At 70.0% G+C, this 108,474-nt stretch carries 105 protein-coding genes, 1 tRNA gene and 1 other RNA gene (1 of these 107 cut by a window edge); 56 read left to right on the top strand and 51 right to left on the bottom strand.

The window, feature by feature from the left end; genetic code table 11:
• The 6 genes from ASG30_RS03635 to ASG30_RS03660 form a co-directional block, all read right to left on the bottom strand.
• A protein-coding gene (locus ASG30_RS03635) for an SDR family oxidoreductase (RefSeq protein WP_055892769.1) crosses the window boundary here: on the bottom strand, positions 1–91 show its 5' end (the start). The gene continues 938 nt to the left of window position 1, outside the view; the window shows 91 of its 1,029 coding nt (coding positions 1–91); its start codon is at positions 89–91; its stop codon lies off the left edge, out of view.
• A 90-nt stretch (positions 92–181) separates the two neighbouring features.
• On the bottom strand, positions 182–646 hold the full coding sequence (locus tag ASG30_RS03640) for a tellurite resistance TerB family protein (RefSeq protein ID WP_055892772.1): 465 nt from the start codon (positions 644–646) through the stop codon (positions 182–184).
• A gap of 16 nt (positions 647–662) precedes the next feature.
• Entirely contained in the window at positions 663–2,783 is a 2,121-nt protein-coding gene (locus ASG30_RS03645) for a hybrid sensor histidine kinase/response regulator (RefSeq protein WP_055892777.1), read from the bottom strand.
• 100 nt (positions 2,784–2,883) lie between these two features.
• On the bottom strand, positions 2,884–4,065 hold the full coding sequence (locus ASG30_RS03650; RefSeq protein ID WP_055892781.1) for an MFS transporter: 1,182 nt from the start codon (positions 4,063–4,065) through the stop codon (positions 2,884–2,886).
• Between the two features lie 5 nt (positions 4,066–4,070).
• Positions 4,071–5,168 (bottom strand): chorismate synthase, encoded by a 1,098-nt coding sequence (aroC, locus tag ASG30_RS03655; protein WP_055892783.1) that lies wholly within the window; start codon positions 5,166–5,168, stop codon positions 4,071–4,073.
• Between the two features lie 88 nt (positions 5,169–5,256).
• On the bottom strand, positions 5,257–5,721 hold the full coding sequence (locus ASG30_RS03660; RefSeq protein ID WP_055892786.1) for a CBS domain-containing protein: 465 nt from the start codon (positions 5,719–5,721) through the stop codon (positions 5,257–5,259).
• A gap of 108 nt (positions 5,722–5,829) precedes the next feature.
• Between ASG30_RS03660 and ASG30_RS03665 the strand changes: the two genes are divergently transcribed.
• The 6 genes from ASG30_RS03665 to ASG30_RS03690 are packed head-to-tail and all read left to right on the top strand — an operon-like array spanning position 5,830 to position 12,241.
• Positions 5,830–7,125 (top strand): O-acetylhomoserine aminocarboxypropyltransferase, encoded by a 1,296-nt coding sequence (locus tag ASG30_RS03665; protein ID WP_055892788.1) that lies wholly within the window; start codon positions 5,830–5,832, stop codon positions 7,123–7,125.
• Between the two features lie 2 nt (positions 7,126–7,127).
• Positions 7,128–7,934, top strand: coding sequence for an alpha/beta fold hydrolase (locus ASG30_RS03670; protein ID WP_055892791.1), 807 nt, complete (start codon positions 7,128–7,130; stop codon positions 7,932–7,934).
• Positions 7,935–7,992: 58 nt separating this feature from the next.
• Positions 7,993–8,979: a DUF2157 domain-containing protein gene (locus ASG30_RS03675; protein ID WP_055892795.1), complete on the top strand. Its 987-nt coding sequence runs from the start codon at positions 7,993–7,995 to the stop codon at positions 8,977–8,979.
• Positions 8,976–10,592, top strand: a complete 1,617-nt coding sequence (locus ASG30_RS03680; RefSeq protein ID WP_055892803.1) for a GDYXXLXY domain-containing protein — start codon at positions 8,976–8,978, stop codon at positions 10,590–10,592. The genes ASG30_RS03675 and ASG30_RS03680 overlap by 4 nt, the downstream gene beginning before the upstream one ends.
• Entirely contained in the window at positions 10,589–11,872 is a 1,284-nt protein-coding gene (locus ASG30_RS03685; RefSeq protein ID WP_082521872.1) for a cytochrome P450, read from the top strand. The genes ASG30_RS03680 and ASG30_RS03685 overlap by 4 nt, the downstream gene beginning before the upstream one ends.
• Positions 11,873–11,902: 30 nt before the next feature.
• Entirely contained in the window at positions 11,903–12,241 is a 339-nt protein-coding gene (locus tag ASG30_RS03690; protein ID WP_055892804.1) for an Mpo1-like protein, read from the top strand.
• 10 nt (positions 12,242–12,251) lie between these two features.
• On the opposite strand, the gene ASG30_RS03695 is transcribed toward ASG30_RS03690, so the two are convergent.
• The gene (locus ASG30_RS03695) at positions 12,252–13,454 is read right to left on the bottom strand and encodes a YihY family inner membrane protein (RefSeq protein WP_055892807.1); all 1,203 of its coding nucleotides are present in this window, start codon (positions 13,452–13,454) and stop codon (positions 12,252–12,254) included.
• A 23-nt stretch (positions 13,455–13,477) separates the two neighbouring features.
• Here ASG30_RS03695 and ASG30_RS03700 point away from each other — a divergent pair, with 23 nt between their 5' ends.
• Genes ASG30_RS03700 through xth form a run of 6 tightly spaced genes read left to right on the top strand, consistent with a single transcriptional unit; the run spans position 13,478 to position 17,623 of the window.
• On the top strand, positions 13,478–13,861 hold the full coding sequence (locus tag ASG30_RS03700; RefSeq protein WP_235579731.1) for a DUF2069 domain-containing protein: 384 nt from the start codon (positions 13,478–13,480) through the stop codon (positions 13,859–13,861).
• Positions 13,858–15,273, top strand: coding sequence for an FAD-binding oxidoreductase (locus ASG30_RS03705; RefSeq protein ID WP_055892812.1), 1,416 nt, complete (start codon positions 13,858–13,860; stop codon positions 15,271–15,273). Before ASG30_RS03700 ends, ASG30_RS03705 begins: the two co-directional genes overlap by 4 nt.
• A gap of 27 nt (positions 15,274–15,300) precedes the next feature.
• Positions 15,301–15,531 carry a type II toxin-antitoxin system CcdA family antitoxin gene (locus tag ASG30_RS03710; RefSeq protein WP_055892816.1) on the top strand — a complete coding sequence of 77 codons (231 nt, stop codon included), beginning with the start codon at positions 15,301–15,303 and terminating at the stop codon, positions 15,529–15,531.
• Positions 15,532–15,546: 15 nt separating this feature from the next.
• The gene (locus ASG30_RS03715) at positions 15,547–16,362 is read left to right on the top strand and encodes a thymidylate synthase (protein WP_082521873.1); all 816 of its coding nucleotides are present in this window, start codon (positions 15,547–15,549) and stop codon (positions 16,360–16,362) included.
• Positions 16,359–16,850, top strand: coding sequence for a dihydrofolate reductase (locus tag ASG30_RS03720; protein ID WP_055892822.1), 492 nt, complete (start codon positions 16,359–16,361; stop codon positions 16,848–16,850). Before ASG30_RS03715 ends, ASG30_RS03720 begins: the two co-directional genes overlap by 4 nt.
• The gene (gene xth / locus ASG30_RS03725) at positions 16,847–17,623 is read left to right on the top strand and encodes an exodeoxyribonuclease III (protein WP_055892825.1); all 777 of its coding nucleotides are present in this window, start codon (positions 16,847–16,849) and stop codon (positions 17,621–17,623) included. The genes ASG30_RS03720 and xth overlap by 4 nt, the downstream gene beginning before the upstream one ends.
• A gap of 138 nt (positions 17,624–17,761) precedes the next feature.
• Here the strand turns inward: xth and ntrC are convergent, their stop codons facing one another.
• From ntrC to ASG30_RS03765, 8 genes are all read right to left on the bottom strand, one after another.
• The gene (ntrC, locus tag ASG30_RS03730) at positions 17,762–19,246 is read right to left on the bottom strand and encodes a nitrogen regulation protein NR(I) (protein ID WP_055892827.1); all 1,485 of its coding nucleotides are present in this window, start codon (positions 19,244–19,246) and stop codon (positions 17,762–17,764) included.
• A gap of 113 nt (positions 19,247–19,359) precedes the next feature.
• On the bottom strand, positions 19,360–20,421 hold the full coding sequence (glnL, locus tag ASG30_RS03735; RefSeq protein WP_055892830.1) for a nitrogen regulation protein NR(II): 1,062 nt from the start codon (positions 20,419–20,421) through the stop codon (positions 19,360–19,362).
• Positions 20,422–20,452: 31 nt separating this feature from the next.
• Positions 20,453–20,983 (bottom strand): hypothetical protein, encoded by a 531-nt coding sequence (locus ASG30_RS03740; RefSeq protein ID WP_055892832.1) that lies wholly within the window; start codon positions 20,981–20,983, stop codon positions 20,453–20,455.
• Positions 20,984–21,149: 166 nt separating this feature from the next.
• Positions 21,150–22,568 carry a type I glutamate--ammonia ligase gene (gene glnA, locus ASG30_RS03745; RefSeq protein ID WP_055892834.1) on the bottom strand — a complete coding sequence of 473 codons (1,419 nt, stop codon included), beginning with the start codon at positions 22,566–22,568 and terminating at the stop codon, positions 21,150–21,152.
• A gap of 209 nt (positions 22,569–22,777) precedes the next feature.
• The gene (locus ASG30_RS03750) at positions 22,778–23,584 is read right to left on the bottom strand and encodes a competence/damage-inducible protein A (RefSeq protein WP_055892837.1); all 807 of its coding nucleotides are present in this window, start codon (positions 23,582–23,584) and stop codon (positions 22,778–22,780) included.
• A 127-nt stretch (positions 23,585–23,711) separates the two neighbouring features.
• Positions 23,712–24,668 (bottom strand): sterol desaturase family protein, encoded by a 957-nt coding sequence (locus ASG30_RS03755; protein ID WP_055892841.1) that lies wholly within the window; start codon positions 24,666–24,668, stop codon positions 23,712–23,714.
• Positions 24,665–25,498 carry a polysaccharide deacetylase family protein gene (locus ASG30_RS03760; protein ID WP_055892844.1) on the bottom strand — a complete coding sequence of 278 codons (834 nt, stop codon included), beginning with the start codon at positions 25,496–25,498 and terminating at the stop codon, positions 24,665–24,667. The genes ASG30_RS03755 and ASG30_RS03760 overlap by 4 nt, the downstream gene beginning before the upstream one ends.
• The gene (locus ASG30_RS03765) at positions 25,464–26,438 is read right to left on the bottom strand and encodes a YncE family protein (protein WP_055892847.1); all 975 of its coding nucleotides are present in this window, start codon (positions 26,436–26,438) and stop codon (positions 25,464–25,466) included. Before ASG30_RS03765 ends, ASG30_RS03760 begins: the two co-directional genes overlap by 35 nt.
• Before the next feature lie 77 nt (positions 26,439–26,515).
• Here ASG30_RS03765 and ASG30_RS03770 point away from each other — a divergent pair, with 77 nt between their 5' ends.
• Positions 26,516–27,292, top strand: a complete 777-nt coding sequence (locus tag ASG30_RS03770) for an alpha/beta fold hydrolase (protein ID WP_055892849.1) — start codon at positions 26,516–26,518, stop codon at positions 27,290–27,292.
• Here the strand turns inward: ASG30_RS03770 and ASG30_RS03775 are convergent, their stop codons facing one another.
• From ASG30_RS03775 to ompA, 6 genes are all read right to left on the bottom strand, one after another.
• Positions 27,293–28,018: a pseudouridine synthase gene (locus ASG30_RS03775; protein WP_055892852.1), complete on the bottom strand. Its 726-nt coding sequence runs from the start codon at positions 28,016–28,018 to the stop codon at positions 27,293–27,295.
• A gap of 43 nt (positions 28,019–28,061) precedes the next feature.
• Complete coding sequence (locus ASG30_RS03780; protein WP_055892855.1) at positions 28,062–28,256, bottom strand: hypothetical protein; 195 nt, start codon at positions 28,254–28,256, stop codon at positions 28,062–28,064.
• Between the two features lie 163 nt (positions 28,257–28,419).
• Positions 28,420–28,794: a transfer-messenger RNA gene (gene ssrA / locus ASG30_RS22015) on the bottom strand.
• Positions 28,795–28,807: 13 nt separating this feature from the next.
• Positions 28,808–29,482 carry a phosphoglycolate phosphatase gene (gene gph / locus ASG30_RS03785; protein WP_055892858.1) on the bottom strand — a complete coding sequence of 225 codons (675 nt, stop codon included), beginning with the start codon at positions 29,480–29,482 and terminating at the stop codon, positions 28,808–28,810.
• Positions 29,482–30,195, bottom strand: coding sequence for a bifunctional 2-polyprenyl-6-hydroxyphenol methylase/3-demethylubiquinol 3-O-methyltransferase UbiG (gene ubiG / locus ASG30_RS03790; RefSeq protein WP_055892861.1), 714 nt, complete (start codon positions 30,193–30,195; stop codon positions 29,482–29,484). Before ubiG ends, gph begins: the two co-directional genes overlap by 1 nt.
• Before the next feature lie 80 nt (positions 30,196–30,275).
• Entirely contained in the window at positions 30,276–30,980 is a 705-nt protein-coding gene (gene ompA / locus ASG30_RS03795) for an outer membrane protein OmpA (RefSeq protein WP_055892862.1), read from the bottom strand.
• A 234-nt stretch (positions 30,981–31,214) separates the two neighbouring features.
• Between ompA and gyrA the strand changes: the two genes are divergently transcribed.
• The 11 genes from gyrA (at position 31,215) to ASG30_RS03850 (ending at position 44,169) form a co-directional block, all read left to right on the top strand.
• Positions 31,215–33,851: a DNA gyrase subunit A gene (gene gyrA, locus ASG30_RS03800; protein ID WP_055892865.1), complete on the top strand. Its 2,637-nt coding sequence runs from the start codon at positions 31,215–31,217 to the stop codon at positions 33,849–33,851.
• 5 nt (positions 33,852–33,856) lie between these two features.
• On the top strand, positions 33,857–34,939 hold the full coding sequence (gene pheA / locus ASG30_RS03805) for a prephenate dehydratase (RefSeq protein ID WP_055892868.1): 1,083 nt from the start codon (positions 33,857–33,859) through the stop codon (positions 34,937–34,939).
• 19 nt (positions 34,940–34,958) lie between these two features.
• Positions 34,959–35,831: a prephenate dehydrogenase gene (locus ASG30_RS03810; protein ID WP_055892870.1), complete on the top strand. Its 873-nt coding sequence runs from the start codon at positions 34,959–34,961 to the stop codon at positions 35,829–35,831.
• A 13-nt stretch (positions 35,832–35,844) separates the two neighbouring features.
• On the top strand, positions 35,845–37,845 hold the full coding sequence (locus tag ASG30_RS03815) for a bifunctional 3-phosphoshikimate 1-carboxyvinyltransferase/cytidylate kinase (RefSeq protein ID WP_055892874.1): 2,001 nt from the start codon (positions 35,845–35,847) through the stop codon (positions 37,843–37,845).
• 227 nt (positions 37,846–38,072) lie between these two features.
• Positions 38,073–39,749 carry a 30S ribosomal protein S1 gene (gene rpsA / locus ASG30_RS03820; protein WP_055892876.1) on the top strand — a complete coding sequence of 559 codons (1,677 nt, stop codon included), beginning with the start codon at positions 38,073–38,075 and terminating at the stop codon, positions 39,747–39,749.
• A gap of 109 nt (positions 39,750–39,858) precedes the next feature.
• Entirely contained in the window at positions 39,859–40,161 is a 303-nt protein-coding gene (locus tag ASG30_RS03825; RefSeq protein ID WP_055892878.1) for an integration host factor subunit beta, read from the top strand.
• Between the two features lie 30 nt (positions 40,162–40,191).
• The gene (locus ASG30_RS03830; RefSeq protein WP_055892881.1) at positions 40,192–40,461 is read left to right on the top strand and encodes a LapA family protein; all 270 of its coding nucleotides are present in this window, start codon (positions 40,192–40,194) and stop codon (positions 40,459–40,461) included.
• Positions 40,451–41,581, top strand: a complete 1,131-nt coding sequence (lapB, locus tag ASG30_RS03835) for a lipopolysaccharide assembly protein LapB (protein WP_055892883.1) — start codon at positions 40,451–40,453, stop codon at positions 41,579–41,581. The genes ASG30_RS03830 and lapB overlap by 11 nt, the downstream gene beginning before the upstream one ends.
• Before the next feature lie 2 nt (positions 41,582–41,583).
• Positions 41,584–42,513 carry a D-glycero-beta-D-manno-heptose-7-phosphate kinase gene (gene rfaE1 / locus ASG30_RS03840; RefSeq protein ID WP_082521874.1) on the top strand — a complete coding sequence of 310 codons (930 nt, stop codon included), beginning with the start codon at positions 41,584–41,586 and terminating at the stop codon, positions 42,511–42,513.
• Positions 42,514–42,595: 82 nt separating this feature from the next.
• Entirely contained in the window at positions 42,596–43,591 is a 996-nt protein-coding gene (gene rfaD, locus ASG30_RS03845) for an ADP-glyceromanno-heptose 6-epimerase (RefSeq protein ID WP_055892888.1), read from the top strand.
• Positions 43,592–43,665: 74 nt separating this feature from the next.
• A complete protein-coding gene (locus ASG30_RS03850; protein WP_055892891.1) occupies positions 43,666–44,169 on the top strand; it encodes a ComEA family DNA-binding protein in 504 nt (167 codons plus the stop codon).
• A gap of 66 nt (positions 44,170–44,235) precedes the next feature.
• Here ASG30_RS03850 and ASG30_RS03855 read toward each other — a convergent pair whose 3' ends face one another.
• Both ASG30_RS03855 and ASG30_RS03860 read right to left on the bottom strand, forming a co-directional pair.
• Positions 44,236–44,775: a DinB family protein gene (locus ASG30_RS03855; RefSeq protein ID WP_055892894.1), complete on the bottom strand. Its 540-nt coding sequence runs from the start codon at positions 44,773–44,775 to the stop codon at positions 44,236–44,238.
• 4 nt (positions 44,776–44,779) lie between these two features.
• Complete coding sequence (locus ASG30_RS03860; RefSeq protein ID WP_055892895.1) at positions 44,780–45,535, bottom strand: hypothetical protein; 756 nt, start codon at positions 45,533–45,535, stop codon at positions 44,780–44,782.
• A 23-nt stretch (positions 45,536–45,558) separates the two neighbouring features.
• Between ASG30_RS03860 and ASG30_RS03865 the strand changes: the two genes are divergently transcribed.
• The 4 genes from ASG30_RS03865 (at position 45,559) to ASG30_RS03880 (ending at position 49,024) form a co-directional block, all read left to right on the top strand.
• Complete coding sequence (locus tag ASG30_RS03865) at positions 45,559–46,521, top strand: TRAP transporter substrate-binding protein (protein ID WP_055892898.1); 963 nt, start codon at positions 45,559–45,561, stop codon at positions 46,519–46,521.
• Between the two features lie 12 nt (positions 46,522–46,533).
• A complete protein-coding gene (locus ASG30_RS03870) occupies positions 46,534–47,067 on the top strand; it encodes a TRAP transporter small permease (RefSeq protein WP_055892901.1) in 534 nt (177 codons plus the stop codon).
• Between the two features lie 94 nt (positions 47,068–47,161).
• Positions 47,162–48,433: a TRAP transporter large permease gene (locus tag ASG30_RS03875; protein ID WP_055893075.1), complete on the top strand. Its 1,272-nt coding sequence runs from the start codon at positions 47,162–47,164 to the stop codon at positions 48,431–48,433.
• A gap of 117 nt (positions 48,434–48,550) precedes the next feature.
• The gene (locus ASG30_RS03880; protein ID WP_055892903.1) at positions 48,551–49,024 is read left to right on the top strand and encodes a hypothetical protein; all 474 of its coding nucleotides are present in this window, start codon (positions 48,551–48,553) and stop codon (positions 49,022–49,024) included.
• Between the two features lie 197 nt (positions 49,025–49,221).
• On the opposite strand, the gene ASG30_RS03885 is transcribed toward ASG30_RS03880, so the two are convergent.
• Positions 49,222–50,103 carry a LysR family transcriptional regulator gene (locus tag ASG30_RS03885; RefSeq protein WP_055892906.1) on the bottom strand — a complete coding sequence of 294 codons (882 nt, stop codon included), beginning with the start codon at positions 50,101–50,103 and terminating at the stop codon, positions 49,222–49,224.
• A 124-nt stretch (positions 50,104–50,227) separates the two neighbouring features.
• On the opposite strand from ASG30_RS03885, the gene ASG30_RS03890 reads away from it, so the two are divergent.
• Entirely contained in the window at positions 50,228–50,605 is a 378-nt protein-coding gene (locus ASG30_RS03890; protein ID WP_055892909.1) for a cupin domain-containing protein, read from the top strand.
• Positions 50,606–50,704: 99 nt separating this feature from the next.
• Here the strand turns inward: ASG30_RS03890 and ASG30_RS03895 are convergent, their stop codons facing one another.
• The 9 genes from ASG30_RS03895 to ASG30_RS03935 all read right to left on the bottom strand — a co-directional run bounded on the left by ASG30_RS03895 (position 50,705) and on the right by ASG30_RS03935 (position 60,870).
• The gene (locus ASG30_RS03895) at positions 50,705–50,944 is read right to left on the bottom strand and encodes a hypothetical protein (protein ID WP_055892911.1); all 240 of its coding nucleotides are present in this window, start codon (positions 50,942–50,944) and stop codon (positions 50,705–50,707) included.
• Between the two features lie 104 nt (positions 50,945–51,048).
• Entirely contained in the window at positions 51,049–52,113 is a 1,065-nt protein-coding gene (locus ASG30_RS03900) for an XdhC family protein (protein WP_055892914.1), read from the bottom strand.
• Between the two features lie 8 nt (positions 52,114–52,121).
• Positions 52,122–54,248 carry a TonB-dependent receptor family protein gene (locus tag ASG30_RS03905; protein WP_055892916.1) on the bottom strand — a complete coding sequence of 709 codons (2,127 nt, stop codon included), beginning with the start codon at positions 54,246–54,248 and terminating at the stop codon, positions 52,122–52,124.
• Positions 54,249–54,253: 5 nt separating this feature from the next.
• Positions 54,254–54,838 carry a CoxG family protein gene (locus ASG30_RS03910; protein WP_055892919.1) on the bottom strand — a complete coding sequence of 195 codons (585 nt, stop codon included), beginning with the start codon at positions 54,836–54,838 and terminating at the stop codon, positions 54,254–54,256.
• Between the two features lie 26 nt (positions 54,839–54,864).
• Complete coding sequence (locus ASG30_RS03915) at positions 54,865–56,058, bottom strand: vWA domain-containing protein (protein ID WP_055892920.1); 1,194 nt, start codon at positions 56,056–56,058, stop codon at positions 54,865–54,867.
• A gap of 146 nt (positions 56,059–56,204) precedes the next feature.
• Positions 56,205–57,095 carry an AAA family ATPase gene (locus tag ASG30_RS03920; protein ID WP_055892923.1) on the bottom strand — a complete coding sequence of 297 codons (891 nt, stop codon included), beginning with the start codon at positions 57,093–57,095 and terminating at the stop codon, positions 56,205–56,207.
• A gap of 97 nt (positions 57,096–57,192) precedes the next feature.
• Positions 57,193–57,981 (bottom strand): FAD binding domain-containing protein, encoded by a 789-nt coding sequence (locus tag ASG30_RS03925; RefSeq protein ID WP_055892928.1) that lies wholly within the window; start codon positions 57,979–57,981, stop codon positions 57,193–57,195.
• 21 nt (positions 57,982–58,002) lie between these two features.
• A complete protein-coding gene (locus ASG30_RS03930; protein ID WP_055892930.1) occupies positions 58,003–60,375 on the bottom strand; it encodes a xanthine dehydrogenase family protein molybdopterin-binding subunit in 2,373 nt (790 codons plus the stop codon).
• A 21-nt stretch (positions 60,376–60,396) separates the two neighbouring features.
• Complete coding sequence (locus tag ASG30_RS03935; protein WP_055892933.1) at positions 60,397–60,870, bottom strand: (2Fe-2S)-binding protein; 474 nt, start codon at positions 60,868–60,870, stop codon at positions 60,397–60,399.
• A 170-nt stretch (positions 60,871–61,040) separates the two neighbouring features.
• On the opposite strand from ASG30_RS03935, the gene ASG30_RS03940 reads away from it, so the two are divergent.
• From ASG30_RS03940 to modC, 4 genes are all read left to right on the top strand, one after another.
• On the top strand, positions 61,041–62,147 hold the full coding sequence (locus ASG30_RS03940) for a helix-turn-helix domain-containing protein (RefSeq protein WP_055892936.1): 1,107 nt from the start codon (positions 61,041–61,043) through the stop codon (positions 62,145–62,147).
• A 147-nt stretch (positions 62,148–62,294) separates the two neighbouring features.
• Complete coding sequence (gene modA / locus ASG30_RS03945; protein ID WP_055892940.1) at positions 62,295–63,047, top strand: molybdate ABC transporter substrate-binding protein; 753 nt, start codon at positions 62,295–62,297, stop codon at positions 63,045–63,047.
• 2 nt (positions 63,048–63,049) lie between these two features.
• Complete coding sequence (gene modB / locus ASG30_RS03950) at positions 63,050–63,733, top strand: molybdate ABC transporter permease subunit (RefSeq protein WP_055892942.1); 684 nt, start codon at positions 63,050–63,052, stop codon at positions 63,731–63,733.
• Complete coding sequence (gene modC / locus ASG30_RS03955) at positions 63,730–64,818, top strand: molybdenum ABC transporter ATP-binding protein (RefSeq protein ID WP_200947230.1); 1,089 nt, start codon at positions 63,730–63,732, stop codon at positions 64,816–64,818. Before modB ends, modC begins: the two co-directional genes overlap by 4 nt.
• 614 nt (positions 64,819–65,432) lie before the next feature.
• On the opposite strand, the gene ASG30_RS03960 is transcribed toward modC, so the two are convergent.
• Genes ASG30_RS03960 through ASG30_RS03970 form a run of 3 tightly spaced genes read right to left on the bottom strand, consistent with a single transcriptional unit; the run spans position 65,433 to position 68,541 of the window.
• Positions 65,433–66,422, bottom strand: a complete 990-nt coding sequence (locus tag ASG30_RS03960) for a DUF1839 family protein (RefSeq protein WP_055892944.1) — start codon at positions 66,420–66,422, stop codon at positions 65,433–65,435.
• Positions 66,423–66,445: 23 nt separating this feature from the next.
• A complete protein-coding gene (locus ASG30_RS03965; RefSeq protein WP_055892947.1) occupies positions 66,446–67,360 on the bottom strand; it encodes an amino acid--[acyl-carrier-protein] ligase in 915 nt (304 codons plus the stop codon).
• Positions 67,360–68,541 (bottom strand): acyl-CoA dehydrogenase family protein, encoded by a 1,182-nt coding sequence (locus ASG30_RS03970; RefSeq protein WP_055892950.1) that lies wholly within the window; start codon positions 68,539–68,541, stop codon positions 67,360–67,362. Before ASG30_RS03970 ends, ASG30_RS03965 begins: the two co-directional genes overlap by 1 nt.
• 85 nt (positions 68,542–68,626) lie before the next feature.
• Between ASG30_RS03970 and acpS the strand changes: the two genes are divergently transcribed.
• The 5 genes from acpS to ASG30_RS03995 all read left to right on the top strand — a co-directional run bounded on the left by acpS (position 68,627) and on the right by ASG30_RS03995 (position 73,793).
• On the top strand, positions 68,627–69,085 hold the full coding sequence (acpS, locus tag ASG30_RS03975; RefSeq protein WP_055892954.1) for a holo-ACP synthase: 459 nt from the start codon (positions 68,627–68,629) through the stop codon (positions 69,083–69,085).
• Between the two features lie 11 nt (positions 69,086–69,096).
• Positions 69,097–69,354, top strand: a complete 258-nt coding sequence (locus ASG30_RS03980) for an acyl carrier protein (RefSeq protein WP_055892957.1) — start codon at positions 69,097–69,099, stop codon at positions 69,352–69,354.
• Positions 69,355–69,362: 8 nt separating this feature from the next.
• Positions 69,363–71,876, top strand: coding sequence for a glycosyl hydrolase 2 galactose-binding domain-containing protein (locus ASG30_RS22390; protein WP_055892960.1), 2,514 nt, complete (start codon positions 69,363–69,365; stop codon positions 71,874–71,876).
• Positions 71,873–73,702, top strand: coding sequence for an alpha/beta fold hydrolase (locus ASG30_RS22395; RefSeq protein WP_055892963.1), 1,830 nt, complete (start codon positions 71,873–71,875; stop codon positions 73,700–73,702). Before ASG30_RS22390 ends, ASG30_RS22395 begins: the two co-directional genes overlap by 4 nt.
• Before the next feature lie 15 nt (positions 73,703–73,717).
• Positions 73,718–73,793, top strand: a tRNA-Thr gene (locus ASG30_RS03995).
• 78 nt (positions 73,794–73,871) lie between these two features.
• On the opposite strand, the gene ASG30_RS23145 is transcribed toward ASG30_RS03995, so the two are convergent.
• The 5 genes from ASG30_RS23145 to ASG30_RS04010 all read right to left on the bottom strand — a co-directional run bounded on the left by ASG30_RS23145 (position 73,872) and on the right by ASG30_RS04010 (position 78,044).
• Positions 73,872–74,312 (bottom strand): addiction module antidote protein, encoded by a 441-nt coding sequence (locus ASG30_RS23145; protein WP_082521877.1) that lies wholly within the window; start codon positions 74,310–74,312, stop codon positions 73,872–73,874.
• Between the two features lie 12 nt (positions 74,313–74,324).
• A complete protein-coding gene (locus ASG30_RS22030) occupies positions 74,325–74,648 on the bottom strand; it encodes a type II toxin-antitoxin system RelE/ParE family toxin (protein WP_327212915.1) in 324 nt (107 codons plus the stop codon).
• Positions 74,649–75,004: 356 nt separating this feature from the next.
• On the bottom strand, positions 75,005–75,619 hold the full coding sequence (locus ASG30_RS04000) for a 2-hydroxychromene-2-carboxylate isomerase (protein ID WP_055892966.1): 615 nt from the start codon (positions 75,617–75,619) through the stop codon (positions 75,005–75,007).
• On the bottom strand, positions 75,619–77,001 hold the full coding sequence (locus ASG30_RS04005) for an FAD-dependent oxidoreductase (RefSeq protein WP_327212916.1): 1,383 nt from the start codon (positions 76,999–77,001) through the stop codon (positions 75,619–75,621). Before ASG30_RS04005 ends, ASG30_RS04000 begins: the two co-directional genes overlap by 1 nt.
• A 38-nt stretch (positions 77,002–77,039) precedes the next feature.
• On the bottom strand, positions 77,040–78,044 hold the full coding sequence (locus tag ASG30_RS04010) for a tripartite tricarboxylate transporter substrate binding protein (RefSeq protein WP_082521879.1): 1,005 nt from the start codon (positions 78,042–78,044) through the stop codon (positions 77,040–77,042).
• A gap of 114 nt (positions 78,045–78,158) precedes the next feature.
• Between ASG30_RS04010 and ASG30_RS04015 the strand changes: the two genes are divergently transcribed.
• Positions 78,159–78,935 carry a GntR family transcriptional regulator gene (locus ASG30_RS04015; protein WP_082521880.1) on the top strand — a complete coding sequence of 259 codons (777 nt, stop codon included), beginning with the start codon at positions 78,159–78,161 and terminating at the stop codon, positions 78,933–78,935.
• 40 nt (positions 78,936–78,975) lie between these two features.
• Here the strand turns inward: ASG30_RS04015 and ASG30_RS04020 are convergent, their stop codons facing one another.
• The 5 genes from ASG30_RS04020 to ASG30_RS04040 form a co-directional block, all read right to left on the bottom strand.
• On the bottom strand, positions 78,976–79,986 hold the full coding sequence (locus tag ASG30_RS04020; RefSeq protein ID WP_055892971.1) for a Bug family tripartite tricarboxylate transporter substrate binding protein: 1,011 nt from the start codon (positions 79,984–79,986) through the stop codon (positions 78,976–78,978).
• A gap of 151 nt (positions 79,987–80,137) precedes the next feature.
• Positions 80,138–82,372 carry a galactose oxidase-like domain-containing protein gene (locus ASG30_RS04025; RefSeq protein ID WP_082521881.1) on the bottom strand — a complete coding sequence of 745 codons (2,235 nt, stop codon included), beginning with the start codon at positions 82,370–82,372 and terminating at the stop codon, positions 80,138–80,140.
• Complete coding sequence (locus tag ASG30_RS04030; RefSeq protein ID WP_055892976.1) at positions 82,369–83,511, bottom strand: hypothetical protein; 1,143 nt, start codon at positions 83,509–83,511, stop codon at positions 82,369–82,371. Before ASG30_RS04030 ends, ASG30_RS04025 begins: the two co-directional genes overlap by 4 nt.
• Positions 83,512–83,690: 179 nt before the next feature.
• A complete protein-coding gene (locus ASG30_RS04035; RefSeq protein WP_055892979.1) occupies positions 83,691–84,029 on the bottom strand; it encodes a HigA family addiction module antitoxin in 339 nt (112 codons plus the stop codon).
• Between the two features lie 10 nt (positions 84,030–84,039).
• Positions 84,040–84,318 (bottom strand): type II toxin-antitoxin system RelE/ParE family toxin, encoded by a 279-nt coding sequence (locus ASG30_RS04040; protein ID WP_055892982.1) that lies wholly within the window; start codon positions 84,316–84,318, stop codon positions 84,040–84,042.
• A 171-nt stretch (positions 84,319–84,489) separates the two neighbouring features.
• Between ASG30_RS04040 and ASG30_RS04045 the strand changes: the two genes are divergently transcribed.
• The 9 genes from ASG30_RS04045 (at position 84,490) to ASG30_RS04085 (ending at position 94,784) form a co-directional block, all read left to right on the top strand.
• A complete protein-coding gene (locus ASG30_RS04045) occupies positions 84,490–85,206 on the top strand; it encodes a FadR/GntR family transcriptional regulator (RefSeq protein WP_055892985.1) in 717 nt (238 codons plus the stop codon).
• 84 nt (positions 85,207–85,290) lie between these two features.
• Positions 85,291–86,202 (top strand): 5-dehydro-4-deoxyglucarate dehydratase, encoded by a 912-nt coding sequence (kdgD, locus tag ASG30_RS04050; RefSeq protein ID WP_055892987.1) that lies wholly within the window; start codon positions 85,291–85,293, stop codon positions 86,200–86,202.
• Positions 86,203–86,231: 29 nt separating this feature from the next.
• Positions 86,232–87,191, top strand: coding sequence for a Bug family tripartite tricarboxylate transporter substrate binding protein (locus ASG30_RS04055; protein WP_055892991.1), 960 nt, complete (start codon positions 86,232–86,234; stop codon positions 87,189–87,191).
• Positions 87,192–87,208: 17 nt separating this feature from the next.
• Complete coding sequence (gene garD / locus ASG30_RS04060; protein WP_055892993.1) at positions 87,209–88,771, top strand: galactarate dehydratase; 1,563 nt, start codon at positions 87,209–87,211, stop codon at positions 88,769–88,771.
• A 14-nt stretch (positions 88,772–88,785) separates the two neighbouring features.
• A complete protein-coding gene (gudD, locus tag ASG30_RS04065; RefSeq protein WP_055892996.1) occupies positions 88,786–90,111 on the top strand; it encodes a glucarate dehydratase in 1,326 nt (441 codons plus the stop codon).
• 114 nt (positions 90,112–90,225) lie between these two features.
• A complete protein-coding gene (locus ASG30_RS04070) occupies positions 90,226–91,665 on the top strand; it encodes an aldehyde dehydrogenase family protein (protein ID WP_055892999.1) in 1,440 nt (479 codons plus the stop codon).
• 27 nt (positions 91,666–91,692) lie between these two features.
• Positions 91,693–92,592, top strand: a complete 900-nt coding sequence (locus tag ASG30_RS04075; RefSeq protein WP_055893003.1) for a 2-hydroxy-3-oxopropionate reductase — start codon at positions 91,693–91,695, stop codon at positions 92,590–92,592.
• A 76-nt stretch (positions 92,593–92,668) separates the two neighbouring features.
• Positions 92,669–94,300, top strand: coding sequence for a tetratricopeptide repeat protein (locus ASG30_RS04080; protein WP_055893005.1), 1,632 nt, complete (start codon positions 92,669–92,671; stop codon positions 94,298–94,300).
• A 118-nt stretch (positions 94,301–94,418) separates the two neighbouring features.
• A complete protein-coding gene (locus tag ASG30_RS04085) occupies positions 94,419–94,784 on the top strand; it encodes a hypothetical protein (RefSeq protein WP_055893008.1) in 366 nt (121 codons plus the stop codon).
• On the opposite strand, the gene ASG30_RS04090 is transcribed toward ASG30_RS04085, so the two are convergent.
• Both ASG30_RS04090 and ASG30_RS04095 read right to left on the bottom strand, forming a co-directional pair.
• A complete protein-coding gene (locus ASG30_RS04090) occupies positions 94,781–95,557 on the bottom strand; it encodes a SapC family protein (protein WP_055893013.1) in 777 nt (258 codons plus the stop codon). The genes ASG30_RS04085 and ASG30_RS04090 overlap by 4 nt on opposite strands.
• 2 nt (positions 95,558–95,559) lie before the next feature.
• Positions 95,560–96,855, bottom strand: a complete 1,296-nt coding sequence (locus tag ASG30_RS04095) for a hemolysin family protein (RefSeq protein ID WP_055893016.1) — start codon at positions 96,853–96,855, stop codon at positions 95,560–95,562.
• Positions 96,856–96,879: 24 nt separating this feature from the next.
• Here ASG30_RS04095 and ASG30_RS04100 point away from each other — a divergent pair, with 24 nt between their 5' ends.
• Positions 96,880–97,713, top strand: a complete 834-nt coding sequence (locus tag ASG30_RS04100) for a symmetrical bis(5'-nucleosyl)-tetraphosphatase (RefSeq protein ID WP_055893018.1) — start codon at positions 96,880–96,882, stop codon at positions 97,711–97,713.
• Between the two features lie 119 nt (positions 97,714–97,832).
• Here the strand turns inward: ASG30_RS04100 and ASG30_RS04105 are convergent, their stop codons facing one another.
• Positions 97,833–99,272, bottom strand: coding sequence for a DEAD/DEAH box helicase (locus ASG30_RS04105; RefSeq protein ID WP_055893021.1), 1,440 nt, complete (start codon positions 99,270–99,272; stop codon positions 97,833–97,835).
• A 135-nt stretch (positions 99,273–99,407) separates the two neighbouring features.
• A complete protein-coding gene (gene ypfJ, locus ASG30_RS04110; RefSeq protein WP_055893024.1) occupies positions 99,408–100,283 on the bottom strand; it encodes a KPN_02809 family neutral zinc metallopeptidase in 876 nt (291 codons plus the stop codon).
• Positions 100,284–100,311: 28 nt separating this feature from the next.
• On the opposite strand from ypfJ, the gene pcp reads away from it, so the two are divergent.
• The 7 genes from pcp to ASG30_RS04145 are packed head-to-tail and all read left to right on the top strand — an operon-like array spanning position 100,312 to position 106,083.
• Positions 100,312–100,983, top strand: coding sequence for a pyroglutamyl-peptidase I (gene pcp, locus ASG30_RS04115; protein WP_055893027.1), 672 nt, complete (start codon positions 100,312–100,314; stop codon positions 100,981–100,983).
• 27 nt (positions 100,984–101,010) lie between these two features.
• Positions 101,011–101,862, top strand: a complete 852-nt coding sequence (locus tag ASG30_RS04120; protein WP_055893029.1) for a 3',5'-nucleoside bisphosphate phosphatase — start codon at positions 101,011–101,013, stop codon at positions 101,860–101,862.
• Positions 101,859–102,785: a DMT family transporter gene (locus ASG30_RS04125; protein WP_055893032.1), complete on the top strand. Its 927-nt coding sequence runs from the start codon at positions 101,859–101,861 to the stop codon at positions 102,783–102,785. Before ASG30_RS04120 ends, ASG30_RS04125 begins: the two co-directional genes overlap by 4 nt.
• A 3-nt stretch (positions 102,786–102,788) precedes the next feature.
• Positions 102,789–103,424, top strand: coding sequence for an L-threonylcarbamoyladenylate synthase (locus ASG30_RS04130; protein WP_055893036.1), 636 nt, complete (start codon positions 102,789–102,791; stop codon positions 103,422–103,424).
• Positions 103,425–103,474: 50 nt separating this feature from the next.
• Entirely contained in the window at positions 103,475–104,137 is a 663-nt protein-coding gene (locus ASG30_RS04135; RefSeq protein WP_442965659.1) for a site-2 protease family protein, read from the top strand.
• A gap of 6 nt (positions 104,138–104,143) precedes the next feature.
• Complete coding sequence (locus ASG30_RS04140; protein WP_055893041.1) at positions 104,144–105,433, top strand: tryptophan--tRNA ligase; 1,290 nt, start codon at positions 104,144–104,146, stop codon at positions 105,431–105,433.
• A gap of 35 nt (positions 105,434–105,468) precedes the next feature.
• On the top strand, positions 105,469–106,083 hold the full coding sequence (locus ASG30_RS04145) for a response regulator transcription factor (protein WP_082521882.1): 615 nt from the start codon (positions 105,469–105,471) through the stop codon (positions 106,081–106,083).
• 36 nt (positions 106,084–106,119) lie between these two features.
• Here ASG30_RS04145 and ASG30_RS04150 read toward each other — a convergent pair whose 3' ends face one another.
• A complete protein-coding gene (locus ASG30_RS04150; RefSeq protein ID WP_055893043.1) occupies positions 106,120–107,580 on the bottom strand; it encodes a sensor histidine kinase in 1,461 nt (486 codons plus the stop codon).
• Positions 107,581–108,474 lie beyond the last annotated feature (894 nt).

Below are 108,474 nucleotides of genomic sequence, written 5' to 3' on the forward strand. Positions count from 1 at the left end.
CCTGCTCGCGCTGGATGTCGCGCTGCTTCTCGGCGGCGGCTTCGTTGGTGCCGCCGCGCGCGCCTTCCCTGGCGCTGGGTTTCCGGTCCATGGGGGAGCCTCCTGCATGCAAACCGCCACTATTGCGAGCGGCCCGGAGGGAGGCTGTAGAACTTCGCGGTCCGCCCGCGTCGGAGCGGGCCTACAGTCCGGCAGCCTGCCGGGCGCGCAGCTTGGCGGCGATGTACTCGCCGTGCGTCACATGCAGCAGGCCGGCGATGCGCGAGATCACGTGGTTCTCGTGCGCATCGACGGCGCCGTCGGCATAGGCCACCTGCCACATCGTCTCCACCACCGCCACCTTGGCCGGCTGGTCCAGCTCGTCGTTCAGCTGCGAGGTGAACTGGTGGAAGTCGGACGCGCTCCGTGACGCCTGCTCGGCCAGGCCGACCAGCTCGTGCAGCTCCCGGTCGCCCAGCGGGAAACGCCGGCGCAGCGCCTCCAGCACCGCCTGGCGCTCGCCGGCGGTGATCTCGGGGTCGGCCCGCATCACCTCCACCAGCAGGACCGCGCAGGCCAGGCGCAAGGCGGCCGGGCCGCCGGCGGGGCCGGCGGCCACGGGGTCGCCGCGCAGGGCGGCGAAGACATCTCGGAAGGACTGGAACATCCCCTGCCGGAGCGCCTCAACGGCTCGAAAGTTCCTGCAGCCGCTGCGGGTCCACCGGCTTGGTCCAGTGGTGGTCGAAGCCCGCCTGCTGCGCGGCCTCCTTGTCCTGCTGCTGGCCCCAGCCGGTGAGCGCGATCAGGATGGGCTGGCGAACGCCCTCGAGCTTGCGGATGCGCCGCGCCACCTCGTAGCCGCTGATGTCGGGCAGGCCGATGTCCAGCAGCACCACGTCGGGCCGGAATTCCTGGGTCTGCGCGACGGCGGAGCGGCCGTCGTGCACCACCACCACATCGTTGCCCGACATCTTGAGCAGCTCGGCCACGGTGGCGGCGGCGTCCTCGTTGTCGTCCACCACCAGCAGGCGCCGGGTGTGCGCCGGGGGCGCGTCCGCCGACGCCTCGCGCGGCGGGCTGGCGGCGGCCGCGAGCGTCTCGCGGCGCTGGCGCGGCAACCGCACGACGAACTCGCTGCCCTGGTCGAGGCCGGGGCTGTTGGCCTCCACCGTGCCGCCGTGCAGGCGAACCAGGCCCTCCACCAGCGACAGGCCGATGCCCAGCCCGCCCTGCCGGCCCTCGGAAGGGTGGGTGACCTGGGTGAAGAGGCCGAACACCTTGCCCAGCATCTCGGGCGCGATGCCGCTGCCGTTGTCCCTCACGCAGACCACCAGTTCGGCCTCGTGCGCCTCCACCGCCACCTCGATGCGGCCGCCGCGCCGCGTGTACTTGGCGGCGTTGTTCAGCAGGTTGGAGAACACCTGCGCCAGCCGGGCCGGGTCGGCCACCAGGTCGGTGGCCTCGTCGGGGAACGAGATCGACAGCTTGTGGTGCGCGGCTTCGATGTGCGGCCGGCTGATCTCCACCGCCGTGCCGATCACGTGGACCAGGTTGGTGGGCTCCTGCTTGAGCTCGATCTTGTTGGTGCTGATGCGCGAGACGTCCAGCAGGTCGTCCACCAGCCGCGAGAGCTGGCCGACCTGCCGCTCAATGATGCCGCCCACCTGCTCGATGCGCTGCGGGTCGCCCTTGGCCCGCTTGATGATCGACAGGCCGTTCCAGATCGGCGCCAGCGGGTTGCGCAACTCGTGCGCCAGCGTGGCCAGGAAGACGTCCTTGGCGCGGTCGGACTCGCGCAACGCCTCCAGCAGGTGGGCGTTGTCGATCGCGACCGCCGCGCGCCGCGCCAGGTCCTCGGCCAGCGCCAGGTCGCCCAGGTCGTAGCGTCGGCGCGATTCGGTGGTGATGAAGGTGATCACGCCCAGCGTGCGGCCGCGCACGTTGAGCGGCGCGCCGATGTACGAGTACAGCCCCAGGGTGCGCAGAATGGCCAGCAGCTCGGGGTCGCTCACGCCCTCCTGCAGCACTTCGTCGGTGATCTCCTCCACCAGGTTGCCCTGGCCGCTGCGCGCCACCGCCCACGTGCCGGTGGGGCTGTCGGGGTCGGGCGGGTAGCGGCGGTGCAGGTCGAACGCCAGGTCCGCCTTGGCCGGGTCGACGTGGGCGGCGGCCACGCGGTCCAGGCTGCCGTCCTGCAGCAGGTCGATCGCGCACCAGTCGGCGAAGCGCGGGACCGCCAGCTGGGCGATGCGGTCCAGCGTTTCCTGGGAGTCGTTGACGCCGGCCAGTTCGGCGCTGGCCTCGGCCAGGAACTCCAGGTCCTGCTCCTTGTGCTTGCGTCGGGTGATGTCCAGGCACACGCCGGCCATGGACACGGCCTGGCCATCGGCGTCCCGCCGCACGCGGCCACGCGCCTCCAGCCAGCGCACGCGGCCGTCCGGCCAGACCACGCGGTATTCGAGCCGGTGCCAGCCGGTGCGCTCGACCGATTCGCTCAGGGCCTCGCGCAGCCGCTCGCGGTCGCGCGGATCGACCGCCTCGAAGTAGCTGGCGCCGTGCAGCGGCTCCGCGCCTTCGGGCAGGCCATGCAGGCGCTCCATCCCCGGCCACCAGGTGCTGCGGCCGGTGGGCAGGTCGATCTGCCAGATGCCCATGCCGCCGGCCTCCAGCGCGAGCTGCAGCCGTTCCTCGCTTTGCTTGAGCGTCTCGACCAGGTGGGCCACGTCGGCCGGTGCGGCCGCCACGGCGCCGCCCGCACCGGTCTGCGGCGGCGGGTGGGTCGGGGTGGCGGGTTGGGCGGACATGGCGGCTGGAGCTCGGAAGCGTAGCGGGAATTGCTCGGCCATGGGGTTTGCTGCATCCCCCAACTCAGCCGTGCGGCGGCCGAGCCTTCCGAAAACCGCATCAAGCCGGTGCGAGCCGCCGTTCCAGCCGATCCGTGCGCCAGGCGCAGGCGGTGCCCGCCAGGGCGAGCGCGGTGGCGGCGCCGTACATCGCTTCGAACCCGAAACGCGACGCAAGTGCCCCGCCCGCCACCACCCCGGTGACGCCGCCGAAACCGTAGCCGATGACGGTGAACAGGGCCTGGCCGCGCCCGCGCAGGCGGCCGGGGAAATGCCGGGTCACCATCGCGATGCAGATCGTGTGGTGGGTGGCGAAGGTGAGCGCGTGCAGCACCTGGGCCAGGAACAGCGCCACCAGCCAGTCGGCGGCGGCGCCGGTCAGCGCCATGCGCACCACCGCGGCCGCGCCGCAGATCCACAGCCAGCGGGTCATGGGCAGCAGGCGCAGCAGGCGCCCCTGCGAGAAGAACCAGGCGATCTCCACCACCACCGAGACCGCCCAGAGCGCGCCGATCATGGCCTTGCTGTAGCCGCGCGCGTCCAGGAAGAGCGAGAAGAAGCCGTAGATGGCGAAGTGCGCCATCACGTGGAACAGCAGCGAGGCGAAGAACCAGCGCACCACCGGCTGGCGCAGCACCGGGCCGACCGGTTCGCCGCGCGCGTGCGAATGGTGGACCTTCTCGCGCACGTCGGGCAGCCACAGCGTGCAGGCCAGCACGCCGGCCAGCGTGAGGGCGGTCCAGGCCGGGAAATGGCCCATGCCGAACCGCTCGAACCATGCGCCGGCCGAGAACACCGTGACCATGAAGCCCACCGAGCCCCACAGCCGCACCTTGCCGTAGCGCCCCCAGTCGCCGGCCACCAGGTTGGCCATGGCCGCCTCGGTGAGCGACATCATCGAGCTGGTGTGGGTGAAGAGCACCAGCAGCACCAGGCCGATCCACCACGCGCCACCCTCCACCCACAGGCCGGCCGAAGAGGCCAGCGCCACCGCCGCGGAAAAGCGCAGCAGGCGCACGCGTTCGCCGGTGTGGTCGGACAGCGCGCCCCACGCATAGGGCGCGAACACCCGGGTGAACGACTGCACCGAGGCCAGCAGGCTGATCACGACGATCGGCAGCCCCAGGTCCTTGAGCCACAGCGGCAGGTAGGGATTGAAGAAGCCGATGTGGGCGAAGTAGGTCGCCGAGAGCGCGGCGAACGGCGCCAGCTGGCGCCCCGTCGGCGCCTCCTGCGAAGCCACGGCGCTCAGAGGAACGAGGCCGCGATGGCCGGCAGCGGCGGCTGGACGTCGGCGTTCTGCGCGCGCTGTCGCAGCACGTGGTCCATCACCACCAGCGCCAGCATGGCTTCGGCGATCGGCGTGGCGCGGATGCCCACGCAGGGGTCGTGGCGGCCCTTGGTGACGACCTGCGTGGGCTGGCCCTGCAGGTCGATGGTGTCGCGCGGGCTGATGATGGAGCTGGTGGGCTTGACCGCGATCGAGACCTCCAGGTCCTGGCCGGTGCTGATGCCGCCCAGCACGCCGCCGGCGTTGTTGGTGGAAAAGCCCTGGGGCGTGAGCGAGTCGCCGTGCGTGGTGCCGCGCTGCGCCACGCTGGCGAAGCCGGCCCCGATCTCCACGCCCTTGACGGCGTTGATGCCCATCATGGCCCAGGCGATGTCGGCGTCCAGCTTGTCGAACAGGGGCACGCCCAGCCCGGTGGGCATGTTGCTGGCCGTCACCCGGATGCGCGCGCCGCAGGAATCGCCCGACTTGCGCAGGGCGTCCATGTACGCCTCCAGCCGCGAGACGTCGGCCACGGGCGCGAAGAACGGGTTGTTCGCCACGTGGTCCCAGGACTCGAAGGGGATCTCGATCTCGCCCAGCTGCTGCATGCAGCCGCGAAACAGGATGCCGTGCTGGCGCGCCAGCCATTTGCGGGCCACCGCGCCGGCCGCCACCATGGGCGCGGTCAGCCGCGCGGAGGAACGGCCGCCGCCGCGCGGGTCGCGCAGGCCGTACTTCTGCAGGTAGGTGTAGTCGGCGTGGCCGGGGCGGAAGGTGCGGGCGATCTCGCCGTAGTCCTTGCTGCGCTGGTCGGTGTTGCGGATGAGCAGGCAGATCGGCGTGCCGGTGGTCTGGCCTTCATAGACGCCGGAGAGGATCTCGACCTTGTCCTCCTCCTGCCGCTGGGTGACATGGCGGCTGGTGCCGGGGCGGCGGCGGTCCAGGTCGGGCTGGATGTCGGCTTCCGAGAGGTCCATGCCCGGTGGGCAGCCGTCGATGACGCACCCGATGGCGGGCCCGTGCGACTCACCGAAGTTGGTGACCGCGAACAGGGTGCCGAAGGTGTTGCCGCTCATGGGGCGGGATTATTCCAGACGCTTGCGGGAAGAAGCACTGGATCCCCGCCTCCGCGGGGATGACGGGGACACTTCGCTGGGATGAAGGCTACAGCTGCGCCGTGGGCTGGGCGTCTTCGCCGCTCGGCCAGTCGCGGATGTAGGCCTTGAGCATGCGGTTCTCGAAGTTCTGGCTGTCGACCACCGCCCGGGCGACGTCGTAGAGGCTGATCACGCCCATCAGCATGCGCTTGTCCATCACCGGCATGTAGCGCGCGTGGCGGTCCAGCATCATGCGGCGCACCTCGTCCAGCTCGGTCTCGAAGGTGCAGGTGAGCGGGTGGTCGTCCATCGCGGTGCGCACCAGGCGGTCGCCCACCACCCCGGCGTTGGCGACGATGCACTGGATGACCTCGCGGAAGGTGAGCATGCCCACCAGGTCGCCGTGTTCCATCACCACCAGCGAACCGATGTCCTTGTCGGCCATCGTCTCGATCGCGCGCGACAGGGGCTCGTCGGGCGCGACCGTGTAGAGCGTGCTGCCCTTGACGCGCAGGATGTCGCTGACCTTCATGGATGTCTCCTCGTGGCCCGTCGCGCAGCGGTGGCGGGTGCGGGTGCGGATGAATATAGCCCACAATCCCGAGCGCACACAACGAGACAGGGACCCGAGGAGACCTCCATGCCCGGCTATTCCGACCCCGGCTTCGACACGCTCGCGTTGCACGCCGGCGCCGCGCCCGACCCGGCCACCGGCGCCCGCGCCGTGCCCATCCACCTGACCACCTCGTTCGTCTTCGAATCGAGCGACCACGCGGCGGCGCTGTTCAACCTCGAGCGTGCCGGCCACGTCTATTCCCGCATCAGCAACCCGACCAACGCTGTGCTGGAGCAGCGGGTGGCGGCGCTGGAAGGCGGCATCGGCGCCATCGCCACCGCCAGCGGCCAGGCGGCGCTGCACCTGTCCATCGCGACACTGATGGGTTCGGGCTCGCACATCGTGGCCAGCACGGCGCTCTACGGTGGCTCGCAGAACCTGCTGCACTACACGATGCGCCGCTTCGGCATCGACACCACCTTCGTGAAGCCGGGCGACATCGACGGCTGGCGCGCCGCGATCCGGCCCAACACCCGGCTGCTGTTCGGCGAGACCGTGGGCAACCCCGGCCTGGACGTGCTGGACCTCCCCACGGTGGCCGCCATCGCCGAAGAAGCGGGCGTGCCGCTGCTGGTGGACTCCACCTTCACGACGCCCTGGCTCATGAAGCCCTTCGACCATGGCGCCCACCTCGTCTACCACTCGGCCACCAAGTTCCTGTCGGGCCACGGCACGGTGATCGGCGGCGTGGTCGTGGACGGCGGCAGCTTCGACTGGGAGCGTTCGGGCAAGTTCGCCGAACTCACCGCGCCGTACGACGGCTTCCACGGCATGGTGTTCAGCGAGGAGTCGACCGTGGGCGCTTTCCTGCTGCGCGCGCGGCGCGAGGGCCTGCGCGACTTCGGCGCCAGCATGAGCCCGCACACGGCCTGGCTCATCCTGCAGGGCATCGAGACCCTGCCGCTGCGCATGGAGCGCCACATGCGCAACACGCAGCGGGTGGTCGAGTTCCTGGCGGCCCAGCCCTTCGTCGAGCGCGTCGGCCATCCGATGCTGGAGTCGCACCCCAGCCATGCCCTGGCGAAGAAGCTGCTGCCGCGCGGCGCCGGCTCGGTCTTCAGCTTCGACATGCGCGGCAACCGGGCCCAGGGCCGCAAGTTCATCGAGACGCTGAAGGTGTTCAGCCACCTGGCCAACGTGGGCGACTGCCGCTCGCTGGTGATCCATCCGGCCAGCACCACGCACTTCCGCATGACGGACGAGGCGCTCGCCGGCGCCGGCATCACGCAGGGCACGATCCGCCTGTCGATCGGGCTGGAAGACCCGGACGACCTGATCGACGACCTCAAGCGCGCGCTCAAGGCGGCGGAGAAGGCCTGATCATGGAACTCACCGTCCGCGGCCAGCCGGCCTACTGCTACACCGGCGGCAAGCCCTTCGCTCCCGAGAAACCCACCGTGGTGTTCCTGCACGGCGTGCTCAACGACCACAGCGTCTGGGGCCTGCAGACGCGCTACTTCGCCCACCACGGCTGGAACGTGCTGGCGCCCGATCTCCCCGGGCATTGCCGCAGCGGCGGCGAGCCGCCGGCATCGGTGGAGGAAGCGGCGCAGTTCACGCTGGACCTGCTCGATGCGGCCAAGGTGGAGAAGGCGGCGCTGGTGGGGCACAGCTTCGGCGCGCTGGTCGCGCTGGAGGCGTCGGCCCGTGCGCCGCAACGCATCAGCCGCCTGGCGCTCTGTGGCGTCGCGGCGCCGATGAAGGTGTCGCCCGCGCTGCTGGAGAACTCGCAGCACGCGCCGATGAAGGCGATCGACATGGTCAATGTGTTCTCGCATTCCATGCTGGCGCCGCCGCCCTCCTCGCTGGGCCCGGGCACCTGGCTGTACGGCGGCTCGCGCGCGCTGATGCGGCGGGTGCTGGCCAGCAATCCGCGCGTGAACGTGTTCCACCGGGGCTTCGTCGCCTGCGACAGCTACCAGGGCGGCGACGCCGCGATGCAGGAGGTGGGTTGCCCGGTGCTCTTCGTGCTCGGTCGCAACGACGCGATGACCCCGCCGCGGGCCGCGCAGTCGCTGCAGTCGCGGGCCCGGGACGGCCGCACGGTCGTCGTCGACGCCGGCCACCAGATGATGACGGAGGCGCCCGATGCCGTGCTCGCGGCGCTGAAGGATTTCCTGCCGGCATGAGCCCCGCCCGGCCGCCCGAAGGGGCTCGCACCGCAGTGCGCAGCACGGAGGTTATCCAATGAACACCCGCCTGGCGCTCTACGACCTCGCGCGTCGCCACGGCGTGCCGCCCGGGGGCGTGGCGGTGCTGGTGCGCGAAGCGGGACTCGACCAGCCGCCCGCCGGCCTGCAGCGCGGGCTGTGGCGTGGCGTCGCGGTGCTGGCCGCGGCGCTGGTGGGCCTGGGCCTGATCCTCTGGCTGGCGGCCAACTGGGACACGCTGGGCCGCCTGGGGCGCTTCGCCCTGCTGCAGTCGGTGGTGGGGGTGGCCTGCCTCGCCGCGGCGCTGCGGCCGGCCTTGCGCGCACCGGCGGCGCTGGCCGCCTTGCTCGGCATCGGCGGACTGTTCGCGTACTTCGGCCAGACCTACCAGACCGGCGCCGACGCCTGGCAGCTGTTCGCGCTGTGGGCCGTGCTGGCGCTGCCGCTGGCCCTGGCCGTGCGCAGCGACGTGCTGTGGGCGCCCTGGGCGCTGGTCGCCCTGACGGCGATAGCGCTCTGGACCTTCGCGCACACCGGCCACCGCTGGCGCGTGACGCCGCAGGACGTGGGCACGTTCGGCACGGCCTGGATCGCCGCCGGCCTGGTGGCGGCCGCGCTCTCGCCCGCCGGATCGCGCTGGACCGGCGCCGGACCCTGGGCCTTCCGGACCGCCGTGTCGCTGGGTGTTGTGGCCGTGGTCGCGGGCGCGCTGGGCGCCCTGTTCCGTTCGCCGATCGCGCCGCATTTCTGGCTGGGCACCGCGCTGCTCGCCGCGGCCGGCGCCGTGCTGGCGCAGCGGCGGACCTTCGACATCTTCGCGTTGAGCGTGGTCGCACTGGCGCTGGACACGCTGCTGGTGGCCGGGCTGGCGCGCCTGCTGTTCGAAGGCGCGGGATCCGATCCGTTCGGCCGCATGCTGTTGATCGGGCTGGCGGCCGCGGGGCTGCTGGCGGCGTCGGTGCAGTTCATCCTGCGGCTGGCGCGCACGCACGGGTCGGTGCCTCGCGCGGAGGACTCGGAATGAACGAGGCGCTCACGCGCGCTGTGCGCGCCGGCGTGGCCCGGGGCCTGCTGCCACGCGAAGCCTCGGCGACGCCCGACGAGGGCCGCCCCTGGCCGGTGGTGCTGCTGACGGCGCTGGGCGCCTGGCTGGCGGCGATCCCGCTGCTGGGATTCTTCGGTGCGCTGCTCGGGCCCTTGATGACGCAGGGCGTCGGGGCCTACGTCGTCGGCGTGGCCGCGCTGGGGGGCGCCGCGGCGCTGCTGCGGTCGGAGCGGCTGCCGGTGTTCGTGGAGCAGCTGGCGTTCCCCTTGTTGCTGGTGGGTGGCGGGTCGCTGGCGATGGGCCTGTACCGAGACCTGCCGCACACGGCGGCTTCGGTGCTGCTGCTGGCGGTCTGCGTGTCGCTGGCGGTGGCTCTTCGCAAGCCCTGGCTGCGGCTGCTGCTCGGCGCGCTGGGGGCCGGCCTCGTCGTCGCACTGCTCCATGGCGAGAACTGGAGCAGCAGGTCGGCGATGCTGCCGATGGCGCTGGCCCTGCAGGCGGCCCTGCTGGTTTGGGCGGCGGCCCTGGGCTGGCAGCAGTCCGGTCGGGCGGGCGCGGAATCGGCCGCCGTGGTCGAGTCGTTCGGGGCCGGTTGGGCGATCGCTGTGCTGGCCGGCCTGGCCGCCTGGTCCGGCATGACCTTCCTGGTCGGCGGCAGCCTGGGCTTCTGGGGCGAGCTGGCGGGTGAAGTCGCACCCGGGCGGCGTCGGGACGCCGACTGGCCGATGCTGCAGGCCGCGTCCGTCGTCTTCGCCGCCGCGGGCGCGGCGTGGGCCGCTCGGCGCTGGCCCGAATTGCGCACGGCGCGCTCGGCCGGCGTGGCGCTGGTGCTGATCGGGCTCAGCGGCTTCCTGCCGGCGCTGGGCGGCGTGCTGTTCGCGCTGTCGCTGACCGCGACCAGTGGCCGCGCCCGGCTGGCCGCCGTCGCGGGATTGGCGGCCGCATGGATCTTGGGCAGCTTCTACTACCAGCTGCAGTGGCCGCTCGCGCAGAAGGCGGTGGTGCTGGCCGGCGCCGGTGCGCTGCTGGCGGCGCTGGCCTGGCGCGCAGGCGAAAAGCCGGAGGCCCCGCCCGGCCGTGCCGCACCGCATTCACGCACGCCGGTCCTGCTCGCCACGTTCGCCGCGATCGCCACGCTGGCCGTGGCCAACTTCGCGATCTGGCAGAAGGAAGACCTGATCGCCCACGGCCGCAAGGTCTACGTGCAGCTGGCGCCGGTCGATCCGCGTTCGCTGATGCAGGGCGACTTCATGCGCCTGAACTGGCCGCTGCCCGATGCGGGCCGCTTCCAGGAGGCGCCGGTGACGTTGCGCCGTCCGCAGGTGGTCGCGACGCTGGACGCCCGTGGTGTCGCGCAGCTGCTGCGGGTGGTGGGCGATGACTCGCCGCGGGCGCCGGGCGAGATCGGCATCGAGCTCACGCCCCGCGGCGGCCGCTGGATGATCGTCACCGATGCCTGGTTCTTCCGCGAGGGCGACGCCGAGCGCTGGCAGCGCGCCCGCTATGGCGAGTTCCGCGTGCTCCCCGACGGCCGCGCGCTGCTGGTGGGGCTGGCCGACGAACGACTGCAACCCATCCCTTCCGACCGATGAACGCCGCACCCATCACGCCGACGATGAGTTCCGAACGGGCGCGGGAGATCGCCGCCGCTTTCGACCTGCGTGCGTTGCCCGCCGACTTCTACGCGAACCCCTTCCCCGTCTACGCCGCGCTGCGCGAGCACGAGCCGGTGCGGCGCATGCCCGACGGCTCGTGGTTCCTCACGCGCTACGCCGACCTGGTGGCGGTGTACCGCGACGCCCAGGGCTTCAGCTCGGACAAGAAGGTGGAGTTCACGCCCAAGTACGGCGCCGGCTCCGCGCTGCTGGCGCACCACACGACCAGCCTGGTGTTCAACGACCCGCCGCTGCACACCCGCGTGCGCAAGCTGATCATGGGCGCCCTCACCCGCCGCGCCATCGCCGGGATGGAGCCCGGCCTGGTGGGGCTGGTCGACGGGCTGCTCGACCGCCTCCAGGCGCAAGGCGGCGGCGACCTGATCGAGGACTTCGCCGCGGCCATCCCCGTGGAGATCATCGGCAACCTGCTGGGCGTGCCGCACGAGGAGCGCGGCCCGCTGCGCGACTGGTCGCTGGTCATCCTGGGCGCGCTGGAGCCCCGGCTCACGCCCGAGCAGGAGGAGCGCGGCAACCGCAGCGTGTCCGAGATGCTCGACTACCTGCGCGTGCTGGTGGCGCAGCGGCGCCGGCAACCGGGCGACCCGGAGCACGACGTGCTGACCCGCCTGATCCAGGGCGAGCAGGGCGGCGAGCAGCTCAGCGAGCCCGAGCTGCTGCAGAACTGCATCTTCATCCTCAACGCCGGGCACGAGACCACCACCAACCTCATCGGCAATGCGCTGGTGGCGCTCCAGGAGTGGCCGGCGCAGAAGGAATCGCTGCTGCGCGCGATCGGGCGTCAGCCGGACTGGAACGCACTGGAACCGGTGATGACGGTGGCCGTGGACGAGTTCCTGCGGTTCGAGTCGTCCAACCAGCTGGGCAATCGGCGCGCGGTGAAGGCCATGGACGTCGGCGGCGTGCGCCTGGAAGAAGGCGCGCTGGTCACGCTGTGCATCGGCGCGGCGAACCGCGACCCCGCGCAGTTCGAGCGTCCCGACGAGCTGGACCTGGCCCGCGCGAACAACCGGCACCTGGCCTTCGGCTTCGGCATCCACCAGTGCGCGGGACTGAGCCTGGCGCGGCTGGAGGGGCGCGTGGCGATCGGACGCTTCCTGGCCCGGTTCCCCGGTTACCGGCTGGCGGCGCCGCCGGTGCGCGGCGGGCGGGCGCGCTTTCGCGGCTTCCTGCACGCGCCTTTCGCGGTCGCCTAAACTGGGCTTCACAACGACAGGAGACGAAGCATGGGCACGACCACCACTTCCGGCGCCGCCGTCGATCCGCGTGCGCTGCACTCTTTCGCCGAGTTCTATCCCTTCTACCTGAGCGAGCACAGCAACCGCACCTGCCGCCGCATGCACTTCGTCGGCTCCACGCTGGCACTGGCCTGCCTGGCGATGCTGCTGGTGACGGGCAACTGGCTCTGGCTGCTGGCGGGGCTGGTGGCCGGCTACGGCTTCGCCTGGATCGGCCACTTCGGCTTCGAGAAGAACCGGCCGGCCAGCTTCAAGCGCCCGCTCTACAGCTTCATGGGCGACTGGGTCATGTACAAGGACATCTGGAGCGGGAAGATCCCGTTCTAGGCGCGGTCTCCTAGACCACGTCCTTCAGGTACAGGCGCGACCAGCCGCCCTTGTCCCACAGGCCCGCCGTCGCGGCGGTGCGCGGCAGCAGCAGGTGCCGCAGCAGGGGCTCCACCGAGGTCGAGTCCACGTCGGCCAGCATCACGTAGCGCGTGGCCACGTCGTCGTCCACTTCGTTGAGGCGGCCCACCCAGTCCAGCTGCACCAGCGTCTCCAGCACCGGCTCCAGCTGCAGGGCATCGACGTCGGTGGCGGCCACCAGTTCATCCACGTTCATGCCCCGCCGTGCGGACACGCGGGCGCGGTGCAGCTGCTGCAGCACCTCCAAAGCCAGCTGGAACTGCCAGCCCTGGCCCGTGGGCGGGCGCCGTCCCGCGCCGAGCATGCCCGGCAGGTAGGCGGCCACCACGGCGCCGACCAGCACCACCAGCCAGGCCAGGTAGATCCACACCAGCAGGATCGGGAAGGTGGCGAAAGCGCCGTAGACCACCGAATAGGTCGGCACCAGGTTCAGGTACCAGGCGAGCAGGCGCTTGGCCAGCTCGATGCCCAGGGCCGCGAAGACGCCGCCCGCCGCCGCATGCGCCATGCGCACCGGCGTGTTGGGCACGAAGCGGTACAGGCACGTCAGCGCCCCGGCGATCAGGCCGAACTCCAGCAGGTCCAGCACGAACTGCAGCGTGCCCGGCATGCCGCGCACCAGCCCGCGCGAAGCGTAGAGCGCGTAAGAGGTGGCGCTCAGGCTCACCCCGACCAGCAACGGCCCCAGCGTCAGCACGGCCCAGTAGATCAGCACGCGCTGGGGCAGCGGACGCGGGCGCTTGACCCGCCAGATGGTGTTGAGAGTGCGGTCGATGGTGAGCACCAGCGCGATGGCCGACACCAGCAGCACCGCCAGGCCCACGGCGCCCAGGCGGCTGGCCTTGCCCGCGAACTGCGTGAGGTAGCCCAGCACCTGCCGCGCGATGGCGTCGGGCACCAGGCTCTGCACCAGCCACTGCTGCACCGCGACCTGCATCTTCCCGAAGATGGGGAAGGCGCTGAACAGCGCCAGGGCCACGGTGAAGAGCGGCACCAGGGCGATGGTGGTGGTGAAGGTCAGGCTGCTGGCGGTCAGGCCCAGGCGGTCTTCGCGAACGCGCTCGCGCAGCGTGCGAGCCGATGACAACCAGGGGAAGCGTTGGAGATCGGCGAGCAGCAGGGCCACATTCATCGGCCGCTATGATGCCATCGCCCATGGACCCGACTTCCTCCGCCGCCGTCGCGGCCTCTCCCGAACTGCGCCGGATCCGGGCCCTGGCGATCGGCAGCATCGCAGGCCTGATCGTGCTGGGCCTGGCCTGGGAGCTGTGGCTGGCGCCGCTGCCCAACCGCCTGTGGGCGATCAAGGTGCTGCCCCTCCTCTTCCCGCTGGCCGGCCTGCTGCGCTACCGCATGTACACGTACCGGTGGGTGAGCCTGCTGGTGTGGCTGTACTTCACCGAGGGCGTGATGCGCCTGTGGAACGACCCGGTCGCGCCGCCCTGGCTGCCGGCGCTGCAGGTCGTGCTGTGCCTGATGCTGTTCACCGCGTGTGCGCTCCACGTGCGCATGCGCCTGGGTCCCAGGGGAGCGCGATGACCGCCGCATTGATCGAGCAACTGCGCGCCGCCGTCGGACCGGCGCAGGTCCTCACCGAGGGCGACCTCACGGCCTGGGAGCAGGACTGGCGCAAGCGCGTGCGCGGCAAGGCGCTGGCCGTGGTGCGGCCCGGCAGCACCGCCGAAGTGGCGGCCGTGGTGCGGGCCTGCGCGGCGGCCGGCGTGTCCATCGTTCCCCAGGGCGGCAACACCGGCCTGGTCTGCGGCGGCGTGCCGGACGAGAGCGGCCGGCAGGTCCTGCTGAGCCTGCAGCGCATGACGGCCGTGCGTTCGGTCGACCGCGAGAACCTCACCATGACGGTGGAAGCCGGTTGCATCCTGCACACGGTGCAGCCGGCGGCGGATGGCGCCGGCCTGCTGTTTCCGCTGAGCCTGGCGGCCGAAGGCAGCTGCACCATCGGCGGCAACCTGGCGACCAACGCCGGCGGCACGCAGGTCGTGCGCTACGGCAATGCGCGCGAGCTGTGCCTGGGCCTGGAAGTGGTCAACGCGCAGGGCGAGGTCTGGGACGGCCTGGCGGGCCTGCGCAAGGACAACACCGGCTACGACCTGCGCCAGCTGTTCATCGGCAGCGAAGGCACGCTGGGCATCATCACCGCCGCGACGCTCAAGCTGTACCCGCGGCCGGCCGCCGCCCTCACCGCCTGGGCGGCCGTTCCCTCGATGGCCAATGCGGTGTACCTGCTGGAACTGGCGCACGAGCGGCTGGGCGCAGGCCTCACCGGCTTCGAGGTGATGGGGCAGTTCGCCCTGTCGCTGGTCGCCAGGCACCACCCGCAGCTGCGCGTGCCCTTCGTGCAGGACAGCCCATGGGGCGTGCTGATCGAGAACTCGGACCACGAGTCGGAGGCGCATGCGCGCGGCCAGTTCGAGGGCCTGCTGGAAGCGGCGATCGAAATGGGGCTGGTGACCGACGCGGTGGTCGCGGAGAACCTAGCGCAGGCGCACCAGCTGTGGCACGTGCGCGAGACCATCCCGCTGGCGCAGGCCGAGGAAGGCCTGAACATCAAGCACGACATTTCGGTGCCCATCTCGCGCATCCCCGCGTTCTGCGAGGAGACCGACGCGCTGCTCGCGGCCGCCATCCCCGGCGTTCGCCTGGTCAACTTCGGCCACCTGGGCGACGGCAACCTGCACTACAACGTGCAGGCACCCGAGCACGGCGATGCCCTGGCTTTCCTCAACGAGAAGGAAGAACAGGTCAACGCGATCGTGCACGACCAGGTGCACAAGTTCGACGGATCGATCTCCGCGGAGCACGGCGTGGGGTCGCTCAAGGTGGACAAGCTGCCGCTGTACAAGTCGGCGGTGGCGTTGTCGATGATGCGGAGTCTCAAGCTGGCGCTCGACCCGAAGAACCTCCTGAACCCGGGGCGGGTCGTGCGCATATGATTTGTGCGGTCGTGCGAAAGAATCTCGATGCCGAAGATTGATGACGTGAGCAAGATCTGCTCGCTCCACAGCAAGATTCAGGAGATGGCCCGCTCACTCGGGATGAACATGCCTCCTGCTTCAGACGAGCAGTTCGCTACAGATGTGAGCCGGCGCTATTGGGAACGTTGGCATGAGGTGAACCATGAAGCGATCGCCGAGTACAACTCTCGCATCGCTGCCGAGGGGCTTCCGCTCGCGAAGTACCGAACCTATTGATTCGTGGTTACCAAAATGAATCCATCGCACCCCGTCCGATCCCAGTACGAAGACTTCATGCGCCATGTCCACACGCATGGCACGCCCAAGACGGACCGCACGGGCACCGGCACGCGCAGCGTGTTCGGCTACCAGATGCGGTTCGACCTGAACGAGGGCTTCCCGCTGGTGACCACCAAGAAGGTCCACCTCAAGTCCATCATCCACGAGCTGCTGTGGTTCCTGGAGGGCTCCAGCGACAACAACCGGCTGCGCGAGCGCGGCGTCACCATCTGGGACGAGTGGGCGCGCGAGGACGGCGACCTCGGGCCGGTGTACGGCGTGCAGTGGCGCAGCTGGCCCACGCCGGACGGCGGGCACGTGGACCAGATCGCCGAGGCGATCAAGGCGATCAAGACCAATCCGGATTCGCGCCGCATCATCGTCAGCGCCTGGAACGTGGCCGACATCCCGAAGATGGCGCTGGCGCCCTGCCACGCCTTCTTCCAGTTCTACGTCGCGGACGGCAAGCTGTCCTGCCAGCTGTACCAGCGCAGCGCCGACATCTTCCTGGGCGTGCCGTTCAACATCGCCAGCTACGCGCTGCTCACGCACATGATGGCGCAGCAGTGCGACCTGGGCGTGGGCGACTTCATCTGGACCGGCGGCGACTGCCACATCTACAGCAACCACCACGAGCAGGTGGAGCTGCAGCTCTCGCGCCAGCCCTTCCCCTACCCGGTGCTCAACATCAAGCGCCGCCCGTCCACGATCTTCGACTACGAGTACGAGGACTTCGAGGTGCTGGACTACCAGTGCCACGGGCCAATCAAGGCGCCGGTGGCGGTGTGACCGAGCTGGGCCTGGTCTACGCGCGTTCGCGCAACGGCGTCATCGGCAAGGACAACCAGCTGCCCTGGCGGCTGCCCGAAGACATGGCGCACTTCAAGGCGGTGACGATGGGCTGCCCCGTCATCATGGGCCGCAAGACCTGGGACTCGCTGCCGCCGAAGTTCCGGCCGCTGCCGGGGCGGCGCAATGTCGTCGTCTCGCGCCAAGCGCAGTGGAACGAGCCGGGCGCCGAACGGGCCGCGTCGCTGGAAGACGCCATCGCGCTGTGCGCCGGCGCGCCGCGGGTGTGGGTCACGGGCGGTGCCGAGATCTACCGGCAGGCGCTGCCGCTGGCGCATCGTGTCGAGGTGACGCTGGTGGACGGCGACTTCGAAGGCGATGCCTACGCGCCGGAGCTCGGGCCCGAGTGGGCGCAGGCCGCGCGGCAGGACCATGTCTCCGCGACGGGCCAGCCCTACAGCTTCATCACCTACGAGCGGCGCGCATGAAGATCACGACCTGGAACGTCAACTCGCTCACCGCGCGCCTGCAGCACGTGCTGGACTGGCTCGCTGCCAACCCGGTGGACGTGCTTTGCCTGCAGGAGCTCAAGCTCACCGACGACAAGTTCCCGCTGCTGGAACTGCAGGCGGCGGGCTATGAGCACTGCGCGGTGTTCGGGCAGAAGACCTACAACGGCGTGGCGATCCTGAGCCGCACCCCGGTGCGCGACATCGCGAAGAACATCGCCGGCTTCGAGGACGAGCATTCGCGGGTGATCGCGGCGACGATCGATGCGCCGCAGGGCGAGCTGCGGCTGGTCAACGGCTACTTCGTCAACGGCCAGGCGCCGGGCACGGAGAAGTTCACCTACAAGATGAACTGGCTCGGCGGACTCAACGCCTACGTCTGCGACGAGCTGCGCCGGCACCAGCGGCTGGTGCTGCTGGGCGACTTCAACATCGCGCCGGAGGACCGCGACTCCTTCGACCCGGAGGGCCTGCGCGACACCATCCACCACACGAAGGAAGAGCGCGAGCATTTCCGCAAGCTGCTGGAGCTGGGGCTGTGCGATGGCTTTCGCCTGTTCGAGCAGCCGGAGAAGAGCTACAGCTGGTGGGACTACCGGATGCTGGGCTACCAGAAGAACCGCGGGCTGCGGATCGACCACATCTTGGTGAGCGAGGCGCTGCGGGGGGACGTGAAGTCGTGTGCGATCGACCGCGTGCCGCGCAAGTGGAAGCAACCGAGCGATCACGCGCCGGTGACGGTCGAGATTTGAGTTGAGATTCCCTCCCCCTCCGGGGGAGGGTTAGGGTGGGGGCGCCCCGGGAGACATTTCAGGGCCCGAGGCGACAGCGGTTGTCGCATTGCGCCCCCACCCCTGCCCTCCCCCGATGGGGGAGGGAGTATTCGGGGCTTACTCCAGCCCCAGTTCCTGGATCTTCCGCGTGATCGTGTTGCGGCCGATGCCCAGCTTCTGCGCGGCTTCGATCCGTCGTCCCCGCGTGTTCGCCAGCGCGGTGAGGATCAGCCGCGACTCGAAGCGCTTGTTCAGCGTGTCCCACACGTCGTGGCGGCCGGACGCGAGCAGTTCCATGGCTTCCGCCTCGAGACCGGCTTCCCAGTTGCCGGGCTCGACCGCCCCGGCCACGGCCGGCACGGGTGCCGTCACGGGCGAAGCTTCCACGGGACGCGCCGCCGACTCCACCGGCGCCCGCGCCGTCACGGCCTCCGGCGCACCCGCCATCACTTCGGGCGGCAGGTCCTTGGGTTCGATCAGCTGGGCCGGCGCCATCACCGTCAGCCAGTGGCAGATGTTCTCCAGCTGCCGCACGTTGCCCGGGAAGGCGAAGGTGCCGAGCCGCACCAGCGCGGCTTCGGAGATGCGCTTGGGCTCCACGCCCAGCTGCTTGGCCGACTGCTGCAGGAAATGCCGCGCCAGCATGGGGATGTCCTCGCGGCGCTCGCGCAGCGCGGGCAGCCGCAGGCGGATCACGTTCAGGCGGTGGAACAGGTCTTCGCGGAACACGCCTTCCTTGACGCGCTGCTCCAGGTCCTGGTGGGTGGCGGCGATGACGCGCACGTTGGCCTTCACCGCGTTGTGCCCGCCCACGCGGTAGAAGTGTCCGTCGGACAGCACGCGCAGCAGGCGCGTCTGCAGGTCGAACGGCATGTCGCCGATCTCGTCCAGGAACAGCGTGCCGCCCTCGGCCTGCTCGAAGCGGCCGCGGCGCATGGTCTGCGCGCCGGTGAAGGCGCCGCGCTCGTGGCCGAACAGCTCGGACTCCAGCAGGTCCTTGGGGATGGCCGCCGTGTTGATGGCCACGAAGGGGCCGTTGGCGCGCGGCGAGTGCTTGTGCAGCGCCCGCGCGACCAGTTCCTTGCCGCTGCCCGACTCGCCCGTGATCATCACCGTCACCATGCTTTGCGACAGGCGGCCGATGGCACGGAACACGTCCTGCATCGCCGGCGCCTGGCCGAGCATCTCGGGCGCGCCGTTCATGCGCTCCTCGGCGACCTCTTCGCGCTGGCTTTCCTCGACCGCGCGGCGGATCAGCTCGATGGCCTTGGGCAGGTCGAAGGGCTTGGGCAGGTATTCGAAGGCACCGCCCTGGAAGGCCGAGACGGCGCTGTCCAGGTCGGAGAACGCCGTCATGATGATGACGGGCAGGCCCGGGTGCTTCTCCTTGACCTTGTTCAGCAGGTCCAGCCCGCTGCCCCCCGGCATGCGGATGTCGCTGACCAGGATCTGCGGCCCCTGCTCCTCGCTGGCGGTCTCCAGCGCGGCCAGCACCTCGCGGGCATTGGTGAAGCTGCGGGTGGGCAGCTCTTCGCGCAGCAGGGCCTTCTCCAGCACGAAGCGGATGGATTGGTCATCGTCAACGATCCAGATCGGCTTCATGCAGCACCCGCCCGGCCGCCCGAAGGGTGCTGCGCGCCCCCTTGGGGGGCAGAGAGCGTAGCGAACGTGGGGGCAATCATCTTTGGTCTACACCCTGTGTCATCGCAGTCAGTTCATGGCAGCGGGATGAGGATCTTGAAATCCGTCCTCCCCGGGACGCTGTCGCATTCGATCAGCCCATGGTGCTGCTGAACGAAGGTCTGCGCCAGCGTCAGCCCCAGTCCTGAACCGCCTTCCCTGCCCGAAACGAGCGGATAGAAGATCCGGTCCTTGATGGACGGGGGCACACCCGGCCCGTTGTCGATGACATGCAATTCCAGTGCCAGTCGGTAGCGTTGCCTTCCGAAAGTGACCTGGCGAGCGACGCGGGTGCGGAACACCAGCTGCGCGTCGCCGGCCGCGATGCGCTCGGACAGCGCCTGGCAGGCGTTGTGGGCGATGTTCAGCACGGCCTGGATCAGCTGCTCGCGGTCGCCGCGGAACTCGGGCAGCGAGGTGTCGTACTCGCGCACGACCTTCAGGCCGCGGGGGAACTCGGCCAGGATCAGCGAGCGCACGCGCTCGCACACCTCGTGGATGTTGACATCGCCCACCACGTGCGGCCGCCGGTGCGGCGCCAGCAGCCGGTCGACCAGCGTCTGCAGGCGGTCGGCCTCGTGGACGATGACGCGGGTGTACTCCTTGAGGTCCTTGCCCTCGATCTCCATCTCGAGCAGCTGCGCCGCGCCGCGGATGCCGCCCAGCGGGTTCTTGATCTCGTGGGCCAGGTTGCGGATCAGTTCCTTGTTGGCCTGGGCCTGGTCGAGCAGGCGCTCCTCGCGCTCCTGCCGCGCCTGCTGCTCCAGCGGCAACAGTTCGACCACGATCTCGCCCGGCTGGTCGGTCTGGGCGACCACCACGTGCACCTGCAGCGCCTCGGTGCCATGGCGGTTGAGCCAGGCGTCGTAGCGAAGGGTCGCGAATTCGTTGCTGCCGGCGCCTTCGAGCGCGGTGCGCAGCTGGCCGGGTTCGGTGAAGCAGGCGGGGAAACTGGAGCCGACGATGGTGCGGCGGGAGCTGCCGAGGGCGTCTTCCAGGGCCGCGTTGGCGAACAGCACGGTGCCGTCGGTGGCGACCACGGCCACCAGCGTGGCGAGGACGTCGAAGGCCTGGTACCGGCCCTGTGCCGGCGACATGGGGACCTGCGGGGAAGGAGGCGTCAAGCCGTCACTTGACCACGGCGGCGGAGGAAGCCGCGCCGGGCAGGCGCCCGAGCTCGCGCCGGATGCCGGCGATGTCGCTTTCGTTGCGGGCCAGCGCGGCCTTCAGCTCGGCCACCCGGTCCAGGTACTTCTGGTGATTGCGGTGCTCGGGGCCCATCTTCTCGGGCTCGCCGTTGTTCCATTCCTTCTGCAGCTCGGCCTGGCGGGCCTCGGCCTTCTTCAGCTCGGCCTCGAGGATGAGGCGGGCGTCGGCGTCGCGGGCCTTCTGCTCGCCGGAATCGACCTTCTGGCCCGGCTGGCCGGAACCAGCGGCGGGCGACGCCGCCGCCACCACCTTGACCGTGCCGCCGCCATGGACCTTGGTGCCCTCCACGACCGTCACGTTGGCGCCCTCCACCAGCTTGCAGCCCTGGGCCTGCGCGACGTTGGCGTCATTGGTGTAGGAGTTCCCGCACCGGAAGATGCGGGTGCCCTGGGCCTGGGCGTGGGCCGCGGACAGCAGCAGGACGAGTGAAAGGGTGAGTGCGGACTTCATGAAGGCTCCTTGCACGGCGGTGCTCAGGACGGTCTGCCAGTATCGCGTAACTGATCAGGAATGCAAGGCAAGCCCATGATCTGGAAGGCAAAAAGCAAAAAAGCACCGCCGTGGCGGTGCTTTCGCGAGACGGGCTGTGCGCAAGTACAGCCCTGCCCGGCTGCCTTTACAGGCTGTAGTACATGTCGAACTCGATCGGGTGCGTGGTCATGCGGAACCGCGTCACTTCCTGCATCTTGAGCTCGATGTAGGCGTCGATCATCGAGTCGGTGAACACGCCGCCCTTGGTCAGGAACGAGCGGCCGCTGTCCAGGTAGTCCAGGGCCTGGTCCAGGCTGTGGCACACGGTCGGGATCTTCGCGTCCTCTTCCGGCGGCAGGTGGTACAGGTCCTTGGTGGCGGCCTCGCCCGGGTGGATCTTGTTCTCCACGCCGTCCAGGCCCGCCATCAGCATGGCGGCGAAGCCCAGGTACGGGTTCATCAGGGGATCCGGGAAACGCGCCTCGATGCGGCGGCCCTTCGGGTTGGCCACGTACGGGATGCGGATGGACGCCGAGCGGTTGCGCGAGCTGTAGGCCAGCTTCACCGGGGCTTCGAAGCCGGGCACCAGGCGCTTGTAGCTGTTGGTGCCGGGGTTGGTGATGGCGTTGAGCGCACGGGCGTGCTTGATGATGCCGCCGATGTAGTACAGCGCGAAGTCCGACAGGCCCGCATAGCCGTCGCCGGCGAACAGGTTCTTGCCGTCCTTCCAGACCGACTGGTGCACGTGCATGCCGGAGCCGTTGTCGCCCACCAGGGGCTTGGGCATGAAGGTGGCGGTCTTGCCGTAGGCGTTGGCCACGTTCTGGATCACGTACTTCTGCAGCTGGCTCCAGTCGGCGCGCGCCACCAGGGTGTTGAACCGGGTGCCGATCTCGTTCTGGCCCGCGCCCGCCACCTCGTGGTGGAAGACTTCGACCGGGATGCCCAGCGATTCGAGGATCAGGGACATCTCGGCGCGCATGTCCTGCGTGCTGTCGACCGGGGGCACGGGGAAGTAGCCGCCCTTGACGGTGGGACGGTGGCCCTTGTTGCCGCCTTCGATCTTCTTGCCGGTGTTCCAGGAGGCCTCGTACTCGTCGATCTCGACGAACGAGCCGGACATGTCGGCGCCCCAGCGGACGTCGTCGAAGATGAAGAACTCGGGCTCCGGTCCGAAGAAGGCGGTGTCGCCCAGGCCGGACGCCTTGAGGTAGGCCTCGGCGCGCTTGGCGATCGAGCGCGGGTCGCGGTCGTAGGCCTTGCCGTCACCCGGTTCCAGCACGTCGCACGTGAGGATCAGGGTGGTTTCCTCGAAGAACGGGTCGACGTTGGCCGTGGCGGGGTCCGGCATCAGCAGCATGTCGGAGGCCTCGATGCCCTTCCAGCCGGCCACGGAGGAACCGTCGAAGGCATGGCCGGCGCTGAACTTGTCGTCGTCGAAGTGGGAGACGGGCACGGTCACGTGCTGCTCCTTGCCGCGGGTGTCGGTGAAGCGGAAGTCGACGAACTTGACTTCGTTTTCCTTCACCATCTTCATGACGTCTGCGACGGTCTTGGCTGCCATCAGTTTTCTCCGGTTGGATGGTTGTTGCGAAAAGGACGGGGCTGGGGAATGCAGGTTCTGTGCCAAAGCTGGTGCATGGCCCCCGTCCAGGGGCCGGCCGATTGTCGAGGAAGAGAACCGCTTTTTCCCTACGGAACGCTGGCGGCTGTCGATGAGTTTCGCACCATCAGGGTGCAAAACCACCGATGCACTTCGGTGGTGCAACCATGTTATCGCACCAATTCAGGGCCGAGCTTGGCTTCCAGGGCCTGCAATCCCGCCAGGAGTTGAACATAAGCGGGGTCGACGGCGCCCGGCGCGCCCTTCACCCCAAGGTCGATGTGCCGGCCGTACTGCGGATGGTCCACGCTGGGCAGGCTGAACACCTTGATGCCCGGGTGGTCGCGTTCCACCTGCTCCATCAGCGGCGTGAGCGTGGCCTCCATGGCGCCGAACACGATGACCGACTTCTCGACCCAGGCGCCGCGCTGGAACAGGTGGGCGTAGCGCCCGTCCAGCACCCACTCCATCATCGGCCAGGCCATCACCGGGAAGCCGGGAACGAAGTGCACGTCGCCGACGCTGAAGCCGGGGATCTTGTTGTACGGGTTGGGGATGAGGCGGGCGCCCTTCGGGAACACGCCCATGTTCAGGCGGTGCACGTTGTCGGCCCGGTCGGGGTCGTACGGCACGCCCTGCTCGCGGGCCACGTCCTGCATCCGCTCGCGGATCAGGGCTTCGGCCTCGGGGTGCAGTTCGAGTTCGATCCCCAGCGCGCGGCCGGCGCACTGGCGCGTGTGGTCGTCCGGCGTGGCGCCGATGCCGCCGCAGGAGAACACCACGTCGCCGGACGCGAAGGCCCTCTGCAGCGTGGCCGTGATCCGCTCGGGCGAATCGCCCACGTAATCGGCCCACGCCAGCTGCAGGCCGCGCGCGGCGAGAAGCTCGATCAGCTTGGGCATGTGCTTGTCGGCGCGCTTGCCGGAGAGTATCTCGTCGCCGACGATGACGAGGCCGAAGTCAGGGCGTGAAGACATCCCTCAATGCTAGCTGCTGAGAGATTCAACAGAACACAGAGGCACAGAGGCACGGAGGAATCCGGATATCTTCAAAAGGATTTCCTCCTCTTCCCTCCGTGCCTCTGTGCCTCTGTGTTGAGTCTCCTCACCCCCCGCCGACCAGGCGCTTGAGCCCCAGCCACTGCTGGGCCCAGAACCCACGCCCGTAGTCGCGGCCCTGCTCCACCTGGTCGCGGATGCCGGTGGGGTCGAAGCGGTGCTCGAAGTTGGCGGTGCGCAGCAGCACGTCCCACCAGGGCAGCAGCACGCCGAAGTTGTGGCCGCCCAGCGTGCCGCGCCCCTGCGCCTCGTGGCCCAGGCCGATGCTGTGGTGCAGGCGATGGAAGCGCGGGCTCACCCAAAGGCGCTCGCCCAGCCGTCCGAACGACAGCCGCAGGTTGGCGTGCTGCAGGCTCTCGGAGAGCTGGGTGACCGCCACCAGGGCGACGAACTGGCCGGGCGCCATGCCGATGGCCTGCGCCACCAGCACCAGGATGCCGTCCCTCAGCAGGTCGTCCAGCAGGTGGTTGCGGTTGTCGCTCCACATCGTCATCTGCCGCTGCGAGTGGTGCAGCGCGTGCAGGCTCCACCACCAGCGCAGGCCGTGCTGGCCGCGGTGGATCCAGTAGTCGACGAAGTCGAACACCACCAGGTACACCAGGAAAGCGACCCAGGGGATGTCGGTCACGCCCGGCCAGACATGGTCCAGGTGGAAGCCGCCCCAGCCCGCCGTGCGCAGCTGGCCGAACAGCTCGTCGAAAAGGGGCTCCACCGTGAAGAACAGCCCCACGCGAAACAGCCCCAGCCGGTGGACCAGCGTGTAGAGGATGTCGGTGCGCACGGCGCCGGCATCGGTGACCGGCTCGACCGGCCGCCAGCGCTGCAGCGGTCCGATGATGGCCAGCATGAGGGCGATCTGGACCAGGCCGACCAGCAGCCAGCCGGTGGCGGCGTAGCCGTCCTCCAGCAGGTGGCCCAGGCCGGTGGCGAACATGGCGGGTTCCACCACGGCCTCGAACAGCCCCTGCTGGGCGGCGCTGAAGGCTTCTTCCAGGAAGTTCATTTCTTGCTCGACTCGCGTTGGGCGATCCAGCCCGAGTAGCGCGGATGCTCGCGCAGGGTACGGAAGCAGAAGCCGCGCTGCTTCAGCCCGGCCACCAGTGGTTCGAGCACCGCCGGCGCCCAGGGGTCCTGGCGCGACCAGATGCCCAGGTGGGCCATGAGGATGTCGCCGCTGCGGATGCCGCGCAGGGCGCGCTCCAGCAGCTCGCGGTTGGAGACCGATTCGCTCGGCAGCTCGTCGCCCAGGAAGCCGGCCGGGGCCCAGCCCACGTGCTCCCAGCCGCAGGCGCGCGTGGCGGCCAGGAAGCGGGCCGAGGTCTTGCCGCCCGGCGCGCGGAACAGCGGCAGCGGCGGCTTGCCCGTGACCTGCTCCAGCCGCTGGGCGGCACGGGCGATCTCGTCGCAGTACTGGGCGGCGGTCCAGGACTGGTCGCGGCCCTCTTCGGCGCCGGAGGAGGCGCGCACCTTGAACCGGGCCGGTTCGCCCGGCAGGTCGGCGCGCCAGTACACGTGGTCCCAGGTGTGGGAGGCGAACTCGTGGCCTTCGGCCGCGCGCGCCTTCCACCACGGGGCCCAGTGCTCGCCCAGGCTGCCGTCACCGGCCCGAGTGCGCTCGTGGGCGGCGAAGAAGGTGGCCTTCACCCCCTGCCGGCGCAGCACGTCGGCGACCAGCGGCGCCACTTCCATGTGGCCGGTATCGAAGGTGAGGTACAGCGGCTTGTCGCAGGCCTGGGCCCGCAGCGGGCCGGCGCCCGCCAGCAGCGCGAGCGCCACCGCGCCGCACGCCAGGCGGCGCTCAGCGGCGCGCGTGGTCCAGCGTCCAGACGCCATGGGGAGACTTGCCGACGGCGACCGTGCGGACCACCTTGCCGGCTTCGGTGTCGATCACGGTGAGCTTGCGCGCCCAGCGCGAGGTCACCATCAGCAGCTTGCCGCCGGCGAGGACCTCGATGCAGTCCGGCCCGCCGGGCGCCGCGAAGCTGCCCACCACCTGCAGCGACTGCAGGTCGATCCTGCTGATGGTGTTGGCGACGCGGTTGCTGACGTACACGTGGCGGCCATCGCCCGCGGAGCGGAAGGCGTGCGCGCCCTCGCCCGTGCGGATGCGGCGGATGGCGCGCGGCTGCGCGCCGCTCACGTCGAACACCTCCACGCTGTCGCCGCCGGTCAGGCCCACCAGGATCAGGCGATCGTCGGCCGTTCCGAAAATGTCGGCCGGCATGGGGCCGGTCTTGATGCGCCATTTCAGCGCCTGCGTGGCCAGGTCGATGGCGACCAGCTCATCGCTGTCCTGCATGGTGGCGTAAACCACGCTGCTGCGGCTGTCGATCCAGAGGTGGCTGGGCGTCTTGCCCGTGGCCACCCGGCCGGCCAGTTGCGGCTCCTTGCCGTCCCAGCGGTAGATGTCCACGTGGTTCAGGCGGTTGCCCGCCGTGACCATCCACTTCATGTCGGGCGAGAAGCGCAGGTGATAGGGGTCGAGGATGCCGCGCACCGTCTTCTGGACCTCGGCCGTGCGCGGGTCGATGAAGGTGAGCGAATCGGCCAGCGCGTTGGCGACGATCACCGACTTCTCGTCGGGCGTCATGTACAGGTGGTGCGGCTCCTTGCCGGTGGGCAGGCGGCGCACCTCCTTCCAGCTGGCGGGATCGACCACGCTGACGGTGGCGTCGAGCGAGTTGAGCACGAAGATGGGGGCGGTCGTCTGGGCCGCCGCGGCGCCCGGAAGGACCGGCAGCCAGACGGCCGCGGCGAGGGCGAGGGAACGCATGAGGGGGATCAAGGGACTTCCTGGGGCAGCGCGACAGTGTAGACGGCAGGTGTGACGGCTCCCGTAACATCCAAGCGATGGAACGGGTCATCGTCGACGGCGTCGGGTTGGAGATTCAACGGATCGCGGGGGCCGGCGGCGGACAGGCCGCGCCCCTGATTTTTCTGCACGAAGGTCTGGGCTCGGTGGCGATGTGGCGCGACTGGCCGGCCCGGCTCTGCGAGGCCACCGGCCGCGCCGGCATCGTGTACTCGCGCCGCGGCTACGGGGCTTCCGACCCGGTGCCGCACGTGCGCGGCGCGGGGCGGCTGCAGCCCGACTACATGCACCGCGAGGCCTGGGAGGTGCTGCCGGCCCTGCTGCAGGCGCTGGAGATCACGGTGCCGCCGGTACTGGTGGGCCATTCCGACGGCGGCAGCATCGCGCTGCTGCACGCCAGCCGCCACCCGGTGGCGGCCCTGGCCGTGATGGCGCCGCACGTGATCGTCGAAGACATCTCCATTCGTTCGATCGAACAGGCCCGTGAAGCATTCCTCACCGGCGGACTGCCCGAGCGCCTGGCGCGCTTCCATGCCGATGTCGACGTGGCGTTCTGGCAATGGAACGACGCCTGGCTCAATCCGGCCTTCCGCCCCTTCGACATCCGGCCCGACTGCCGGCGCATCACCGCGCCGGTGCTGGCGATCCAGGGCGAGGACGACGCCTACGGCACGCTGCGGCAGATCGAGGAGATCGCGCCCACGAACGGCCCGTTCGAGATGCAGGTGCTGCCGCAATGCGGACACTCGCCCCACCGCGACCAGGCCGAAGCCGTCACCCGCCGCATCGCCGACTTCCTGGCCGGCAAACCCTGATCAGGGCGCCAGCAGCGCCAGCTCTTCCGACTCCAGCCAGCGCCACTCGCCCGGCCGCAGCCCGGGCGGCAACTCCAGCCCGCCAATGCGCGAGCGGTGCAACTGCTCCACCCGGTTGCCCACGGCCGCCACCATGCGCTTGACCTGGTGGTACTTGCCCTCGGTGAGCGTGAGGCGCAGACCGTTTTCGGACGTTTTCTCGCAGGCGGCCGCGCGAACCGGCTTCGGGTCGTCCTCCAGCACGACGCCCTCCAGCAGGCGCCGCAGCATCTTCTCGTCGACGGGGTGGCGGGCCGTCACCTCGTAGACCTTGGGGACGTGCCGCTTGGGCGAGCCCATGCGGTGGATGAAGACGCCGTCGTCGCTCAGCAGCAGCAGGCCGGTGGTGTCCTGGTCGAGCCGGCCGATGGCCTGCACGCCGGGCTGGCCCTGGCGCTGCGGGCGCTGCCGGAGCGGGCCCGGCAGCAGCGTGTACACGCTGGGCCATGCGCCGGGCTTCTGGGAGCACTCGTAGCCGGGCGGCTTGTGCAGGACCAGGTAGGCCTTCTCGTGGTACGCCCAGTCGCGGCCCTGCACGGTGAAGCGCAGGCCCTCGCGCGCGTCGAAATCGGCGTAGGGATCGGTGCAGGCCTGGCCCTGCACGGTCACGAAGCCCTGCTCCACGAGGCCCGCGCACACGCGCCGGGTGCCGAAGCCCTGGCTGAAAAGGATCTGCTGAAGCTGCATCGGGCGCGCAGTATGCGGCAAGCCGCGGTGCGCGCCCCGCGGGTCAGCCGCGCGGATGCTGCCGGCTACTGCGTTCCTCGCGCGGCGAATCTTCGTCGCGAAGCGGGAACTTGCGGGCCTTGGGTTGGCCGCCGCGGTGCATTCGGCGCTCGACCTCGGCGTCGCCGGTGAAGGCCTCCAGGCCAGCGTACTTCTCGCGGCGCGGGCCGCCGAGCTGTTTCTGGGGGGATTGGTGCATGGCTCGTCCTTGACTGGCGGGACCGCAGCGCGACAAGGGTCCCGCGAGCCGCAATCTAGAAAATGCTCCCGTGGTCGGGTGTAGGACGCCGGCGCTTGCGTGTAGGACGCGCAAAAAGAAAAGGGCTGCACGGTCGTTTGACCGTGCAGCCCTTTCAGGTGGGTGGTGGAGCTGGCGGGAATTGAACCCGCGTCCGCAAGCCTTCTACGAACAGTTCTACATGTTTAGCGCTCTGATTTGGATCTCGCCCCCGACATCGCGCAGGCGCACGCTATGCCGGTTGCCAGTGCCCTATTTTCTCGTCCCCACCCAAGGCACCCGGGCAGGGACCAGCCAATGTGGATTCCCTCACAGCCGGGAGCTTGCGCCCCTGGCCCAGCCCATCGGCCGACTGTTGTGAGGCTCACCGGTGTTTAAGCGGCGAGTGCGTAACGTTCGTCGTTCGCAGTTAGTTTGTTTCAGCTGGATTTACGAGGTGATCTGACCCTCGACATGCCCTGCTGCGCGTCCGAACCCACGTCGAAACCGGTGCAGCCCCAGGACCTCGTATTTTAGGGTGCAGCGGAGTTTTCCAAGAGCCCAAGGAGGTCCAGGGGCGAAGAAATCCGCGCATCCGGGTTCCAGCGGTCCACGTCGGGCGTACCGCCGAGGTAGCCGTAGGTGGCCGCGACCGTCGGCATGCCCGCGGCGCGGCCGGCGACCACGTCTCTTTCATCGTCGCCCACGTAGAGGCACTCGCCTGGCGCCAGGCCCAGCCGGCGCGAAGCCTCCAGCAAGGGCTCGGGATGCGGCTTGGAGAACGGGGTGCTGTCGCCCCCGACCACGGCGCCGGCAGTGGCGAACAGCGGCATCGCCTGGGTGAGCGGGCCGGTGAAGCGCATCGACTTGTTGGTGACCACGCCCCAGGCGAAGCCGCGCGCACGCAGTTGGTCCAGCAGCTGCGCCACGCCGTCGAAGGCGAAGGTGTCTTGCGTCATCCGCTGCTCGTAGTTGCGGAAGAACTCCTCGCGCAGCGCGGGGAACTCCTCGTGGTCCGGGGTGATGCCGAAGGCGACTCCCAGCATGCCCCGCGCACCCGCTCCGGCCATCGGGCGGTACCGATCGAGGGGCAGCGAGGGCAGGTTGCGTGAGACGCGCATCTGGTCGGCGGCGGCCCCCAGGTCCGGTGCGCTGTCGATCAACGTGCCGTCCAGGTCGAACAGCACGGCTCGGATGCCATGGAACATCAGCGCCTCCGTGCGGCCACGAGGTAGTTCACCGACGTGTCCTGGCTCAGCCGGTAACGGCGAAGCAGCGGGTTGTAGTCCAGCCCACGGGTCTCGGCCCATTCGAGGCCGGCGGAGCGGCAAAACGCCGCGAGTTCGCTGGGGCGGATGAACTTCAGGTACTCATGCGTGCCTCGCGGCAGCAGGTTCAGCACGTATTCGGCGCCGACGATCGCGAACATGAAGGACTTGGCGTTGCGATTGAGCGTGGAGAAGAACACCCAGCCGCCCGGCTTCACCAGTTCGGCGCAGGAACGCACCACGGAGCCTGGATCGGGCACGTGTTCCAGCATCTCCATGCAGGTGACCACGTCGAACGAGTCGGGCTGCTCGATCGCCAGCGCCTCGACGCTGACCTCGCGGTATTCGACGTTCGGCGTGCCGGCCTCCAGCGCATGCAGCTGGGCCACGCGAAGCGCCTTGGTGGCCAGGTCGATGCCCAGCACCTTCGCGCCCTGCCGCGCCATCGAATCGGCCAGGATGCCACCACCGCACCCCACGTCGAGTGCGCGCTTGCCCGCCAGGGAAACCTGCGACTCGATCCAGCCCAGGCGCAGCGGATTGATCCGGTGCAGCGGTGCGAATTCGCTTTCGGTGTCCCACCAGCGGTGGGCGAGTTCGGAGAACTTGGCCAGCTCGGCCGGATCGGCGTTGACGCTGCTGCTTGCGGTCATGCGGTGATTCTTGCCTCGAATGCGTCCATCAAAAGAAAAAAGGCCCGGCGAACCGGGCCTTTTCCTGCCTTGGGGAAGGCTTAGCGGTTGGCGCGCGTGCCGACCACTTCGATTTCCACGCGGCGGTTCTTCGCGCGGCCTTCGCTGGTCTTGTTGTCGGCAACCGGCTGCTTCTCGCCCTTGCCTTCGGTGTACACGCGGTTCTTCTCGATGCCCTTGGACACGAGGTAGGACTTCACGGCCTCGGCGCGACGCACGGACAGGCGCTGGTTGTAGGCATCGGCACCGACGGCATCGGTGTGGCCGACGGCGATGATCACTTCCAGGTTGATGTCTTTGACCTTGCCGACCAGATCGTCCAGCTTGGCGCGGCCTTCCGGCTTGAGCACGGCCTTGTCGAAGTCGAAGAAGGCATCGGCAGCGTACGTGACCTTGGTCGCGGCGGGCGGCTGGGGAGCCGGAGCCGGCGGCGGGGGCGGGGGCGGGGGAGCGACAGCAGGAGCCGGGGCCGGAGCAGGCGCCGGAGCAGGCGGAGGCGGCGGAACCAGGGCACCGTCGCAACCACGAGCGGCGCTTGCGGGCGTCCAGCTGGCATCGCGCCAGCACAGTTCGTTGGTGCCGTTCTTCCACACCAACTCGCCGGTGCCGTTCTGCCAGTTGTCGATCACGTTGCCGCCACCCGCTGCTGCGGGTTTGGCGGGCATGCCGGTGTGCTGCATCGCAAATGCCGGAGCGGATACAGCGGCAGCGGCGAACAGCAACGCCACGTGGTTCAGTTTCTTCATGGTTCTCCTCTTGAGGGGAAAAGACCGCAGCCGCGCTGCGAGAAAGCTACGATTCAGGTGACCATTCACCGAAAACGTCCGATCGATTGTGCCACACGTCCTTACACAATCAACGGCCGCCCCAAAAGCGGGGCGTAGGACAAGAACTCGTTCCCGGCGTTTTGTTGCGGCATCGCGACAGGGTCTTGCGACCGGTAAAATGACCCGTTTAAGCGCCGCGCACACCCCTCCCGCATGACCCAATTCGCGAAAGAAACCCTGCCCGTCAGCCTCGAAGAGGAGATGCGGCGGAGCTACCTCGACTACGCCATGAGCGTGATCGTGGGGCGTGCGCTGCCGGACGCTCGTGACGGACTGAAACCCGTGCATCGGCGTGTGCTCTACGCGATGCACGAGCTGAACAACGACTGGAACCGGCCGTACAAGAAGTCGGCGCGCATCGTCGGCGACGTGATCGGTAAGTACCACCCGCACGGCGACCAGTCGGTCTACGACACCATCGTCCGCCTGGCGCAGGATTTTTCCATGCGCCACATGCTGGTGGACGGCCAAGGCAACTTCGGTTCGGTCGACGGCGACAACGCCGCGGCCATGCGCTACACCGAGATCCGCCTGGCCAAGATCGCCCACGAGATGCTGGCCGACATCGACAAGGAAACGGTCGATTTCGGGCCCAACTACGACGGCAGCGAGAAGGAGCCGCTGGTCCTGCCCAGCAAGCTGCCCAACCTGCTGGTCAACGGCTCCGGCGGTATCGCGGTGGGCATGGCCACCAACATCCCGCCGCACAACCTCAACGAGGTGGTGGACGCCTGCCTGCACCTGCTGAAGAACCCTGAGGCCTCCATCGACGAGCTGATGGAGATCGTGCCGGCGCCCGACTTCCCGACGGCAGGGATCATCTACGGCATCAACGGCGTCAAGGAGGGCTACCGCACCGGCCGCGGCAAGGTGGTGATGCGCGCCAAGTGCCACTTCGAAGACATCGACCGCGGCCAGCGGCAGGCGATCATCGTCGATGAGCTCCCCTACCAGGTCAACAAGAAGACGCTGCAGGAGCGCATGGCCGAGCTGGTCAACGAGAAGAAGATCGAAGGCATCAGCCACATCCAGGACGAGAGCGACAAGTCCGGCATGCGCCTGGTGATCGAGCTCAAGCGCGGCGAGGTGCCCGAGGTCGTCCTCAACAACCTCTACAAGCAAACCCAGCTGCAGGACACCTTCGGCATCAACATGGTGGCGCTGATCGACGGTCAGCCCAAGCTGTGCAACCTGAAGGACCTGGTCAGCGTCTTCCTGCAGCACCGCCGCGAGGTGGTCACGCGCAGGACGGTGTTCAACCTGCGCAAGGCGCGCGACCGCGGTCACGTGCTGGAAGGCCTGGCGGTGGCGCTGGCCAATATCGACGAGTTCATCCGCATCATCCGCGAGTCACCCACCCCGCCGGTGGCCAAGGCCGAGCTGATGACCCGCAGCTGGGACAGCAAGCTGGTGCGCGAAATGCTCACCCGCGCCAAGGCCGATGGCGGCACCGTCAATGCTGACGACTACCGCCCCGAAGGCATGGACCGCGCGTTCGGCATGCAGGGTGACGGGCTCTACCGCCTGTCCGACACCCAGGCCCAGGAAATCCTGCAGATGCGCCTGCAGCGCCTGACCGGCCTGGAGCAGGACAAGATCGTGGCCGAGTACAAGGAAGTCATGGCCGAGATCGACGACCTGCTGGACATCCTGGCCCGGCCGGAGCGCGTGTCCACCATCATCAGCGACGAACTCACCTCGGTGAAGCAGGAGTTCGGCCAGACCAAGGCCGGCGCGCGCCGCAGCGTGGTCGAGCACAACGCGCAGGATCTGGCCACCGAGGACCTGATCACGCCCACCGACATGGTGGTGACGCTCTCGCACCTGGGCTACATCAAGAGCCAGCCGCTGTCCGAGTACCGCGCCCAGAAGCGCGGCGGCCGCGGCAAGCAGGCCACGTCCACCAAGGAAGACGACTGGATCGACCAGCTCTTCATCGCCAACACGCACGACTGGATCCTGTGCTTCTCCAACCGCGGCCGCATGTACTGGCTCAAGGTCTGGGAAGTGCCGGCGGGTTCGCGCGGATCGCGCGGCCGCCCCATCGTCAACATGTTCCCGCTGGCCGAAGGCGAGAAGATCAACGTGGTGCTGCCGCTCACCGGCGAGTTCCGCAGCTTCCCGGCCGACCACTACGTCTTCATGTCCACGTCCATGGGCACGGTCAAGAAGACCGCGCTGGATGAATTCAGCAACCCGCGCAAGGCCGGCATCATCGCCGTCGACCTGGACGACGGTGACTACCTGATCGGCGCGGCGCTCACCGACGGCAAGCACGACGTCATGCTGTTCTCCGACGGCGGCAAGGCCGTGCGCTTCGACGAGAACGACGTGCGCCCGATGGGCCGTGCCGCCCGCGGCGTGCGCGGCATGATGCTGGAGGAAGGCCAGAGCGTCATCGCGATGCTGGTGGCCGAGGACGAGCTGCAGAGCGTGCTGACCGCCACCGCCAACGGCTACGGCAAGCGCACGTCGATCACCGAGTACACCCGCCACGGCCGCGGGACCAAGGGCATGATCGCCATCCAGCAGAGCGAGCGCAACGGCAAGGTCGTGGCCGCCACGCTGGTCCATGCCGACGACGAGATCATGCTGATCACCGACCGCGGCGTGCTGGTGCGCACCCGGGTCGGCGAGATCCGCGAGCTCGGCCGCGCCACCCAGGGCGTCACCCTGATCGGCCTGGACGAAGGCTCCAAGCTCAGCGGCCTGCAGCGCATCGTGGAGAACGACGCCCAGGCCGCCGAAGGCGACCCGGTGGACGCGGCGCCCGGCGACAGCGAAGGCTGACCCGCATGCCCAAGGACCTGGCGCAACTGCGCGGAGAGATCGACGCGGTCGACCGGGAACTGCTGGCGCTGCTCAACCGGCGCGCGTCGCTGGCCAACGAGGTCGGCGACCTCAAGCGCACCGAGGGTTCCCCGGTGTTCCGGCCGGAACGCGAAGCGCAGGTGATCAACGGGCTGCAGGAACTCAACCCCGGCCCGCTCAAGCACGAGAACGTCGCCACCATCTGGCGCGAGATCATGTCGGCCTGCCGCGCCCTGGAAGCGCCGCAGCGCGTGGCCTACCTGGGCCCCGCCGGCACCTTCAGCGAGCAGGCGGCGGTGCAGTTCTTCGGCTCGAGCATCGAGCACGTGCCCTGCGTGAGCTTCGACGAGGTGTTCCAGGCCGCCGCCGCGGGCACCGCCCAGTTCGGCGTGGTGCCGGTGGAGAACAGTACCGAAGGCGTGGTCACGCGCTCGCTGGACCTGCTGCTCACCTCCCCGCTGCACATCGTCGGCGAGATCAGCCTGCTGGTGCGCCACCACCTGCTGCGCAAGGACGGCTCGCTGGAAGGCATCGAGGCCGTGCTGGCCCACCCGCAGGCGCTCGCGCAGTGCCAGGGCTGGCTGAACAAGCACCTGCCGAAAGCCGAACGCCGCGCCGTCTCCAGCAACGCGGAGGGCGCGCGCCTGGCCGCCACCAACCCCGCCTGGGCCGCCATCGCCGGCGAGCGAGCCGGCAGCGAGTTCGGCCTGCACATCGCCGCCCACGCCATCCAGGACGACGCCTTCAACCGCACCCGCTTCGCCGTGGTCTGCCTGCCGCAGACGCTGGAGGCCCCGCAGGCATCCGGCAAGGACTGCGTGAGCCTGGTGGTCTCGGTGCCCAACCGCCCCGGGGCCGTGCACGACATCCTGGTGCCGCTCAAGCAGCACGGGGTGTCCATGACCCGCTTCGAATCCCGCCCCGCCCGCTCCGGGCAGTGGGAGTACTTCTTCTACATCGACGTGGAGGGGCACCCGTCCCAGCCCCGCGTCGCGGCCGCGCTGGCCGACCTGCGCAAGCTGTGCGCTTTCTACAAGGTGCTGGGCACCTACCCCGTCGGCGACTAGGACCAGGAGCTTCACGAGCATGTTCGAACAACTGGGCCTGATCGGCTGCGGCCTCATGGGCGGCTCCTTCGCCCTCGCCCTCAAGCGCGCCGGCCTGGTCAAGCGCGTGGTGGGCTACAGCAAGTCGCCCTCCACCACCGAACGCGCGCGCCAGCTCGGCGTGATCGACGTCGAGGCACCGTCGGCCCTGCTGGCTGTCTCGGGCGCCGACATCGTGCTGCTGGCCGTGCCGGTGGCCGCCACCGAAGCCACCCTCAAGGCCATCCGCCACCTGGTGAGCCGCGACATGCTGATCATGGACGTGGGCTCCACCAAGCGCGACGTGATCGACGCCGCGCGCCGCGTGCTGCGCGAGAACGTCGGCGCCTTCGTGCCCTGCCACCCCATCGCCGGCAAGGAGGCCTCGGGCGTCGAGCACGCCGACCCGGACCTGTACGCCAGCCGGCAGGTGATCATCACGCCGATCGAGCGCACCCAGGTCGCGCAGCTGAACCGGGCCCGCGAGGTCTGGGAGGCGCTGGGCTGCAACGTGACGCAGATGTCCCCGGAGTCGCACGACTCGGCCTTCGCCGCGGTCAGCCACCTGCCGCACCTGATCGCCTTCGCGCTCGTCAACGGCATCGCCGCCCAGCCCAACGGCCAGGACTTCCTGTCGCTGGCGGGCCCGGGATTCCGCGATTTCACCCGCATCGCGGCCAGCGAGCCCAAGATGTGGCGGGACATCCTGCTGGCCAACAAGCAGGAGCTGCTCGAGCAGACCCAGGCGTTCCAGCAGACGCTGCAGGCCATGATGGCGCTGGTCGAGGCCGGCAACGGCGAGGCGCTGGAAGAGCTCATCGCGCGGGCGAGCCAGGTGCGCGCCGAGTGGCGCATGGGCGCCCGCAAAGCCTGACCCCGGGCCGGCGATGTTCGCCACCGAATTCCTCGACCTTCCCGCGCTCGATGCCGTGGCGGGCGAAGTGCGCCTGCCGGGCTCCAAGAGCATCTCCAACCGCGTGCTGCTGCTGGCGGCGCTGAGCGAAGGCACCACGGTCGTCCACGACCTGCTCGACTCCGACGACACGCGCGTCATGCTCGACGCCCTGCGCGCGCTGGGCTGCGGCGTCGACGCGCAGGGCACCTCGGTGCGCATCACCGGTTTTGGCGCGCGCGATCCGGCCCCGCAGGCCAGGCTGTTCCTGGGCAACGCCGGCACCGCCATGCGTCCGCTGGCGGCCGCGCTGGCCGTGCTGGGCGGCGACTTCGAGCTGAGCGGCGTCCCGCGCATGCACGAGCGGCCCATAGGCGACCTGGTCGACGCGCTGCGCCAGCTGGGCTGCGCGATCGACTACCTCGGGCAGGACGGTTATCCGCCGCTGCGCATCGGGCAGGCCCCCGCGCTGCGGCTGGACGCCCCCATCCAGGTGCGCGGCGACGTCTCGAGCCAGTTCCTCACCGCCCTGCTGCTGGCCCTTCCGCTGGTGGCCCGGCAGGACGTGGTAATCCAGGTGGTCGGCGAGCTGATCTCCAAGCCCTACGTGGAGATCACCCTCAACCTGCTGGCGCGCTTCGGCGTCCAGGTGCGCCGCGAAGGCTGGCAGCGGTTCACGATTCCCGCGGGCAGCCGCTACACCACGCCCGGCGAGGTGCACGTCGAAGCCGACGCCTCCTCGGCCAGCTATTTCGCGGCCGCCGGCGCTCTCGCCTCCAGCAAGGGACTGCGCATCCTGGGTGTCGGCCGCGACTCGATCCAGGGCGACATCCGGTTCCTCGACGCGGTGCAGGCCATGGGGGGCAAGGTGACCAGCGGCCCCAACTGGATCGAGGTCGCGCGCAGCGCCTGGCCGCTGAAGGCGCTGGACCTGGACTGCAACCACATCCCCGACGCGGCGATGACGCTCGCGGTGATGGCGCTCTACGCCGACGGCCCGACCACGCTGCGCAACATCGCCAGCTGGCGCGTGAAGGAGACGGACCGGCTCGCCGCGATGGCGACCGAACTGCGCAAGCTCGGCGCCGAGGTGGAGGAAGGCGCGGATTTCCTGCGCATCACGCCGCCCTCGCAGTGGCGTGCCGGGCGCATCCGCACCTACGACGACCACCGGGTGGCGATGTGCTTCTCGCTCGCGACCTTCAACCCGGCCGGGTTGCCGGTGCGCATCGAAGACCCGAAGTGCGTGGCCAAGACCTTCCCCGACTACTTCGAGGCCCTGTTCGCCGTCGCGCAGCTGCCGGCGCCGCGCGTGCCGGTGATCTGCATCGACGGCCCCACCGCGTCGGGCAAGGGCACGCTGGCGTCCGAGACCGCGCGGCGGCTGGGCTACCTGTACCTGGACTCGGGCGCGCTGTACCGCATCACGGCCCTGGCCGCCACCCGGGCCGGGCTGGCGCTGGACCTGGCGCACGAGCACACCATCGCGTCCATGGCCGAGCGCCTGCCGGTCGCCTTCGAGCAGGGCCGGGTGCTGCTGGGCGGCGACGACGTCACGGACGCGATCCGCACCGAGGAAGCCGGCATGAACGCCTCGAAGGTTTCGGCCCTGCCCGCGGTGCGCACCGCGCTGGTGGCGCTGCAGCAGTCCTTCCGCCGGCTGCCCGGGCTGGTGGCCGACGGCCGCGACATGGGCACCGTCATCTTCCCCGACGCCCAGCTCAAGGTCTTCCTCACCGCCAGTGCCGCGCGAAGGGCCGAGCGCAGGCATAAGCAATTGATTTCAAAGGGTTTTGCCCCTACAATCGAGACCCTTCGCGCCGACCTGGAAGCGCGTGACGCCCGCGATTCGCAACGCGCCGTCGCGCCGCTCAAGCCGGCGCAGGACGCCCTCCTGCTGGACAACTCGGAGCAATCGGTCGAAGACTCGGTGGCCCTGGTGCTGGCCTGGTGGGAAGCCAGGCAGCCGTTCGCGGCGGCCGGCGAAAAGCAGTAACGGCCCGCAGGGGCCGCACGCAGTAAGGCGGCCGGTGACGGCCGTGGAACAGTAAGGCGGCCGGTGACGGCCGCACAGGCCCGCAACGCCCCCCTCGCGCAGCAGCGCACTGGCGATGCGGTTCACCAACCAACCCGCGGCCGCAAGGCCGCAAAACAACGCCGTCGCAGCCTTAGAAACACGGGCAATGGTGCCTGTGGAAACCTGCGGACGTGCAAGGAACCTGAATGTCTGAATCCTTCGCCGCCCTCTTCGAGGAATCGCTCCAACGCGCCGAGATGCGCCAGGGCGAGGTCATCACCGCCGAGGTGGTGCGCATCGAGCACAACTTCGTCGTCGTCAACGCCGGCCTCAAGTCCGAGGCGTACGTCCCGATCGACGAATTCAAGAATGACAAGGGTGAGATCGAGGTGCAGGTCGGCGACTTCGTGTCGGTCGCCATCGACGCCATCGAGAACGGCTACGGCGACACCATCCTGTCGCGCGACAAGGCCAAGCGCCTGGCTTCCTGGATGAGCCTGGAGAAGGCCCTGGAATCCGGCGAATTCGTCACCGGCACCACCACCGGCAAGGTCAAGGGCGGCCTGACGGTGCTGGTCAACGGCATCCGCGCCTTCCTGCCCGGTTCGCTGATCGACACCCGTCCGATCAAGGACCTGACCCCGTTCGAGAACAAGACCCTCGAATTCAAGGTCATCAAGCTGGACCGCAAGCGCAACAACGTCGTGCTGTCGCGCCGTGCCGTGGTGGAAGCCTCCATGGGCGAAGAGCGCGCCAAGCTGATGGAAACCCTCAAGGAAGGCTCCATCGTCCGCGGCGTGGTCAAGAACATCACCGAGTACGGTGCGTTCGTGGACCTGGGCGGCATCGACGGCCTGCTGCACATCACCGACATGGCCTGGCGCCGCGTTCGCCACCCGTCCGAGGTGGTGCAGGCCGGCCAGGAGATCACGGCCAAGATCCTCAAGTTCGACACCGAGAAGAACCGCGTCTCGCTGGGCCTCAAGCAGATGGGCGACGACCCCTGGATGGGCGTCTCGCGCCGCTACCCGCAGGGCACCCGCATGTTCGGCAAGATCACGAACATCGCCGACTACGGCGCGTTCGTCGAGCTCGAGCCCGGCATCGAAGGCCTGGTCCACGTGTCCGAGATGGACTGGACCAACAAGAACGTGGCCCCGTCCAAGATCGTGTCGCTGGGCGACGAGGTCGAGGTCATGGTGCTGGAGATCGACGAGGACAAGCGCCGCATCTCCCTGGGCATGAAGCAGTGCAAGGCCAACCCCTGGCAGGAATTCGCGCAGAACACCAAGCGCGGCGACCGCGTCAAGGGCCCGATCAAGTCGATCACCGACTTCGGCGTGTTCGTCGGCCTGGCCGCGGGCATCGACGGCCTGGTGCACCTGTCCGACCTGTCCTGGAACGAGCCGGGCGAGGCGGCCGTGCGCAACTACAAGAAGGGCCAGGAGATCGACGCCATCGTTCTGGCCGTCGACGTGGACCGCGAGCGCATCAGCCTGGGCATCAAGCAGCTGGACGCCGACCCGTTCACCACCTTCGTGTCGGTGCACGACAAGGGCTCCGTGGTTTCGGGCAAGGTCAAGACCGTCGACCCCAAGGGCGCCGAGATCGACCTGGGCCACGAGATCATGGGTTACCTGCGCGCCTCCGAGATCAGCCGTGACCGCGTGGAAGACGCGCGCAACGTGCTCAAGGAAGGCGACGAGGTCAGCGCCGTGGTGGTCAACATCGACCGCAAGACGCGCAACATCCAGCTGTCGGTCAAGGCCAAGGACATGGCCGACGAGCAGGGTGCCATGGCCAACCTGAGCCAGCAGTCCTCGCGCGAAACCGCGGGCACGACCAACCTGGGCGCTCTGCTCAAGGCGAAGCTGGAAAAGTAAGGCGCTGCTGCAGCGAGGGACTAGGGGCTGGGGACTAGGGGCTAGGGTGAAAACCAGAGCCTTCCCCCTTCCCTAGCCCCTAGTCCCCAGCCCCTAGTCCCTTCCCCCCATGACCCGATCCGATCTCGTCGAAGAACTGGCCTCCCGCTTCAGCCAGCTCACGCACCGCGATGCCGAGTACGCCGTCAAGGCCATCCTCGACGCCATGGGCGATGCGCTGGTGCGCGGGCACCGCATCGAGATCCGCGGCTTCGGCAGCTTCTCGATCAACCGGCGCCCGCCGCGCCTGGGACGCAACCCGCGCTCGGGCGAGAGCGTGCAGATCCCCGAGAAGCGCGTCCCCCACTTCAAGCCGGGCAAGGCCCTGCGCGAGGCGGTGGACCGCCGGACGGAAGAAATGCAAAGGGACTAGCCCCTAGAATTCGGCGACCCAAGGAGCCGAATGAAATACCTCATGTGGCTGCTCAAGGCAGCCATTTTTTTTACCCTCTTCGCCTTCGCGCTGAACAACCAGCACGCGGCGACCGTGAACTTCTTCTTCGGCCAGGCCTGGACCGGCCCGCTGGTGCTGGTGGTGCTGGCGGCCTTCGCCTGCGGCCTGGTCATCGGTGCCGTGGGCATGGTGCCGCGCTGGTGGCGCCACCGCCGCCGCGCGCGCACGACGGCCGCGGACAGCACGATGTCCGAGATGTCGCAGACGCATGGACTTTGACGTCAGCTGGCTCCTGTGGGGCCTGCCCATCGCCTTCGTGCTGGGCTGGGTCGCCTCGCGCCTGGACCTGCGGCAGCTGCGCATCGAGAACCGGCAGGCGCCCAAGGCCTATTTCCGCGGCCTGAACTTCCTGCTCAACGAGCAGCAGGACCAGGCGATCGACGCGTTCATCGAGGCGGTGCGCAACGACCCCGACACCTCCGAGCTGCACTTCGCGCTGGGCAACCTGTTCCGCCGCCGTGGCGAGTACGAGCGCGCGGTGCGGGTGCACGAGCACCTGCTCTCGCGCGGCGACCTCAGCCGAGCCGAGCGCCACCGCGCCCAGCACGCCCTCGCCCTGGACTTCCTCAAGGCCGGCCTGCTCGATCGCGCCGAAGAGGCGCTGCGCAAGCTCGACGGCAGCGCCTACGAAGGCCAGGCGCTGCTGGCCCTGCTGTCCATCTACGAGCGCTCGCGCGACTGGCTGCAGGCGGCCGAGATCGCCCGCAGGCTGGAAGCCTCGGGCCAGGGCAGCTTCGCCGGCCGTCGCGCGCACTACCTGTGCGAGCAGGCCGCGCTCTCGGACGACGCGCCGGCGCAGGCCCTGCTGCGCGAGGCCATGGCCATCGCGCCCACCGCGGCGCGCCCGGTGATGGAACTGGCGGCCCTGCGCCGCAAGGCCGGCGACGCCGCCGGCGCCTTCACCATGCTGGCCGACCACGCCCAGGCCGAGCCCGCCTCGATCCCGCTGCTGGCGCGGCCGCTGGGCCAGTACGCCGGCGCCTCCGGCATGGAGGCCCGTGCGCTCGAGCTGCTGCGGCACAGCTACGGCCTGGCGCCGTCGCTCGACGTGCTGGAAGCCATCGTCGCGCTGGAGCCCGAGGCCAACGCGCGCGAGTGGTACGCCCGCCACCTCGAGCGCGAACCCTCGCTGGTGGCCGCCGCGAAGTGGCTCTCCGGCGAGAAGCTGGAAAACGAGCAGTACCATCCCCGGGTGCAGCGCGCGCTGGACCACGCGGTCAAGCCGCTCACGCGCTACCGCTGCGCCGCCTGCGGCTTCGAGGCCAAGCAGCATTTCTGGCAGTGCCCCGGCTGCCACGCCTGGGACAGCTACCCGCCCAGGCGCGTGGAAGAACTCTGAAGATGAACCCAACCCCCCAACAGCTTGCCGACGCCCGCGTGCTCGTGGTCGGCGACGCCATGCTCGACCGCTACTGGCACGGCGCGGTCGAGCGCATCTCGCCCGAGGCCCCGGTCCCGGTGGTCAAGGTCTCCCGCGAGGAGGAGCGCATTGGCGCCGCCGCCAACGTGGCCTACAACGTGGCCACGCTCGGCGCGCAGGCCAGCTTCCTCGGCGTGGTGGGTGACGACGAGCCCGGCCACAAGCTCGAGGCCATGCTGCGCGCCACCGGCATCGCCGCGCACCTCAAGCGCGACCCGGGCCTGAAGACCACCGTCAAGCTGCGCGTGATCGGCCGCCAGCAGCAGCTGCTGCGCATGGACTTCGAGAACGAGCCCGACCACGAGGTGCTGGCGCTGCAGAGCTCCACCTTCATCGAGCTGCTGCCCCGGCAGGACGCGATCCTGTTCTCCGACTACGGCAAGGGCGGCCTGGCCCACATCCCGGCCATGATCGCCGCCGCCGCCGCGGTGAACAAGCCGGTGCTGATCGACCCCAAGGGCCACGACTACGGCCGCTACCGCGGCGCCACCGTGATCACGCCCAACCGCGCCGAGCTGCAGGACGTGGTGGGCCGCTGGACCTCCGAGGAGGACCTGCGCACGCGGGCCCAGAACCTGCGCGAGTCGCTCTCGCTGCAGGCCCTGCTGGTCACCCGCAGCGAAGAAGGCATGACGCTGTACGACGCCCAGGGCGAGCTGCACGTCAAGGCGCAGGCGCGCGAGGTGTTCGACGTCACCGGCGCCGGCGACACCGTGATCGCCACGCTCGCGGCCATGGTGGGCGCGGGCCTGCCGCTGCGCGACGCCGTGCCCATCGCCAACCGCGCCGGCGGCATCGTCGTGGGCAAGTTCGGCACCGCCACCGTTTCGTATGAGGAGTTGTTTGCATGAGCGCAGCGCAGAACCGCTTCAAGCAAGCTCGCGCCCCCTTGGGGGGCAGCGCAGTACACGCAGTGACAAGCGTGGGGGCCCTATGACGCGCGTAGTGGTCACCGGAGCCGCGGGTTTCATCGGCTCGAACATCGTCAAGGGCCTCAACGACCGCGGCATCGACAACATCATCGCGGTCGACGACATGACGCAGGGCGACAAGTTCCGCAACCTGGCCGACCTGCGCATCGAGGACTACCTCGATGCCGACGAGTTCTACGGCGCGTTCGCCGAGGGTGCGTTCGGCAAGGTGGAGGCCGTGTTCCACGAGGGCGCCTGCAGCGACACGATGGAGCAGGACGGCAAGTACATGATGGACAACAACTACGGCGTGTCCTGCTCGCTGTTCGAGTCCTGCCGAGAGCGCGGCTCGCGCCTGCTGTACGCGTCGTCGGCTGCGGTCTACGGCGGCTCGGCCACCTTCCGCGAGACGCCGAAGTTCGAGCTGCCGCTCAACGTCTACGGCTACTCCAAGCTGCTGTTCGACCAGCGCATGCGGCGCGAGTGCGGCAAGGACTTCCGCCGCACCAAGCGCCAGGTGGTGGGCTTCCGCTACTTCAACGTGTACGGCCCGCGCGAGCAGCACAAGGGCCGCATGGCCAGCGTCGCCTTCCACCAGTTCAACCAGTTCCGCGAGCAGGGCAAGGTCAAGCTGTTCGGCGAGTACGGCGGCTACGGTGCCGGCGAGCAGCGGCGCGACTTCGTGTTCGTCGACGACGTGGTGGCGGTCAACCTCTGGTTCTTCGACCACCCGGAAAAATCCGGCATCTTCAACCTGGGCACCGGGCGCGCGCAGCCCTTCAATGACGTGGCCACCACCGTCATCTCCTCGCTCACCGGCAAGCCGCACGACGCCAGCAGTGCGACGCAGGACGGCCTGCTGGAGTACATCCCCTTCCCCGACGCGCTGCGCGGCAAGTACCAGAGCTACACGCAGGCCGACCTCTCGGCGCTGCGCGACACGGGCTGCGACCATGCCTTCGCCGACGTGCAGACCGGCGTGGCGCGTTACATGGCTGTGCTGGGCGCGCAGGGCTGAGCCGGACCATGGGTCAACGGGCACGTCGCATGCCCCGTTGAGGGACTTCCCACCAACCTGCAAAGGAGATGCGCATGTTCAAGAAGATCCTGGCCATCCTGGCCATGCTGTTCTACGCGGCCGTGGCCATGGCCGCCGTCGACGTGAACAAGGCCACCGAGGCCGAGCTCGACAGCGTCAAGGGCATCGGCCCCGGCACCAGCAAGCTCATCCTGGACGAGCGCAAGAAGGGCGAGTTCAAGAGCTGGGACGACTTCATCACCCGGGTCAAGGGCGTGGGCGACGCCCGTGCCTCCAACCTGTCCGAAGCCGGCCTGACGGTCGGCGGCAAGGCCTACAAGCCCGCCGCCGCCGCCGCGAAGAAGGACGACAAGGCCGCCGCCAAGACCGAAGCCAAGGCGGAGAAGAAGGAAGCGAAGGCCGACGCCAAGGCCGAGAAGAAGGAAGCCAAGGCCGATGCCAAGGCGAAGGAAGCCCGCGCCGAAGCCAAGGCCGAGAAGAAGGAAGCCGCCGCGGAGAAGAAGGACGACCGCACGGCCGCCGCGTCCCGGCCCGCCGCCAGCGCCGCCAAGAAGTAAGCCGGCACCGGCCCAGCGAAAAGACCCGCCTCGGCGGGTCTTTCTCTTTTTTTGGGGCTTCGAGCCTCAGGGCATCGCGACCATGTCGGTCACGCCCGGGTCCACGCCGGCCTGCATCAGCAGCGTGGTCACCTGCCCGCGGTGGTGCGTCTGGTGGTTGAAGAAATGCGTCATCGCCCTCCACGCCGCGTGCTCGCGCGGCACGCCCTTGGTGTTGGTGTACCGCATGGTGGACGAAGGGAAGTCCGGCGCCATGTCGCGCGTCCAGTCCTCGATGGCTTCGTCGAGGCGGCGGCGGGCGGCGCGCAGCTGGGGCCAGTCCTCGCACAGCACCGTGCCGTAGGACGCGCCCGCCGGCAGCTGCAGCACATCGTCGGACAGGCTGGGAAAGGCCACGCCCTGCGCGGCGAAGCGCCGCAGCCAGGCGCGATCGGCCCACAGCAGGTGGTTCAGCGTGCCGTGGATCGAACCGAAGAACGCCCCGCGGTCGCGGCGCCGGTCCTCGTCGGCCAGCTGCTCGCAGGCGTCGTACAGGCGCTCGTTGAACCAGCGGTTGTAGCGCGCCAGCCAGCGGTAGTTGTCCATCATCACGTCGGCTTGTTCCATGCGCTCATTGTCGTGGCGGCGGCGCGCGCAGCTCGAGGACCTCGGTCAGTGAGAGCACGCGCAGGCCGGTGGCCGACTCGATGTCGGCGCGGTACGGCGGCATGTTGGTGCACTCCAGCACCAGCGTGCGCAGGCCGGGCGCGCGCTTGCGCAGTGCGCGCGCCGCGTTGACGACGTCCTCACCCGCGGCGGCCAGGTCCATGCCGGGCCGGTTGTTCAGGATCGCCGACGAGAACGGCCCGTCGGGCGGCATGCCCTGCACCAGCACGTCGTCGAGCCGCTCGGGCGGCACGCCCGCGGCGGCCAGGTGCTCGGGCCCGAGGCGGTCGCTGGCGATGGTGAGCACCCCCACCTCCCGCTCTTCGCGCAGCAGGTCCGGCAGCAGCAGCAGGCTGGACGTGACGAGCGAAACGCTCACCGCCGCCTGCAGCTCACGCTGCAGCAGCACCAGGAAGCCGCAGCTGGTGGTGATGGCCGCGGCGCCCCGCTCCTGCAGCGAACGCGCCCCGTCGGCGAACGCCTGCGCCAGCCCCTCGCCCCGCAGCCCCTGGGCGGACTGCACCACGCGCGCCGGCCATGCGCCCGGCACCACGTGCGTGAGCACCGGCCGCGGCCAGCTGTCCGGGCGGCCCAGGTCGCCGGGAGGCCGGGGGAAGGCGGTATCCAGCAGCAGCAGGCCCAGGGGCGGCACCGGGCCGGCCGGGGGAAACACCGGAGGCGCTGGCCCGAGACTTGCACGTATGCTGCCGTTCTTGTCCATCCGCGCATTGTTCCGGAGCCCCCATGAAACTCAAGCTCGCCCTCCTCGCGCTCGCGACCACCGCAACGTCGGCCTTCGCTCAGACCAAGTGGGACCTCCCGGCGGCCTACCCCGCCACCAACTTCCACACCGAGAACCTGCAGCAGTTCGCCAGTGACGTGGACAAGGCCACCGGCGGCAAGCTCAAGATCCAGGTGCATGCCAACGCTTCGCTGTTCAAGGCGCCGGAGATCAAGCGCGCCGTGCAGGGCGGCCAGGCGCAGATCGGCGAGATCCTGCTGGTCAACTACGAGAACGAGAATCCGCTGTTCGGCCTGGATGGCGTGCCCTTCCTGGCCACCGGCTACGCCGACTCGATGAAGCTGTACCGCGCGCAGCGCCCCGCCCTGGAGAAACTGCTGGCCGGCCAGAACATGCGCCTGCTGTTCACGGTGGCCTGGCCCCCGCAGGGCATCTACGCCAACAAGCAGCTCAACTCGGTGGCCGACATGAAGGGCCTGAAGTGGCGCGCGTACAGCCCGGCCACCGCCAAGATCGCCGAACTCGTGGGCGCGCAGCCGGTGCAGATCCAGGCCGCCGAACTGGGCCAGGCCATGGCCACCGGCGTGATCGACTCGTACATGTCGTCCGGCTCCACCGGCTACGACTCCAAGACCTACGAGCACATCAAGAACTGGCACAACACCCAGGCCTGGCTGCCCAAGAACGCGGTGATCGTCAACAACGCCGCCTTCAACGCGCTGGACAAGGCCACGCAGGACGCCGTGGTCAAGGCCGCCGCCGATGCCGAGACGCGCGGCTGGAAGCTCAGCGAAGAGAAGAACACCTGGTACATCGACCAGCTCAAGGCCAAAGGCATGAACATCGTGCAGCCCACGCCCCAGCTGATGGGCGACCTCAAGAAGGTCGGCGACGTGATGCTCAACGACTGGCTCGGCAAGGCCGGTGCCGACGGCAAGGCCGTCGTCGACAACTTCCGCAAGTAAGGCCTGCGGGCGATGCGGCGCGCGCTCGACCTGCTGTTCGACGGAGCAGGCCGTCTCGCCGCGCTGATGATCCTGGCCATCTTCCTGCTCATGCTCTACGCGTCGGCCGGCCGCATGGCCGGCCTGCGCGTGGGAGGCATCAACGACATCGTGTCGTGGTGCACCGCGGCCGCCTCGTTCTTCGCCATGGCGCATGCCTTCAAGCACGGCGATTTCGTCCGCGTGACGCTGGTGCTGGACCACCTGGGGCCGCGCGCGAGGCGCGCGCTGGAGATCGCGTCTCTCTTCATCGCGGCGGCCGCCGTCACCTACCTGGCGTGGTGGGCCGTGCGATTCACCTACGAGAGCTGGCAGTTCAAGGACATGGCCGGCGGCCTGGTCGTGATCCCGATCTGGATCCCGCAGCTGAGCTTCGTGCTGGGCTCGCTGCTGTTCGTGCTGGCGGTGCTGGACGAGCTGGTGATCGTGCTGCGCGGCGGCAAGCCCACCTACGTCCGGATGGTCGAGGAGCGCCACGCGCGCGGCGACTACTCGGAAGACCTGTAGCGGCCGCTGCCCCGCACCCGCGGGCCCCCACAACAAGAACCGGACGGAGAACACCTTGAGCCTGATCGCGGTCGGAGGACTGTTGCTCCTCGTGATGCTGCTGCTGCTGTCCGGTGGCGTGTGGATCGCCATGACGCTGGCCATCTGCGGCTGGATCGGGCAGGCCTTCTTCACCACCACCCTGCCCGGCAAGAACCTGTTCTCCGCCTTCTGGGAGAGCAATGCCAGCTGGGAACTGGCCGCGCTGCCGCTCTTCATCTGGATGGGCGAGATCCTGTTTCGCACCCGGCTGTCGGAGCAGATGTTCACCGGCCTGTCGCCCTGGCTGAACCGCGTGCCCGGCCGCCTGATGCACACGACCATCCTGGGCTGCGGCATCTTCGGCTCGGTCTCGGGCTCGTCGGCCGCGACCTGCGCCACCATCTCCAAGGTGGCCCTGCCCGAGCTGGTGCGGCGCGGCTACGACGAGAAGCTGGCCCTGGGCTCCCTGGCCACCGCGGGCACGCTGGGCATCCTGATCCCGCCGTCCATCACGATGGTGGTCTACGCGGTGGCGGCGGATGCCTCCATCATCCGCATCTTCCTGGCGGGCTTCCTGCCGGGCTTCCTGCTGATGGCGCTGTTCTCCGGCTACATCATGTGGTGGAGCCTGCGCCACCCCGAGAAGGTGCCGGCGGGCGAGTCGGGCCTTTCGCTCAAGGAGAAGCTGCGCCGCTCGGGCAGCCTCATCCCCTGCGCGCTGCTGATCGTCTTCATCGTCTGGGTGCTGGTGGCGGGCTGGGCCACCGCCACCGAATGCGCCGCCTACGGCGTGCTGGGTTCCCTCGCCATCGCGTGGAGCAGCGGTTCGCTCACGTGGCGCAACTTCTGGGACGGCCTCATGGGCACCACGCGCACCAGCTGCATGATCATGTTCATCCTGGCCGGCGCCGCCTTCCTGACCAAGACCATGGCGTTCACCGGCATCCCGCGCGAGCTGGCCGAATGGGTGGCGGCGATGCAGCTCTCGCCCTTCACGCTGATCGCCGTGCTGTCGCTGGTCTACCTGGTGCTCGGCACCGCGCTGGACGGCATCAGCATGATCGTGCTCACGTCGGCGGTGGTGCTGCCGATGATCCAGAAGGCCGGCTTCGACCTGATCTGGTTCGGCATCTTCATCGTGCTGCTGGTGGAGATCGCCGAGGTCACGCCGCCGGTGGGCTTCAACCTCTTCGTGCTGCAGAACATGACGGGCAAGGACAGCAACACCATCGCCCGCGCCGCCCTGCCCTTCTTCGGCTGCCTGCTGGTGTGCATCGCCCTCATCACGGTCTTCCCCTCGATCGTGACCTGGCTGCCCGATGCGCTGATGGGCAAGCCCCGGTAGCGCTGGCCCGCCGCCGAGGTTGTATTCGGCGTCCGGGGGAGTAGCTTTGCGGATGGACCGTCCGGCCCACGAGGCCCGGCGCGTTCATGGCGCAACAACAAGCTCAAGGAGAACCCCATGAGACGCCTCTCCTGCCTGGCCGCGCTGGCGGCCCTGCTGGCACTTTCCGACGCCGCGGCTTCGAACGGCGACCACCTGGCCCGCTTCGACGGCGGCATCGGTTCGCAACCGCTGGCTGCCGGCGGCGCGCCGAACAACGTGTTCGACACCAACCCGGGCGGCCGGCCCTGGGTGATCGAGCGCCTCGTCGCCGACGTGCGTGACGACGGCCGCGTCCGCGTCGTCGGCCGCGGCCTGCTGCTCGGCGGCGGCAACGGCATCGGCACCGCGGGCGCGCAGAGCGTGCGCGCCCGGCTGTACTGCGAAGGCGTGCCACACGACTCCGACCAGGCGGTCGCGCTGGACGCGGCGGGCGACTTCCGCATCGACAGCTTCCTCACGCCGCGGCCACCGAACCCCTGCAACAGCCCGGTGCTGCTGATCATCAACCTGAACGGCGCGTGGTTCGCGGCGGGGATCCCGAAGCACTGAAGCCGCCCCCGCGAAGGCGGGAATCCTGGGGCAGAACAGAACACAGAGGCACAGAGGCACAGAGGCACAGAGGCACAGAGGCACAGAGGCACAGAGGCACAGAGGAATTCGGAGTTTTCTGAACGAATGCCTCGTTTCCCCTCTGTGCCTCTGTGCCTCTGTGTTCTGTCACGGACTCCCCGACGTCGCGGGGATGACTAGATCTTCGGCAGTGCGTCCAGGAACACCCGCACCCGCTGCGGCACCAGCCGTGCCCCGGGATAGACCACCGAGATCGGGATGGCCGCCGGCCGCAGGCCGGGCAGCACCTCCACCAGGTCGCCCCGCGCGAGTTCCTCGCGCACGAAGTACTCGGGCAGCTGCGCCAGGCCTTGCCCGAGCAGGGCCGCCTGCACGATGCCTTCGCCGTCGTTCACGCGCACGCGCGAGGCGGGCCTCAGCTCCACGTCCTCGCCCTTGCGGCGCAGGCGCCAGGGCCGGTCCTTGCCGGTCGACGGCATGCGGAAGACCAGCGCATCGTGCGCCTCCAGCTGCTCCAGCCGGCGCGGCGTGCCACGCTCGGCCAGGTAGGACGGGCTGGCCACCAGCACCATGGCCTGCGCGCCGATGCGGCGCGACACCAGGGTCGAATCGGCCAGCTCGCCGACGCGGATCGCCACGTCGATGCCTTCCTTGACCAGGTCCACGTAGCCGTCCTGAAGCCGCACGTCGAGCGCCAGTTCCGGATGCTCGCGCGCGAGCCGCGCCAGCAGCGGCATCACCAGCCGCCGCCCCAGCACGATGGGCATGTCGATGCGCAGCGTGCCACTGGGCGAGGCCCGCACGCCGGAGGCTTCGGCCTGCAGTTCGTCCACTTCCACCAGCAGGCGCTGGCAGCGGTGGAACAGCCGCTCGCCGTCGGCGGTCAGGCTCACCTGGCGCGTGGTGCGGTGGAACAGCTTGACGCCCAGGCGCTCCTCGAGCCGGCCGACCGCCTTGGCCAGCGTCGAAGGCGCGCTGCCCGTCTCTCGCGCGGCGGCGGCGAAGCTGCCGTGCTTGGCGGTCTCGGCGAAGGCGGCGATCTGCTGCAGGCTGTTCATGGCGATTGAGGCTATTTCGTCCTCAATGTTACGGCACTGCCGCTGCTTGTTCGCCGCGCTGGACGGCCGGAAACTTCGCTCCGCGCCGCGCGCCCCCTCGTCCACCGATCACCAGGAGCCCCTCATGTACGTCCTCGACCAGCCCGCCCCCGCCGCCACCCCCATCCCCGGCATCCACCACGCCACCTGGGCCGGTGCCCAGGAGGGCCTGCGCTCGCTCAGCCTCTGGCGCCAGTCCATCGAGCCCGGCGGCGCGACGCCTCCGCACTCGCATGCCTGCGACGAGGTCGTGATGTGCACCGCCGGCCGCGGCGAGGTCCACATCGACGGCCAGGTCCACCGCTTCGGCCCCGACCAGACGGTGGTGCTGCCGGCCGGCGTGCCGCACCAGATCTTCAACACCGGCGACGTGGCGCTGGAGACCACGGCCGTGTTCGCCGCCACGCCGGTGCCGGTGGCCCTGCCCGACGGTTCCGCGCTCGAGCTGCCCTGGCGCAGCTGAAGGTTTCGCGCAGGCGAAAAAAAGCCGGGACGCAACGTCCCGGCCTCCCTGCGGGTGCCGATGCGGCGACGGCCTTGCAGCCCGCCGCCGCGGAATCGCTCAGATCCCCAGCAGCTTCTTGGCCTCGCCCAGCGCCGCCATCGACTCGCCGTGCCGGCCCGCCTTGTGGTGGGACTCGCCGTCGGCGCGCAGCTTGGCGACCTTCTCGGCGTTCTCCTTGGACAACTGCGGCTTGGTCTGCAGCTTGGCATCGATGGCCTTCATCTCGGCCGGGCAGTTGTGGGCCCAGGCCGCGCCCGCGAGGGCCAGGCCGGCGGCGACGACCAGAAGTTTGCGCATGGAGAGCTCCTTGGAGTTGGAAAGAGGCCACAAGCTACCGCAGCGCCACGCCCCGGGTCTGCCGAGAAAACCCTAGGGGCCTTTCTTCCTCCCTCTCCCCCTGCTCAACCCTCCCGAACCCCACAAACCAGCACCCCCGGATCGTTCGGCGGCACCGACAGGCTGTTCTTCGCCTGCGCCACGTCCATGTCGCGCGGCAGCGGCACGCCGTTCTTCACGGCCAGGATCTCCGCCATGACGCTCACCGCGATCTCCGGCGGCGTCTTGCTGCCGATGTAGATGCCGATCGGCCCGCGCAGCCGCGCCAGCGATTCCTCGGTCTGCTCGAAATGCTCGACCATGCGCTGGCGCCGCGCCTCGTTGTTGCGCCGGCTGCCGATGGCGCCCACGTAGAATGCCTCGGTCTGCAGCGCCTCCAGCAGGGCCAGGTCGTCGAGCTTGGGGTCGTGCGTGAGCGCCACGACGCAGCTGCGGCGGTCGGGCCGGAAGGCCAGCACCACGTCGTCGGGCATGTCGTGGACCAGCTTGGCGCCCGGCACGTCGAAAGCGCCCCGGTACTCCTCGCGCGGGTCGCACACGGTGACCGCGAAGCCGCTGAACAGGGCCATGGTCGCCAGGTACTCGGTGAGCTGGCCGGCGCCGATCAGCAGCATGCGGTACTCGGGGCCGAATGTGTTGGCCATGCGCTGGCCGTCCACCACCAGGTCCGAAGGCGTGTCGGCCGGCTCCAGCGTGGCCAGCCCGTCCGACAGCCGCACGCTGCGCCGCATCAGCCGGCCCTGCTCCAGCGCCGCGACCAATTCGGACAGCCCGGCCGGGTCGGGGTCGTACTCCAGCAGCAGCTCCAGCGTGCCGCCGCAGGGCAGGCCGAAGCGATGCGCCTCGTCGGCGGTGACGCCGTACTTCACGAACGAAGGCGGCCCCGAGGGGATCGCCTTCTCCTCGCCACGGCCGGCGTAGGCTTGGGTGAAGCGGAAGATCAGGTCGTCCTCGATGCAGCCCCCCGAGACCGAGCCCACCACCGGGCCGTCCTGGGCCAGCGCCATGATCGAGCCCACCGGCCGGGGCGACGAGCCCCAGGTGCGCACCACGGTCGCCAGCAGCGCGCGCTTGCCCGCAGCGCGCCAGTCGCGCAGCGTGCGCAGCACCATCACGTCGAGGTTTTCCATTTGTGCGTTCAGAAGGTGTAGGCCGCGTTCACGCCGGCCAGCCAGTGGCGCCCGGGCGCCGGCTCGAAGAAGCGGCCGTTGCCCTCGTTGACGATCACCGAGCCGGCGTAGCGGCGGTCCGTGACATTGTCCACTCGCACGAATTCCCGCACGGTCCAGCGGCCCAGCACCTGACGCAGCGAGGCCCGCAGCGCGACCGTGGTGGACGCGGCCGCGAAGTCGGTGTTGGTGTCGTTGACCGCGATGCGCCCGGTGTGCCGCACCTCCACCGCGGTCTGCAGGCCCCAGGGCTTGTGCTCCCAGGCCAGCTCGCCGAACAGCATCCGGCCGGGGATGCCCGGGATGCGGTTGCCGTCGGCCACCAGCACCGTGGGCGCCGTGCAGGGCGGCGCGCCGCAGGTAGTGAACTCGCTGTCGTAGCGCGCCTGCAGCCAGGTCGCGGCCAGCGCCGCCGACCCGCCCTGGCCGAAGCGGCCGGCCAGCGCGGCCTCGAAGCCGCGACGCTCGGTGCGGCCGGCGTTCTGGAAGGTGCTGCGCCCGCCGCTGTTGGTGAGCACCACGAGTTCGTCGGAGGTGCGGGCCTGGAACAGCGCGGCATTGAGCTGCCAGTCCTTGGCCAGCGCGGCCTTGGCGCCCAGCTCCCACTGCCGGCTGTACGCGCTGCGCAGGCCGAAGTTCAGGCCCGGGCCGCCGGGGCGGTAGGAGAGTTCGTTGAAGGTCGGCGTCTCGAAGCCGCGGCCGGCCGAGGCGTACAGGTTGAGCGTCTCGCTGGCGTGCCACACCACGCCCAGCACCGGCGTGGTGGCGGAGTAGCGGGCCGAGCCGCTGTCGTCGCCGTTGGCGCCCACGATGAAGCGGTCGTCGGAGGCGAAGCGCACCGTCGAATGCCGCAGGCCCGCGGTGAGCGACCAGCGCTCGGACGACCACACGCCCTGCACGTACTGGTCGAAGCTGCGCAGCCGGTTCTCCTCGTCGCGGCGCAGCGCGCCCTGCACGCCCAACACCTGGGCGGCGCCGGTGCCGGTGAAGTTCTGGAATCCGCGCCGGTCCTCCGTCATGCGGTCGGCCGACACGCCGAAGGTGATGGCCAGCGGCGACTCGAAAGCGCGGGTGCGCACCGTCCACTGCGCGTCCGCGCCGTGGTAGCGGCGGTCCAGGTCGATGACGCCGCCCGGCTGCGTGATCGGCGCCTGCGTCGCGACGGGGATGGACTGGAACTGCACCGTCTCGCGGCTGCCGGTCCAGCCGGTGAGCTTGAAGGAATGCACGGCATCGAGCCGGTGCTCGAGGATGAGGCCGGCCTGCTGCTGCTCGACCGACTTGCGCGTGTTGAAGTCCAGGGCCCCGCTGCCGGCCCGGCGCGGGTCGGCGTCGAACTCGGTCCGCGTCAGGCCCAGCGGGTCCTGCGTGTCCGGCATGTCGACGCTGTTGAGGACGAGGCCGAGGCGCGTATCGTCGCTCGCGTTGAAGCGGACCTTGCCGTTCAGCCCGGTGCGCCGCGCCGCGCTGTGGTCGCGCAAGCCGTCGGTGTCGAAGCGGGTGGCGCTCAGGTTGTACTGGAACCTGCCCTCCTGCCCGGACAGCCGCGCGTTGTGGCGCCGCGTGCCGAAGCCGCCGAAGGCGGTGCCGGCCTCGGCCACGGTGTCGGGGCCGCCGTCGGCGGTGAAGAGGCTGATCACGCCGCCCGAGGAGTTGCCGTACAGCGCGGAGAAGGGCCCGCGCAGCACCTCGATGCGGTCGGCCGACTGCAGGTCGAAGTGCGAGACCTGGCTCTGCCCGTCCGGCGCGGTGGCGGGGATGCCGTCCGTGTACAGGCGCAGGCCGCGCACGCCGAAGGTGGCGCGGGCGCCGTAGCCGCGCGAGGAGATCTGCACGTCCTGCGCGTAGTTCTGCCGGTTGAGCGCCGTGATGCCGGGCACCCGCGCGAGCGACTCCGACAGGTTGATGCCCAGCTGTCCGTTGCGCAGGGTCTCGCCGTCGATCACGTCCACCGAGGCCGGCGTGTCGAAGGCCGAGGTCGACAGGCCCGGCATGGGCGTGACCACCAGCGGCCGCAAGGTGCCCTCGACGCGATCCTGCGCCCCCGCGTGGAGAGCGAGGAGAGCGGCTGCAGCGGCGACGGCGGTCCGGGCCATGGATTTCAGCGCGAGAGCCAGAAGATGGCGCCGGCCACCACCGCCACGCCCACCGCCCAGACCCAGGCCGGCACGCCGGCTCCGGAGGCCAAGGGCGGTGCGGTGGCCGTGGCCGGCGCCGCCACCGCTTCGGCGGCCGGCGCGGGGTAGCGGCGCTGCAGCTCCTGTTCGAAGCGCTTGAAGAAGTCCTCGGCCATCGAGCGGGCCACGCCATCGATCAGCCGCTGGCCGACCTGCGCGATCTTGCCGCCGACCTGCGCGTTCGCGGTGTAGGTGAGTTCGCAGCCGGGATCGCGCGGCTCCAGCCGCACCTGGGCCTGGCCCTTGCCGAAGCCGGCCGCGCCGCCCTGCCCTTCGAACCTGAGCGTGTAGCTGGTGGGCGGCTGCACGTCCTGCAGCTGGATCTTGCCGGCGAACTTGGCCGCCACCGGGCCGACCTTCACCGACATGCCGATCGCGTATTGGTCGGGGCCGGTGGCCTCGATGCGGTCGCAGCCCGGGATGCAGGCCTTGAGCACCTCGGGGTCGTTCAGCGCTTCCCAGGCCTTGGGCCTGTCCACCGCCAGCGTGCGGCTGCCTTGCATGTCCATGGTGCTCTCTCTCCGTTTCTCTTCGTTCAGCGGTCCATCACGGCCGCGATGCTCGCCGCCAGCTGTTCCAGGGTGTCGATGTTGTGCACGGCCAGCATGCCGTGCGCGTGGCGGTGCAGCTGCGCCGCGCCGCGCGCCAGCGGCTCGTAGCCGGAAAAGCGCAGCAGCGGGTTGAGCCACAGCAGGCGCCGGCAGTGCAGCCGCAGCCATTCGAGCTCGCGGGCCAGCGCGTCGGGCTCGCCGGTGTCCAGGCCGTCGGTGATCAGCAGCACCAGCGTGCGGCGGCCGACCAGCCGGCGCGAATGGCGCGCGCGCAGCATGGCCAGCGATTCGCCCAGGCGGGTGCCGCCGGCGAAGTCGTCGATCGCGGCGCTGGCCACCGCCAGCATGGCGTCGGTGTCGGACTGGCGGAAGGCCGCGCTCAGGTCGGTGAGGTGGGTGCCGAAGGCGAACACGTCGCAGTGGCCGATGCGCCCGCCCTCCGCATGGCGGGTGGCGGCGTGCAGGAAGGCCAGCAGCAGGCGCGCGTAGCGCTCCATCGAGCCGGACACGTCCAGCAGCACCAGCAGCGGCAGCGGCTGGCGGCGGCGTTCGCGGCGCGGCAGGCGCAGCACTTCGCCGCCGGTGCGCGCGGCCTCGTGCATGGCCCCCGGCCAGTGCGGTCGGCTGCCGTTCAGGCCCGGCCGCGTGCGGCGCGCCGGCACCGTGGGCACCGGCAGCGCGACGTCGCGCGCGATGCGCTCCACCAGGCGGTATTCGTCGGCGCCCAGGCCGTTGAAGTCGGCATGGCGCAGGCGCTGCAGCTCGCTGGCGGTCATCGCGGCGTCGAAGCGCATTTCCTGGTCGGGCTTCGAGGGCTGGCCCTGGCCGGGCTTGCGGGGGGCCAGCGCCTCCTGCACGCGCGGGCGGCGCTTGACGGGTTCGGCCTTGCCTTCGCCCTGCGGCAGCATCTGGGCCAGCAGCTTGTTCGCCATGCCGGGGTCGCGGAAGAAGGCGTCGAACAGCTCGCGGAACACCATGCGGTCCTGCTCGCGGCCCACCATCACCGCCTCCAGCGCCGCGCCCAGGTCCTCGCGCCGCTCCAGGCCGACCAGCAGCGCGGCATCGGTCGCCAGCGCGATGCGCGCGCTGTCCACCCGCACCCCGGCGCGCCGCAGCGCCCGGCCGAAGCCGGCGATGTTGTCGGCCAGCTTGCCGGTGCGCGCGTCGCCTAACTGCATCGTTCCCTCGTCATCGACCGGCCGTCATGTCCAGGGAGCAAGGACAGAACACAGAGGCACAGAGGCACGGAGGAAGAGGAGGAAATTCCATTTTTGAAGAATTCCTCTGTGCCTCTGTGCCTCTGTGCCTCCGTGTTCTGTTGAACTCATGCCGCCTCCGGCTTCAGCAGGTCGGCCGCCAGGTCGCGCGTGAGCGCCGCCACGTCCTCGCGCTGCTTGAACAGGATGCCGGCGGTGTCGGTCACCACTTCGGGGTCGAGCGCCAGCGTGTCCAGCGCGACCAGCGCCTTGGCCCATTCCACGCTCTCGGCGATGCCGGGCGAGCGCTGGAAGGCGGACGCGAAGGGCTGGCTGCGCAGTCGCCCGACGAAGGCCGAGACCTGGGCGGCCAGCGCCTCGCCGGCCTGCGGCACGCGGGCGCGCACGATCGCAAGCTCGCGCTCGCGGTCCGGGTAGTCCAGCCAGTGGTACAGGCAGCGGCGCTTGAGCGCGTCGTGCAGCTCGCGCGTGCGGTTGCTGGTGAGGATGGTCACCGGCGCGACCGCGGCGCGCACCGTGCCCAATTCGGGGATGCTGACCTGGTACTCGCCCAGGTACTCCAGCAGGAAGGCCTCGAAAGGCTCGTCGGCACGGTCCAGTTCATCGACCAGCAGCACGGCGCCGGGCGCCGGCGCCTGCAAGGCCTGCAGCAGCGGGCGGCGGATCAGGTACTTGGCCTGGTAGACCTCGCGCTCGGCCTCGGACGGCGTGCCGTGGCCCTCGGCCGCGCGCAGGTGCAGCAGCTGCGCCGCGTAGTTCCATTCGTAGAGCGCCTCGCGCTGCTCCAGGCCGTCGTAGCACTGCAGCCGCAGCAGCTCGCGCTCCAGCGCGGCGGCCAGCGCCTTGGCCAGCTCGGTCTTGCCCACGCCGGGCTCGCCTTCCAGCAGCAGCGGCCGCTGCAGCTTGAGCGCCAGGTAGGCGGCGGTGGCCAGGCGGCGGTCGGCGAAGTACCCGACCGCCTGCAGGGACTGGATGAGCGCGTCGATGGAAGAAGGCACGGCAGGTTCTCGGGCAGTGGGCCGCGCGGCCCGGCCCGGCGCCCTTTTTCCAGCGGACGCCGGCCGGACGCGCTGCGGCGTGGCGGAAGACCCGAGGTTAGCCGTTCGCCTTGGCCACCGCGCGCTGCGCCATCACGCTGATGAGCTGCGCGCGGTACTCGGCGGACGCATGCAGGTCGCTCGACAGGCCCTCGCTGCTGACCTTCAGGCCGGCCGCCGCGGGCGTGAAGCTGCGCGTCAGCGCCTCCTCCAGCCCCTTGTGGCGGAACACACCGCTGCCGCCGCCCGTGACCGCCACCCGCACGCCCGAGGCGGTCTGGGCCACGAACACGCCGATCAGCGCGAAGCGCGAGGCCGGCTGCTTGAACTTGATGTAGGCCGCCTTCTGCGGGATCGGGAAGGCGATCGCGGTGATCAGCTCGCTCTCTTCCAGCGCGGTGGTGAACAGGCCGGTGAAGAAATCGTCGGCCGCGATCTTGCGCTTGGTCGTCTGAACGGTCGCGCCCAGCCCGAGCACCGCGCTCGGATAGCAGGCCGCGGGGTCGTTGTTGGCCACCGAGCCGCCCAGCGTGCCCAGGGCGCGCACCTGCCGGTCGCCGATGCCCGCGGCCAGGTCGGCCAGCCCGGGGATGGCCTTGCGCACTTCGTCGCTGGAGGCCACCTCGGCGTGGCGCGCCATCGCGCCGATCACCACGTCGTTGCCTTGGCGGCGGATGCCGGTCAGCTCGGGCACGGCGCCCAGGTCGACCAGCTGCTCGGGATTGGCCAGGCGCAGCTTCATCGAGGCCAGCAAGGTCTGGCCGCCGGCCAGCGGCTTGCCGCCGGCGTCCGCCAGGCGCGTCGCTTCGGCCAGGGCGGTGGGACGTTCGAAGGTGAATGCGTACATGCTCGTCTCCTTGCGTCGGTTTCAGCGGGCCGCCTGCTGGATCGCCTGCCACACCCGCGGCGGGCTGGCCGGCATGTCCAGGTCCTTCACGCCCACGTCCTTGAGCGCGTCCAGCACCGCGTTGATCACGGCCGGCGGCGAGCCGATCGCGCCGGCCTCGCCGCAGCCCTTGGTGCCCAGCGGGTTGTGGGTGCAGGGCGTCGAATGCGTGGCCAGCTTGAACGAGGGCAGGTCGTCGGCGCGCGGCATGGCGTAGTCCATGAAGCTGCCGGTGAGCAGCTGCCCGCTCTCGCGGTCGTACACGCAGTTCTCCATCAGCGCCTGGCCGATGCCCTGCGCGATGCCGCCGTGCACCTGGCCCTCCACGATCATCGGGTTGATGATGGTGCCGAAGTCGTCCACCGCGGTGAAGCGGTCGATGCGCACCGTGCCGGTGGCGGGGTCGACCTCCACCTCGGCGATGTAGGTGCCCGCGGGGAAGGTGAAGTTGGTCGGGTCGTAGAACGCGGTCTCGTTCAGGCCCGGCTCCAGCTTGTCCAGCGGGTAGTTGTGCGGCACGTAGGCCGTGAGCGCCACCTGGCCGAACGGGATCTTCTTGTCCGTGCCCTTGACCGTGAACTCGCCGCCGGCGAACTCGATGTCGGCGTCGCTGGCCTCCATCAGGTGGGCCGCGATCTTCTTGGCCTTGGCCTCGATCTTGTCCAGCGCCTTCATGATGGCGGCGCCGCCCACGCTGATGGACCGCGAGCCGTAGGTGCCCATGCCGAACGGCACGCGGCCGGTGTCGCCGTGCACCACGTCCACGTTCTCCACCGGGATGCCCAGGCGCGCGGCCACCACCTGCGCGAAGGTGGTCTCGTGGCCCTGGCCGTGGCTGTGCGAGCCGGTGAACACCGTCACGCTGCCGGTCGGGTGCACGCGGATCTCGCCGCACTCGAACAGGCCGGCGCGCGCGCCCAGCGCGCCGGCGATGTTGGAAGGCGCGATGCCGCAGGCCTCGATGTAGCTGCTGTAGCCCAGGCCGCGCCGCAAGCCCTTGGCCTCGCTGACCTTCCTGCGGGCCTCGAAGCCTTCGACCTCGGCCAGCGCCTTGGCCTTGTCCATGCACGCGTGGTAGTCGCCCGTGTCGTACTGCAGCGCCACCGGCGTCTGGTACGGGAACTGGGTGATGAAGTTGCGCTTGCGGATCTCGTCCTGCGGCAGCCCCAGCTCCCAGGCGCAGCGCGTCACCAGCCGCTCCAGCAGGTAGGTGGCCTCGGGGCGGCCGGCCCCGCGGTAGGCGTCGACCGGCGCGGTGTTGGTGAACCAGGCGTCCACCTCCACGTGGATCAGCGGCGTGGTGTACTGCCCCGCCAGCAGCGTGGCGTACAGGATGGTGGGCACGCAGGTGGAGAAGGTCGACAGGTAGGCGCCCAGGTTGGCGTCGGTGTGCACCCGCAGCGCCAGGAACTTGCCGTCCTTGTCCATCGCCATCTCGGCCTGCGAGACATGGTCGCGGCCGTGCGCATCGCACAGGAAGGCCTCGCTGCGCTCGCAGGTCCACTTGATGGCGCAGTTGAGCTGCTTGGCCGCCCAGGTGAGCGCCACGTCCTCGGCGTACAGGAAGATCTTGGAGCCGAAGCCGCCGCCCACGTCGGGGGCGATCACGCGCACCTTGTGCTCGGGCAGGCCCAGCACGAAGGCCGTCATCAACAGCCGCTCCACGTGCGGGTTCTGGTTGGACACGTACAGCGTGTACTCGTCGCTGGCGCGGTTGAACGAGCCGATGGCCGCGCGCGGCTCCATCGCGTTGGGCACCAGCCGGTTGTTGACCACGTCGACGCGAGTGACGTGCGCGGCATTGGCGAAGGCGGCGTCGACCTGGGCCTTGTCGCCGATCGCCCACTTGTAGCAGTGGTTGCCGGGCGCCGCTTCGTGCAGGGCCTGGCCCTTGGCCGCATCGCGCACGTCGGCCACGGCGGACAGCACGTCGTACTCGACGTCCACGGCCTCGGCCGCGTTCCGGGCCTGCTCCAGCGTGTCGGCCACGACCATGGCGACGTGGTCGCCGACGTAGCGAACCTTGCCTTGCGCCAGGATGGGGTGCGGCGGCTCCTTCATCGGCGTGCCGTCGGTGCTGGTGATCAGCCAGCCGCAGGGCAGCCCGCCCATCTTGCCTTCCACGTCCTTGCCGGTGAACACCTTGGCCACGCCGGGCATGGCCTCGGCGCGCGACACGTCGACGGAGGTGATGGCCGCGTGCGCGTGCGGAGAGCGGACGAACACCGCGTAGCGCATGTTCGCCAGCTGGATGTCGTCGGTGTACTGGCCGCTGCCGGTGAGGAAGCGGTAGTCCTCCTTGCGCTTCAAGGCCTCGCCGATGTGCGGCAGCTTGGAGAAATCGGATGCGCCCATGGTCGTGTCTCCTGGAAGGGCTCAGGCCGCGGCGGCCGTGGCGGCGGCGCCCTGCTGGACCGCCTTGACGATGTTCTGGTAGCCCGTGCAGCGGCAGATGTTGCCCTCGAGGTGCTCGCGGATCTCGGCCTCGGAGGCGTTGGGGTGGCGCTTGCACAGGTCGATGGCGCTCATCACCATGCCCGGCGTGCAGAAGCCGCACTGCAGGCCATGGCAGTCCTTGAACGCGGCCTGCATCGGGTGCATGGCGCCGTCGGCGGCGGCGATGCCTTCGATGGTGGTGATCTCGGCGCCCGGATGCTGGACGGCCAGCGTGTTGCACGACTTCACGGCGCGGCCATTCAGCAGGATCGTGCAGGCGCCGCACTGGGCGGTGTCGCAGCCGACGTGGGTGCCGGTCAGGCGCAGGTGCTCGCGAATGGCGGTGACCAGCAGCGTGTTGGGCGCCACGTCGATGGTGGCGGGCTTCCCGTTGACCTTCAGTTGGACCTGCATCTCGTGTCTCCAGTGTTTCGAGCAAGGGGCGCGACGATTGTTGGAGCCGCTCCCACCCCCCTACCTAGGCGAAACCCTAGGACCCGGTCGATGCCATCGGAAATTCTCAAAATGGAACATCGGGGACCGCGATCATCGAAACGCGGGGCCCAACTCAACGGAGACACGTGATGCCGGCGACGGACCAGATTCGGCTGCAGGAGATCGAGCGCGCGCGGCGGGCCGTGATGGGCGAAGGGCGCGGCGCCACCGATGGGCTGGTCGAGCGCTGGTTCGATCGCGGCTGGATCGAGCGCTCCTGGCGCCGCTGCCTGGCCCAGGGCCTGCGCCCCGACCACCGCGTCGCCTTCGACGTGCTGCCCGCGCAGGCGCTGCGCCGCACCGAGGAAGCCAGCCACACCCTGTTGCAGGCCGCGCGTCCGGTGATGTCGCGCCTGGCGCGCGCGATCGCCGGCAGCCGCTACTTCGCCGTGCTCACCGATGCGCAGGGCACGGTGGTGGGCGTGGACGGCGTGATCGACCGCAGCGATCGCCGCGCCCAGCTCATCACGCGCATCGGCGTCGACCTGTCCGAGCGCGCGGTGGGCACCACCGCCATCAGCGCGGCCCTGACCGAGCTGCGGCCGGTGTGGCTGCACCGGGGCGAGCACTTCTTCGAGGACACCAGCTGCTACAGCTGCGCGGGCGCGCCGCTGATCGGGCCAGACGGCCAGGCCGTGGGCATGCTGGACCTCACCGGCATCGACGCGGCCGAGCGCCCGGAACTCAAGCACCTGGTGGTGCAGTCGGCGCGCAGCATCGAGAACGCGCTGGCGATGGCGCGGCCGCATGCGCTGCTGCTGCGGCTGAACTGGCCCGGCCGCGCCTTCGGCGACGAGGACGGCCTGCTCTGCCTGGACCGCGACGGCGCGGTGGTCGGCCTGAACCCGGCCGCGCGGCAGATGCTCGGGCTCATCGGTGCGGGCGGCGCGATGCACTGCAGCGAAGTGTTCGCCACCGCGTGGGAAGGTTTCTTCGACCTGGCGCGCAGGGAGGGCGAGGCGCGGGAGGTGCCGCTGTGGTCCGGGCTCACCCTGCAGGTGCTGCCCACCCTGCCCGGCCACGCGCAGGCCGCGCGCCCGGCCGCAGCCGATTCGCGGATGCCGCTCAAGGACCTGGAAACGGAACTCATCCGCCGCGCCGTTCAGGATGCGCGCGGGAATGTGATGGCGGCGGCGAAGGCGCTGGGGATCAGCCGGGCGACGGTTTATCGCAAGCTGGGACAGCGGGGGCGGTAGCGCCCCTCGTCACCCCCGCCCCTTTCCCGTCATTCCCGCGACGGCGGGAATCCAGCGCTCCCGCCTTCACTTCCGGAAGGGAAGCACTGGATCCCCGCCTCCGCGGGGATGACGGACACCGCCCCGTAAACTGCACGCACACCCAGGATGAACCGCGCCCCACGCTCCGCCCTCCTCTTCGCCGTGCTCCTCGCTCACGGCGTCGCGCACGCCGCCCAAGTCAGCGTGGCCGTCGCGTCCAACTTCACCGCGCCGATGCGCAAGATCGCCGCCGCGTTCGAGCAGGCCAGCGGCCACAAGGCCACACTGGCCTTCGGCTCCACCGGCCGCTTCTACGCGCAGGTGAAGAACGGCGCGCCCTTCCAGGTGCTGCTGGCGGCGGACGACGAGACGCCCGCGAAGCTGGAGAAGGAAGGCCTGGCCGTTCCCGGCTCGCGCTTCACCTACGCCACCGGCCGCCTCGTGCTCTGGAGCGCCAGCCCCGGCGTGGTCGACGAACGTGGCGACGTGCTCCGGCAGCCCGGCACGGGCAAGGTCGCCATCGCAGACCCCAGGCTCGCACCCTACGGCGCCGCCGCGGTCGAGGTGATGCGCCGCCTGGGCGTGGAGCAGGCCCTGCAGCCGCGGCTGGTGCGGGGCGAGAACATCTCGCAGGCCTACCAGTACGTCGTCACCGGCAACGCACAGATGGGCTTCGTGGCGCTTTCGCAGGTGATGGTGGACGGCCGCATCGACAAGGGCTCGGCCTGGCCGGTTGCCGCATCGCTGCACACGCCGATCCGGCAGGACGCGGTGGTGCTCGCCGCCGGCCGGGACAGCCCGGCGGCCACCGCGCTGATGGCTTTCCTGCGCAGCGACGCCGCGCGTGCCATCGTGCGCGCGCACGGCTACGAGCTGTAGCCATGCCGTTCACGCGCGAGGACCTGGGCGCGATCTGGCTCACGCTGAAGCTGGCCGGGGCCACCACCGTCCTGCTGCTCGTCATCGCCACGCCGATGGCCTGGTGGCTGGCCCATGCGCGCACCCGCCTCGCCGCGCTGGTGGCCGCGGTCGTCGCCCTGCCACTGGTGCTGCCGCCGACCGTGCTGGGCTTCTACCTGCTGGTGGTGTTCGGGCCGCAGGGCTGGGGCGGGCAGCTGACGCAATCGCTCGGACTGGGACTGCTGCCCTTCACCTTCGGCGGGCTGCTGGTCGCGTCCATCCTCTATTCGCTGCCCTTCGCGGTGCAGCCGCTGCAGCATGCCTTCGAGGTGGTGGGCCGGCGGCCGATGGAAGTGGCGGCCACGCTGCGCGCGCGGCCGCTGGATGCCTTCTTCACCGTGGCCGTGCCGCTCGCGCGGCCGGGGTTCGTCACGGCCGCGATCCTGAGCTTCGCGCACACGGTGGGCGAGTTCGGCGTGGTGCTGATGATCGGCGGCAACATCCCCGAGAAGACGCGCGTGGTGTCGACGCAGATCTACGGCCACGTGGAGGCGCTGGACTACGCGCAGGCGCACTGGCTCTCGGGCGCGATGCTGGCGTTCTCCTTCCTGGTGCTGGCCGGCCTGGCGCTCTTCACGCGGCGCAGTGCGAGGGTGCTGCCGTGAGCGCCCCGGCCCCCGATCGCCTGCGCCTGCGGCTGCAGCGGCCCGCGTTCGTGGTCGATGTCGACCTGGCGCTGCCGCGCGGCATCACGGTGCTTTTCGGCCCGTCCGGTTCCGGCAAGACGACGGTGCTGCGCTGCGTCGCCGGGCTGGAGCGGGCGGCCGGCGAAGTGCACGTGGCCGGCCGCACCTGGCAGGACGACTCGCGCGGCGAGTTCCTGCCGCCCTGGCGGCGGCCGCTCGGCTACGTGTTCCAGGAGGCCAGCCTGTTCTCGCACCTCACGGTGGCGGGCAACCTGCAGTACGCGCAGCGGCGCGGGGGCGGCCCCGGCGGTGCCGAGGCGCTCGACCGCGCCGTCGCGCTGCTGGGCATCGCACCGCTGCTGCACCGGGCGACCGGCGACCTGTCCGGCGGCGAGCGCCAGCGCGTGGCGATCGCCCGCGCGCTGGCCACGCAGCCCGAGCTGCTCTTGCTGGACGAGCCCCTGGCATCGCTGGATGCCGCGCGCCGACGGGAGGTGCTGCCCTGGCTCGAAGACCTGCGCGACCGGCTGGGCATTCCCATGCTGTACGTCACGCACTCGGCCGACGAGATGGCGCGGCTGGCGGACACGGTGGTGCTGATGGACGAGGGGCGGGTGCTGGCCAGCGGACCGCCCGCCGAGACGCTCACGCGGCTGGACCTGCCCCTCGCGCGCGACGAGGATGCCGGTGCGCTGCTGCCCGGCACGGTGGTCGAGCGAGACGAGCGCTGGCACCTGGTGCGGATGGATTTCGATGGCGGCTCGCTCTGGTTGCGTGACGACGGCTTGCGGGTGGGCGAGCGGGTGCGCGTGCGCGTGCTGGCGCGCGACGTGAGCCTGGCGCTGCAGCCGACGCCCGCCGGGGCCGTCAGCATCCAGAACGTGCTGGCCTGCACCGTCGTCGGCCTGGCGGAGGGGCCGCATCCTTCGCAGTCGCTGGTGGCGCTGGAGTGCGGCGGGCATCGGCTGGTGGCGCGCATCACGGCGCGGGCGGTGGATGCGTTGGGGCTTGGGCCGGGGCGGAGGGTGTGGGCGCAGGTGAAGTCGGTGGGGTTGGTGCGGTAGCTTGGCGTTGATGCAGGTGGCGCATTGCTGTTCGTTGCCTGCGGCAGGGGGTCCCCGGCGGAGGGCTCCTGATAGACCCCCGTCATTCCCGCGAAGGCGGGAATCCAGGGCGTCCGCCTTCGGCGGACTTCAGGGAAGCACTGGATCCCCGCCTTCGCGGGGATGACGTGGCAAAGAAAAGCGGAGCGCAGTGGCGAGGCAGGCGGCGGGGCGCAGAGGTTTCCTGCTCGCACCCGCACCCTGCCCACGCGGCAGGCGGTGCCTGGCCCGGGCGATTTGTGGGACGAGCCGGGCTTTCCGCGGCCCGGCCGTTGCGAACCGTCAGGCGAGCTTGATATCAACCTCTGACTCGCGGCAGCTGTCTGAACGGAGCTGCGTAGCAGCGCAGTGAGTTCTGCCGCGCAGGCCGGGCCGCGGAATGCCCTGCGAGTTGCGNTCAACCTCTGACTCGCGGCAGCTGTCTGAACGGAGCTGCGTAGCAGCGCAGTGAGTTCTGCCGCGCAGGCCGGGCCGCGGAATGCCCTGCGAGTTGCGAGCGCGAAGCGCGAGCAACCGGCCCACCATGAGCCCGGGTCAGGCACCGCCTGCCGCGAGGGCACCATGCCAAAAAAAGCCTACCCCTCCATCAACAACCGCCCAAGCATCCCCATCCCCCGCTCCCAATCCCCCGCCATCCCCTGCAGCAGTTCATCCGCCGCCAGCGGCCGCCCCGAAGCCACCGCGCGCGCCCCCTTGAGGATCAGCGTCTTGTTCGCCGCCCCGATGTCCTCGAACCTCTCGGCCGGATCGGCCAGCTCCGGATACCCCTGCGACGCCAGCCAGCGCAGATGCGCAGCGAGCAGCTCGAACGCCGCCCCCGCCTGCCGCACCGACGCGAAAGCCCACTGGTGGTAGTGCTCCAACCCCTGCGCCCGCATCCCCGGCAGGTCCAGAGCCAGCCGCGCCGCGAAGCGCGAAAACGGGTTGCTCCTCGGCCGCCACACGAAATGCTGCCGCAGCAACTCGAACGCCACGTCCGCGAGCTCCGACGACGGACGCCGCACCAGCCTGTCGATGCGCACCACCTCGGCGAACAGCGGCATGAACGCCGGATCGGGCGCCGGATCCAGCCGGAACAGCTGCCGGAAGTCCTCGCCTTCGAGCTCGTAGTAGCCCGCGTTGTGGAAATACCCGAGCCGCTCGCGCGCCAGGTCCAGTTCGGCCATCAGGATGGTCGTCTTGGTGTGGCTGCGGCGGTAGTCGGTGCCCGCGGTGTCGGGCAGCCAGAACGCATCGGACTCGGTGCTGATCAGCTTGCCGGCGCCCAGGTGCTCCTTCGCATGCTCGATCAGCGGCCGCCACACGGTGAGCTCCTGCACGTCCACGCCGAACAGCGAGCGCAGCTCCGTCAGGGGCGGCTTGAAGAAGGTCCACTGGTCGCCTTCGAAGTCCACCGCCACCGTGAAGGCCAGCATGGCCAGCGGCTCCAGGCCCAGCGTGTGCAGGAAGCCGATCCACAGGTCGGCGTAGCAGTTCTTCTCGGGCCAGTCCGCGTTCTCGCCGTGCAGGGGATGGCGCTGGTAGCTCTCCGGCGCGAGCCCGGGCAGGACGGCGAGGGTGTTCACGCGGGCCTCCGTGCCTGAAAGCCTCAGGGCCACAGCTGCGAACGCACGCGGTCCGGCCAGTCGGCCGGATCGAACCCGTGCGCCTTGATGAGGGCCAGCGTCACCCGCTCCAGGCCGAAACCCAGGCAGGCCGTGTGGGCCACCGAGGCGTCGGCGTTGCGGATGCCGAACTTGGAGCTGAAGTGGTCCTGGTGCCAGTTGAACGAACAGATCGCCGTCGGCTTCTCGCGCGAGATCACCGGGCAGAGGATCTCGAACTTCAGTCGCTGCTCGACCTGGCCGGCGGCCATCATCCGGCCGGCACGGCCGAAGAAGGGATCGGACGCGACGTCGCTCTGCACCGGCAGGCCCAGGCCTTCGAGCAGCTTCAGCCCGCGCTCCAGCCAGGCGTCGCGCCACTTCACCACGTCCTCGGGCTTGCCGACGCGGATGAACTCGCGCATGCGGAAGTGCTGCAGCCGCGTGGGCTCGTCCGAAGGCTCGTGGCGGAACACCCAGTTCATCACCGTGACCAGCCGCCCGCCCTCGGGCAGCAGGCCGCTGAAGGTGGGATAGACCGGGTAGCAGGCCGCCGGCGTGAGCATCACGTCGGTGGGCGACAGCAGCTCTTCCCAGCGCTCGCCGGCGTGGGCCCGGGCCGACAGCTCGCGCGCCTCGCGGTCGCTGCCCATGAAGCTGTGGACCGAGCCCGCCAGCTGCGGGAAGTTGTCCATGTAGCCGACCTTCTCGATCAGCGAGCGCGCCAGGATGGGCGGGAACATCAGCTCCTGCGCCTTGTCGGGCGCCGCGATGCGCGACACCAGGTCGTTGAAGGAGCGAAGGATGTCCTCGAACACCGGCCCGCGGCCATAGGCGCCGCGGATGCCGGTGGGCACGATCAGGCCATGCTCGACCAGCCCTTCGGTGAAGCCGTCGATGTCGTAGGTGCGAACGTCCATTACGCGGCCTCCTTGTGCACCAGCAGCATCGAGGCGTTCTTCGCCGCGATGCGGTCGTTGGAGATCATGAGCGCACCGGACAGGGCGTCCCGCAGGTGGCGGCCGAGGGCGAAGGGGCTGTCGTTCTTGTAGCCCAGGATGCCGACGATGCGCAGCGCGCGTTGCACGATCTCCGGCGACTGGTCGGAGCAGGCGATCTTCAGGCTGTTCAGGCGCAGCGCCCAGGCCATGCTCAGGAGCTCCTCGCGGGCGTGCGCGCCATCGCCCAGGTCGTCGAAGTCGCGGGCCGCGGCCACCCAGTTCTGCTTGAGCGTCTGCAGCTGCACCGAGACTTCCGCCAGCCGGCCCGCGGTGGGCGGCATGGTGCCGGGGGTCTGGCGCGCCTGGCCGCGCACGAACTGCGCCGCCTTGGCCACCGCGCCCGCGGCGATGCCCCACCAGAGAGCGGCCCAGAGGATGTGCGAGTACGGCACCATGGTCTGGGCCGAACAGTCGGCGAAGGCGCCGGGCAGGATCTGCGCTTCGTCCCCGCTGGACACGAGCTTGAAGCCGGGGCTGCACGTGCCACGCATGCCCAGCGTGTCCCAGCTGGTGGTCTGCGACAGCGTGCAGTCCTCGCGCCGCACCAGCACCAGCACCTGGTCGCTTTTCGCGGCCGACTCGTCACGGCGAGCGGTGACCAGGATGGCGTCGGCATGCGCGCAGTACGAGCCGGTGGTCGCGTCCTTGTCGAGCCGGAACCGGCCGGCGCTGCGCGTGACCGCGCAGACGCTGGACCGCGTGTCACCGAAGGTGCCGACCTCCGATGTCATGGACGCCAGCAGGTACTGGCGCCTGACCAGGTCGCGCAGGTAGCCGTGGAAGTACTCGCTGTCCGTGCCGTGCCGCGCGATGCACGCCACCTGGATGTAGTGCATGGCCAGCACCATCGCGCTGGAAGCGCAGGACTGGGCGACGGTGGCGCAGATCTGGGCGAGCTGCTGCATCGTGCAGCCCGCGCCGCCGAACTGCGCCGGCACCGCGGCCGACAGCACGTGCCACTCGCGCAGGGCGGCGAGCGTCTCGATGGGAAAGCGGGCCTTGGCGTCGACGTCCGGCGCCTGCGCGGCGGCGACTTCCGCGCAGACCTTGCGCACGGCTTCGATGAGCTGGGGAAAGGCCTTGTCCGAGGGGGAATCCATTTATGCGAAGGTCCTCAATGCATGAGAAAGTCGGGTGGGACCATAGCACCGCGCTACCGTGGCGTGGTGTCGTCCCCGTCTGAAAATGCACAGCGAAAACCTCATCAATGCCCTCTCGAACGGACTAGCCCTGGCCGGCGCGAAAGTCGTCGGCCTGGGCATCGACATCGTCCACATCCCGCGCATCGAGGAGTCGATCCGCCGCGTCGGCGTGCGCTTCGAGCAGCGCATGTTCACGCCGGCCGAGGCCGCCTACGCGCGCGGCGTGCCCGGGCAACAGGCCGAGCGCCTGGCCGCGCGTTTCGCCGCCAAGGAAGCGGCGATCAAGGCGTTGTCGCTCAGCGAAGTGGGCGTCGACTGGCGCGACATCGAAGTGGTGCGCCACGACGACGGCGCCTGCAGCCTGGCGCTTCACGGCAAGGCCCTGGAAGCGGCGCGCGCGCGGGGCGTAGCCCGCGCACTAGTCTGTTTGAGCCATGACGGTGACTACGCCGCTGCTGTGGTTGCGGTCGTGTCCGACACTGCCGAGCAGGAGGGCTCATAAGAATCGACTGCATGACAACCTTGCAACATGCAGACACGTCGATCCGCCAGGTGCTGCGCGACCACGGAAGGCTGGCCACCGACCCCGGCAAGCTGGCCACCGACGCCGACCTGTACCAGTCCGGCATGACCTCGCATGCCAGCGTCAACGTGATGCTGGCGCTGGAAGGCGAGTTCGACATCGAGTTCCCAGACCACATGCTCAAGCGCAACGTGTTCCGCAGCATCGGCTCGATCGAGCGTGCGTTGCGTGAACTGATCGCCGCCTGACCGCCGCGATGTCCGCGGCCGCCCCCCGCGCGGGTGCGCGAACGCCCCTGCGCGCCCAATGGCGCCTGCTGGCCACCGAGCCGGGCGCACCGGCACCGCACGAAGGCGCCACCTGGCAGGCGATCGCCGGGCCGATGACCGTGGCCGCCGCGCTGCGCGAACGCGGCGACTGGTCGCTCGATGCGCCGGCGCGCGACTTCGATGCGCAGGACTGGTGGTACCACGCGCTCTTCGATGCACCGGCCTTCGCGCGGGGCACGCTGCTCGGGTTCGACGGGCTGGCGACGCTGGCCGACGCCTTCCTCAATGGCCGGCCGCTGCTCTCGTCCACCAACATGTTCCAGGCGCATCGCGTGCGGGTCGACGACGCGCTGCGCGAGAAGGACAACGAACTGCTGATCCGCTTCGGCTCGCTGCAGGCCGAACTCGCAAAAAAGCGCCGGCCGCGGCCGCGCTGGAGGACGCCGATGGTGGCGCACCAGCAGCTGCGCTGGCTGCGCACCACGCTGCTGGGCCGCACGCCGGGCTGGTCGCCGCCCGCGGCCGCGGTGGGGCCCTGGCGCGACGTCTGGTGCGCCGACGCTGCCGACGGCGCGCTCGACTGGCGCCTGCAGGCGACGGTGGACGCGGGCGTCGGCCGCGTGCAGTTCTCGCTCGATGCACCTGACGTCTGGTGGCGGCAGGTCGAATCCGCGCAGCTCGTGCTGGAGCACGGCGGGCGCAGCTGGCGACAACCGGTCAGTCCATCGGGCGACACGCGACTCGATATCCAGGGCCCCGCCCTGTGGTGGCCGCACACGCACGGGGAGCCTGCGCTGTACACGGCATCGCTGCAGCTGCAGTCGCGCGACGGCGGCCGGCGCGAGCTGCCGCTGGGCCGCGTGGGCTTTCGCCGCATCGAGCTGGACACCGCCGGTGACGGCTTCGCGGTCCGCGTGAACGGCGAGCGCATCTTCTGCCGCGGCGCCGGCTGGACGCCGCTGGACCCGGTGAGCCTGCGCTCCTCGCCCGAGGCCTGCCACGCCGCCGTGCGGCAGGCCCGCGACGCCGGCATGAACATGCTGCGCCTGGCCGGCACGATGGTCTATGAAGAAGACCATTTCTACGAAGCCTGCGACGAGCTCGGCGTGCTGGTGTGGCAGGACTTCATGTTCGCGAGCATGGACTTCCCGTTCGACGACGCGGACTTCGCCGCTTCGGCCGCCGAGGAAGCACGCCAGCAGGTCGCCCGGCTGTCGCCCCGTCCCTGCGTGGCCGTGCTGTGCGGCAACAGCGAAGTGGAGCAGCAGGCCGCGATGTGGGGCGCGCCGCCCGAGCAGTGGCGGCCCGCCTTCTTCCACGAAGCCTTGCCGGCCCTGTGCGCCGCGCAGGCGCCCGGCACGCCCTACTGGCCCTCCAGCGCGCATGGCGGTGCCTTCCCGCACGTGGCGAGCTCGGGCACGACCTCGTACTACGGCGTGGGCGCCTACGAGCGCCCCTTGGACGACGCCCGCCGCAGCGGCCTGAAGTTCGCGACCGAATGCCTGGCCTTCGCCAACGTGCCGGCCGCAGACGCGCTGGAGCGCCTGCCCGGCGGGCGCGACACGCGGGTCCACCACCCGCACTGGAAGGCACGGTCGCCGCGCGACCTGGGCGCCGGCTGGGACTTCGACGACGTGCGCGACCACTACGTGCAGCAGCTGTTCGGCGTGGATCCCGCGCGCCTGCGCCACGCCGACCACGACCGCTACCTCGCGCTCGGCCGGCTGGCCACGTCCGAAGTGATGCAGTCGGCCTTCGCCGAATGGCGCCGGCCGGGTTCGCCCTGCGGCGGCGCGCTGCTGCTGATGCTGCGCGACCTGTGGGCGGGCGCGGGCTGGGGCGTGCTGGACGAGCGGGGCGCGCCCAAGTCCGCCTGGCATGGCCTGCGCCGCGTGCTGCAGCCGCTGGCGGTGTTCCTCACCGACGAAGGTGGCAACGGCGCGATGGTGCACGCGGTCAACGAGTCGGCGCAGGCGCGGGACCTCACGCTCGAAGTGGTCGCCTGGCGCGACGGCGAAGTGCGTGTCGCCGAGGGCCGGCGCCCCTTGCGCCTCGCGCCGCGCGAAGGCGCAACGCTCTCCTGCATCGAAGTGCTCGGCAGCTTCCTGGACCTGAACCACGCCTACCGCTTCGGGCCGCCGACCTGCGAAGGCCTCGTCGCGCGGCTGCTGGATGCTTCCGGCGCCACGCTGGCGGAAAGCTTCCTGTTCCCGCTCGGCCTGGGCGAGCTGCTCGCACAGCGCGGTGGGGACCTCGGCCTCTCGGCGGATGTCGAGCGGCACGAAGGCACCGCGCTGCTCACCGTCCGCTCGCGCCGGCTGGCCCTGGATGTCCACTTCGACCTGCCCGGCTGGCAGGCGGACGACGAGCACTTCCACCTCGCCCCCGGCGCCTCGCGGCAGGTGCGCCTGCACCGCACGCGTCCGGGCGCGGACTTCGCCGGCCAGCTCCTCGCCAGCAACTCGTCCACGACCGTCCCCCTGGAGATGTCTCTCGAATGAACCTCGACCCCGCGCGTGGCGCGCCCCCGGCCGCGGCGCCGTTCACCTTCGACTCTGGCGGCGGCTGGTGCACCGCCTGGTTCCATCCGCCCGCGCGCCCGTGGCGCGACCTGGCCCTGGTGATGTGCCCACCGATCGGCTACGAGGCGATCAGCAGCTACCCGACCTACGTGCAGATGGCGCGCGCCTTCGCGCGGGCGGGCTTTCCCGTGCTGCGCTTCGACTACCCGGGCACCGGCGACGCCTCGGGCGACGACCTGCAGCCGGGGCGCGTCGCCGCCTGGCGGGCCAGCATCGAGGCGGCCGTGGCGCAGGCGCGCCGCTGCTCGGGCGCGCGCCACGTCGCGCTGTTGGGCCTGCGCCTGGGCGGCACGCTGGCGGTGGAGGCGGCGGCCCGCATCGGCGGCGTCGACAGCCTGCTGCTGTGGGCGCCCTGCCCCGGCGGCAAGGCCTTCGCCCGCGAGCTGCGCGCGACAGGCGTCGAAGACCAGGATGGCACGCTGCTCGCCTTCGGGCATGCGTACACGGCCGAGACGCTGCGGGACCTGGCCGGCCTGGACGCCACCCAACCTGCGCAGCGGCCGGCCGCGCGCGTGCTCGTCATCGGCCGCGACGACCTGCCCGCCGAAGGCCCGTTGCCGAAGGCCCTGCGTGCACTGGGCGCCGACACGCGCTTCGAGGGCTGGCCCGGCTATGCGGCGATGGTGGGCGAGCCGCGCCAGGGCGTGCTCGCGCCGCGCACGCTGGACGCGTTGACGGCCTGGCTGGCCGCCTCGCCCGCGGCGCGCCGGCGCACCGACCCGCTGCCCGCCGCGCCCCGGCCCGGCCCGGAGCGCCCGACCGGCGAAGTGCTGGAGAGCACGCTGCGGCTCGGCCCGCGAGGTTCGCTCTGCGCCGTGCTCTCGGAGCCCGTGCCCGGGATCGCCCTGCCCTCGCGGCGACAGGTGGGCGTGGTGCTGCTCAACGTGGGCGGCAACCACCGCGTCGGGCCGCACCGCTTCTACGTTCACGCCGCGCGCGCGATGGCCGCCGCCGGCCACCCGGTGCTGCGGCTCGACCTGGCCGGCATCGGCGACAGCGAGCCGCCACCCGGCCAGCCGGGCGCCACCCTGTACGAAAAGGCCTCGGCGCAGGACGTGCGCGTCGCCCTCGATGCGCTGGCCGCGCGCGGCTGCCGGGACTTCGTGCTCATGGGCATCTGCTCGGGCTCGTACGTGGCCTTCCAGACCGCGCTGGCCGAGCCGCGAGTGGGGGGCCTGGTGCTGATGAACTCGCGCCTGCTCGACTGGACACCCGGCAAGGCCGGCGACACCTGGCAGGACTCGATGCAGCAGTACGCCAAGTCGACCGACTTCTACCGCCGCGCCGCCTTCCGGCCCGAGGTGTGGCGCCGCCTGCTGCGCGGCCAGGTCGACCTGCGCCTGATCGCCGGCCGCTTCCTCGCCCTGGCCGGCGCGCGCCTGCGGCGCGCCCTGCGGCCCGGCGGCGATGTTCACGAGAGCCTGCGCGCCCGGATGCAGCGCCTGTGCCGCCGCGGCACCGACGTGCTGATGCTGGTGTCCGACAGCGACGACGGCCGCGACTACGTGGAGTTCCACTTCGGCCGCCACGGCCGGCGCCTGCGCGACCAGCCGGGCTTCCGCATGGCCTATGTGCCCGAGGCCGACCACACCTTCTCGCGCCCCGGCAACCAGCGCTTCGTGCTCGACGAACTGCTGCGGCACCTGGCGCAGCGGCCGCAGCGCAAGCCGGCGCCCGAACCCTGCGCCGACTCCTGTGGCGCCGGGGCCCTGACCCCAAGAGTGGGCGCCACCTCGACGCTATAATCCCGCGCTTCGGTCGCCGGAGTAGCTCAGTCGGTAGAGCAGCTCATTCGTAATGAGAAGGTCGGGGGTTCGATTCCTCTCTCCGGCACCACGGTCAAAAGGGCCCCCCAGCTGTCATGGTTGGGGGGCTTTTCCGTAGGTGGCGCGTAACGTTCGATGTGGAAGCAGATCACTCTCGTTCCGCCCTCTTCGTCGCCTTGCGCTTCTTGGGTGACTTTGCTCGGCTCTCTACCTGTGCAACGGCGCGGACTTCAGCCGGGACTCGCCTGACCCGCTTCGGCACGGCTGAACGCTTTTCTCCTGCCTTCGCCTTCTCGGGCGACGTGAAGCGAAGCTCTACACCTAGAGCTTGGGTAACTTTGAGAATGGTGTCGTACCTGGGGTGGGAACCGGGAGCGAGTGCCTTATAGAGGCTCTCCCGACCAAGCCCAGTCTTGCGAGCAAGCTCGCTCATTCCCTGCGCGCGAGCCACATCCCCGATGGCGTTCAGGAGCGCGGCGGGGTCGTCCAGCTCAAGGCAGGCGTTCAGGTACTCGGCGATGGTCGCCTGGTCGGTCAGGTACTCGGCAGCGTCGAACGGACGCACTTTGAGAGGCTTGTCGTTTGTCATGGCACGGATCCTTCACAACTTGCTGGCGAGTGACTTGGCCCGGCGAATATCCGCCTTCTGAGTTGACTTCGTTCCTGCACAGAGAAGCAGATACACCACCGTTCCAACCTTCTTGAGGTACACCCGATAGCCTGGCCCCAAGTCGATTCGCATCTCGCTGACGCCCTCCCCGACCGGCTCACAATTTCCAAAGTTCCCGGCCCTGGCGCGAGCCAGGCGGGCAAGGATGTGGGCCTTACCAGCGCGATCAGCCAAGGCGGAAAGCCAAGCTGAGAACTCGTCTGTTTCTTGGAGCGTATTCACTGAACGCCACGCTGCGGGGATGACTGTATCCACTCGGATACGATAACTCAATCATTCGGTAGCTCAACCATTCAATCGAGTGGGGATTTTCGGCCCGGCGCAGCCTTTTCGGTCGACCTTGCCGCGTTTACGTCAGCCAGCGTGTGGCGACGTTGGCTGCGTTCATGTCAAACCCCACCGCCACTGCTTCGTGTTCTCCGTGCGCCGGATCTCGCATGACCTGCAGGAACTCGATGGAGCCGGCGGGCACGCACAGCAGGCGCCAGATCTTCGGTTCAATCTCATCGAGAGAGACGAGGAGTTGGCAGATGTGGACAGGCTGAGCCCGGCACTAGGCCGTTGTCTTGCGGGCAACCATCGTGGCAGGCCCTCAACATCGTCGGGCAAACTCAACCGCCGATGCGCTCCGCCAAGAAATCCAGCCGGTCCTGCCCCCAGAACCGCTCCCCGTCGACGATGAACGTGGGCGAGCCGAACACCTGCGCCTCCACGGCGCGCCGGGTGTTGTCGAGGTACTCCCGCTCGACCTCGGGCTGCGCGGCCGCCCGGACCAGCGCGCCGCCATCGTGGCCGCAGCAGGCGGCCAGCCGCTCCAGGGTGGACCAGTCCGCGATGTCCTGGTCCTCCGCCCATATCGCGCGCAGCACCACATGGGAGAGCGCAAGGGCGTCGAGACCTTCGTTGCGGGCGGCGATCAGCAGCCGGCTCGACGGGCCGCGATCGACCGGATAGTGGCGCGGCTCCAGCGTGAGGGGCACGCCCAGCCGGCGCGACCAGCGCGCCAGCTCCAGCTGGCGGTAGGTGCGGCGCGCCTCGGAGCGCTGCGGGAACGGCGTGCCGCCCGTCGCGGCGAACACCGCGCCGAGGTCGACGGGCAGGACGTCCACCCGGGCGCCCACGCGGCGGACGAGTTCGCCGAAGCGGGCGCTCCCCAGCCACGTCCACGGGCTGGCCGTGCTGAACCAGTACTGGATCGCCGCCGGCACAGGCCTGCGCTCCGCCATCAGACCCGCACTTCGCTGGCACGCAGGGGCATGCCCAGCTCGCGCAGCGCCGCCTGCACCTTGGCCACCGGCACCCTGCGCACCGGCACGCCCTCCTCCACCGCGATGGCGGCGGCGACGCCTGCGGCCTGGCCGGTGGCCATGCAGGCGGGCATGTTGCGCGACCGCGCATGGGCCTCGTGGTCGGCGGAGATGCAGCGGCCGGCCACCAGGACCTGCTCGATCCCCTGCGGCAGCAGGCAGCGGTACGGGATCTCGTACGGGGGCATGCTCTGGAAGTCGACGTCGCCCCCCTTCGGGTCGTGGATGTCCAGCGCGGAGGCGTCGGCGGCGATGCTGTCGTCGAACCGCGTCTCGCCGCGGGAGTCGGGGCCGGTCAGCGTGTATTCGCCCAGGATGTGGCGCGTCTCGCGCACGCCCAGGATGGGCGACACCTGGCCCAGGCGGGCCTCCTCGAAGCCCGGCACGCGCTCCTTGAGGAAGCGGCACACGCCCTCGATCTGGCGGTAGCACTCCAGGATCGCGGCCGTGAACTCCCTGGGCGAGAACACGTCCACGCCCAGCACGCGGGTGGCGTTCACGTACATCTGGCCGTCGGCCGTCTTCAGCGTGATGTTGTCGCGCTGCAGCTTGACGCCGGTCTCTTCCTGGAAGCTGCGCAGCATGCCGTTGAAGCCGGTCAGCCACAGGCCGAAGGCCAGGCCGTCCTCGGTGGCGGGGATGGCGCGGGCCGGCACGTCGTCGCAGGTCTTGGCCCAGTCCGCCAGCTTCTTGAGGTCGACGTTCTTCATGATGAAGTACATCGACACCGGCTGCATCTTGGCTTCCGTGCCGCCCGAGCCCATCACGAACGGCGCGTTGGCCTTGGCCGCCATGTCGGCGTCGGCAGAGCAGTCGATCAGCACCTTGGTGCCCACGAACTGCCGCCCGCTCTTGCTCTCGATGATGACGCCGGTGACGGCCCCATCCTCCACGTACGGTGCGGAGACGAAGGTCTCGAACAGGATCTGCACGCCCGCCTCGACGCACAGGCGCGTCAGCAGCATCTTCATGATCTCGGGATCGGTCGGCGAGGCGATCCGCACGCCACCGGTCTTGGTGGTGGCCATGTAGTCGTCGCCCGCCCCGCCCGCCGACCGGGCCAGGTTCCAGATCTCCAGCGGGATCCCGCCGATCAGCGCGCCCGAGGGCTTGGTGTTGAGCCCCAGCGTCAGGATGCCCCCGAGCGAGCCGAAGCGCTCGATCAGCACCACCTTCTTGCCACGGCGCGCCGCGGCGATGGCCGCGACGGGGCCGGTCGTGCCCCCGCCGACCACGACGATGTCGGTCTCCATCAGCACCGGAATGTCGCGGGCCGGTTCCTGGATCCTGGTTCTGTTCACTGGGTGTCCTTCGATGTTCTCTGCGGTTTCGTGGGGATTCAGTCGACCTTCGCGCCCGAGGCCTTCACGGCCCTGGACCACTTGTCGATCTCGGTGCGGTTCCAGGCGGCGAACTGCTCGGGCGTGTTGCCGACGACGACCGCGCCGGAGGCGGCGAGCTTTTCCCTGACATCCGGCATGCGCAGCACGGCGGTCAGGTCGGTGTAGATCTTGTCGACGACAGGCTGCGGCGTGCCGGCCGGAACCAGGGCGCCGATCCAGGAGACGGCCTCGAAGCCCGGCAGGCCGGACTCGGCCATGGTCGGGACGTCCGGCAGCGACGTGGCGCGCTGCAGGCTGGTCACGGCGAGCGGCTTGAGCTTGCCGTTCTTGACGTGGTTGGTGACGGCCACGATGTTGTCCCACATCAGCGCCACCTGGCCGCCGAACATGTCGTTGTACGCGGCCGGCGTGCCCTTGTAGGGCACGTGCACGAGGTTGGTCCCGGTGGCCGCCTTGAACATCTCGCCCGCGAGGTGGTTGGAAGTTCCGACGCCACCGGAGCCGAAGTTCAACTCGCCCGGATGGGCCTTGGCGTGCGCGATCAGCTCATTGACGTTCTTCACCGGCACGGTGGGGTTCGCGACCAGCACCAGCGGCGTCGTGGCCACCAGCGTGATCGGGGTGAAGTCCTTCAGGTAGTCGTAGTTGAGCTTGGTGTACAGCGTGGTGCTGATCGCGTTGGCCACGGTGCCGAAGAAGATGGTGTAGCCGTCGGCGGGCGCGCGGGCCGCCAGCTCGCTGCCCAGGTTGCCCCCGGCGCCCGGGCGGTTCTCGATGACGACCGGCTGGCCCCATTTGTCCGAGAGCTTCTGGCCCACGGCACGGGCGATGACGTCGGTCGCGCTGGCGGCCGGGAAGCCGAACAGGATCTTGACCGGCTTGTTCGGCCACGCGCTGGTCTGGGTGCCGGCAGCGGGCGCCGTCGTCTGCGCGCCGAGCGACGGCGCGACCAGTGCGGCCGTTCCGGCGAGGACGGCGGTGAGCAGCCTTTTGAAGGTCATGGGTTGTCTCCTGGGGTCTCAGGTCGTTGAATCAGTCCTTCGATGCTACAGTGCTCTATAGCACTATGTCAATTGCTACGAAAGCCGTAAGATCGGGGGCAACGCCGACCTGAGATGAACGACGCACCCGCCCCGGCTTCCTCCGAGCTTCTGGAGAGGTACACCCGCCCGACCGTGGCGGGCATGTCCAAGTACGCGCAGCTGCGCGAGACGCTGTCGGCCGCGATCCGCGAGGGCCACTGGAAACCGGGGAGCCAGCTACCGCCGGAGCGCGAGCTCGCCCGGCTGACGCGCTTCAGCCTCGGCACCGTCCAGCGGGCCCTGCGCGAGCTGGCGGACGAAGGCATCCTGGTGCGCACCCATGGCAGCGGCACGTACGTGGCGGAGGGCCGCAACGCCATCGACGCTCCGCTGCACCTGCGCTTTCTCGGACGCGAAGGCGAGTCGACCTTCCTGCCGCTGTTCCCCAAGGTGCTGGCCCGCAAGCGGATCGACGAGCGCGGCCCCTGGTCCGAATGGCTGCGTCAGACCGGCGCGGACATCGTCCGCGTCAGCCGGCGAATCAGTGTCAACGGCGAGTTCAACGTCTTCAACCGCTTCTACTTCAACGCCGGCACGTTCCCGGACATCGCGTCGGCCCCGCTGTCCTCGCTGGACGGTGCCAACCTCAAGCAGCTGCTGGCCGGCGCGATCAACACGCCCGTCACGGATGTCCGCCAGCGCATCTGCTACGTGAAGTTTCCGGACGAAGCCAGCACCGGCGCCGCAGTCAAGCCCGGCACCCGCGGGATGCTGCTCGAGAGCGCGGCCATGGCCGGGCGGGCGCCGCTCTACTTCCTGGAGTCGTTCATCCCGCCCAACGACCGCCGCCTCGACGTCTCGTCACCCTGAGCATCCGCCCGCAGGCGGCGCGACGCCGCCTGCGGACGCTTCAATCCGCACGGATGTTGTTCGCCTTGACCACGTCGCCCCACATCTTGTGGTGGGTGTTGGTCAGCTGGGCGAGCTGCTCGGGCGTGCCACCGCCCGGCTCGTCGCCGCGGTCGGCGATGTTCTTGGTGACGGCCGGGTCCTTCAGCGCCGCGTTCATCGCGGCGTTGAGCTTGGCCACCACGTCGGCGGGCAGCTTGGGCGGGCCGTACAGGCCGATGAACGAGATGATGTTGAAGTCCTTGAGCCCCGCCTCGGCGGCGGTGGGGACGTCCGCCATGGCGGGCACGCGCTTGTCGCTGGTGACCAGCAGCGGCCGCAGCTGGCCCGACTTGAGGAAGGGCGCGACGACCGACGTGGCATCGAACATCGCGTCCAGGCGCCCGGCGATCAGGTCGGTCATGGCCGGGCTGCTGCCCTTGTAGGGCACGTGGTTCATCGGCGCATTGCCCAGCCGCTCGCGCAGCAGCTCCATCGTCACGTGCGGCAGCGCGCCCACGCCGCCGGTGCCGTAGTCGATGCCCTTGCCGCCCTTGCTCTTGGTCTTCACGTGCTCGACGAAGTCGGCATACGTCTTCACCGCCGAGGAGCCCGGCACCGCCAGGACGAGCCCGGACTGCAGCAGCACGCCGATGGGCGTCATCTGCCGCATGTCGACGATGCCGACGGACTTGTAGACGTGCGCGGCGATGGTCATGGAGCCGTTGCCGACGTACAGCTTGTAGCCGTCGGGCGGCGCCTTCATCACCTCGACCGCGCCGATGTTGCCGTTGACGCCGGGCTTGTTGTCGATCACCACCGGCTGGCCCAGCTGGCTCTGCAGGCCGGCCAGCAGCGCGCGGCCCGCGAAGTCGGTCTGCCCGCCGGGCGGGAAGCCGATGACCAGCGTGACCGGCTTGGTCGGCCATGCGGCCTGCGCCCACGCGAGCCGGGCCGCGAGCGTGGACACGCCGAGCGCGCCGGCGCCGACCAGGACGGAGCGGCGCGTGGCCGCGAAGGGGATCGACTTCATGGGGTCTCCTTGGAGTTCGTCAATGGACCGAAAGGGCAAACAGCCTGCCCGCCCCAGGACGACAGCCGGGCGCCTCGGCCATGGGGGCCTGGAATGTAGTGATCGGACGAAGCGAATTCAAACGCAGCAGCCGGGCTGGACCTTCCGGGGTTCAGCACTGATGGGGCGCCCAGTAGAAGGTGCTGATCGTCGGGTTGTAGCCCGGGTTGGCGAACTTTGCGATGTAGTTGCTGCCGTTGTACGAGACGATCGCACCGGCCGCGTACTGGCGCCCCTGCACCCAGGCCGGGAAGGTGCAACCCGTCGGCGGCGGCGAGGTCGACGTGCCCGACGTGCAGGCGTACGTCCCCCAGTAGTACGTGCTGATCGTCGGGTTGTAGCCGGGGTTGGCGAACTTCGCGATGTAGAAGCTGCCGTTGTAGGTGACGATGGCGCCGGCCGCGTACTGCTGACCCTGCACCCAGGCCGGGAAGCTGCAGCCCGTCGGCGCCGGTGCGGCGGGTGGCGACGCCACGGTGAACAGCGCGCTGCCCGAAGCCGCGCCCCCGGGGTTGAGCACGGTCACCTGGGCCGTGCCCGCCGCGCCGATGTCGGCCGCCGTGATCGCCGCGCGCAGCTGCGACGCGCCGACGAAGGTGGTCGAGCGCGCGGTGCCGTTCCAGCGGACGGTCGCGCCCGAGACGAAGTTGCTGCCGTTGACCGTCAGCGTGAACGCGGCACCGCCCGCGGTGGCGGTGGCGGGCGCCAGCGACGACACGGCGGGCGCCGGCGCGGGCGGCGGTGGCGTCGAAGTGGTCGAGCACTGGTACGGCGCCCAGTAGTAGGTGCTGATCGTCGGGTTGTACCCGGGGTTGGCGAACTTGGCGACGTAGTTGCTGCCGTTGTACGAGACGATGGCGCCGGCCGCGTACTGCCGGCCCTGCACCCAGGCCGGGAAGCTGCAGCCGGTGGTCGTGCCAGTGCTCGGCGGCGTGACGGATCCGGACGTGCCGCCGAGCTGCACGACGCTGCCCACCGAAGGCACGCCGTTGCCGTCGACCAGGAACACCATGTACATGCCCGGCGGCGCCTGGTTGGCGCTGCTGGGCAGCGTGATGTCGAGCGTGCCGGCGCCGGCGGCGAACGGCAGCACGTTGATGCGCTGGTCCATGTTGAAGGCATGGGTGACGGCCGACAGCCGGATCAGCGTGACCTTGCCGATGCCGGCCGCCTGCGCGCTCTGCACCGTGACCCGCTGGCCGTACCCGACCTGCGAGGGCACGCCGCTCAGGGCCGGGCGGGCGCCCTTGAACAGGTAGGGCGGCGAGAAGATCTCCACTTCAGGGACGTTGTCGCCGCCGGTGACCACCACGCGCCCGTCGGGCAGCAGCAGTGCCGCGGAGTGGTACAGGCGCGGCACCGAGCCGCTGGCCAGCGTCGTCCACCTTTCGGTGGCGGGGTTCCACAGCTCGGCCGGGAACACCGGCGTCGAGGCGTTGTTGTGGCCCGGGCCCGACGTGCCGCCCGTGACCAGCACGGTCCCGTCCGGCAGCAGGGTGCTGTTGAGGTGGCGGCGCGCGATGGACATCGAGGGCACCGTGCGCCACGAGGGCGTCGCCGCGTTCAGGTCGATCACCTCGGCCGAGGCCTGCGGCGGGTCGCCGCCGCCGGCCACCAGGATCTTGCCCTCGGCGTACATGACGGCCGTGCCGTAGTCGCGCCAGCCGTGGTTGCGGTTGGCCACGAACGACCAGCTGCCGGTGCCGCTGGTGTCGAGCGAGCGGGTGGTCGTGCTCGGACCGACGTCGACCACGCGGCCGTTGGGCGCCACGAACATCATCGGGTACATCGGCTGGCTCAGCTGCGCGCTGGTGAGGTTGCGCCAGCTGTTGGTGGCCGGCTGGTAGACCTGCGGCAGCGTGTTGGTGCTCTGCGAGGTGTCCATCGAGCCGGAGACCACCAGCGAGTCGCCGTTGGGCAGCGTCGTCACCGTGGGGTACCAGCGGCCCGCGTTCATGTCGGGCGCCGGTGTCCAGGTGTTGGTCCTCGGGTCGTAGACAGAGGCCTTGGCCAGGCCCACGAAGTCGGCGATGTGGCCGCCGGCCAGCAGCACGCGGCCGTCGGGAAGGTAGCCGTGGCCGGCGCAGAACAGGTCGTAGCCGGGGCTCGGCACGCCGATGATCGACTGGGTCACCGAATCCCAGAGAGTCTGCGTGCGGTTGCGTCCCACCAGCAGGACCCGGCCGTTGGGCAGGTAGACGTCGTGGACCGGCGCGAAGGGCAGGTTCTGCACCCTGCTCCACTGGCCGGTGACGCTGGCCTGCGCGACCACGGGGCCCGCGCCGACCAGGCAGGTGGTGGCGAGTCCGCCCATCAGCCCGGCCCGCAGGGCCTGCAGGGCTTTCATGGCCGCACCGGACGCAGGAGGAAGACCCGCACCGGGCCGTGGCTGTGCTGCGCGGGGCCGTGCCCGTGGGCGTCGTCGTCGCCCTGGGCGTGTCCGCCGGCCGCGCCCGCCGCCGGGTCGTGGCCGAGGGCCACGATGGCGCCGGCATTGTTGATGCCGGTCGCCTTGGTCAACACCATCCTGGCCGGCGGCACCAGGCTGTTGAGGTCCTGCATCCCGCCCGCGCGCGTCCACAGGAAGGCCCGGACACCGGCGCTGCCGGTCGCGGTGCCGACCACGGCGCCGGCGTCGTTGACGCCCAGTGCCTCGCTGAACTCGCCGCCCGGCAGCGCGCCCAGGGACGTCACCTCGCCGGTTGCCGCCCAGAGCGCCGCATGCCGGATCGTCCCGGCGGCATTGGCCGTGTAGCCGGCCGCCTCGCCGCGGCCATTGACGGCGCTGGCCTCGCCGTTGGCGTCCCCGGGGATCAGCTGCAGCGGCAGGGCTGGAAGCCCGCGCGGCCACAGCACGGGCAGCTTGCCCGCGGCGGCGACGGCGGCGCCGGCCACGTCGCCGCGGCTGGAGATGTCGTGGGCCCGGCTGCCCAGGGCGCCTGCGACGCTCGGCAGGGCGCCGGGCCGGCCGCTGGCGTCCCACAGGACCGCGCGCTCGCCACTCGCGCCGCTGGAAAACCCCACGGCCTCGCCCGGACCGTTGATGCCGAAGGCCACGCTGGCGTTGTCGCCCGACAGGGGCGGCAGTTCGCGGAGCCCGCCGGTGCGTGAGCCGGCGAACGCACGCACGGTGCTGCCGGCGTTGGCGCTGCCGACGAAGGCGCCGCTGTCGTTCATCCCGAAGACCGCCGGGTCGTCCAGGCCGGCCAGGCCTTCCACCTGCTGCGCGCTGAGTCCGCCGCCGTCGAAGACCAGGCCGCGTCGACCGCCGCCGTCCCGGGCGCCGTCCGGACGCCCCGAGCCGCCCGCGTGGCCCTGGCTGTTCGGCCCGCGGACCACCGGCACCTGGGCCTGCGTCAGCGAGCCGAGGTCGACCAGGGTGTAGAGGGGAGCGGCCGTTGCGGCCACGGCGCCCGCCGAGAGCAGCAGGCTGACCAGGAGCGTCCGGGCCCAGGGGCCCGGTGCGGGGGATGCAGGTCTGCGCATACCGACCTCCAACCGAAGCCGGAACCGTCCGGCCCTGAGGTCATTCTGGACTCCGGTGCCCGTCGTTGATGCCGGGGAGATGTAGCAACTGCATCGGGGTTCTTCTCCCCAAGTGGCCCTTCGTATGAAGAGACCCGGGCCTCGCGCGAGAAGGGCCTACCGTGAAGGTGCGCCGACGCTCACATCGTCAGTGCCAGGCCTTCGCCGTTCACCGCCGTCTTCAGGCGCTTCACGCGCGCGATCCGGCCCTTGGAGGCCTTCCGGGCCTGCCAGAGATCGTAGGCCGCCTGCTGCGCCAGCCACGCGGCGGCCGACCCGCCACGCTCCTCGCCCAGCCACTTCTCGAGCCGCAGCGCCATCTCCGGGGAGATGCCGGCGCGCCCGTTCAACACACGCGAGAACGTCACCCTGCTGACCCCCAGCTGGTCGGCCACCTCGCCCACCTGCAGGCCCAGGCTGGGGAGCACGTCTTCGCGCAGCGTTTCGCCCGGGTGCGGGGGATTGAACATCTCGGACATGGCAGCTCCTTCAGTGATAGTCCTCGTAGTCGACGAGCACGGCGTCCGCACCGTCGAACTCGAACGTCATCCGCCAGTTCCCGTTCACCGAGACGGAAAGGCGGCCTTTCTCCTTGCCCTGCAATCCATGAAGGTCCCATCCGGGCAGGTTCATGTCCTCGGGCCTGCCCGCAACGTCCATGCGGGCCAGTTGCCGCCTCAGCCGGGATTCGTGGGCGGCCTGGATGCCGGCCTTGCTTCCCGTCCTGAAGAACCTTTCCAGGCCCTTGTGCTGGAACGACTTGATCATTCTCGGTAGGCGACGCGTCGCGTGGTGATTGTATCGCGTAACGATACGCGCTGCATGGGGAGGTGCCATCCGCCGATCTGGGGAGGCCCCCCTGCGCTTGCCTCCGGCGCCCCCGCTGCTAAAGTCCGCCCTGTGCAAGCCCGTCGTCAGTCGTCGTACAAGGACCCCTCCATGAACCCGAGCGCCCTCAGGCGACCCCGCAGCCTGACGCACGACGTCGTGGAGGCCCTGAGCAGCCGCATCCGCGAGGGCTCGCTGGTGCCCGGGGAGAAGCTGCCCACGGAAGCCGCGATCATGGAGGAGTTCGGCGTCAGCCGCACGGTGGTCCGGGAGGCCAACTCGCGCCTGCAGGCGGCCGGCCTGGTGGAGACCCGGCACGGCGTCGGCACTTTCGTGGTGGGCATGGGCGAGACGGCGGCCTTCCGCGTGTCGCCCGACCAGCTGGGCACGCTGCGCGACGTGATCGCCGTGCTGGAGTTGCGCATCGGCGTGGAAACCGAAAGCGCGGCGCTGGCCGCGATGCGCCGCACGGCTGAGAACATGGCGGCGATGCGCCATGCCCTGCAGGCCTTCTCGTCCGCGGTCCAGGAAGGCCGCGACGCCGTCGGCCCCGACTTCCAGTTCCACCTCGAGATCGCCCGCGCCACCCAGAACCAGCGCTTCGTCGACCTGATGGCCACGCTGGGCGGGATGATGATCCCCCGCGCCCGACTGGAGCCGCCCGGGCCGCTGACGCCCGAGCGCGAGGCCTACCTTCGCCGGGTCAATGCCGAGCACGAGAGCATCGTCGAGGCCATCAGCCGGCAGGACCCGGAGGGCGCCCGCGCGGCCATGCGCACGCACCTCGCCAACAGCCGCGAAAGGCGCCGCATGGCGGACGCCAAATAGCCCCAAAATCGATTCGGGAATGACCCCAGTCCCACGGGACGTTGTACGATGTCATATCTCTTCACCCAAGCCAAAGAACCCGCCATGTCCCCGAACGAACTCAAGCAAGCCCTCTCCAGCGGCCTCCTGTCCTTCCCCCTGACCGACTTCGACGCTGAGCTGCGCTTCAACGCCGGCAGCTACGCCAACCGCCTGGAATGGCTGATGCCCTACGGCGCCACGGTGCTGTTCGCGGCCGGCGGTACGGGCGAGTTCTTCTCGCTGGAACCCCAGGAATACGCCCAGGTCATCAAGACCGCGGCCGACACCTGCCGTGGCCGCGTGCCCATCGTCGGCGGCGCCGGCGGCGGCACCACCCTGGCGATCAAGTACGCGCAGGAAGCCGAGCGCAACGGTGCCCAGGGCGTGCTGCTGCTGCCGCACTACCTGACCGAGGCGACCCAGGAAGGCCTGGTCCAGCACGTCGAGGCCATCTGCAAGAGCGTCAAGATCGGCGTCATCGTCTACAACCGCGGCGCCACCAAGCTGAACGCCGCGTCGCTGATGAAGCTGGCCGAGCGCTGCCCCAACCTGATCGGTTTCAAGGACGGCCTGGGCGACATCGAGCGCATCGTCTCCATCCGCCAGCACCTGGGCGACCGCTTCGTCTACATCGGCGGCATGCCCACGCACGAGGTCTATGCCAACGCCTACAAGGCGCTGGGCGTGCCCACCTACTCCTCGGCGATCTTCAACTTCATCCCGCGCACCGCGATGGAGTTCTACAACGCCTACTGGGCCGGCGACACCGTCACCACGGGCCGCCTCATCGACGAGTTCTTCCTTCCCTACCTGGCCATCCGCAGCAAGGGCGAGGGCTACGCGGTCTCGATCGTCAAGGCCGGCGCCACCATCGTCGGCCACTCGGCCGGCCCGGTGCGCCCGCCCCTGACGGACCTGAAGCCCCAGGAGGTGGAAGAACTGGCCGCGCTGATCCGCAAGCTCGGCCCGCAGTAAGACCCCACCAACCACAAAGGAGACCCTCGATGTTCAAGAAGACCCTGATGGGCCTGGCGCTCGCCGTGGCCGCCACCGCGAGCCTGGCCGCCTATCCCGAGAAGCCCGTCACGCTGGTCGTGCCGTTCCCGCCGGGCGGCTCCACCGACAACATCGCCCGCGTGCTGGCGCAGAAGATGCAGGAATCGATCGGCGGCACCTTCGTCGTCGACAACAAGGCCGGTGCCACCGGCACCATCGGCGCTGCTTTCGTCAAGCGCGCGCCGGCCGACGGCTACACGCTGTTCGTGTCCTCGCTCGGCCCGTTCGTGATCGCCCCGCACCTGATCAAGGGCGTGCAGTACGACGCGCTGAAGGACTTCGACCCGATCACGGTGGCCGTGCAGGCGCCCAACCTGCTGGTCGTGCCCGCCAACTCGCCCTACAAGAACGTGGCCGACCTGCTGGCCGGCCTGAAGAAGACGCCGGGCAAGGTGAGCTTCGCTTCGTCGGGCAACGGCTCGTCCGACCACCTGTCGGCCGAACTGCTGTGGCAGCAGTCCGGCACCAGTGGCCTGCACATCCCCTACAAGGGCGGCGGTCCCGCCATCAACGACCTGCTGGGCGGCCAGGTGGACGCGGCGTTCGTGAACATCAACAGCATCATCCAGCACGTCAAGAGCGGCAAGGTGCGCGCGCTGGCGATCTCCTCGGACAAGCGCTCGCCGCTGCTGGCGGACCTGGCCACGCTGCAGGAGCAGGGCGTCAAGGGCGCCGAAGTGCAGTCCTGGCAAGCCGTCGCCGCGCCCAAGGGCCTGCCGGCGGACGTCAAGTCCAAGCTGCACGGCGCCATCGTCGCCGCGCTGAACGACCCGGCCATCAAGGAGAAGCTGCTGGCCCAGGGCTTCGAGATCGTCGCCAACACGCCCGAGCAGTTCGCCCGCTTCCAGGCCACCGAGTTCGCCCGCTGGAAGCAGCTGATCGAAGCGCGCAAGATCACCGCCGACTAAAGAAGAGGACGCGAGCGATGGCGACGCCTTCCACCCCCCGCAGCATCCGCATGCACGCGGCGGACAACGTCGCCATCGTGGCCAACGATGGCGGCCTCGAGGCCGGTGCCGTCATGCCGGACGGCCCGACCTTGCGAGAGCGCGTGCCGCAGGGCCACAAGGTGGCGCTGGTCGACCTGCCGGAAGGCAGCGAGATCCGGCGCTACAACGTGGTGATCGGCCGCGCGCTGCGCGACATCCCGGCCGGCAGCTGGGTGCACGAGAAGCTGCTGGCCATGCCTCCGGCCGCCAGCCTGGCCAACCTGCCGTCACCCCGCCGCGCGCAAGCCCCTGCCCCGCTCGAGGGCTACAGCTTCCAGGGCTACCGCAACGCCGACGGCTCCGTCGGCACGCGCAACCTGCTGGCCATCACGCAGACCGTGCAGTGCGTGGCCGGCGTCTCCAACATCGCCGCGGAGCGCATCCGCACCGAACTGCTGCCGCGCTATCCCAACGTGGACGGCGTGGTCGCGCTGGAACACACCTACGGCTGCGGCGTCGCCATCGACGCGCCCGACGCCGTGATCCCGATCCGCACGCTGCGCAACATCACGCTGAACCCCAACTTCGGCGGCGAGGTGCTGCTGGTGAGCCTGGGCTGCGAGAAGCTGCAGCCCGACCGCCTGCTGCCCCCCGGCGTGATCCCCATCGTGGCCGACGCCGAACCCGAGCCGCTCGACATGGTGCGGCTGCAGGACGAGCGCCACGTCGGCTTCCAGTCGATGGTGGACGCGGTCATCCGCCAGGCCATCCCGCACCTGGAACGCCTGAACGCGCGCCAGCGCGTCACCGTGCCGGCCAGTGAATTGGTGGTGGGCGTGCAGTGCGGCGGCAGCGACGCCTTCTCCGGCGTCACGGCCAACCCGGCCGTGGGCTTTTGCACCGACCTGCTGGTGCGCGCCGGCGCCACCGTCATGTTCTCCGAGGTCACCGAGGTCCGCGACGCCGTCGACCAGCTGACCTCGCGCTCCGCCACCACGGAAGTGGCCGAGGCGATCAAGCGCGAGATGGCCTGGTACGACGCCTACCTGGACCGCGGCCGCGTCGACCGCAGCGCCAACACCACCCCCGGCAACAAGGCCGGCGGCCTGTCCAACATCGTCGAGAAGGCGATGGGCTCGATCATCAAGTCGGGCACCTCCACCATCTCCGGCGTGCTGCCCCCGGGCGAGAAGCTCAAGAAGGACCAGCGCGGCCTGATCTACGCGGCCACGCCGGCCAGCGACTTCATCTGCGGCACGCTGCAGCTGGCCGCCGGCATGAACCTGCACGTGTTCACCACCGGCCGCGGCACGCCCTACGGCCTGGCCGAGGTGCCCGTCATCAAGGTCGGCACCCGCACCGACCTGGCGCGTCGCTGGCACGACCTGATCGACGTGAACGCCGGCCGCATCGCCGATGGCGAAGCGACCGTGGAAGACATCGGCTGGGAGATGTTCCGCCTGATGCTCGAAGTCGCCAGCGGCCGCCAGCGCACCTGGGCCGAGCAGTGGAAGCTGCACAACTCCCTGGTGCTGTTCAACCCGGCCCCCGTCACCTGATTCCCCAGACCACCATGACCTCTCCCATCGTCAAGAGCATGCGCGTCGTCCCCGTGGCGGGACGCGACGACATGCTGATGAACCTCTCGGGCGCGCACGCCCCCTTCTTCACCCGCAACATCGTCATCGTCACCGACAACGCCGGCCACACGGGCCTGGGCGAGGTGCCGGGCGGCGAGAAGATCCGCCAGACCCTGGAGGACGCACGGCCCCTGGTCGAAGGCCAGAGCGTCGGCAACCTGCAGGCGATCCTGAACACGATGCGCACGAAGTTCGCCGACCGCGACGCCGGCGGCCGCGGCCTGCAGACCTTCGACCTGCGCACCACCATCCATGCGGTGACCGCCGTGGAAGCGGCGCTGCTCGACCTGCACGGCCAGCACCTGGGCCTGCCGGTGGCGGCCCTGCTCGGCGAAGGCCAGCAGCGCGACGCGGTGCAGATGCTGGGCTACCTGTTCTTCGTGGGCGACCGCAAGAAGACCGACCTGCCCTATGCCAGCGAACCGGACGCCAAGGACGACTGGTTCCGCCTGCGCCACGAGGAGGCGATGACCCCCGCGGCCATCGTGCGCCTGGCCGAGGCGGCGCAGAAGCGCTACGGCTTCCAGGACTTCAAGCTCAAGGGCGGCGTGCTGCGCGGCGACGAGGAAGTCGAAGCGGTGACGGCGCTGCACGAGCGCTTCCCCGAAGCCCGCGTGACGCTGGACCCCAACGGCGGCTGGCTGCTGAAGGACGCGATCCGCCTCGGCGAGAAGATGCGCGGCATCGTCGCGTATGCCGAGGACCCCTGCGGCGCCGAGGAAGGCTTCTCCGGCCGCGAGGTGATGGCCGAGTTCCGCCGCGCCACCGGCCTGCCCACCGCCACCAACATGGTGGCGACCGACTGGCGGCAGATGGCCCACGCGCTGTCGCTGCAGGCCGTGGACATCCCGCTGGCCGACCCGCACTTCTGGACCATGGCCGGCTCGGTGCGCGTGGCCCAGACCTGCCGCGACTGGGGCCTGACCTGGGGCTCGCACTCCAACAACCACTTCGACATCTCGCTGGCCATGTTCACCCACGTCGGCGCCGCGGCGCCCGGCAAGGTGACGGCCATCGACACCCACTGGATCTGGCAGGACGGCCAGCGCCTGACCAGGGAGCCGCTGCAGATCCGCGAGGGCTACGTGCAGGTGCCGAAGAAGCCGGGCCTGGGCATCGAGATCGACGAGGGCGAGCTGGCCAAGGCGAACGCGCTGTACCAGCAGCACGGCCTGGGCGCGCGCGACGACGCGATCGCGATGCAGTTCCTGGTGCCCGGCTGGAAGTTCGATCCGAAGCGGCCCTGCATGGTGCGCTGACGTTTTCACTCCCTCCCCCTCCGGGGGAGGGTCGGGGTGGGGGCGCTCCGGACGCCCGAGCGCCCCCATCCCAGCCTTCCCCCGGAGGGGGAAGGAGCAAGACAGGAAATCCAGATGTTCAAGAACCTCATCAACGGCGAATGGGTCGGCGCCAGCCGCACCAGCCGCAACATCAACCCCTCCGACACGCGCGACCTGGTCGGCGAGTACGCCCAGGCCGATGCCGAGCAGGCGCGCCAGGCCATCGCCGCGGCCGCCAGGGCGCAGCCCGCGTGGGGCCTGTCCACGCCGCAGCAGCGCTTCGACATCCTGGACGCCGCCGGCGCCGAGATCCTGGCGCGCAAGGCGGAACTCGGCGACCTGCTGGCCCGCGAGGAAGGCAAGACCCTGCCCGAGGCGGTCGGAGAAGTCGTGCGCGCCGGGAACATCTTCAAGTTCTTCGCCGGCGAAGCGCTGCGCGCCAGCGGCGACGTCCTGGCCTCGGTGCGGCCCGGCGTCGGTGTCGAGGTCACGCGCGAGCCGGTGGGCGTGGTCGGCCTGATCACCCCCTGGAACTTCCCGATCGCCATCCCCGCCTGGAAGATCGCGCCCGCGCTGGCCTTCGGCAACGCCGTCGTGCTCAAGCCGGCCGACCTGGTGCCCGGCTCGGCCTGGGCGATCGCCGACATCCTGCACCGCGCGGGCCTGCCGGCCGGCGTGTTCAACCTGGTGATGGGCCGCGGCTCGGAAGTCGGGCAGGTGCTGCTGGACGATGCGCTCGTGGACGCGATCAGCTTCACCGGCTCGGTGGCCACCGGCCAGCGCATCGCGGCCGCCTGCGTCAAGCGCATGGCCAAGTTCCAGCTCGAGATGGGCGGCAAGAACCCGATGGTGGTGCTGGACGACGCCGACCTGGGCGTGGCCGTCAACGCCGCCGTCAACAGCGGGTTCTTCTCGACCGGGCAGCGCTGCACGGCGTCGTCGCGCGTGATCGTCACCGAAGGCATCCACGACCGCTTCGTCGCCGCCATGGCCGAGCGCATGAAGGCGCTGAAGGTGGACGACGCGCGCAAGGCCGGCACCGACATCGGCCCGGTGGTCGACGACAAGCAGCTGGCGCAGGACCTGGAGTACATCGGCATCGGCAAGTCCGAAGGTGCGCGCCTCGTGGCCGGCGGCGAAGCGGTGGAGCGCAACGCGGACGGCGCGCCCGGCCACTACCTGCGCCCCGCCCTCTTCGCCGACACCACCAAGGACATGCGCATCAACCGCGAGGAGATCTTCGGCCCGGTGGTCAGCGTGCTGCGCGCCCGTGACTATGAAGAGGCGCTGGCGCTCGCCAATGACACGCCGTTCGGCCTGGCCGCCGGCATCGCGACCACCTCGCTCAAGCACGCCACGCATTTCAAGCGGCATTCGCAGGCGGGCATGGTGATGGTGAACCTGCCCACCGCCGGCGTGGACTACCACGTGCCGTTCGGCGGCCGCAAGGGGTCCAGCTTCGGTCCGCGCGAGCAGGGCCGCTACGCCGCGGAGTTCTACACCACCGTCAAGACGGCCTACACCCAGGCCTGATCGCGCCACAGCGCACAAGGAGTTGCCATGAAGATCGGATTCATCGGGCTGGGCATCATGGGCGCGCCCATGGCCCGCCACCTGGCCGACGCCGGCCACGAGCTGTTCGTCCACACGCGCAGCAAGCTGCCGGCCGTCATCGCCGAGACGAAGGCGGTGGGCTGCGCCAGCGCCGCCGAGGTCACGCGCCAGGCCGAGGTGGTCTTCACCATGGTGCCGGACACGCCGGACGTGGAAGCCGTGCTGTTCGGCTCGGACGGCATCGCATCGGCGCTGCAGGCCGGCGCGAGCGGCCCGCGCAAGGTGGTGGTGGACATGAGCTCGATCTCGCCCACGGCCACCAAGGCCTTCGCGCAGAAGATCAATGCCCTGGGCGCCGACTACGTCGACGCGCCGGTCTCGGGCGGCGAGGTCGGCGCCAAGGCGGGGTCGCTCACCATCATGTGCGGGGGCGACCCGGCCGTGTTCGAGCGGGTGCGGCCGCTGCTCGAGAAGATGGGCAAGAACATCACCCTGGTGGGCGGCAACGGCGACGGCCAGACCACCAAGGTGGCCAACCAGATCATCGTGGCGCTGAACATCGCCGCGGTCGGCGAGGCGCTGCTGTTCGCCAGCAAGGCCGGCGCCGATCCGGCCAAGGTGCGCGAAGCGCTGATGGGCGGCTTCGCGGCGAGCCGCGTGCTGGAAGTGCACGGCGACCGCATGGTCAAGCGCACCTTCGCACCGGGCTTTCGCATCGCGCTGCACCAGAAGGACCTGGGCCTGGCGCTGCAGGGCGCGCGCGAGCTGGGCATGTCGCTCCCGCAGACGGCCAGCGCGGCCCAGCTGATGCAGGCCTGCGCCGCCAACGGCATGGGCGGGCTGGACCACTCGGCGCTGGTGCGGGCGCTGGAGATCATGGCGGCCCACCAGGTCGCAGAGGGCTGAGCGGCGCGCGGTCCTCGGGATCGGCCACGCGGCGCGGCGGCGATACTCGGCGTCCCGCCGCCTGCCGAACACGCCCATGAAGCCCGCCATCGACGCCCTGAAGAAGACCTTCCGCGAAGGGCGCCACGCCGAAGCCATCGCGCAGTGCGAGGCCCTGTCCGCCCAGGAGCCCGGCAACCTGGACCTCAAGCGGCTGTGCGCCACCATGAACGCGGTGGCGGGCCGCTACGCGCGCTCGCTGGAGCTGCTGCATGAAGTCCGCAACCCCGACAAGGAAGACCCGGACATCCTGTTCAACATCGCCCTGTGCGAGCGGCAGCTGGACAACTTCCAGGGCGCGGAGAAATTCTTCGCGATCTTCACCGACAAGTTCCCGCAGGATGCGGGCGGCTGGGCCCGCCGCGCCGAGTGCAGGTTCCGGCTGAACGACTTCGAGGAGGCACTGCGCCTGGCGGACCGTGCGATCGGGCTCGACGCATCGTCTCTCGAAGCCTGGACCGTCCGGGGAAACTGCCAGCATTCGCTCGGTCGATTCGAGGAGGCGCAGGCCAGCCTGACGCGGGCGGTTCAACTGGCGCCGAACCTCGCCCCCCTGCGCGTCGCGCGCGCCGACGCCTTCCAGGCCGCCGGCAGGCTGCAGGAGGCGGCGGCCGACTACCAGGCCGCCTTGTCGCTGGCCCCCGCGGATGCGCAGACCCTGAAGAAGGCGACCCTCTGCCTGCTGGAGCAGGGGCTGGGCGAGCAGGCGCTCGACCTGTGCCGCGACATCCTGAAGGTGCAGCCCGACAACCTGACGGCGCGCCTGGGCGCGGAGTGGGTGCTCAGCCAGCTGGTCCCGCTCTGGCACATCCCGATGATGAACGAGCAGGAGCGCAACCAGGCCTACCACGACGGCCTCAAGGCCGTGGTCGCGCCGGACAAGCTTGTCTTCGAGATCGGGACGGGGTCCGGACTGGTCTCGATGATGGCGGCGAAGCTGGGCGCGCGGCAGGTCGTGACCTGCGAGGCCGTCGGCCTGGTCGCCCGCACCGCCAGGAAGGTCATCGAGCGCAACGGCTTGAAGGACCGCATCACCGTGCTGGCCAAGCCCTCGCAGGCGGTCCGGATCGGGGAGGACCTGCCCGCGCAGGCCGACATCCTGGTGCACGAGATCTTCTCCAGCGAGCTGCTGGGCGAACACGTGCTGCCCGCGATCGAGGACGCCCGGCAGCGCCTGCTGCGGCCCGGTGGCATCGTCCTGCCGGCGGCGGCCAGCATCATGGTGGCGCTCGTGGGCGGCGACGACCTCGCCCGCACCATCCACGCCGGGGAAAGCTTCGGCTTCGACCTGCGCGACTTCAACGCCATCAACGCGAAGAAGCGGCCGCTGTACCGAGAGGACCTGTCGCCGGTGTTGATGAGCGAACCGGTCGAGGCCTTCCGGTTCGACTTCCAGCGGGATTCGGCCTTTCCCGCGGAAAGCAGGCGGCTGGAGATGGCCGCGACGCGGGCCGGCCGCTGCTACGGCCTCATCCAGTGGATCCGCATCGACATGGCCGAGGGGGTGCGCTTCGAGAACCACCCTTCGCAGCGCCGCGCCCTGGCGAACTGGCAGCACGCCACCTTCGGTTTCGACGAGCCGATCGAGCTGGTGGCAGGCCGGCGGGTGGCCATCGCCGCCACCCACGACCGCTCGCGGCCCTGGTTCGCCCTGGCGACCGGCTCCTGAAGCAGGCTGGGCCCCTTACGCAACTGACCTAACGCCCTGCCCCGCGCTTCCCTAACGTAACAGCCACTCGGCCCGCCACAATCCGTTACACACACGGATGAGGTAGTTACACGTGGGCATGATGCAGACGATCACCGAATGGACGAGGCGGACGACTTCCTCGTTCGGCGGCTCGCGGCCGCCCGCTGGAGACACCGAGTTCCCGCAGACCGTGGTGTCCGAGCCGGACAAGCCCGGCGACCTGGTCTACCGGCTCAAGCGCTGGCCCGAACTGCCGACGGCCATGCGCACCGCCGAAGTGCTGCGGCTCCTGTCGCTGTTGAGCAGCCGGCCCTTGCGCCGCAGCTGGATCCTGGAGCGCACCCGCCTGGGTGAGGAGCACCTGGAGATGCTGACGAAGCGGCTGTCGGCCCAGGGCGCGCTGGACATCTTCGATCCAGCGCTCCTGCCGACGCGGGCCTTCGCGCTGAACGCCCGGCGCTAGGCGGCCGGCTTCTGCGTTACCGGCGCGGCCTGCGCCTGCTTGACGGCGGAGCCGGCGCGCTGCGCCGTGCGATCGACCAGCCGCTTGAGGTTGGTCAGCGAGACCAGGTGCATCGAGATGAGGTGCAGCTCGCCGGCGCGGAACAGCGCCATCACCTTGTCGTCGGGCAGGGCCTGCAGCTTCTTCTCGTCGACCACCATCAGCCCGCCCACGGTGAAGGTGCGGCCGTCGACCAGGTCCGCCTTGGCGCTCATCTCGGTCAGCACGCCCAGGTCGGACAGCTTCTGGCAGAACGCCTCGGTGCGCAGGTATTCCACCTGGTAGCGCTTCAGGAAGTCCAGCGCGTTCTGCAGGAAGGGCGTGTCGGCCCCCTTGTCGTCGAACAGCGCCTCGCCCTCCGCCTCGTTCAGGCCGGAGAAGCCCTCGTCGATGCACACGGCCATCTGATCGCCGCCCTGCAGGTCGGCCAGCACGAAGGGGTAGCGGCGCACGAAGGCGGGGATGTAGCTGGCGGACCAGCGGTCGCCGGTGTCCAGGTACAGGTTCTCGCTGTTGCGCAGCCCGAGCACCGCCGCCGGGGCGACCTTGCCGTTGCGCTGCCGCGTGAAGACGATCGGGTATTCCTTGCAGGCCTCGTTGAACTCCACGCCGGCCAAGTACAGCGAGTTGGTGCTGCGCGCGAAGGCGTAGCCCGGCGTGGGCCGGATCCGCAGCTTGCGGTGCTTGTCGCGGTTGAGCAGCGCGGGCTTGTCGTAGTACGTCGTATCGGACATGGTCACTCCTGCATCGTCTGCGGCGTGCGCGCCGCCAGCACCTTGTCGATGCGGCGCCCGTCCAGGTCCACCACTTCGAAAGTCCAGTCCCCGCACTCTATCCGTTCGCCCACGGCCGGCAAATGCCCGGATACGGACAGAAGCAACCCGGCCACCGTGTTGTAGCGTCCGCGGTCCTCCTCGGGCAGGTCGCGGATGTCCAGCCGCGCCTTCAGCTCGGCCACGGGCATCAGGCCGTCGAGCAGCCAGGAGCCGTCGTCGCGCGGCGTGGCCCACGCCTCGGTCAGCCCCTGCGGCCGCAACTCGCCGGTGATGGCTTCCAGCAGGTCGCGCGGCGTCACCAAGCCCTGCACCACGCCGTACTCGTCGACCACGAACACCACCCGGTGCGACTGGCGCCGGAACTGCTCGAGCAGCTCCATGCCGGTGAGCGTCTCCGGTACGAAGGCGGCAGGCACGGCCTGCGCATCCACGGTCCCCTCGTGCTGCGGGCCCAGCGACAGCAGGCGCGCGATGCTGACGATGCCCACCACGTCGTCGAGCGAGCCGCGGCACACCGGGTACCAGGAGTGCGCGCCGCCCTCGCCGGCCAGGCGCAGGGCGTCGGCCACCGTGAAGGAGGCGTCCAGCCATTCGATGTCCGAGCGCGGCACCATCATCGAGCCGAGCGCGCGGTCGTCCAGGTGGAACACGTTGCGCACCATCTGGTGCTCCTGCGCCTCGATCACGCCGGCGTCCACGCCCTCTTCCAGGCTGTGGGCGATCTCCTCCTCGGTCATGCCGCGCACCTGCGTGGTGTCGATGCGCAGCAGCAGCAGCACGGCCTGCGTGGTCGCCGACAGCAGCTTCACGAAGGGCGAGGCCGCGCGCGCGACCCAGTCCATCGGCGGCGAGACCAGCCGCGAGACCCGCTCCGGATAGAGCTGCCCGATGCGCTTGGGCACCAGCTCGCCGAAGATGATGCTGACGAAGGTGATGATGGCCACCACGATGGCCGTGGCCACGATGCCCGATGGGCCATCCGGCATGCCGAACCCCTGCAGCCAGCGCGCGAGCTTGGCGCTGAACGCGGCCTCGCCCACGATGCCGGTGAGCACGCTGATCGAGGTGATGCCCACCTGCACGGTGGACAGGAAGCGCGTGGGGTTCTCCAGCAGGCGCAGCGCGGTGGCCGCGCCCTTGTCGCCTTCCTCCTCCAGCGCGATCAACCGCGCCTTGCGGCTGGAGGCCAGGGCCATCTCGGACATCGCGAACACGCCGTTGAGCACTGTCAACAGCGCGATCAGCAGAAAATCCATGGCTCACCAGGGGAGTCGGACACGATGGGACTGTATCTGATCGGGGATGTGCAGGGCTGCGACGACGCGCTCGCCAGGCTCTTGGCCAAGGTCGCGTTCTCGCCCAGCCGCGACCGCGCGATCCTGCTCGGGGACCTGGTCAACCGCGGCCCGGCATCGGCGGCCGTGCTGCGCCGGCTGATGGCGCTGGACGGCGCCGCCACCTGCCTGCTGGGCAACCACGACCTGAGCCTGCTGGCGGTGGCGCACGGCCTGCATGCGCCGCATGGCAACGACACCATGGACTCGGTGCTGGACGCACCGGACCGCGAGGCGATGCTGCACTGGCTGCGGCACCAGCGCATGGCCCTGCACGAGCACGGCCTGCTGATGGTCCACGGCGGCGTGCTGCCGCAGTGGGACCTGGCCAGGACGCTGGAACTCGCGGGCGAGGTGGAGGCGGTGCTGCGCGGTGCGTCGCACGTGGAGTTCCTCGCGAAGATGTACGGCAACGAGCCGGCGAAGTGGGACGACTCGCTGGCCGGCGCCGACCGGCTGCGGCTGATCGTGAATGCGCTCACGCGCCTGCGCTTCTGCACGCCGGAGGGCGAGATGCGGCTGAAGGGCTCGGGCGGTTTGGATGATGCGCCGCCGGGTACGCTGGCCTGGTTCGACGTGCCGGGCCGGCGCACGGCGGGCGTGCCCATCGCTTTCGGGCACTGGTCGCAGCTGGGGCTGCTGCTGCGCGACGACGTGATCGCGCTGGACACGGGGTGCGTGTGGGGCGGCTGCCTGAGCGCGCTTCGCTACGACCCGGCGACCGGGTCACGCGAGGTGGTGCAGGTGCAGTGTGAGCAGGCGCAGGTGCCGGGGGATTGAACGGGGAAAACAGAACACAGAGGCACAGAGGCACGGAGGAATACAGAGTTCAGCAGGAAGGACTCCCTATCTCGTCCTTCCTCTGTGCCTCCGTGCCTCTGTGTTCTGTGCCGGTATTCCTACTGCGCCGGCTGCTTGAACAGCGCCGCGACCTTGCGCCGCGTCTTGATGTTCGCCGACACGCGGCTCACCGCCGGCTTGGCGGCGCCTTCCCAGGCGGGCTTCACTTCGCCCTCGGGCGCCTGGTAGGGCTGGTCGAAGAACGGGTCCTTCGGCGCCGAGGGGGAGCGGGCTTCGCGCGGCGGGCGCGGCCGCTCGCGGTCGCGCACCTCTTCCATCACGTCGCGCGGGTCGCCCAGTTCGCCGCGTTCGCGCCAGGTGCGGCGGCCGTCGTTGATGCGGCCGCGCGGGCGGTCTTCCTCGAACTCGATCGGCTCGAGCTCGATCTTCTTCTTGAGCAGCTTCTCCAGGTCGGCGACCAGCCGGGCGTCGCTGTTGGACACCAGCGTCACCGCCAGGCCCGAGGCGCCCGCGCGGCCGGTGCGGCCGATGCGGTGGATGTAGTCCTCGGGGTTGAACGGCACGTCGAAGTTGAAGACCGCAGGCACGTCCTTGATGTCCAGGCCGCGGGCGGCCACGTCGGTGGCCACCAGCAGGTCGACCTCGCCGGCCTTGAAAGCCGCCAGCGCCTTCAGGCGTTCGTCCTGGCTCTTGTCGCCATGCATCGCCACGGCCTTCATGCCTTCGCGCTCCAGCGAGCGGGCCAGCCGCGCGCATCCGAGCTTGCTGTTGACGAAGACGAAGGCCTGGCTGATGCCGCGCTGGCGCACAAGCTGCCGCACGGCACGGCGCTTGTCGTCGTCGACCACGCTGTAGAAATGCTGCTCCACGGTGGACGCCGTGGCGTTGGGCCGCGAGACCTCGATGGTCACCGGGTCGTTCAGGTAGCTGTTGGCCAGCCGCTTGATCTCGGGCGAGAAGGTGGCCGAGAACAGCAGCGTAGTGCGCTGCTTGGGCAGGTACGACAGGATGCGCTGCAGGTCCGGCAGGAAGCCGATGTCCAGCATGCGGTCGGCCTCGTCGAGCACCACGTACTCGACCTGGTTGAGCACCGCGTTCTTGGCCTCGATGTGGTCCAGCAGCCGGCCGGGCGTGGCGACCAGCACCTCGACGCCCTTCTTCAGTTCAGCCGTCTGCGGCTTCATGTCGATGCCGCCGAACACCACCGTGCTGCGCAGGTTGGTGTGCTTGGCGTACAGCTTGACCTGCTGCGCGACCTGGTCGGCCAGCTCGCGGGTGGGCAGCAGCACCAGCGCGCGCACCGGGTGCCGCGCGGGCGAGGTCGAAGCGTTCTCGTGCTTGAGCAGGCGTTGCAGCAGCGGCAGCGAGAAGGCCGCGGTCTTGCCGGTGCCGGTCTGGGCGGCGCCCATCACGTCCTTGCCGGTCAGCACCACGGGGATGGCCTGGGCCTGGATCGGCGTCATCTGCTCGTAGCCCATTTCGGCTACGGCGCGCGCCAGGGGTTCGGCCAGGTTGAGGTTGGAGAAGGAGGCGGTCATCAACCCGCGATTGTCTCACCCCCCGGGGAAGGGGCGAGGGACGAGGGGCTAGGGGCTAGGGAACAGCCAGGAAAGCCCAGCCATAAGCCAGCCCCTCGCCCCTCGCCCCTCGTCCCTCGTCCCTCGTCCCTGCCTTCAAAGCGCCTTCGCGCTGAACGTGTCGCAAGACTTCACGCTCCCCGTCTTCAGCCCCGTCGTGAACCACCGCTGCCGCTGCTGGCTGGTCCCGTGGGTGAAGCTCTCCGGCACCACGGCCCGGCCGGAAGACTTCTGCAGGGCGTCGTCGCCGATGCGGGCGGCGGCGTTCATGGCCTCCTCCACGTCGCCCTGCTCCAGGATCTGGCGCGAGTTCTGCGCGTGGTGGCCCCACACGCCGGCGAAGCAGTCGGCCTGCAGTTCCAGCCGCACGCTCATCGAGTTCTGCTCGGCCGCGCTCACCCGCCCGCGCAGCCCGTGCACGCGCTCGGTGATGCCCAGCTGGTGCTGCACGTGGTGGCCCACCTCGTGGGCAATGACATAGGCCTGGGCGAAGTCGCCGGGCGCGCCCAGCCGGCTCTTGAGCGTCTCGTAGAAGCTCAGGTCGATGTAGACCTTCTCGTCGGCCGGGCAGTAGAACGGGCCCATCGCCGCCTGGCCCTGGCCGCAGGCCGTGCCGATGGCGCCGCGGAACAGCACCAGCTTGGGTTCGCGGTACTGCGCGCCGCTCTGCTTGAACAGGTCCTTCCACACGTCCTCGGTGTCGGCCAGCACGGTGGAGACGAAGCGCCCCATCTGGTCGTTGGCGGGGACGGGCTGCGGCGTGCCCTGCTGCTGCACCTGGGGTGCGCCGCCTCCGGAGAGGATGCTGAGGATCGTCAGCGGGTTGATGCCGAAGATCGCGCCGCCCACCAGCGCGATGACGATGGTGCCGATGCCGATGCTGCGGCCCCCCAGGTGGAACCCGCCGCCCCCGCCGCCACCCTGGCGATAGTCCTCGACATTGCTCGACTCACGGTTGCCTTCCCAGCGCATGATGCGACCCCTGCGGTACAGTAAAAAGATGCTAAGCCCCCCGGTCGCGGCCCCTGTCGGCCTTCGCCGCATCCTGGTCACCGGTTTCGACCCGTTCGGCGGCCAGCCGATCAACCCCAGCTGGATCGCCGTCCAGGCCCTAGACGGGCTCGAGCTCGACGGCCACCTGGTGGTCGCTGCCCAGCTGCCCACCCAGTTCGGCCATTCGCTGCAGGCGCTGGATGAGCTGATCGCCGAGCACCGGCCCAGCCTGGTGGTGGCCACCGGCCAGGCCGGCGGGCGCTCGGCCATGTCGCTGGAGCGGGTGGCGATCAACGTCAACGATGCGCGCATCCCGGACAACCTGGGCAAGCAGCCGATCGACACGCGCGTCATCGAAGACGGGCCCGTGGGCTACTTCAGCACCCTGCCGATCAAGGCCATGCTCACCGCGATGCTGGCCGACGGCCTGCGCGCCGAGGTGTCGCAGACCGCGGGCACCTTCGTGTGCAACCACGTCTTCTACGGCCTGATGCACAAGCTAGCCACCGATCCCTCGTGCGAAGGCACGCGCGGCGGGATGATCCACGTGCCCTGGCTGCCGCAGCAGGGCCATCCCTCGATGACGCCGGACCAGGTCTCGCGCGGGCTCGAGGTGGCGCTGCGCTGTGCCGTCCATACCCACCGCGACGTGCGGATACAGGCGGGTGCGCTGAACTGAAAACGGCCCCCCGCCTAAAATCAGCGGGTGCCGATCACCAACGCCGACCTCCATTGCCACTCCGTGGTCTCCGACGGCACCCTGACGCCGGAGGCGCTGGCGGCACGGGCCGCCGCCAACGGCGTCGAGCTGTGGGCCCTGACCGACCATGACGAGATCGGCGGCCAGCAGCGGGCCGCGGCCGCCGCCCGCGAGAACGGGATGCGCTACCTCACCGGCACCGAGATCTCGGTCACCTTCGCCGGCGAGACGGTGCACATCGTGGGCCTGGGCTTCGATCCCGAGGATCCGCGCATGCTGCAAGGCCTCACCGCCACCCGCGGCGGCCGCGGCGCCCGGGCGATCGAGATGTCCGATCAGCTGGCCCAGGTGGGCATCCACGGCGCCTACGAGGGCGCCCTCAAGTACGTCGGCAACCCCGAGCTGATCTCGCGCACCCACTTCGCGCGCTACCTGGTCGAGGCCGGCATCTGCAAGGACACCTCCGAGGTGTTCCGCCGCTACCTCACCGACGGCAAGCCCGGCTTCGTGCCCCACCGCTGGGCCAGCCTCCGGGACGCGGTGCAGTGGATCACGCAGACCGGCGGCGCGGCGGTGATCGCGCACCCGGCGCGCTACCGGTTCACGCCCACCGAGGAGTACGCGCTCTTCACCGAGTTCAAGGCGCACGGCGGCCAGGGCGTCGAGGTCGTGACGGGCAGCCACTCGGCGGCCGAAGCCGTGCGCTACGCCGACACGGCGCGCGAGTTCGGCCTGGCGGCCTCGCGCGGCAGCGACTTCCACAGCCCCGACGAGAGCCACACCGACCTGGGCAAGCTGCCCCCGCTGCCGGCCGACCTCACGCCCGTCTGGCAACTGCTGGCGGACCGCATCCGGTGACCGCCCCGCCGCCGCCGCGGCCCCGCACGCCCCGCACCGAGCTGGCCGGCATCGCGCTGGTGCTGGGCGCCTGCGCCTCCTTCTCGGTGCTGGACACCACCACCAAGGGGGTGAGCCCCTACGTGCCGCTGCTGATGGCGCTGTGGTTCCGCTACGCCTTCCAGGCCATCGCCACCACCGCGGTGGTGCTGCCCTGGCGCGGCGTGGGCGTGCTGCGCACCCGGCACCTGCCCTTCCAGTGCCTGCGCGGCCTGCTGCTGATGGTCAGCAGCCTGCTGGCCTTCCTGAGCCTGCGCTACATGCCGGTGGGCGAGTTCACCGCCATCGTCATGATGGCGCCGCTGGCCGTCACGCTGCTGGCGGCCACCGTGCTCAAGGAGCGGGTCTCGGCGATGCGCTGGGCCCTGGTGGCCGGCGGGTTCGCCGGCACGCTGGTGATCATCCGCCCCGGCGGCGAGAGCTTCAGCTGGGCCATGCTGCTGCCGCTCGGGTTGGTTGCCAGCAACGCCTGGTTCCAGGTGCTGACCAGCAAGCTGGCCCGCACCGAGGACCCCGTCACGATGCACCTGTACACCGGCTGGGTGGGCACGCTGCTCGCCTCCCTGGCGCTGCCCTTCGTCTGGACCCCGCTGGACAACGCCTGGCTGTGGGCCGGGTTGTGCCTGATGGGACTGATGGGCACCGTGGGACATTTCATGCTCATCCTGGCCTTCCGCAACGCTTCGGCGTCGATCCTGACGCCCTACCTGTATTCGCAGATCGGCTTCGCCATGGTCGCCGGCTGGCTGGTCTTCGGCCACGTCCCGGACGGCTGGTCGCTGCTGGGCATGGCGCTGATCGCCGCCTGCGGCGCGGCCGGCGCCTGGCTGACGGTGCGCGAGTCGCGCGCCCCGGCGATGCAGCCCGAGACCGCGAAGGCCTGAGCCATGGCCCAGTACTTCGAGCTCCACCCCGACAACCCGCAGGTGCGCCTGCTCAAGCAGGCGGCGGCGCTGCTGGACCAGGGCGGCGTGCTGGCCGTCCCCACCGACTCCAGCTACGCCTTCGCCTGCCACCTGGACGACAAGGCCGCCGCCGACCGCCTGCGCCAGCTGCGCGGCGTGGACGAACGGCACCACCTGACGCTGCTGTGCCGCGACCTGAGCGAGCTGTCCAACTACGCCCGGGTCGACAACCGCCAGTACCGCCTGCTCAAGCTCGCGACGCCCGGGCCCTACACCTTCATCCTGGAGGCCACCCGCGAGGTGCCGCGCCGGGTGAGCCATCCGCAGCGCAAGACCATCGGGCTGCGCGTGCCGGAGCACACCGTCCTGCGCCAGCTGCTGGAGCTGCACGAGGAGCCGCTGCTGGCCACCACGCTGATCCCGCCGAACGAGACCGAACCCCTGAACGACGCGCAGGAGATCCGCCGCCGCTGGCAATCGCAGCTGGCCGGCGTGATCGATGCCGGCGCCTGCCCGCAGGAGCCCACCACGGTGGTGGACCTCACGCCCATGGGCAACGGCGGCAACGCCGAGGTCACCCGGGTGGGGCGCGGCGACGCGGCCCGCCTGGGCCTGTGACCGGCGCTCCCGGGCACCCGAAGCCCCTCTGAGACAATCCCCGCCTGCCCATGGAAAACGCCATCCAGACCGTCCTGATCTACGCATTGCCGGTCCTGTTCGCCATCACCATCCATGAAGCCGCGCACGGCTATGTCGCGCGCCACTTCGGGGACAACACCGCCTACATGCTGGGGCGGGTGACGCTCAACCCGATCAAGCACATCGACCCCATCGGCACCATCGCGATGCCGCTGCTGCTGTACTTCGCCACCTCGGGCGCCTTCCTGTTCGGCTACGCCAAGCCGGTGCCGGTGAACTTCGGACACCTGCGGCACCCGCGCCGTGATTCCATCCTGGTCGCCCTGGCCGGCCCGGCCTCCAACTTCGTCCAGGCGCTGATGTGGGCCATCGTGTTCACGGTGCTCGTGTCCATGGGCGTGGACGAGCGCTTCTTCCTGGAGATGGCCAAGGCCGGCGTGCTGGTCAATCTGGTGATGTGGGCCTTCAACCTGTTCCCGCTGCCGCCGCTGGACGGTGGCCGCGTCGTCACCGGCCTGCTGCCCCCGCGCGCGGCCTGGACCTTCAGCCGGATCGAGCCCTACGGCTTCTTCATCGTGCTGGGCCTGGTGGTCGCCGGCGTGGTCGGCACGGTGTGGCTGCGCCCGCTGATCTCCTGGGGCTACTCGGTCCTGGGCCTGCTGCTGACGCCGCTGAACGCCCTGCTCTCCTGATCTTCCATGAACGCTCCCGTCGTCCGCTACCTCACCGGCATCACCACCACCGGCACGCCCCACCTGGGCAACTACGTGGGCGCCATCCGGCCCACCGTGCAGGCCAGCCGCCGGCCCGGCACCCAGAACTTCTACTTCCTGGCCGACTACCACGCGCTGATCAAGTGCGACGAGCCGGCGCGCATCCAGCGCTCCACGCTGGAGATCGCCGCCTGCTGGCTGGCCGCGGGCCTGGACCCCGAGCAGGTCTACTTCTACCGCCAGTCCGACATCCCCGAGATCCCCGAACTGACCTGGTTCCTCACCTGCGTCACCGGCAAGGGCCTGCTCAACCGCGCCCATGCCTACAAGGCGCAGGTGGACAAGAACGCCGCGGCGAACGTGGACCCCGACACCGACGTCACCGCGGGCCTTTTCATGTACCCGGTGCTGATGGCCGCCGACATCGTGCTGTTCAACGCGCACAAGGTGCCGGTGGGCCGCGACCAGGTGCAGCACCTGGAGATGGCGCGTGACATGGCCTCCAGCTTCAACCACCTCTACGGCGAGCACTTCACCCTGCCCGAGGCGCAGGTCGACGAGACGGTGGCCACCTTGCCCGGCCTGGACGGCCGCAAGATGAGCAAGAGCTACGACAACGTCATCGCCCTGTTCGGCCCGCGCGAGCAGATGCGCAAGCAGATCTTCTCCATCGTCACCGACTCGCGCGCGCCCGGCGAGCCCAAGGCGGTGGAAGGCTCGGCCCTGTTCCAGGTCTACCAGGCCTTCGCCGACGAGGCCGAGACCGCGGCGCTGCGCAAGGCCTATGCCGAGGGCATCGCCTGGGCCGACGCCAAGCAGCTGCTGTTCGAGCGCATCGACCGCGAGATCGCGCCCATGCGCCAGCGCTACGAGGAACTGGTGAACGATCCGGCGCAGCTCGAACGCATCCTCAAGGGGGGGGCCGACAAGGCGCGCGCCATCGCCACGCCCTTCCTGGGCCGGCTGCGCCACGCCGTGGGCCTTCGCAACCTGGCCGCGCAGCCGCAGTCGACCGCCAAGGCCAAGGCGAAGACCGCGCTGCCCTCCTTCAAGCAGTACCGCGAAGCCGACGGCCGCCACTACTTCAAGTTCGTCGACGCCGGCGGCGCGCTGCTGCTGCAAAGCGTGGGCTTCGATTCGCCCCAGGACGCCGGCCGCGCCGTGGCCCGCCTCAAGCAGGAGGGCCTTGCGGCCGCGTCCGGCGCCGCGGCCCCGGCCAAGGGCGTAAGCCCGGCCCAGGTGCAGGCCGCGCTGGCGCAGCTGGCCGCCGGCTGAGTTGGCATGCTAATGGCGGTATCCTTGCGTTCGCGATGAAGCCCAACCCGAATCCCTCCACTCTCTACGTGATCGACGACCACCCGCTGATGCGCGAGGCGGTGGTGATGCTGCTGCGGCGGCTGCGCCCCGGCGCGCACGTGATCGAGCTCGATCGCATCGGCGGCATGGAATCTGCGGTCAAGCAGCACGGCTTCCCCGACCTGATCTGCCTGGACCTGAAGCTGCCCGACACCACCGGCACCTCGGGCGTGCACGAGATGAAGAACCGCTTCCCGCAAGCGCCCCTGGCCGTGCTGTCGGCCTCGCCGGCCGCCGACGCGGAGGAGGCCTGCATCGAGGCGGGCGCCGACATCTACATCGAGAAATCCTCCGGCGCGCAGGAGATCGGCAACGCGCTGCGCGCGCTGCTCACCACCGACGGCAGCTTCGAGGAGCTGGCGCCCACCGACAACAAGCTGTCCAAGCGCCAGAAGCAGCTGATCGTGATGCTCGACCGCGGCCTGTCCAACCGCGAGATCGCCGACGAGCTGGGCATCAGCGAGCACACGGTCAAGGTGCACCTGTGGCGACTGTTCCGCCGGCTGGGCGTCAAGAGCCGCACCCAGACCATTCACTACGCCCGCACGCACGGGCTCCTGGGTTCCTGAGCGACTGACGCGCGCCGCGCTGCAGGGCGCAGCGCGTCAGCGCAGCGAGGCCGCCTCGCCTACGGGCACGGCAGCCGGCAGCTTGGCCGCATCGCCGCGGATGCGGTCGATCGTCGAGGCCGCGCGCTGCGCCAGCAGGGGATCGGTGGGGTTCACGCGCAGGCGGAACATCGACCCCCGCCCCGGCCGCGAGGCCAGCTCCAGCGGATGCCCCAGGATGTTGGACAGGCGGCCGACGATGTACAGCCCCAGCCCGAAGCCGTCCTCCGTGCCCATGTGGCTGGGCACCTTGTAGAACTCCCGGAAGATCTCGCGCTGGTAGGCCGGCGCGATACCCACGCCGGTGTCCCACACCTCGATGCGCGGCCCGCTGCGCCCGCCGCGCCCGGCCACCAGCACGCCGCCGCGTTCGGTGTACTTCACCGCGTTGGAGATCAGGTTGCCCACGATGCGCTGCAGCAGGATGGGGTCCGACGTCACCGTGCCCGGCACCGCATGCACGCGGAACTGCAGGCCCTTGGCCTCGGCCAGCGGCCGGTACTGCAGCTCCAGGTCGTGCAGCAGCTTGTCCAGGCGCAGCTCCTCGATGTTCAGCTTGATCTTCCCGGAGTCCAGCCGCACCAGGTCGAACAGCGAATCGAACAGCGCGTTGACCGCCTTGGTCGACTCCACGATCTTGGGCGCGATGTCGTGCACCAGCTCCGGCTCGCTGCCCAGCCAGTCGGCGTACAGGCCCAGCGCGTGCACCGGCTGGCGGATGTCGTGCGCGGCGCTCGCGAGGAACCGGTTCTTGATCTCCACCGCGTCCAGCGCGGCCTGAGTCTGGCGAGTCAGCGATTCGATCAGCTGCCGGTTGCTGTACTGCAGCTCGAAGTTCTTGCGGTGCGTGACGTGCAGGCGCAGGCCCGCCTGGCGCAGCACCTGCCAGAACGTCAGCAGCAGCAGCACCATCCACCAGTGGTAGAGCGGCCCGCGCCCGCCCAGGTCCACGCCCATGCGCCAGGCCATGACGGCCAGCGCGGTCAGCGCCAGCGCGTCCAGGTAGCGGCGCATGGTCGGCAGGTGGCTGGACAGGCTGTTGATCGAGAACATCGCCATGCCGGCCAGGATCAGCCAGCAGATGAACTGGTCGGCCAGCGGCGCGCGGTCGAAGAAGAGGACCGTGGTGAGGGCCCAGCAGGCGGCGCTCAGCGGCCAGATGAAGCCGTGCCGGCGCAGGAAAGCCAGGTGCTCCGCCGCGCCGGCCTGGGCCACCTCGCGGCCGTAGCACCGGATCACCCGCGCCCGCTCCGCCGCCACCACCGCCGTGGCGACCGCCCACACCCACAGCATGGTGCGCGATGCGTCGCTCCACAGCACGCCCAGGAACACCGGGATCAGCATCAGGCCGAGCAGCTGCGTGTTGCGCTGCGTGCGCATCAGGTTGCGCACCAGTTCGCCCTGCACCCACTGGGCTTCGGCGGGGGTGTCGATGGGGGGCTTGGTGTCGGGCTTCACGGGGGTGATTGTCGCGGAGTGGGGTCGGATGCTGGGCGATCTTGAGCAGCGCGCCCGCGCGGCAGGCGGGGCCTGGCCCGGGCTCATGGTGGGCCGGTTTGCTCGCTGCACTCGCGAACTCGCAGGGCATTCCGCGGCCCGGCCTGCGCGGCAGAACTCACTGCGCGCTGCTTTGCAGCGCTGCGTTCAGACAGCTGCCGCGAGTCAGTTGTTCATTTCAAGCTCGCCTGCGGCTCGCAACGGCCGGGCCGCGGAAAGCCCGGCTCGTCCCACAAATCGCCCGGGCCAGGCACCGCCTGCCGCGTGGGAGCAGGGTGCGGGTGATAGCAGGAAATCCCCTTCGCCCCGCTGCTCGTCTCGCCACTGCCTTGCCCCCTCGCCACTGCCTTGCCCCCTCGCCACCGCCACCGCCACCGCCACCGCCATCGCCATCGCCATCGCCATCGCCATCGCCATCGCCAGCGTCATCCCCGCGAAGGCGGGGATCCAGGGCTTCCGGCAGTCCGCTGAAGGCGGACGCACTGGATTCCCGCCTTCGCGGGAATGACGAGAGGGGCGGGGAATCGCGAGCGCGCGCGCGGCGAGAGTCTGGCCCTACCCAGCAAGCCACCACTGCCTCCAGCGGCAGGGGGTCCCCGGCGGGGGGCGATTTCTGTGCCGAGCGTCGCGCAGTGGTGCGGGCCCTGCGAGCCCGCGCAAAGCGGGCGCAGCTCGTCGATCAACCACTGACTCGCGGAAACTGTCTGAACGGAGCGGTGCGCAGCAGCGCGCAGTGAGATGGCATGGACGCCTCCCGTCTTCGGCGCCGGTGCGACGAGGGGGGCCTCGCATCTGACGGCATCGAGTGCCAAAGTGGAATTCTGTTCGACCCACTTGCGAAGGAGGCCCCCGAGA

The organism is Ramlibacter sp. Leaf400 (assembly GCF_001424545.1).
In the GTDB taxonomy this organism is placed as follows: Bacteria; Pseudomonadota; Gammaproteobacteria; order Burkholderiales; family Burkholderiaceae_C; genus Ramlibacter.

Bases quoted from the DNA above. Each gene is read 5' to 3' on its own strand.
- ASG30_RS03640 (WP_055892772.1), bottom strand. From the start codon at position 646: ATGTTCCAGTCCTTCCGAGATGTCTTCGCCGCCCTGCGCGGCGACCCC.
- ASG30_RS03645 (WP_055892777.1), bottom strand. From the start codon at position 2,783: ATGTCCGCCCAACCCGCCACCCCGACCCACCCGCCGCCGCAGACCGGT.
- aroC (WP_055892783.1), bottom strand. From the start codon at position 5,168: ATGAGCGGCAACACCTTCGGCACCCTGTTCGCGGTCACCAACTTCGGT.
- ASG30_RS03660 (WP_055892786.1), bottom strand. From the start codon at position 5,721: ATGAAGGTCAGCGACATCCTGCGCGTCAAGGGCAGCACGCTCTACACG.
- ASG30_RS03665 (WP_055892788.1), top strand. From the start codon at position 5,830: ATGCCCGGCTATTCCGACCCCGGCTTCGACACGCTCGCGTTGCACGCC.
- ASG30_RS03670 (WP_055892791.1), top strand. From the start codon at position 7,128: ATGGAACTCACCGTCCGCGGCCAGCCGGCCTACTGCTACACCGGCGGC.
- ASG30_RS03675 (WP_055892795.1), top strand. From the start codon at position 7,993: ATGAACACCCGCCTGGCGCTCTACGACCTCGCGCGTCGCCACGGCGTG.
- ASG30_RS03680 (WP_055892803.1), top strand. From the start codon at position 8,976: ATGAACGAGGCGCTCACGCGCGCTGTGCGCGCCGGCGTGGCCCGGGGC.
- ASG30_RS03685 (WP_082521872.1), top strand. From the start codon at position 10,589: ATGAACGCCGCACCCATCACGCCGACGATGAGTTCCGAACGGGCGCGG.
- ASG30_RS03690 (WP_055892804.1), top strand. From the start codon at position 11,903: ATGGGCACGACCACCACTTCCGGCGCCGCCGTCGATCCGCGTGCGCTG.
- ASG30_RS03695 (WP_055892807.1), bottom strand. From the start codon at position 13,454: ATGAATGTGGCCCTGCTGCTCGCCGATCTCCAACGCTTCCCCTGGTTG.
- ASG30_RS03700 (WP_235579731.1), top strand. From the start codon at position 13,478: ATGGACCCGACTTCCTCCGCCGCCGTCGCGGCCTCTCCCGAACTGCGC.
- ASG30_RS03705 (WP_055892812.1), top strand. From the start codon at position 13,858: ATGACCGCCGCATTGATCGAGCAACTGCGCGCCGCCGTCGGACCGGCG.
- ASG30_RS03710 (WP_055892816.1), top strand. From the start codon at position 15,301: ATGCCGAAGATTGATGACGTGAGCAAGATCTGCTCGCTCCACAGCAAG.
- ASG30_RS03715 (WP_082521873.1), top strand. From the start codon at position 15,547: ATGAATCCATCGCACCCCGTCCGATCCCAGTACGAAGACTTCATGCGC.
- xth (WP_055892825.1), top strand. From the start codon at position 16,847: ATGAAGATCACGACCTGGAACGTCAACTCGCTCACCGCGCGCCTGCAG.
- ntrC (WP_055892827.1), bottom strand. From the start codon at position 19,246: ATGAAGCCGATCTGGATCGTTGACGATGACCAATCCATCCGCTTCGTG.
- glnL (WP_055892830.1), bottom strand. From the start codon at position 20,421: ATGTCGCCGGCACAGGGCCGGTACCAGGCCTTCGACGTCCTCGCCACG.
- ASG30_RS03740 (WP_055892832.1), bottom strand. From the start codon at position 20,983: ATGAAGTCCGCACTCACCCTTTCACTCGTCCTGCTGCTGTCCGCGGCC.
- glnA (WP_055892834.1), bottom strand. From the start codon at position 22,568: ATGGCAGCCAAGACCGTCGCAGACGTCATGAAGATGGTGAAGGAAAAC.
- ASG30_RS03750 (WP_055892837.1), bottom strand. From the start codon at position 23,584: ATGTCTTCACGCCCTGACTTCGGCCTCGTCATCGTCGGCGACGAGATA.
- ASG30_RS03755 (WP_055892841.1), bottom strand. From the start codon at position 24,668: ATGAACTTCCTGGAAGAAGCCTTCAGCGCCGCCCAGCAGGGGCTGTTC.
- ASG30_RS03760 (WP_055892844.1), bottom strand. From the start codon at position 25,498: ATGGCGTCTGGACGCTGGACCACGCGCGCCGCTGAGCGCCGCCTGGCG.
- ASG30_RS03765 (WP_055892847.1), bottom strand. From the start codon at position 26,438: ATGCGTTCCCTCGCCCTCGCCGCGGCCGTCTGGCTGCCGGTCCTTCCG.
- ASG30_RS03770 (WP_055892849.1), top strand. From the start codon at position 26,516: ATGGAACGGGTCATCGTCGACGGCGTCGGGTTGGAGATTCAACGGATC.
- ASG30_RS03775 (WP_055892852.1), bottom strand. From the start codon at position 28,018: ATGCAGCTTCAGCAGATCCTTTTCAGCCAGGGCTTCGGCACCCGGCGC.
- ASG30_RS03780 (WP_055892855.1), bottom strand. From the start codon at position 28,256: ATGCACCAATCCCCCCAGAAACAGCTCGGCGGCCCGCGCCGCGAGAAG.
- gph (WP_055892858.1), bottom strand. From the start codon at position 29,482: ATGTTCCATGGCATCCGAGCCGTGCTGTTCGACCTGGACGGCACGTTG.
- ubiG (WP_055892861.1), bottom strand. From the start codon at position 30,195: ATGACCGCAAGCAGCAGCGTCAACGCCGATCCGGCCGAGCTGGCCAAG.
- ompA (WP_055892862.1), bottom strand. From the start codon at position 30,980: ATGAAGAAACTGAACCACGTGGCGTTGCTGTTCGCCGCTGCCGCTGTA.
- gyrA (WP_055892865.1), top strand. From the start codon at position 31,215: ATGACCCAATTCGCGAAAGAAACCCTGCCCGTCAGCCTCGAAGAGGAG.
- pheA (WP_055892868.1), top strand. From the start codon at position 33,857: ATGCCCAAGGACCTGGCGCAACTGCGCGGAGAGATCGACGCGGTCGAC.
- ASG30_RS03810 (WP_055892870.1), top strand. From the start codon at position 34,959: ATGTTCGAACAACTGGGCCTGATCGGCTGCGGCCTCATGGGCGGCTCC.
- ASG30_RS03815 (WP_055892874.1), top strand. From the start codon at position 35,845: ATGTTCGCCACCGAATTCCTCGACCTTCCCGCGCTCGATGCCGTGGCG.
- rpsA (WP_055892876.1), top strand. From the start codon at position 38,073: ATGTCTGAATCCTTCGCCGCCCTCTTCGAGGAATCGCTCCAACGCGCC.
- ASG30_RS03825 (WP_055892878.1), top strand. From the start codon at position 39,859: ATGACCCGATCCGATCTCGTCGAAGAACTGGCCTCCCGCTTCAGCCAG.
- ASG30_RS03830 (WP_055892881.1), top strand. From the start codon at position 40,192: ATGAAATACCTCATGTGGCTGCTCAAGGCAGCCATTTTTTTTACCCTC.
- lapB (WP_055892883.1), top strand. From the start codon at position 40,451: ATGGACTTTGACGTCAGCTGGCTCCTGTGGGGCCTGCCCATCGCCTTC.
- rfaE1 (WP_082521874.1), top strand. From the start codon at position 41,584: ATGAACCCAACCCCCCAACAGCTTGCCGACGCCCGCGTGCTCGTGGTC.
- rfaD (WP_055892888.1), top strand. From the start codon at position 42,596: ATGACGCGCGTAGTGGTCACCGGAGCCGCGGGTTTCATCGGCTCGAAC.
- ASG30_RS03850 (WP_055892891.1), top strand. From the start codon at position 43,666: ATGTTCAAGAAGATCCTGGCCATCCTGGCCATGCTGTTCTACGCGGCC.
- ASG30_RS03855 (WP_055892894.1), bottom strand. From the start codon at position 44,775: ATGGAACAAGCCGACGTGATGATGGACAACTACCGCTGGCTGGCGCGC.
- ASG30_RS03860 (WP_055892895.1), bottom strand. From the start codon at position 45,535: ATGGACAAGAACGGCAGCATACGTGCAAGTCTCGGGCCAGCGCCTCCG.
- ASG30_RS03865 (WP_055892898.1), top strand. From the start codon at position 45,559: ATGAAACTCAAGCTCGCCCTCCTCGCGCTCGCGACCACCGCAACGTCG.
- ASG30_RS03870 (WP_055892901.1), top strand. From the start codon at position 46,534: ATGCGGCGCGCGCTCGACCTGCTGTTCGACGGAGCAGGCCGTCTCGCC.
- ASG30_RS03875 (WP_055893075.1), top strand. From the start codon at position 47,162: ATGCTGCTGCTGCTGTCCGGTGGCGTGTGGATCGCCATGACGCTGGCC.
- ASG30_RS03880 (WP_055892903.1), top strand. From the start codon at position 48,551: ATGAGACGCCTCTCCTGCCTGGCCGCGCTGGCGGCCCTGCTGGCACTT.
- ASG30_RS03885 (WP_055892906.1), bottom strand. From the start codon at position 50,103: ATGAACAGCCTGCAGCAGATCGCCGCCTTCGCCGAGACCGCCAAGCAC.
- ASG30_RS03890 (WP_055892909.1), top strand. From the start codon at position 50,228: ATGTACGTCCTCGACCAGCCCGCCCCCGCCGCCACCCCCATCCCCGGC.
- ASG30_RS03895 (WP_055892911.1), bottom strand. From the start codon at position 50,944: ATGCGCAAACTTCTGGTCGTCGCCGCCGGCCTGGCCCTCGCGGGCGCG.
- ASG30_RS03900 (WP_055892914.1), bottom strand. From the start codon at position 52,113: ATGGAAAACCTCGACGTGATGGTGCTGCGCACGCTGCGCGACTGGCGC.
- ASG30_RS03905 (WP_055892916.1), bottom strand. From the start codon at position 54,248: ATGGCCCGGACCGCCGTCGCCGCTGCAGCCGCTCTCCTCGCTCTCCAC.
- ASG30_RS03910 (WP_055892919.1), bottom strand. From the start codon at position 54,838: ATGGACATGCAAGGCAGCCGCACGCTGGCGGTGGACAGGCCCAAGGCC.
- ASG30_RS03915 (WP_055892920.1), bottom strand. From the start codon at position 56,058: ATGCAGTTAGGCGACGCGCGCACCGGCAAGCTGGCCGACAACATCGCC.
- ASG30_RS03925 (WP_055892928.1), bottom strand. From the start codon at position 57,981: ATGTACGCATTCACCTTCGAACGTCCCACCGCCCTGGCCGAAGCGACG.
- ASG30_RS03930 (WP_055892930.1), bottom strand. From the start codon at position 60,375: ATGGGCGCATCCGATTTCTCCAAGCTGCCGCACATCGGCGAGGCCTTG.
- ASG30_RS03935 (WP_055892933.1), bottom strand. From the start codon at position 60,870: ATGCAGGTCCAACTGAAGGTCAACGGGAAGCCCGCCACCATCGACGTG.
- ASG30_RS03940 (WP_055892936.1), top strand. From the start codon at position 61,041: ATGCCGGCGACGGACCAGATTCGGCTGCAGGAGATCGAGCGCGCGCGG.
- modA (WP_055892940.1), top strand. From the start codon at position 62,295: ATGAACCGCGCCCCACGCTCCGCCCTCCTCTTCGCCGTGCTCCTCGCT.
- modB (WP_055892942.1), top strand. From the start codon at position 63,050: ATGCCGTTCACGCGCGAGGACCTGGGCGCGATCTGGCTCACGCTGAAG.
- ASG30_RS03965 (WP_055892947.1), bottom strand. From the start codon at position 67,360: ATGGACGTTCGCACCTACGACATCGACGGCTTCACCGAAGGGCTGGTC.
- ASG30_RS03970 (WP_055892950.1), bottom strand. From the start codon at position 68,541: ATGGATTCCCCCTCGGACAAGGCCTTTCCCCAGCTCATCGAAGCCGTG.
- acpS (WP_055892954.1), top strand. From the start codon at position 68,627: ATGCACAGCGAAAACCTCATCAATGCCCTCTCGAACGGACTAGCCCTG.
- ASG30_RS03980 (WP_055892957.1), top strand. From the start codon at position 69,097: ATGACAACCTTGCAACATGCAGACACGTCGATCCGCCAGGTGCTGCGC.
- ASG30_RS22390 (WP_055892960.1), top strand. From the start codon at position 69,363: ATGTCCGCGGCCGCCCCCCGCGCGGGTGCGCGAACGCCCCTGCGCGCC.
- ASG30_RS22395 (WP_055892963.1), top strand. From the start codon at position 71,873: ATGAACCTCGACCCCGCGCGTGGCGCGCCCCCGGCCGCGGCGCCGTTC.
- ASG30_RS23145 (WP_082521877.1), bottom strand. From the start codon at position 74,312: ATGACAAACGACAAGCCTCTCAAAGTGCGTCCGTTCGACGCTGCCGAG.
- ASG30_RS04000 (WP_055892966.1), bottom strand. From the start codon at position 75,619: ATGGCGGAGCGCAGGCCTGTGCCGGCGGCGATCCAGTACTGGTTCAGC.
- ASG30_RS04010 (WP_082521879.1), bottom strand. From the start codon at position 78,044: ATGACCTTCAAAAGGCTGCTCACCGCCGTCCTCGCCGGAACGGCCGCA.
- ASG30_RS04015 (WP_082521880.1), top strand. From the start codon at position 78,159: ATGAACGACGCACCCGCCCCGGCTTCCTCCGAGCTTCTGGAGAGGTAC.
- ASG30_RS04020 (WP_055892971.1), bottom strand. From the start codon at position 79,986: ATGAAGTCGATCCCCTTCGCGGCCACGCGCCGCTCCGTCCTGGTCGGC.
- ASG30_RS04025 (WP_082521881.1), bottom strand. From the start codon at position 82,372: ATGAAAGCCCTGCAGGCCCTGCGGGCCGGGCTGATGGGCGGACTCGCC.
- ASG30_RS04030 (WP_055892976.1), bottom strand. From the start codon at position 83,511: ATGCGCAGACCTGCATCCCCCGCACCGGGCCCCTGGGCCCGGACGCTC.
- ASG30_RS04035 (WP_055892979.1), bottom strand. From the start codon at position 84,029: ATGTCCGAGATGTTCAATCCCCCGCACCCGGGCGAAACGCTGCGCGAA.
- ASG30_RS04040 (WP_055892982.1), bottom strand. From the start codon at position 84,318: ATGATCAAGTCGTTCCAGCACAAGGGCCTGGAAAGGTTCTTCAGGACG.
- ASG30_RS04045 (WP_055892985.1), top strand. From the start codon at position 84,490: ATGAACCCGAGCGCCCTCAGGCGACCCCGCAGCCTGACGCACGACGTC.
- kdgD (WP_055892987.1), top strand. From the start codon at position 85,291: ATGTCCCCGAACGAACTCAAGCAAGCCCTCTCCAGCGGCCTCCTGTCC.
- ASG30_RS04055 (WP_055892991.1), top strand. From the start codon at position 86,232: ATGTTCAAGAAGACCCTGATGGGCCTGGCGCTCGCCGTGGCCGCCACC.
- garD (WP_055892993.1), top strand. From the start codon at position 87,209: ATGGCGACGCCTTCCACCCCCCGCAGCATCCGCATGCACGCGGCGGAC.
- gudD (WP_055892996.1), top strand. From the start codon at position 88,786: ATGACCTCTCCCATCGTCAAGAGCATGCGCGTCGTCCCCGTGGCGGGA.
- ASG30_RS04070 (WP_055892999.1), top strand. From the start codon at position 90,226: ATGTTCAAGAACCTCATCAACGGCGAATGGGTCGGCGCCAGCCGCACC.
- ASG30_RS04075 (WP_055893003.1), top strand. From the start codon at position 91,693: ATGAAGATCGGATTCATCGGGCTGGGCATCATGGGCGCGCCCATGGCC.
- ASG30_RS04080 (WP_055893005.1), top strand. From the start codon at position 92,669: ATGAAGCCCGCCATCGACGCCCTGAAGAAGACCTTCCGCGAAGGGCGC.
- ASG30_RS04085 (WP_055893008.1), top strand. From the start codon at position 94,419: ATGATGCAGACGATCACCGAATGGACGAGGCGGACGACTTCCTCGTTC.
- ASG30_RS04090 (WP_055893013.1), bottom strand. From the start codon at position 95,557: ATGTCCGATACGACGTACTACGACAAGCCCGCGCTGCTCAACCGCGAC.
- ASG30_RS04095 (WP_055893016.1), bottom strand. From the start codon at position 96,855: ATGGATTTTCTGCTGATCGCGCTGTTGACAGTGCTCAACGGCGTGTTC.
- ASG30_RS04100 (WP_055893018.1), top strand. From the start codon at position 96,880: ATGGGACTGTATCTGATCGGGGATGTGCAGGGCTGCGACGACGCGCTC.
- ASG30_RS04105 (WP_055893021.1), bottom strand. From the start codon at position 99,272: ATGACCGCCTCCTTCTCCAACCTCAACCTGGCCGAACCCCTGGCGCGC.
- ypfJ (WP_055893024.1), bottom strand. From the start codon at position 100,283: ATGCGCTGGGAAGGCAACCGTGAGTCGAGCAATGTCGAGGACTATCGC.
- pcp (WP_055893027.1), top strand. From the start codon at position 100,312: ATGCTAAGCCCCCCGGTCGCGGCCCCTGTCGGCCTTCGCCGCATCCTG.
- ASG30_RS04130 (WP_055893036.1), top strand. From the start codon at position 102,789: ATGGCCCAGTACTTCGAGCTCCACCCCGACAACCCGCAGGTGCGCCTG.
- ASG30_RS04135 (WP_442965659.1), top strand. From the start codon at position 103,475: ATGGAAAACGCCATCCAGACCGTCCTGATCTACGCATTGCCGGTCCTG.
- ASG30_RS04140 (WP_055893041.1), top strand. From the start codon at position 104,144: ATGAACGCTCCCGTCGTCCGCTACCTCACCGGCATCACCACCACCGGC.
- ASG30_RS04145 (WP_082521882.1), top strand. From the start codon at position 105,469: ATGAAGCCCAACCCGAATCCCTCCACTCTCTACGTGATCGACGACCAC.